Source organism: Actinacidiphila oryziradicis (genome assembly GCF_005047355.1).
GTDB lineage: Bacteria > Actinomycetota > Actinomycetes > Streptomycetales > Streptomycetaceae > Actinacidiphila > Actinacidiphila oryziradicis.
This window is the reverse complement of record NZ_SUMC01000011.1, coordinates 57,672-173,014: the sequence shown is the minus strand read 5'-3', so window position 1 is coordinate 173,014 and position 115,343 is coordinate 57,672. Positions and strand designations below refer to the sequence as shown.

The window sequence follows — 115,343 nt, the reverse complement described above, 5'->3', positions numbered from 1 at the left end:
GCCTGGCCCACGACGGCTTCCAGCTCGTCCTCATCGACGTCGACGAGCAGGGCCTGGCCGACGCCTCCGCACGGCTGGCCGAGACCGGAGCGAAGGGCACCACCTTCCGCGCCGACCTGCGGGACGCCCACGCTCTGGGCGACGTGGCCCGGCAGATCGCGCTGACCGTCGGCACCCCGGCGGTGCTGGCCAACGTCGCGGGCGTCGGCGTCGCCGCCAGCGTGGTGGACACCAGCGACGAGGACTGGGACCGGATCATCGGCGTCAACCTCACCGGCGCGTTCCTGATGACCCGGGCACTGCTGCCGCTGATGCTCGACCGCGGCGCCGGCGTCATCGTCAACGTCGCCTCCACCGCGGCGGTCGTGGGGATCCAGCGCCGGGCAGCGTACTGCGCCTCCAAGGCCGGGCTGGTGGGCCTGACCCGCGCCGTCGCAGTCGACCACGCGGCTCAGGGGATCCGCTGTGTGGCCGTGTGCCCCGGCACGGTGGAGACGGAATGGATCGAGAAGATCATCGAGGGCGCGCCGGATCCGGACGCCACCCGCCGGCAGATGGCCGCCCGGCAGCTCGACGGCCGGATGGGCACACCGCAGGAGATCGCCGACGTCATAGCGTTCGTCGCCTCGCCGTCCGGACGGTTCATCAACGGCTCCGCGCTGGTCGTCGACGGCGGCATGACTGCGGCATGAGCCATGGTCGAGAACACCCCATTGCCCAGCGCTCATACAATCGTCCTCACGACGCCGCTACCAGCGCCTGGCTCTCCGGCGGCCTCGTCGGCGACGACAATGGATAGGTGGCTCATGTCTGGTGAATCCACCGGCGAGCACCTGAGCCATGCGCTGCTGCGCGAGACCGCATCGATCCAGACCGCGTGGCTGCACAGCTTCCTCGTAGTCGCGGAACAGGGCGGCTTCGGTGCGGCGACCATGACGCTGCACCTGTCGCAATCCCGGGTCAGCGCCCACATCGCCGCACTGGAACACGCCCTGGGCGCGAAACTGTTCGACCGCAAGTCCCGGCCGACCACGCTGACCCCGGCCGGCGAGCTGTTCCGCCCCTACGCCGAGGCCGCGCTCGGACACCTGCGCCAGGGAGTGGAAGCCGTCCGGAACACGATCGATCTGGCCGTGGTCCGGATGGTAGTCGGCAGCTACCCCAGCGTCAGCTGCAGCTACCTGCCGTCAGTCCTTCGAGCCCTCAGCGGACACCACCCTGGCGTCACCGCGACACTCATGGAAGGCACCGCCGCCTCGCTGGAAGCGGCACTCGTGGCCGGCACCGTCGACGTCGGATTCCGGCCGCTGCTGCCCGCGACCCGCGAGGCGGGCCTGTGTACCCGCCCGATCTGGCGCGAACCCATCGTCGCCGTCATGCGTGCCGATCACCCCTTGTCCGCACAGCGCGCCGTTACAGTGCCGGACCTGCTGGCCAACCCGCTGATCGGCAACCCCTCGGGCACCGAAGAGGAAGGCGGCGGCTTCGATCTGCGGCGCGTCCTCGGAGCCGAGGCCGCCCGGGCGACCATCGCCTACCTGACCGACCAGCCGGCCACCCTGGTCGCCCTGGTCCGCTCGGCGTTCGGTATCGGGCTCATCAACACCCTGGCCCTGACCACCACCAGCACCGACGGCCTGGTCACCCGGCCGATCGAATCACCGACGGCCTACCGGCACGTCGCACTGTTCTGGAACCAGCGCCGCTCGCGCGACCAGGCAGTGCGCGCGTTCCTGCGCGCCATCGACGAAGCGGACCTGCCCGACGGCGTCGTCGCCCTGCAACCGACCGACTGCGACTGAACCCCCGCTGCACCCCCAGCCCCAAGAGCCGTGTCCAGAAGGACTCCCATGTACTTGATGAGAGTCGGCGCCGTCGGCGCCGAACGCCCCGCCCTCCGCATCGACGACGACACGTACCTCGACGTGTCCGACCATGTCGACGACTTCAACGAGGCGTTCTTCGCCTCCGGCGGTCTCCGCCGCCTCGAGGCCCTGCGCCGCGACGGCCGGCTGACCGCCGAACCCCGGCCGCTGAACGGCCAGCGGATCGGCGCCCCGATCGCCCGGCCGCACCAGATCCTGTGTATCGGCCTCAACTACCGCGACCACGCCGAAGAGACCGGCCAGGCCGTCCCGGCCGAACCGATCGTCTTCACCAAGGCGCCCAATACCCTCATCGGCCCGAACGACCCCGTACTGCTGCCCCGCGGCAGCGACAAGTCCGACTGGGAGGTGGAGCTCGGCATCGTGATCGGAAGCCGCTGCCGGTACCTGCCCGATCTAAACGCCGCCCGCGACACGATCGCCGGTTTCGTCGTCTGCAACGACGTCAGTGAGCGCGCGTTCCAGCTGGAGCGGGGCGGCCAGTGGTCCAAGGGGAAGTCCTGCGAGACGTTCAACCCTTGCGGCCCGTACCTGGTCACACCGGACGAGATCGACGACGTCCGGAGCCTCGACCTGTGGCTGGACGTCAACGGCGAGCCACGGCAGCGCGGCAACACCGCCACCATGCTGTTCGACGTCTACCACCTGGTGCACTACCTCAGCCAGTTCATGGTGCTCGAACCCGGCGACCTGATCAACACGGGGACACCGCCCGGCGTCGGCATGGGCATGAACCCGCCGGTCTTCCTGCGGCCCGGCGATGTCATCAGTCTCGGTATCGGCGCTCTCGGCGCCCAGCGGCAGATCGTGGCCCCCAGCCGATGAATCCCACCGATCCCACACTGCTCCTCGCGCTCGAAGCGGCCGTGCCGGGCGGGGTGCGTACCCGCGCCGTCGACCGGCTTGCCATGGCCCATGACGCCTCGCACTATCTGCTGGTCCCGCAGGCCGTCGTCGCCCCGGCCGGTGCCGAGCAGCTCGCGGAGCTGCTCCGGGTGGCCGCCCGGCAGGGTACGCCGCTGACGTTCCGGTCCGGCGGCACCAGCCTCAGCGGCCAGGCCCTCTCCGGCGGGGTACTGGTCGACACCCGGCGGCACTTCCGCGAGGTGGAGGTCCTGGACGGCGGGGCCCGGGTGCGGGTGCAGCCCGGCGCGACGGTGCGCCAGGTGAACGCCCGGCTGGCCCCGTACCGGCGCAAGCTCGGCCCGGATCCGGCGAGTGAGTCGGCCTGCACCATCGGCGGCATGGTCGCCAACAACTCCAGCGGCATGGCCTGCGGTACGGAGTTCAACACCTACCGCACGTTGGAGTCGCTGGTCCTGGTGCTGCCGAGCGGCAGCGTCATCGACACCGGCGCTTCCGACGCCGACGAGCGGCTGCGCGCGTTGGAGCCGGCGCTGCACCAGGGACTCGGAGTGCTGCGGGACCGGGTGCGGGACAATCCCGGCTCGGTCCGCATCATCGAACGGCAGTTCGCGCTCAAGAACACGATGGGTTATGGGGTCAACTCGTTCCTGGACCACACCCGTCCGGTGGACATCCTCGCCCACCTGGTCGTCGGCAGCGAGGGCACGCTGGCCTTCGTCGCCGAAGCCACCTTCCGGACCGTTCCAGTCCGCCCGCACGCCGCGACCGGACTGCTGGTCTTCCCTGACCTGCGCGCCGCGACCGGTTCACTCCCTGCCCTGGTCGCCGACGGACCGGCGACCGTCGAGCTGCTCGACGCGGCCTCGCTCCGCGTCGCCCAGCAGGACCCGAAGGCCGACGAGATGCTGCGGAAGCTGACGGTCGAAGGCCACGCCGCGCTGCTGGTGGAGTACCAGGAGGACGCGGCCGAGGCCCTGGCCGTACGAACCGCGGCGGCCGCGAAGCTGCTGGCCGGGCTGCCGCTCGCCGCGCCCGCCCGGCTCACCTCGGACGCCAAGGTACGCGCCGGGCTCTGGCATGTGCGCAAGGGCCTGTACGCGGCCGTCGCCGGGGCACGGCCGTCCGGTACGACCGCCCTGCTCGAGGACATCGCGGTCCCGGTCCCCTCGCTGGCCGACACGTGCGAGAGCCTGCTGTCCCTGTTCGACCAGCACGGCTATGAGGACAGCGTCATCTTCGGCCACGCCAAGGACGGCAACATCCACTTCCTGTTGAACGAGCGTTTCGGCAAGGAAGCACGCCCGCAGCGGTACATCGACTTCACCGACGACATGGTCGATCTCGTGCTCGCCCACGGCGGCACTCTCAAGGCCGAGCACGGAACCGGCCGGATCATGGCCCCGTACGTCGCCCGCCAGTACGGCGACGAGCTGTACGAGGTGATGCGCGCCGTCAAGGAGCTGTGCGACCCGCACCGGGTGCTCAACCCCGGTGTGCTGATGGAAGGCGACCCCGAGATCCACCTCCGTGACCTGAAGAGCACTCCCCAGGTGGAGGCGGAAGTCGACCGCTGTGTGGAGTGCGGTTACTGCGAACCCGTCTGCCCCAGCAAGGACCTCACCCTCACGCCCCGGCAGCGGATCGTGCTGCGGCGCGAACTGGCCGCCGCCGAGGCCGCCGGGGACACCGCCCTGGCAGGCGAGCTGGAACGGGACTACGCCTACGACGGCATCGACACCTGCGCGGCCGACGGCATGTGCCAGACCGCCTGCCCCGTCCTCATCGACACCGGCGAACTGGTCAAACGGCTCCGGGCCGAGCAACGCGGCCGTTTCTCGCAGGCGGCCTGGGGCCAGGCCGCCGAGCACTGGGGCGCCGTCACCGGGGCCGGGGCCCGGGCGCTGACCGTGGCCGCCAAGCTGCCCAGATCCGCGAGTACGGCGTCCGCCGCCGCCCGCCGGCTGCTGGGTCCCGACAACGTGCCGCAGTGGGACATGGATCTCCCTTCGGGAGGTACGCGCCGCCGCCCGCAGCAGGCTCACGAGCCGCACGCGGTCTACTTCCCGGCCTGCATCGGCTCGATCTTCGGCCCCGCGCAGGACTCGTCCGGGGTCGGCGAAGCGTTCCTGGCGCTTTGCGAGCGGGCTGAGATCCGGCTCACGGTCCCGGCTGCGATCAAGGGCCTGTGCTGCGGTACCCCCTGGAAGTCCAAGGGCATGACGGCCGGCTACCGCGAGATGCGGCAACGGGTCGTCGCAGCCCTGCTGGAGGCGACCGGCCAGGGCAGCCTGCCGGTGGTCTCCGACGCCGCCTCCTGTACGGAGGGGCTGGAGCAGCTCCTGGACGGCAGCGGGATCCGCGTGATCGACGCGGTGGTGTTCGTACACGAGCAGGTGCTGCCGGGGCTCACGGTCACCGATCGGCTCCCATCCCTCGCGCTGCACCCGACCTGTTCCTCCACCCGGCTCGGAGCCAACGAGGCTCTGACGGCCGTCGCCGCAGCCATCGCCGAGGAGGTGGCCGTCCCCGCCGACTGGGGATGCTGCGCCTTCGCCGGGGACCGGGGGATGTTGCATCCAGAGCTGACGGCGTCCGCCACCGCACGGGAGGCCGCGGCCCTCTCCGGGCGTACGTACGCCGCGTACGCCTCGACCAACCGCACCTGCGAGCTCGGCATGAGCCGGGCGACCGGCCACCCGTACCGGCATCTGCTCGAGCTGGTCGAGCAGGCGACCCGTTGAGCCTGGGGCGCTCCTGAAGCGTGACAAAAGGATGGAAATCATCCGCCGTGCAACTGGCCCGGCCTCTCTCGCCCGCAATGGACGTGCTCCCGGAATCCGGACCGGATCGATCCGTAGAACGCGCCCCCAACGGTGTGGCGCTTGATCGGCGGAGGACGGTGACCACGGCTCCCGGTCATCACCCGCTGGCTCGCGGACACCCGGCTGATCCGCTACCTCGCCCTGTCGGTGTCGAGCCAGTCGAAGGCACGCTCTGAACGACTGCGACGCCGCTCCACGAGAACGCGGAGGGCCAGGTCGGCCCCGGCGACGTCTTCGTGTGCCCGCCCGGGCACGACGCATGGGTCGTCGGCCACCAGCCCCGCCTGCTCTGACATCGCGGGTTCCGGGGCGGAGTACACGAAGACCAAGGACCATCCCCTCCGCGTCACGTGGTGGAGTTGATTCCCGTCTTCTACGCGACGTCGCCGCCCCCGCTGCGCCCTCGCACTGCCCGGGGCGAACCGCCGAGTTCCCGGTGACAGGCCTTGTTGAATGCCTGAAGGTCAGGGACGCCGACAGCGGCCGCGATCGCCGGAATGGAGAGGGTCGACTCGCACAGCAGATGCCGGGCCCGCTCCAGGCGGCGGCGGCGGATGTAGGCGACGACAGTGCCGCCGGTCTCGGCGCGGAAGAGCCGGGTGAGGTGATTGTGCGAGATCCCCGCGGCGCGGGCGACGACGGGGATGGTAAGCGGGCTCGCGAGATGCGACTCGATGTGCGTGACCGCGGCCGTGAAGGCGGGGTGCGGGCCCGATTGCGGGAGCGGGGGCGTGAGGTGGGCGATCCGCCACAGGGCCGCCCAGACCTCGGCGGTGACCCGGCCGGGCGCGGTGGGGACGGCGGCGATGGCTTGCAGCAACGCCGCGTTGAGGGCGGACAGCTCGGCCCCGGCGTCCTGCATCACGGGGAGGGATCGCGGGGTGCCGGTGGCAGGCAGGCGCAAGTGCGCGTAGAGGTGCTCCGGGCGATCCCCGTGGTAGTGGTACCGGACGGTCGTCGCCGGCGGTACGAGACTGACCCGGCCGGGGCGGATGGCGTACGGAGTGCCCTCGACAGTCAGATCGGCGACGTAGCGGTAGAGGTGCAGCTGCCACAGGTCGGGGAGGCGGAACACATCCGTATGGCCTGCCGGGCCATGGACGCCGACGCCGATATTGACGACCTGCGGGGGTGCGTCCAGATGGACCGATACTCTGCGCATGGTGAAATACTACCAGTAGTGGGTGAGTACGACCTACGCGTGGGCAGAGCCTGCCGCCTAGTTTTGACGCATGGCAACCAGTGACTACTTGTTGACCTCCGTCCAGATGGCCCACTTCGTCGCGCACGGTTCGTTGCGTATCGACGCGGTCGTCCCGGAGGAGATGAACGCGGAGGCGCTCGGCGTCCTCGCGGCGGGGATCCCCGCTGTCCCCTACGGCATACCCGTGCCCGAGGCCTACCCGGAGGGCTCTTTCGCCCGCCGCCTCGTCGAACTCCCCGAGGTGGCAGGCGCCCTGCGTAGTCTTGTCGGCCCCGATCCGACCATCGACCACCACTTCGTGCACGTCCGCGAGCCACGCGGGGGCGACGCCCAGCCGCTGCACGGCGACGCGATCATCGATGTACGGCCTGACGCCTTCGACGTCCAGATGATGTATTACCCGCAGGACGTCACCCCGGAGATGGGTGGCACACTGAGTGTGCCGGGCTCCCATCTGCGGCGGATCAACGAGACCGACACGGGGCGGTACCAGAATCTGCTCGGGCAGAGCCGATTGGTATGCCCTGCGGGCACTGTGGTGTTTCTGCACCACGGGATCTGGCACGGCGGGCGGCGCAACGACAGCGATGTTCTCCGCTACATGTTCAAGATCCGCTTCAATCCGACCGTGCGGCAGCGACTGCTCTGGGACACCGCTGATCTCGGCGATCCGGCCGTGGCGGAAGAGTTGCTACGCTCCTTCCCCTGGTACGAGCCCGCCACGGCCCGGCTGGAGATGTACAACCGGATCAAGCTCTGGCGCGCCCTGACCGGCGACGAGTCTTTCGACTTGGAGTACTGGGTGACCCGGACCTCCAACCGCCCGCAGAGGAGTGCCGTATGACCGCCGTCCGCCAGCAGGTCCTGGTGCTCTATCTGGGCACGTCCGCCCTCGATGCCGAAGTGGTCGGGTGGTCCGTCTACGACGGTACGGGGCTCACGTCGCCGACCACCGGGGACAGCGACGAACCGCCTTACAAGACGGGCGTCGACGCCCTACGGGACGGGTGGCGGTTGATCCAGGCGGCGCAGCTGATTCCGCCCTATCCAGGGCATGAGTACGACACGTCGTTCCTGAAGCACGAATTCCTCTTCGAGAAGCTCGTCACGATGCCAGACGAGCAGGCGCAGTAACTCCTCCCAGAGCGGCCGGCGTCGGCGGTGCCACGGGCCGACCGCCTGACGATCCAGGTGGGCGGCCCGTGGCACCACGCCGAGGCCACCTGCCGCATACCCACGCCGACGGCCGCTGGACATCACCTTCGTGCGGGACGGCTACCCGTTCCGCTACTGAGTCCGGCAGTAAGACCCGCGCCGGGAGCTCCCGCAAGGGTGCGCTTGCCGAATACCTCGTCGCGCCCACCTCGCCGCCTGCAGCATCACCGAGGTCATCACCCCGGACGACGTCCCCCGATTCTGATTCGCCCCACCTTCATCCCGGAGTCACGACCATGCACGACGACCGCAATCTCATCGAATCCCGTCTCAAGCGTGTCCTCGACGAGCGGATCCGCCCCGCCGTCTACCCCGCCTCCGTGCCGCTCGACGTCGGCATCTGGAACGCGCCGGGCGAACCCGTTCCCGTCGCCGAGGGGCTCGCCGCCCCCCGTACTCCGATCGCGGTCGGCGACGCGTGGGGCGCCCCCTGGGGCACCAGCTGGATAACGGTCTCCGGCACCGTCCCGCAGGAGTGGGCCGGCAACACCGTGGAAGCACTGATTGACCTCGGGTTCGACGAGAATATGCCGGGTTTCCAGTGCGAGGGGCTCGTCTACCGGCCCGACGGCTCGCCCGTCAAAGGCATCAACCCCCGCAACCAGTGGGTGCGCATCGGATCCCCGGCGGCCGGCGGGGAGCAGGTGCTGCTGCACGTCGAGGCCGCCTCCAACCCGGTTATCCTGGACTACCACCCCTTCGTTCCCACCACGCTGGGCGACAAGGAAACAGCCGGCACCGAGCCGCAGTACAAACTGGGCCGGCTGGATCTGGCCGTCTTCGACCGTACGGTGTGGGAGCTCGTCCACGACCTTGAGGTGCTGGGCGAGCTGATGGCCGAGCTGCCGGTGGACACCGCCCGCCGCTGGGAGATCCTGCGCGCTGTCGACCGCGCGCTCGACGCGGTCGACCTCCAGGACGTGGGCGGCACCGCCGCGCAGGCCCGTGAACGGCTGACCGGAGTGCTCGCAGCGCCCGCGGTGCCGTCCGCGCACCGGATCAGCGCGGTCGGCCACGCGCACATCGACTCCGCGTGGCTGTGGCCGTTGCGCGAGACGGTCCGCAAGGTGGCACGCACCACGGCGAACATGACATCGCTGCTGGAGGACGAGCCGAATTTCATCTACACCATGTCCCAGGCACAGCAGTACGCCTGGATCAAGGAGCACCGCCCCGAGGTCTACGCGCGGGTGAAGGACGCCGTCGCCGAAGGGCGGTTCGTGCCGACCGGCGGCATGTGGGTGGAGTCGGACACCAACATGCCCGGCTCTGAGGCGATGGCACGTCAGTTCGTGCACGGCAAGCGGTTCTTCCTCGACGAGTTCGGTGTGGAGAACGAGGAGGCGTGGCTGCCGGACACGTTCGGCTTCGCGGCCGGGCTGCCGCAGATCATCAAGGCGGCAGGGTCCAAGTGGCTACTGACCCAGAAGATCTCCTGGAGCCAGATCAACAAGTTCCCGCACCACACCTTCTGGTGGGAGGGCATCGACGGCACCCGGATCTTCACCCACTTCCCGCCCGTCGACACCTACACCTGCTCGATGAAGGGCAGTGAGATCGCGCACGCCGCACGGAACTTCAAAGACAAGGGTTCCGCCCGGCACTCTCTGGCGCCGTCCGGCTGGGGTGACGGCGGCGGTGGTACCACCCGCGAGATGATCGCCAAGGCGGCCCGGCTGCGCAACCTTGAAGGATCGGCCACCGTCGAGTGGGAAAGGCCCGCCGACTTCTTCGCCAAGGCCCAGGCCGAATACCCGCACGCTCCCGTGTGGACAGGAGAGCTGTACCTCGAACTGCACCGGGGCACGCTCACCAGCCAGGCGAAGACCAAGCAGGGCAACCGTCGCAGCGAGCACCTGCTCCGCGAGGCCGAGCTGTGGGCGGCCACCGCGGCCGTTCGCACCGGATTCCCCTACCCCTACCAGGATCTGGACAAGATCTGGAAGACGGTGCTGCTGCACCAGTTCCACGACATCCTGCCCGGCTCCTCCATCGCCTGGGTGCACCGGGAGGCCGCGAAAACCTACGCCGCCGTGGCCGATGAGCTGAACGCCCTCATCGCGGCCGCGCAGCGCGCCCTGGCCGGAGACGTGACAGCCGGCGGCGAGGTCGTCTTCAACGCGGCACCGCACGCCCGCGGCGGCGTCGCGGCCGGTGGGGCGCGACCGGCGTCCGCGGCCGCCGGCGGCTGCGCCGTCTCGGCCCGAGCCGGCGGGGGATATCTGCTCGACAACGGCCTGGTTCGCGTCGCCGTCGACGAGCGCGGGCTCGTGGTGTCCGCCTTCGACGTGGCGGCCGACCGCGAGACCGTCGCTCCCGGCGAGGCCGCGAACCTGTTGCAGATCCACCCCGACTTCCCCAACATGTGGGATGCCTGGGACGTCGACCAGTTCTACCGCAACACCGTTACCAACCTGACGGACGTGGACGAACTCACCGTACTCACCGAGACGCCCGACGCCGTGTCAGTCCGCGTTGCCCGGTCCTTCGGCGCCTCCCGGGTGGTGCAGACCCTCACACTGACAGCAGGCGTCAAGCGGTTGGACATCGACACCGAGGTCGACTGGCACGAGACCGAGAAGTTCCTCAAGGCCGCCTTCTTGCTGGACATCCACACCGACCGGTACGCCGCCGAAACCCAGTTCGGTCACCTGTACCGTCCCACCCACACCAACACCAGTTGGGAAACCGCGAAGTTCGAGGCGTGCAACCACCGCTTCGTCCACTTCGCCGAGCCCGGCTGGGGTGTGGCGCTGGTCAACGACTCCACCTATGGGCACGACGTCACCCGTACCGTGCGCCCAGCGGACGACGACGCGCCCGGCACCACCACGACGGTCCGGCTCTCACTGCTGCGGGCGCCGCGCTTCCCCGACCCGCAGACCGATCAGGGCCTGCACCGCTTCCGCTACGCCCTGGTGCCCGGCGCACGGATCGGCGACGCGGTGCGGGAGGGCTACTGGATCAACCTGCCCGAACGCCTGGTGCCTGGCGACGCGCAGGTGGCCCCGCTGGTGAGCGTGGACCACGACGCGGTAGTGGTCACCGCCGTCAAGTTGGCGGACGACGCGAGTGGTGACGTGGTCGTCCGGCTCCACGAGGCGCACGGCAGCCGGGTCCGGGCCGGGCTGATCACAGCGTTCGGTGTGCGGCGGGCCGAGGCGTGCGACCTGCTGGAGCGGCCGAAGTCCCCGGTGGCGGTAGCGGACGGCCGCATCGAGCTGACGCTGCGCCCGTTCGAGATCGTGACGCTGAGGCTCTCCACCGACAACACCTGACCGGCCCGGCGGACCAAGAAGGCGTCTTCCTCACCGTGGGCATCATCCCTCCCTACCGGCCCCGCGACGACCGGTGCGGCGCCATGTCGTACCGGCGTTCCGGACTCAGCAGCCTGAAGCTGCTCAGCTCGGTCACCAGCACCGCGCTGGTTGTCGACGGTGGCATGGCGGGACTTCGGCTCCGCCCGGCGGAGAGGTGGAGTGCCGAAGGCGTGCATGGCCCGCGCACCTTCCACGCGGTCGTCGTCGAGGATTTCTCCACCCCGCACCACAAGCCGTCAGCGTCACGCGCGGGATCGGAGTAGTGCGCGGGGCATTCGGGGGGCGGCCCCACATACTTCCTGGCCCTGCCGTGTTCTTCCGCGATGTGAATGAAAGCCTCACCGACCCAGTAGGGAGGCCAGCACGGCGCTCGAACCGTTCCGGTGCAGACCTTCCAGGGCCGCCGTATAGGCGTCGCGGAATCGCTCTTCGGCGGCGAGGTCGTCGAACACCGGTCCGTACTCGATGAAAGTGGTCGGGGCGTCGTGCTGTTGGAGCGCGAGCGGGACGAGCTCGTCCCGCAGCTCATCGACGACCGTGATCTGCCGGCCACTCTCACTGGTGCCTTCGACGTACCGCGCCCAACTCGCGACGAGAGCGGCACCCAGTGCGACGGGGCCACCGGAGGCGAGGTTGGCGCGGATGGTGGGAAGCACGAACTTGGGGATCCGGTCGGAGGAGTCCACGCACAGTCGTGCGAGCGTATCGGCGACATGCGGGTTCGTGAACCGTTCGAACAACGACGCGATGTAGTCGTCGAGGTCGATGCCGGGCACCGGCTGGAGCGTCGGGCGGACCTCGTCGTCCATGTACCGGCGCAGGTACGCCGCGATGAGCGGGTTTCCAGCGGCCTCATGGGCGTATGTGTGGCCGAGCAACGTGCCGAAGTACGCCATGCCCTGGTGACTCGCGTTCAGGAGACGGAGCTTCATCAGTTCGTAGGGTTCGACGTCGTCGACAACCTGGACGCCCACGTTCTCGTAGGCGGGGCGCCCGAGCGTGAACCGATCCTCGACAGCCCACTGCACGAAGGGTTCCGCAACCACTGGCCATCCGTCGTTGATGCCGAACTCCCGCTTGACCATGGCGCGGTCTTCATCGGTGGTTACCGGCGTGATGCGGTCGACCATCGAGTTGGGGAACGCTACCTCCTTGGCTATCCACCGTGCGAGGTCGGCGTCGACGAGTGTCGCGTACGTCACGATGGCCCGCTTGGCAACGTGGCCGTTGCCGGGGAGGTTGTCGCACGACATGACAGTGAACGGGGGGACTCCCGCGGACCGTCGGCGCGCCAGCCCTTCGACGATGAGCCCGAACACTGTGAGCGGGGCACGAGGGGTCGCCGCATCCCGCAGCACGGCAGGATTGGTGACATCGAACTCACCGGTTGTGCGTTCGACGTTGTACCCGCCTTCTGTCACGGTGAGCGAAACGATCCGGGTGGTCGGCGCGGCAAGTTTGGCGATCACGGCCTCCGGGTCGTCGGGGGCGAACAGGTAGTCGTGGATGGAACCGATGACCCGCGGCTCAAGTGAGCCGTCGCCGTGCTTGAGAACCAGCGTGTACAAGAAGTCCTGCGCGCGAAGGACGTCGCGCATGCGGATGTCTCCCGGCAGGACGCCGACACCACAGATGCCCCAGTCGTACGCCTGCCCCGCGGTCATGAGCCCGTCGATGAACATCGCTTGGTGCGCGCGGTGGAAGTTGCCGAGGCCGAAGTGCACGATGCCCGTCGTGACGCGTGAGCGATCGTAGGCCGGGGCGGGGACCGAAGGGAAGCTGGTCGCATTACCGGCGATGAAGGTCATTGGGCGGTTCCTTGGTGTGTGCTCTGCTTTCCGGTCTCGCGCGGCGCGAACGCGACCATGAGCGGGAGCGGAGTAATCGGTACGAAGGCGCTGGCTCCCGCGCCCATGATGAGGTGCGCCACGCGGACCCGACGTCCATGGCGTCGCCGGTCCGGGCTGCACCGCGTCGTGCCCCTCCTTCGTTCAAACGGTGCTGTCGCCCCGGGGTGCTGATCGCCTTGTCGGGAAGCTTGCCATGGAAATAACCGCGCAGGTTAGCCCAGTGTTCCGCTCTTCATGACCGCTTCTTGTGTGATTCCGGGTCGCGTCTCGCCCCTATATCTCCGGCAGTTGCCGAGCCACGGCCGGTGAACTGACCGATTCTATTTCCGGGGTGACCGGAGTTCGAGGAGTGCCCCGCGAGAGCCTTAGACGCGCACCAGCTCCGCGCCGAGCGTTGTGTAGCGTCGGGCGGTTGACACGGGCATCTAAATTCCGGTGATGAGAGCCTCGAAGTCCTCGACCCGCCCGAAGCGTACGAACGCGGATCGGCCGAACTTAGAGGCCGCGGAGCATATCGGTGGCCCACTGATCCACGGTGCCGAGCGTCGTCCTGCGGACCCGCCCGCCGATCATGATCACCTCAATCGACGGGCACGGCACCAACGCTGTGACGACCGGGTTCGACGCCATGAGGACAGTGAGCGGTTGATCGGTGGGCAGGGCCTTCGCAACCGGTCGGAAGAGATCCCTCGTCGATGAAGATGGTGCGTGCGTCTCCGAGCCGACGTGCGGCCCCCTCGGCGATGCGGAGCTTTTCGGCAGTCTCGTTCTGTTCGCGATACCCGATCCCAGTCTCGAACACGTCGCTCTCGACGACGCGCACGGAACCGTAGCTGCGAACTACGCTTCGCCGGCTTTCGAGGTACCGCAGATCGCGGCCGATCGTCTCCTGCGAGACTCGGAACATCGCGGCAAGGTCGGCAACCGACACCGTTCCCTCCTCGCGCACCAGCCGAACCAACGCGGACCGCCGCTGCTGCACAAGATCCTGGTTTCGCGGCGACGCGCCCGGTGAAACGCTTTGTCATGCACTCCTTCGCTCGGCAACCAAACCGGCGGTGCGGCGGTTCATATTACGCGTACAGTCGGCCGGTGTACATCACGATTTGCGAATGTTCCCATCCGCATCTCGCGCTGTCGCCGCTGTCGTCCGGCGATCTATCGTGCTTTCCCGGAGCGTGTACGAAGACGAACACGCAGCAAGAGAGCGAGCAATACAACGATGGCATTCAAGCAAGCATCTCCCGATGGCCTGAAGCGTTACCAGGACGACAGGTTCGGGATGTTCGTCCACTGGGGGCTGTATTCGCTTGTCGGCGCTCACGAGTGGGCGATGTTCCGCGACCGGAGGTCCGTAGCGGACTACGAGGTCCTGGCCAACCGGTTCGAGGGCGAGGAGTTCGACGCGGACGCCTGGGTGCGGCTGGCGGCCGACGCCGGCCAGCGGTTCATCACCATCACTTCGCGGCACCACGACGGCTTCTCGATGTACGACACCGCGCTGAGTGATTACAAGGTGACCAAGACCCCGTTCGGGCGTGACCCGATGGTGGAGCTGCGTGCCGCCTGCGACCGTCATGGTGTCCGTCTCGGGTTCTACGTCTCCCTGCTCGACTGGCACCATCCCGCCTATCGGGCCGCCCTGCGCGAGCGCAGCGGCCTCGCGTGGGAGGACTACGTCGGCTTCCTGCACGGCCAGGTCGAAGAACTGTCCACACAGTACGGTGACGTCGCCGAGTACTGGATCGACGGATACTGGCCCGCTGAATGGGCGACCAACAGGGAGAAGAACTGGTTCGGGCCGAGCGGCGACTTCCAGCTGCCGGAACTCTACGACAAGATCCACACTCTGCAGCCCAACGCGGTGATCATGCACAATCACCACGCGGCGCCGCAGCCCGGGGAGGACGTGCAGGGCTTCGAAGGCGATCTCCCCGGTGAGAACACCAATGAGATCAACGTCACCCCGCTCACGCTCGAAGCCAGGGAAACCTGTCAGACGACGTCGACGATCGCTTACGGCTTCCACAAGGACGACCACAAGTACCGCGACGTCCGGGAACTCCTCACGATGCTGGTGCGCGGGGCCGGTTCCGGCGCGACGTTCCTGCTGAACGTCGGCCCCACTCCGCAGGGCACGATCCCGCTGCCGGCGCAGCAGAATCTGCGCGCGATGGGGGATTGGCTGTCCCGCAACGGCGAAGGCATCTACCAGACCCGTGCCGGGCAGCTGCAGGTCGCCGACATCGACGGCCGTGACTCGCTGCGCCACGCGTTCACATCGACGGTCGGTGCGGACGGCGCGCACTACGTCCACCTGCTCAACGGTGACGCGCCAACATCCTTCTTCGTGGACCTGCCGGAAGGACAGCACGCCCGCGACGTCGAAGCCACTCTGCTGACCGACGCCGGCCCGGTGCCGGCGAAGATCCTCGGCGACGGCGACACGATTTCCGTCACCGTTCCCGCGGAACGCCGTGAGGCCCTCATTAGCACGGTCCGGCTTCGGGTCCGATAACCGGGATGTTCCTGACAGGCAAAAAGGATAAGGAGCAAACGATGGCATCCCGATTCTCACCAGCTGCGGCCGCGGTGTCCCGTCGCGGCGTCCTCGGTGGCGCCGCCGGTCTGGGCACTATGGCCCTGCTGGCCGCGTGCGGCGCGGGCGGCAAGTCGGCCGCCGCCGGAGCGCGGTTCACGTTCTGGGACATGCAGTGGGGCGGCACGGACTACGCCCAGAACGTAGGCAAGCTCGTCGGCGGCTGGCACCCGTCCGACGGGGCATCCGCGAAGTACCAGAATATCCCCTGGACGAACTGGTACCAGACGTTCACATCCGCAATCGCGGCCCGGAAGGCACCCGCGGTAAGCTCCGGCGCCTCTTTTCAGCCCTTCCAGTTCTTCCAGCAGGGCGCGATCGAACCGGCCGACGGCATCGTCGCCAAGCTCAAGAAGTCGGGCACCTACGACGACTTCCTGCCCGGCACCATCGACTCCCTCAAGTACCAGGGCTCCTACGTCGCGGTTCCATACCACATCTCCATCAACGGCCTGTGGTATCGCCCCGACCTGTTGGCGAAGGCCGGAACGGACGTGCCGACTACGTGGGACGAGTTCCGAGCTACCTGCCGGGCGCTCAAAAAGATCGGCGTCTTCGGCTACTCGATACCCGGGAGCCCCAAGGAAACCGGATACCAGGAAGTGCTGACGTGGCTGGTCAACAACGGCGGCGGCTGGTTTAACGAGCAAGGCAAGCCCGAGTGCGTCACCGACCGCAACATCGAAGCCGTCGAGTTCCTCCAGAGCCTGGTCAAGGACGGGTACATCAACCCGACCAACGTGAGCTACACGTCGGTCCAGTCCGCTCAGGACTTCGCCTCCGGACAGCTGGGGATGATGATGGCGGGGCCGAACAGCGATCTTCAGAGCTTCCCGAACGTGAAGTCCGCCGTGATGAAGCCGTTGACCGGACCGCACGGCGACAAGGGCGCCCTCCAATGGGTGGACCCACTGATGATGTACAAGGGCGCCTCGAACGTGTCCGACGTGGAAGACTTCGTGGTCTGGCTCCTGGACGCGATCAAGCCGGCGTTCGGCGACGGCACCTACAACCGCCTCCCCGCCCGCAAGAGCTTCCAACAGGTCGCCGGGGTCAAGAACAGCGCTTCCTCCCAGGTGCTCCTCAACGACTGGGTGCCGATCGCCAAGTCGATCGCCACCAGGTCGCCGGAATCGTTCCCAGCACTGAACTCCATCGAAGGCGCTCCGGTCACCGCGACGTTCACCGCGCAGGTCGTCCAAGCCAAGCTGAGCCCACGCGCCATCCTGCAGCAGTTGCAGGACAGCTACGAGAGGCTGCACTACAGCAAGTGACGCGGCAGCCGGTCCCGCACGGGACCGGCTGCCGTTGGTTCGGGCACCGCAAGTCTGCAAGGAGTCGCACCGGTATGGTTGGAATTACCCATGAGTTGGGCACCGCGCGCGTTGTCCGACAACGAAAGCGGAAAGGCGCGACGAGAACCAGATTCACCTATTCGTCGCTGCTGTTGCCGTCACTGATCCTGGTCGCGCTGATCAACGCCTATCCGCTCGCCTACGCCATCAATGCCGCGCTGCACGACGGCAGCCTCATCCAGCAGGGCGCTTTCGTCGGACTCGGCAATTTCAGCACGGTGCTGAAAGACCCGGCGTTCTGGGCGTCGACACGGTTCACGGCCATCTTCGTCGTGGCATCCGTGTTCGGTAGCTGGGCCCTGGGTGTGGTGCTGGCCGTCGTGCTGCAGATCAGGTTCCCGGGCCGCGCCGTGTTTCGCGTGCTCCTACTGCTGCCGTGGATCGCGCCGGTCGTCGTCACATCGATGAGCTGGGCGTTGCTGCTCGGCACCTCCAACGGGGCCGTTCCGTCCCTGTTCCGCGCCCTCGGCCTCGGCAACAACGTGCTGTTCCTCGGCGACCCCGTGCTGGCGCAGGTCACGGTCTGCCTGTTCAAGATCTGGATCAGCTTCCCGTTCACTCTCATCATGATGGGCTCCGCTCTGGAGAGCGTCGACCAGAACGTCTACGAGGCCGCCCGGATCGACGGAGCCACACGCTGGCAGCAGTTCGTCAGGATCACCCTGCCGGTGACCGCCCGCTCGACCTATGTGTGCTGGATCCTGATGTCGATCTTCACGATCAACGACTTTCCCAGTGTGTGGCTGCTCACCGGCGGTGGGCCGGTGGGTGCCACCCAGACGATGATCGTCTACGCCTACAACCTGGCGTTCTCCGAGTTCACACCCGGGCTCGGGATCGCCGTCGCACTCCTGATCACGGTCTGTCTGGTCGCGGTGTCGGTGTTCCTGTACCGCATGATCCGACGGTCCTTCACGGTCGCCTGAAGTGGAGCAGCAATGACCACAACGAGTCACACAGCCACACGGGCCGGCACCCCCAGGATCACGGCCGAGCCACGGAAACGCCGGTCCCGAAGCTGGGTGATCACCGTCGTCATGACCGTGTTCACCGTGATCGTCCTTATCCCCTTCTTCGACATCTTTCTCAAGGCCCTCACGCCGAACGGAAACGGATTCGTCAACGGTGACAGCCTCACCCTCGACAACTTCCGAGTCGTGTTCGCGCAAACGAACATGCTGCGCTACCTCATGAACAGCGTCATCGTCTCGATCGTCACCTCGGCCGTTGCCGTCCTCATCGGGGCGCCGGCCGGCTACGTGATCTCACGGTCCCGGTCCCGACTCGTGTCGGGCTACTCGCTGCTCCTGTTCGTCATCCAGTCGCTGCCGGTCATTGTCTTCGTCGTACCGCTGTTCATCATGTTCTCCTCGGTCGGACTCGTCGACGACCTGCCGGGCCTGGTGATCGTCTACGTGTCGAGTGCGATCCCGATCGGATGCTGGATGATGTCCTCCTATTTCGACACGATCCCGCACTCACTGGAAGAGGCCGCGTGGGTCGACGGAGCGACGTTGTTCGGAGGATTCTGGCGGATCATTCTGCCCAATTCGCTGCCCGGAGTCATGTCGGTCGCGATCTTCAGCTTCCTCGCCTCCTGGAACGACTACCTGGTCGCCCTGGTTTTCCTGCGCAGCGACGCCGAGTTCACGCTCCCCATCGGCATCCAGCAGTTTTTCCAGGAGAACCAGGTGTCTTGGGGACCTGTCATGGCTTCCGCCGTTCTTATGCTCGCGCCACCGACGATCGTTTTCGCGGTGTTCCGGCGCTACTTCAGCATCGGTGGCATTGGCGGGGCGCTGGCGGGAACGTGAGCTGATCGCCCACCAGCGGTCGACCCGCTGGTCCGACTCGGCAAGGTGCGAACCTGGAACACCTGAAGCAGGCCCTGCCTGCGGGCCACACTCGGTAGCAAGGACCCGGGCGAGGCGACCGCGTACCCGGTCGCCTCGCCCGGGTTTTGCGGTCACTGAACCGTTTGCGGACCAGCACGTTCTCTGCTTCGAGCGGGGCAAAGAACTCAGCCTCGTTCCGGATGCCAGCACGCAGGCGTTGACCTCGGCCTCTCGACGATCTTGCGTTGCAGCCAGTTCGACGAGCCGGTCAGCGGACTGGGAACCCACGGCTGCGCCAAGGAGATCGCCCTGAACAGCGACCACTCGTGGAGCCGCTGAACCAGAAAGGGGCGCGGTTCCACGGCCCTGGCCATGGCCTGCGCCCATGACACGTACTCCGGCCTTTCGAGCATGTCGGTCGCCCGCCCGTCCAGGTGCCGCGCGATCACAGACTGCGCCATCGTCGGGTCCGGGTCCGTGAGGACCTCGGTGACTAGGGCGAGCTCGTCGTCGTCCGTGACCTGTTCCAACGCATGCAGGTAGGCGGCGAACCGGACGTGCTCCCGCGGCTCGTCCTCACCCAAGACATCGGTGCTCATGCCGCCTGATCCTGACGCTCGACCAGGAGTCCGCGTTCGAAGCGGGCCCCCGCGCGGACGAGTGGCACCAAATGGGCGCCATTGATGGCTCGCCAGCGGGCCTGGACGGACTCGACGAGCTTGAAGACCATCGCGAGCCCGGCGGCGCGGGAGCCGGCTCCCTTGGTGACCTTGGTCCGCAGCCGGACGGTGGCAAAGGTCGACTAACGATCGGATTCGTCGTGCGCAGGTGGATCCAGTGCTCGGCGGGATAGTCGTAGAACGCCAGCAGTTCGTCCTGATCGTCGGTGACCTTCACGACGGCCTTGGGGAACTTCGCCCGGTAGAGCTTGGTGAACACCCGGATCGCCTGCTCGGCGTGGTCGCGGTCCTCGGCGTTGTAGATGTCCTGCAGAGCCTTCTTCGCCGCGGGCTGCGCGGACTTGGGCATGGAGTCGATCACGTTGGCAGTTTTGTGGAGCCGTAAGGATTCAACCTGGCGATTACGGTCGCGAGTTCTGCCGTGCTGGAATAGCGCGATGCGGAATGGGTGGCGGAGTATCCGTCCTCCTCCAGCAACGGGCGGACCCATACGATGGCGTTGCCGATGGTGCGTCGGCTCACTTCGAACAGTTCGGCCACCACGTCGCGGCCGCATACCTTGCGCAGGCAGGGGATGGTCGCCAGGACTCGTTCGGCGTCGGTGATCTTCTCTTGGAAGATGCCACCGCGTGCTCCGAACTGCCGGTCTCCACCGCGCTGTCGGTATTTGCGGCGCTCGGCCGAGGCGGCCTGCCGCACGGACAGCCGCTCGATCAATTTGGTCAGCGCCTGGAAGCTCATGCCGGTCAAGGCCGGGTCGCCGAGGCTCGCGAGGCGGTTCGGCCGTGTTGGCGTGGTGTCGGTCGCCAGGAAGTCCCTGAGAGCACCGGCGCTGGTGAAGCGCACGACGGTGGGCTCGATCCGGTGTCTGCGCTCGTTCAGCAGTCTGCCGGTCTCGCTGATCGCGGCGGCGATCGGGCCTGTGCTGACCTCCAGCATCTCGGACAGCACAAGCTGGGAGCAGATCTGTCGCAGGTAGACGACCGCGATCAGGACTTGGTCGGCGCCGGTAAGCAAGGATCGGCCGTGCTTGCCCCTGGCCTGGCGCCGCGCTCCACCGCGCTGCTCGAAGAAGCGCTGCTCGGCCCGGGCTGCCTGTGCCGGGGCCAGATCGGCGGTCAGCGCGTCCGGCTCGCCTCGGCTCATGCCGGTCAGGCGCGGGTCGGCCAGGGTGTTCAGGGCCCGGGCCCTGATGCTGTCGCGGTCCTCGGTCCCAGTGACGGACTGCGCGTCCTGCTCGGCGGGGTGGATCGTGTAGTTCCATGTCCCTCGCTCGGCGTGGGGTGTGAGCGGTAGGGCGTTCATGCGTTCCTTGCTGACGGACACGCCCAGTGGGTAGACGCTGGTGTCCAAGGCGGCGTCCACGCGCAGTCCGGCTCGGGTGTGGGTGGCGGCGATCAGGTTGACGACTACCTCGTGGCTGGTCAGGGGTTTGCCGCGCCAGTTCATCGTGATGTGGGAGAACAACCGGTGCTCGATCTTGTTCCACTTGCTTGTGCCTGGAGGAAAGTCGCAGACCGTGACAGCCAGGCCCGTCTCCACGGCGAAGTCGGCGAGTTCGGCCTTCCATAACCGGTAGCGGCAGCTGTTGGAGCCGCCGGCATCGGCGGTGACCAGCAGCCGGGCCGCATCCGGGTAGTCCTGGCGGCCACGCGCCCGCCACCAACCGCGGATCGAAGAAACGGCGAAGGCCGAGGTGTTGTGATCGACACCGACGTTCACCCAGCCGCGATCGGCCGTGATGTCGTAGATGCCGAAGGGGATGGCGTGCGGAACGTCCGGCCCGGTGAAGAAGAAGCTGTGGTCCTCGACCTCGACCGGGTCGCCTTTGGGCCGCCACTGGCGTCCGGTGTTGGGCAGGTGGCCGAGCTGTTCCTTCTTCTTCGCGTCGACGCTGATCACCGGCTGCCCGGCCGCCTGATGCGCCTTGACCTGCTCGTTGATATAGCGAAACTGGACGTCCCGGTCAGGGTGCTGCTTGCCCTCCAACGTTTTGGTATTGGCCTGCAGGCTGAAGCCCTGCCCCTTCAACAGCCGGCCCACCGTCGACGCCGAAACCGGATGCCCCTGCCGGGTCAGCTCCTCGGCCAGGTTGCGCAGCGACTTGGTCGTCCACCGCAGCGGTGACATCGGATCCCCGCGCTCATCCGGCTCGACCAGCCCCAGCAGCGCCGACAGCAGAACCGGGTCCAGTACTTCGGCAGAGCGCCGTCCCCCACCAGGCCTCCTGGACCGACCGGCTGGCAGCGGATCCCCGCTGGCCTCCAACTCGAACACCCCGTTGCGGACGGTCGTCTCGCTGACCTGGGCTGCCCGGGCCACCGCCCGCACCCCGCCGTGCCCTAAAAGTCGGGCCTCCTGGCCCAGGACCAGCCGCTGCTGCCGTTCGTTCAAGTGGGGGAACAGTACCTGAACCGTAAGACGAGTTGCCCACGGACCTCGCTCGATATGCTCATACCAAGTCAACGAGCAGGGCGAGAAAGAGCAACAGGTTGTTTCCTTACGGCTCCTGTGAACCCAGTCATCCCGAGGCCTGTCGGCCTCACCCCGGGGCCGGGAAAATGGGTGCGGGGTTGCCCGTCTGGAGGACGTCGATTGTGCTTGGAGCAGAACCGCCGACGCTCACCCGTCTTCTCGTCCACCCGCTTGTCATTGACGCGATGCGCGCGGACCTCGACCGATCCGGCCGAGGTGGTGACCCTCCGGGGCTGGTGATGGCCGTTGCGGACGACCAGGCGGTGACCCCGCTCGTCCCGCTCCTCGGCCAACTTGGCGATGTAGGCGTCGACTTCCGCCTCCAGTGCTGCGGCCAGCATCCGTCGCGCGCCCTCACGAACGATGTCGTCGGTCAGGGAGCCGTCTCGCGTGGAGGCGTCGTCATTCACTACGGTGAGCACGGGCTTCACCCTTCCCGACCGGCGCTCGCAACGCCGGCCTACTCGGTGACCATCACAGGATCAATCGGGAAGGTACGCCTTCCGCGTGCCCTCCAGGGCTGATCCACAAGTACTGAGCATTGCTCTCGCCGACGTGCTGGAGACCCGAAACCAATCAGGCACCACTGGAGACCGTACGGTCCCCCAGACGGTAGAAGGCGTGAGCCGTGCCGCCGAAGAGCGCCGCGATCTCGGCTGCGCTCAGTGTGCCGATGGCAGCGGTCAACCCCTCGATAACAGACTCGTAGGTGCCGGCGAGCAGGCAGACGGGCCAGTCGGATCCGAACATGAGGCGGTCCGCGCCGAACCACTGGTAGATGCGACTGACGAACGGCCGGAGATCATTGGGGGTCCAGGAGGCCCAGGCCGCCTCGGTGATCATGCCGGAGAGCTTCACCGTCACGTTGGGGCATTGGGCAAGGGCCGGCATCCACTGGGCCCAGAGGCCGTCGGCGCCTGCGGCGATCGTCGGCTTGGCGATGTGGTCCACGACGAAGTTCAGCTCCGGCAGCGCCTTGACCGTCGCGACCGCTGCCGGTAGTTCGCGCGCACGTACCAGAAGGTCGTAGCTGAGGCCGCGGTCGGCTACGGCTCGCAGGCCGCGGCGCACGTCGTCCCGGCACAGCCAGTTCGGGTCGCGTTCGTCGTGTACCTGGTGGCGGATGCCAACGAGGAACCGGCCGTTATCGTCGGCGAGTAGGGCGTCCAGGGCGTCCCCTACCTGCGGCGAGGTGAGGTCGACCCAGCCGACGACTCCGCGGACGAATGGTGTCGAGGCCGCGAGCCGGAGGAATTCCCGGGTCTCACCCCCGTCTGACAAGGTCTGGACGAGTACGGTTCCGGTGATATCGGCGGCGTCGAGCAGCGGCTGCATATCGCCTGGCCCGAATGCTCTCCGTACGGGGTCCATCTCACGGCCGGCCATCCAGGGGTAGGCATAACGGTCCGGATCCCAAAAGTGGTGGTGAGCATCGATACGTTCAATACGATCGTTCATCGGGCGAGCCTCTCTACTCTGGGCAGGGTGCATCGGGCCGGATCAGGTTATCCGCGCGAAGGTCAGCCCAGAGGGCCGAGGGGATGTCGACGGACAGGAGCCCGAGGTCCATGTCGAGTTCGTCGAGTGATCTGGGCCCGAGGAGCACGCTGCACACCTGGGGGTGGGCAAGAGGGAACTGTACGGCGGCAGCGGCCATGGGGATGTCGTGGCGGGCGCAGATGCTGCGGATGCGGCGCGCGCGTTCGAGGACTTCTGGGGACGCGGGAACGTAGTCGAAGGTCGTACCCGGCTCCGGGTCGATGAGGATGCCGCTGTTGAACACTCCCCCGGCGACGACTGAGGTCTTGCGCCGTGCGCACATGGGAAGGAGCTCGTCCATCCCGGTTTGGTCGAGCAACGTGTATCGGCCGGCGAGGAGGATGACGTCGAGGTCGCAGTCGCGGACGAGTTCCGTCAGGACCGCGGTGCGGTTCATGCCTGCGCCGATGGCCTGAACCTTGCCGTCGGCCCGGAGTTTGCTCAGGGCGTTGTACCCGGTGGTGCTTGCCTGCTCGAAATGCTCGTCGGGGTCGTGCAGGTGAAGGATGTCGAACCGATCGACACCGACGCGCTGCATGCTTTCCTCTACCGACTGGCGGACACCTTTCTCACTGAAGTCCCAGACCGGGCCCGCGGATGGGACGTTCTTGTAGAACGGTTCCCCGTTGAAGTATTGACTCTCGTCGTGGGGCGCGTCTTCGCGCAAAAGCCGGCCGACCTTGGTGGAGATCACGAGCTCGTCGCGAGGAATGCCGGCGATCGCCGCTCGGACGCGCTGTTCAGCGAGGCCGTGTCCGTACAGCGGGGCGGTGTCGAGGTAACGCGTGCCGCGTTCCAATGCTCGCGTGATGACCGCCGTGGCGTCTTTGTCGGTGACGGGGCGCAGGAAGTTGCCGAGCGAGGCGGTGCCGAGTCCGATCCGCGGCAGGCGCAGCTCGGTGTCGCCGATCTGGTGGGTCGCGTACAAGTCGATCACTGTTGGCCGCCTGTCGTCGGGAACTGCGTGGGGTCGAAGTAGGCGCGGACCGAGTCGAATTTGCCGTCGTGTATATGCACGACGTTGACGCCTCGGATAGGGATCCGCACGCCGTCATGGTCGATGAGGACCGCTTCCCATTCGAGGCACGCCTCATCACCGGAGCAGATTTCGTGGGTGATGGTTACTTCCAGGCCGGGGAAGGCGTCGCCCATGCCGTCGTAGAAGGTGCGGATCTCGGCGTGGCCTTTGAGTGGACCGGATACGGGATGGAAGACGGCGTCCTCATGGAAGTGGGACAGGATACGCGTGATGTCTCGGCTTTCCTCGGCGCGCCAGTAGGATTCGGCCACTTCTCGTGGGGTGGCGGACATGGGCAGTCCTCCCTTTCTCTCGTTGCTGTGTTGGGCTTGACTCTGGTAGCGGCTTTAGTGCCGCTGTCGTTTAAGGATGGTGCGCCAGGTATGCCGGAACACCTCGTCGATGCCGACGGCGAAAATGAGCACACCGCCTTGGACGATGTTCTGGTAGAACGTCGACACGCCCAGCAGGTTGAGGCCGTTGTTCAGGACGCCCACGATCAGGACGCCGACGATCGAACCGATGATCGTTCCCTGTCCGCCGGTGATGGCGGTACCGCCGAGGACGACGGCGACGATGACGTCGAATTCGAAGCCAGTGCCGGAATTCGGGTCGCCGGTGGCGATGCGGGAGTTCATGAGGATGCCCGCGACGCCGGCCGCGAGGCCGGACAGTATGTAGAGCGTGACTCGGGTACGGTTGATCGGGATTCCCGAGAGGCGAGCCGCCTCTTGATTTCCTCCGCTGGCGATGGTCCACCGACCGAGGATGGTCTTGCGTTCGACGAAGATCATGATGAGGGCGATCACGGCGAAGATCGCGACTGGGACGGGGACCGGTCCCACGGCAGAGGTTGCCAGATTGTTGAAGGAGAGCGGCACACCGATGACCGGGGATCCACCAGCGACGACGTTCGCCAGACCCCGGCCGATGTACATGGTGCCGAGCGTGGTGATCACTGGGTTGATCTTCATCCCCACGATGAGGAGGGCGTTGAGGGCTCCGATGACGCCGCCGGCCAGGACGCCCATGAGAAACGCCCATCCGAGAGGCCAGTGGGCTTCGGCGACGAACTTGGCGGCAGTCACGCCGGCGACGGCGATGATGGAGCCGATGGAAAGGTCCAGGCCGCCGGCGATCATGACGAGAGTGACCAGGCAGGCGGACATCCCGATGAAGGAGATCTGGCCGAGGACGTTGGTGATGTTCCGGGACGTCGTGAACTGACTGGTCGCGAAGGACAGCCACACGCTCAGGACGATGAGGATGCCGATGTTCATGACCAGCGTCTTGCTCGTGGGCCGCGCGAACCAGATCCCCAACCCGGCCCACATCGGGGACCTTTGTGCTGGGACGGTTTCGTCGGCGACGCTTTCAAGACTGGTCATGCTGCCTCCCCATGCGCCGCGCGCAGCAGCGCCTGTTCGGAAATGTCATTGCTGGTGTATGTGGCGGCGACCGCACCGTGGAAGAGGACGATGACGCGATCGGACAGGCCGAGTACCTCGGGCAGTTCGGAGGACAGCAGCAGAACCGCCGTGCCGTCCGCGGTCAGCTCCGAGATGAGTCGGTAGATCTCCTCCTTGGCGCCGATGTCGACTCCGACGGTGGGGTCGTCGAGGATGAGCAGGCTGGAGCCGCCGAGCATCCATCGTCCGAGAATGACCTTCTGCTGGTTTCCGCCGGAGAGCGCGGCGATGCTCTGACCCGGCGATGCCGCCTTGAGCCGAACCCGCCCAGCCATCTCCTCGACGAGGTGGCGACGCTGCCGGTTGCGAATGACACCCCATTTGGTGGAGAGCCAAGGCTTCCCCGAGCTCATGTTCTCGGTGATCGACAGCAACGGGAACATCGCCTGGGTGGTGCGTTCCTCCGGCACGAGGCCGATGCCCGCACGGGCGGCTCGATAGGGATTCCTCTTGCGCCCGGTCGGCGCGGTGGGTGTCTCGATCATGCCGCCGTCGATCGGGTCGGCTCCGTAGATGGCGCGGGCGAGTTCGGTACGGCCGGAGCCGAGCAGTCCGTAGACGCCGAGGATCTCGCCGGCGTGCAGGTCGAAGCTGACGCCTTGGAGCCCGCTCGGGGTGGTCAGGTCTCGCACCCTGAGCGCGATCTCCTCACGGGCATCAGAGGTCTTGCGGAAGACGTGGGAGGCGTCGCGGCCGATCATCAACTGGATGACGTCGGCGGTGCTCGTCTCGGCGGCGCTTTTGGTGCCGACGGTTCGGCCATCGCGCAGGACGGTCAGCCGGTCGCTGACGGAGAGCACCTCCTCCAGCCGGTGCGAGACGTAGATGATGCCGATGCCGCTGTCGCGTAGCTCGAGCAGCACGTGATGCAGGTGCTCCACCTCTTCGGTTCCCAGTGAGGCGGTGGGCTCGTCGAGGATCAACAATTTCGTCTGCTGCAGCAGCGCACGAGCGATCTCGACGAGCTGTCGTTCGCCGGCACTCAGGCTCGCGGCGGTCCGGTTCAGGTCGATGCTCATGCCCAGACGAGCCAGGACTTCGTTGGTTGCCTGCCGCTGCCGGCCATCGCGGAGATAGCCGAACAGCCGTTGCTCGTTGCCGAGTACGACATTCTCCGCGACCGTCAGCTGCGGAACCAGGTTGGCGTGCTGGAAGATGACGCTGATGCCGCGGCTCATCGAGTCGGCTCGCGAGCCGAACTCGACGCCCTCTCCCTCGAATGTGATCGTTCCCGAGTCGGGTTTGACGGCGCCGGCGAGGCTCTTGATCAGGGTGGACTTACCGGCCCCGTTCTCGCCGAGGAGCGCATGGATCTCTCCGCGCTTGACCACGAGGTTCGCACCTCGCAGCGCCTGAACACCGTCGTAGCTCTTGGTCAGCTCGTCGACCACGAGCAGGTCGGTGCCGCCTGCCGTGTCCATAGTGACTCCTCCGTGTTACTCGTGTGTCCGTAGGCACGTCGCGCCGGGTATCGGCTCAGTTGCCGACACAGGGCAGGTTCGTTGTCGCGAAGTACTCGGACTTGTTGAAGTCGTTCGCGGCGGTGCAGTCGGGCCCGAGCGGCTTGTCGGGGACGTTGACGGTGTGGTTGCTGTACGCCGGGATCTTGCCGCTGATCATCTGCTCCATGGTGTCGATCAAGGTCTTGGCCACCTCTTTAGGGGTCAGCCCGAGATCGGCCATCAGGGGTGAGGTCGGGTCGGTCAGCGCGCGCAGTTCCTCGTCGGTTCCATTGATGCTGTAGAAGTAGGTGTGGTCGGGCTTCTTGTTTGTCGCCCCGCCCAGGCCCGCGGACTTGAAGGCTTGCAGGGCCCCCATCGCCATGTCGGAGTTGCAGCCGGTGGCGATGTTGTAGCCCTTGTCGCGCTGGAGGGCATCCTGTGCGACGGTCACCGCCGTGTTCCGATCGGCCCCGCCGTTGACGGTCGTGATCTGGGCGTTCGGTGCGACGGACTTGACTCCCTGCTCGAAGGGCCCCATCCGGTCGTCGGAACAAGAGGAGACGCCGGTGATCGTGACGATCAACACCTTGACGGGCTGTCCCGGGAAGTTCTTCTGAACGTATTGGGCAGCGGCCTTGCCGGCGGCCTCGGTCTCCGCCTTCTCCTCCAGCCCGACGTACGGTGCAGTCACTCCAGCCCCGAACGGGATCGCCCAGCCGAGTACCGGAACCTTCTGGGCCTGAGCCTGCCTGACGAGCGGAACGGCGACGTTCGCGTTGGCCGGCTGCATGATGATGCCGTCGACGCCGCGGGTCTGCAGGGCCTGCATCAGGTCAGGTGCCTTAGTGCCCTGCCCCTGCTGATTCTCGAAGATGATTTTGATGCCCAGGCTGTCGGCGTACTTCTGCATCTGCTTCTGCTGGGCGATCTGGTAGGCGTCGGTGTCGAAGAGGACGTCGCCGATCACCAGCTTCTTGCCGCTGCCGGATCCCCCGTCGCCCGGGGAGCTCCCGCTGCCACACGCGCTGAGGAGCAACAAGGCGGCCAGTGTCGAGGCCATAAGAGCAAAACCGGTCCTGCGCTTCACTGAGCTTCTCCTTCGCTACGGGCGTTGATCGTTGGGAGCCGGTGCGGCTTGGCGGCGGTACCGCCCTGATCGGTGACGCGGCCGACACCGCGGATCTGCCATTGGCGGCGGGCGTCGCGATGGATGGCCGTCGACGCACCGGGAAATTGCGGACGCTCCAGGTAGCCCTCGTGCACCACGCTGCGTTGCTCGAACGCGTCCTGCGTCCACGGGATGAACTCGACCAGCGGTGGCACGTCACTCAGCGCCGTGCCGACGAGGTGCTGGTGTACCTGCATCATGTCGCCGGCATGCGGGGCGATCCGCAACCCGCGCGCGGCCGCATGCTGAGCGACCTGAAGCCATTCGGTGACACCGCCGACTCGCGTCACATCCACCTGCACCACGCGAATCGCGTCGGCCGCAATGAAGCTGGCAAAGTGGTGGTAGGAGTACAGGCTCTCCCCGGCGGCGATGTCGACGCGCGTGTCCCGTTGCAGTCGGGCGTGCCCGTCCAGAGCGTCGGCATGCAAGGGTTCTTCGATCCAGTCCATGCCGACCTCTTCCAGAACCGGCAGAAGCCGGCCGGCCGTCGACAGATCCCAGCGCTGGTTTGCGTCGCACATCAGCGTGATGTCGTCGCCGATCGCTCGGCGAACTGCCCGTACCCGCTGGGCGTCCTCACGCCAGTCAGACTTGCCAACCTTGACTTTCACTCGATGCCAGCCGCGATCGATCAGCGAGTTCACATCCCGCACCAGCGTCTCGACCGGATAGTTCAACCAGCCTCCGTCGGTGTTGTAGGTCTCGATCGCCTCGGCGCTGCCGCCCAGCAGCCGCCACAGCGGTACCCCGGCCCGTTGCGCCGCGAGATCCCACAGCGCGATGTCGACCATCGCCAGTGCCATGTGCACAACGCCGGCCCGGCCGAGCCAATGGGTGGGAAGCCAGTACAACCGCTTCCAGGTCCCGAGAATGTCCTCGGACGCGGCTCCAAGCAACGCGGGCGCGTAGTAGCGGCTGATGACGTCGCACAGCAACTCCGGACCGCAGTGCACCCCGGAGATGCCCGTTCCGACACGTCCGTCCGCGGTGCGGATCTCGACCACCGGAACGATCCAGGACCGCAGCGACGCTGTGGAATCGGCGATCGGCTGCTTGAGGGGCACGGCCAACGCATAGGTCTCCACGGACGTGATCACAGAACCGGCGTCGCCGGGCGGCAGGTCCACCAGCGCTGGCGACAGCACGCCGAACGCGTCGGCAGAGGCGTCTAGTCCCATCCCTATCCTTCCTAAACGTGCGGTGCACGCTGCCCAGAGGTTCGAATACGGAACACATTTAGTCACGGGAAATATGCGCGTAACAACGACGACTTTGGGATTTGGGCCATCCGCAACGGGAATAACGCCCGGTCGCGGCGGCCGGAGGCCGCATCGGGGCAGAGCCGGAACCTCCCCACGCACCTCGACCACGGTGCCGGGTCGGCGCCGCCAGCACCAAGGTGAGGCACAACTGAGTTGAGCCGAGGCCGACGCCACTGACATTCCACGAATACATGGGATGTCCTATGCGAATGTCAGGGAACTTGAGCTGCCTAATCAGTGGATCTATGTTGCTCCTGCGTTTCTGGACAGCACCTGATGCGTATCAGAACTCCCCAGGAGGAGTAGCCCTCATGAGCTCACGCCAGCCTGCCCGCCCTCAGTCCCCAAGTCGTCGGAACTTTCTTGCGCTGACCGGCGCCGGTGCCGCGGGATCCCTCGCCGCTTTCGCCGGACTCCCGGCCTTCACCGCCGCCGCGGCCGAGCCGGACCGGCCCGCCACCGATCCCCGGGTGGACGACAGCACAGCGGTGTGCCTGTGGTATACGGCGCCCGCAGCCGCGGACAACATGATCCAGCAGGGCCTGCCCATCGGCAATGGACGGCTCGGCGCCCTCGTCAGCGGGGACCCCGCCAACGAAGCGATCTACATCACCGACGCCACCCTGTGGAGTGGCGGCGGGCGCAACGACGTGCTCAGCAGCGACGGCCAGTTCCCCTATGACCCGGTGACGTTCGGCTCGCTCACCCAACTCGCCCACCTCACCGTCGAGATACCCGGCCACACCCTGGACTCCGTCACCGGCTACCGCCGCACCCTGGACCTCAGCAACGGCCTGGTCACCGCCTCCTACACGCAGAAAGGCGTGACATACCGGCGCGAGGTGTACGCCAGCCACCCTGATGATGTCGTGGTCGTGCGCTTCTCGCAGAGCGGCGGCGGCACCTACACCGGTCGGATCACCCTGGCCGGCACCCACGGCGAAAACAACGTCGCCAACACCTCCGACGCCACCGCTTCCTTCGGCGCCACCTTCGACAACGGCCTGCGCTACGGCGCCGCCATCACGGCGGTCAGCCGCACCGGGCAGGTGGAAGCCAACGCCGCCGGCGTGGACTTCACCGGCTGCGCCGACCTGACTGTCATCTTCAGCGGCGGCACCGACTACTCCCCCGACTTCTCCCGCGGCTACCGCGACCCGTCCGTCGATCCTCAGGCTCTGGCCCGGGAAAAGGTCTCTGCGGCAGCCCGCCACGCGCCCGATAGCCTGCGTAACACCCACATCGCCGACTACCGCCGCCTCTTCGACGCCATGACGCTGTCGCTCGGAACCTCGACCAAACAGCAGCGCCAACTCGACACCTGGACCCGCCTCCAGGCCCGCGCCCAGGACGGCGCCGCACCCGATCCCGAACTAGAGGCGTCCTACCTTCAGTTCGGCCGCTACCTGATGATCTGCGGCTCGCGTGACAGCTTGCCGATGGGTCTGCAGGCGTCGTGGATCGACACCAACAGTCCCGGGTGGATGGGCGACTATCACACCGACATCAATATCCAGATGAACTACTGGATGCCCGACCGGACCGGCCTACCCGGCTGCTTCGACGCGCTCACCGACTACTGCCTGGCCCAGCTGCCCTCCTGGAGCGACAACACGGTGCGGCTCTTCAACGACCCGCGCAACCGCTTCCGCAACTCCTCGGGCAAGGTGGCCGGCTGGACCATTGGCATCTCCACCAACATCTACGGCGGCTCAGGCTGGCAGTGGCACCCGGCCGGGAGTGCCTGGCTTGTGAACACGATCTTCGAGCACTACGAGTACACGCAGGACACCCGGCTGCTCGCTCGCATCTACCCGCTGCTCAAGGGCGCCTGCGAGTTCTGGGAGGCCCGGCTGGTCACCGTCACCGTCACCGACCCCGTCACCGGACAGCCGCGCGAGGTCCTCGTGGACGACAAGGACTGGTCACCCGAGCACGGACCACAGGACGCCATGGGCATCACCTACGCTCAAGAACTGGTGTGGGCGCTGTTCACCAACTTCCACACCGCGAGTGCGACACTCGGCAAGGACTCGGCCTACCGGCGGGTCATCGACGGCCTGCGTGACCGCCTCTATCTCCCGCAGGTCAGCCCCACCACCGGCTGGCTGGAGGAGTGGATGACGCCGGACAACCTCGGCGAAGTCCAGCACCGCCACCTCTCGCCGCTCATCGGCTTCTTCCCCGGCGACCGCATCAGCCTGGAGTCCTCGCCCGCCGACCTCATCACCGGGGTTCGGAACCTGCTCGTCGCCCGCGGCACGGCCCCGTACGGCTGGGCCAACGCCTGGCGTGCCCTGTGCTGGGCCAGATTCAAGGACGGCGAGAAGGCGTACCAGATGATCCTTACGAACCTGCGGCCCTCGACGGGCAGCACCGGCGGATCGGCCCTCAACCTCTTCGACATCTGGCCGCTCGATTCCACCAGCAGCATCTTCCAGATCGAGGCGAACTTCGGCACTCCGTCGGCGGTGGTCGACATGCTGCTGTACTCCCGCCCCGGCCGGATCGAGTTGCTTCCCGCGCTGCCCGACGCGTGGGCCGAGCACGGGCAGATCACCGGTGTCGGCGCCCGCGGCGGCTTCACCGTCGACCTGTCCTGGGGCAACGGCAAGGCCAGGGAAGCGGTGATCCGCAGCGTGGGCGGCCGTACCACCGAGGTCGCCGCCGGTGGAGTGACCCGGACCGTACGGCTGGGGCGCGGCGAATCGGTGACGTTGCGCTGGTAGACGATGACGTCGTCGGCTGATCCCGCGCTCACTTGTAGTGGACGCGAGAGGCAACGCCACCGGCGGTAAGGAGTCGGCCACCCGCACGATGCGGGTGGCCGAACACCTGGGGGTCGCCGCTTCGTGGTGCTGCCCAGACGCTCACGAGTCAGGTGCCGGGCGCTCGGCAGTCGGCGGCAGGTACGTCAACGAGGCAGCACTACGGAGGTCAGCGCTTCCATGGCCTTGAGCACCTCGTCCTGGAACCGCTCATCATGTGCGAGGGGAAGTGGTTCCTGCTCTTGCTGGTGGTAGAAGTAGCGGCCGGTGACCGCGGCTCGTGGATCGCCGCCGACCGCAAGCCAGACCTGCGTGACGTGCCCCAGCGACAGGTCGTCCGGCGCGTTGTAGCCCGCCATCTTCGTCGGCACCCATCCTGGCTCCATCGCGTTGGCGAACACGTCCGGCCAGATCCGCGCGACGGCGAACGCCAGGGTGATCATGACGAGCTTGCTGTCCGCGTAGGCCTGCTCTGCGTCCCACGGGCGGGTTTCCCAGTTCATGTCCCGCACGTCGGCAGTGCCTTGGAGGTGCATACCGCTGGTGACGTAGACCAGCCGCTTCGGCCGTTCGATCAGGGCAGTCAGCAGGAAGGGGGCCAGCGCGTTGATGGCGAGGACATGCGCGTTGCCGTCGCGGGTGGTGATCTTCTTCGGTTCGTTCGATCCGATTCCGGCGTTGTGGATAACTGCGTCGAAGCGTCCGAGCAGGTTGGCCTGCCGGGCTACATCGACGGTCTCCTGACGGTCGGCCAGGTCGCCGGTGATGACGGCTTCGGCTCCGGCCAGCCGATCGCTGACCTCGTCGGCCCGCCGCTCGCTTCGTACATGGGCGGTCACCGCATGCCCGTCAGCGATGAGGGAGCGTGCGGCAGCCAGCCCCAGCCCATCGCTGGCCCCGGTAATCAGTACGCGTGCCATCGAAACTCCCGGCGGTTCAGGCGCGGAACGGCTGCACGGGAACCCCCGTGGTGCCGGTCTCGACGACGAAAACGGAACCTGACAGTGGGGAGCGCGCCAGTGCCTCGGGAGACAACCCGTTGCGCGCGGAGGTGATGTACAGACGGCCATCCGGACCGAAGACACAGCTCGACGGCTGCAGGACGGGCACCGGAACGACCCCGACCACGCGCCCGGTCGGATCGTATCGGCGTACCTCACGGCCTCCGTGCATGGCCACCCACAAGCACCCGTCCACGTCGACCGCCAGGCCGTCGGGAACGCCCGGTCCCTCGGTCTCCGCGAGGGTGTCAAAACGACCGAGGTCCCCTGCTTCCGGATGGAAGTCCGCCCTGTACAGCAGGTTGGCGTAGCTGTCGGCGAGGTACATCACGGTGTCCTCGGCGTTCCAGCCCAGTCCGTTCGGCAGCACCAAGCCGCCCACGACGACGACGCTCGGGGACTCGCCGTCCCAGCGGTGCAGCCGTCCCTGCCCGGAGGCGAACTCGAGGTCGTTGCTGCCGGCCCAGAACCGTCCCCGCGAGTCCACCTTGCCGTCGTTCATGCGGAGGTTCGGTTCGGGCAGGACCTGGTCGACCATCTTCAGCTCGCCGTCGGCGATGAAGCCGAATCCATCGGCCACCGCGGCGACGAAGCCTTCATGGTCGGCACGCGGCGCGACTGCACCGACCATCATGCTGACCTCGGTCACGGTCTGCCGACCGCTCGACAGGTCGTCCTCGAACACCTTGCAGCCGTAGATGTCGACCCACACAAGCCGGCCGGTGCGAGGATCGAAGACGGGTCCCTCGCCCACGTCCGACGTGTCGCTGCGAACCGCGACATCGAGATCCGAGTAGGTCCGAACACTGGCCATGCCGACTCCGTCCTTTGCTTTCCCACAGCCGGCAACCGCGCTGCTGTCCCGTTGCAGGCTACTGCGGACCAACCTCGCCCGGGACAGCGACCACGTCAATGGTGAGTCACGGATGGCCGATATCCGCACTGCGAATAGTGCAGGGTGATTCAGGGCGGCGGAATAGCCGTTGTGCCCTCTGGCCGAGGTGCCCGGATGGCCGCGCGGATAAACGCCTGGGCAGCCGCACCCAGGGGACGTTCGGAATGCCACCAGATGCCGACATCGCGGTATCGGTGAAGGTCGCGGATGGGCCGCATTTCCATGCCCTCACGCTGGATCATCACCGCACCCAGATAGTTGATGATTCCGATACCGTGTCCGGCTCGCACCATGGCGCCGAGTGTCGTCGGCTGATGGGAAATGGTGCCGTAGGGGGCGACCATGTCCTTGACGCTCAGCTCGACTTCGGCCTCATAGCCGACCACCGTGTTAGCAAGCGGATTGCCGATGGTGATTACCCTCTGATTCGCGAAATCGCGCAGGTCGACTTCGCTCTTTTCGAGCAGCGGGTGGCCGGTCGGCGCGAGCATGACGAACGGCTCTCGCCACAGCGGGCGCATGGTGAACGCTTGATCGTGAGGCTCGGGCCGGATCGGACGGAGCGCCACCGAAACCCGACGCTCGGACAGTGCCGCCTCGATGAAGCCGACATCTCCGTCGAGCACCGCGACATGGATCTGCGAATGCTCTTCCCACAGCTTGGTGATGACGCCTGGGAGAAATTCGGAGCTTCCGCTGGCGAAACTCGCGACGCTTACGGTTCCCGAGATGGTTCCGCGGTCGGTCTGGCGCGCGGTGACCAGTTCGTCGGCGGCCGCGAGGACGGCCCGAGCCCTGGACAGCAAGGCACGGCCGTCGTCGGTGAGGGTGAGCGGTCTGATCCGGCGTTCGATCAGAGAGCATCCCAGTTCTCGTTCGAGACTCGCGATGTGCGCCGAGACCCGCGGCTGCGACAAGTGCATGTGCTCGGCTGCTCGCGTGAAGCCGCCGGCGTCCACGACTTCAACCCACGTGCGCAGCCACGCCAGCTCAAGTGCCATTTACGAAACCTCCTCAGCGCAACAGCTAGACCACTGTCAGCGCAAGTATCCATCGGGGCGACATCTGCGCGGCAGATCACCCGCATCCGCATCTCGGCATTGACGAGCCCCAGCCGCCATGGCCGACTGGAGGAATGACCGATCAGACTCCCTTCGGTACCGCCCGCGGGCTCCTGTCCGCGCACGGCGCCGACCTCCTGCGTGGCGACGACGGTGCTGTAATCACGTCCGTCGAGACGTACGCCCTCGCCGTGCCCCTCAAGAGGCCCATCGCCGACGCCACGGCCGCCCTGGCGCACTGGACAGTGCCCGTGGTGGAGATCCGCACCGCCGACGGCCGTGTCGGGACCGGGATCTCCGGTATCCACTGCGCCCCTGAACTCCTCTCCGACGTGATCACCTCCTACTACGCCGACGCTCTCCTCGACACCTCGTCGGAGGACATCCTGGGCACCTGGAAGCGCCTCTACTGGCTGCCGACGCATTGGATGGGCCGGGCCGGCGTCATCCACATGGCCTTGGCGATGGTCGACATCGCCCTGTGGGACCTCGCCGCGCAGCGCGCGGGCATGCCCCTGTGGCGACTTCTCGGCGGGACACCGGACAGCGTCGAGGCGTACAACACCGATGGGGGCTGGCTCAACCTTACCGATGCCGATTTGGTCCGGGACCTCACGTCGCTGATCGACCGAGGATGGTCCCGGGTGAAGATCAAGGTGGGCCGCCCCGACTGGAGGGAGGACGCACGACGGGCGCGTGCCGTCCGCCGGGCGATCGGAGACGACGTCACTCTGATGTGCGATGCCAACCAGCGCTGGGACTTGTCGACGGCGAACAAGATCATGCCCGCCTTTGAGGAAGTAGCGATGGACTGGGTCGAGGAGCCGTTCCATGCCGACGATCTCCAGGCACACGCCCGCCTGCAGGCGTCTACCCGGCTGGATGTCGCTGCCGGAGAGAGCATCTACTCCTACCACCAGTTCGCCTCCTTCGTGGCGGCGGACGCCATTCGGGTCGTGCAAGCCGACGTCACCCGGGTCGGCGGCGTCACGGAGTGGCTGCAGATCGCCAGCCATGCCGCATCGAGAGGACTGCGCTTGGCTCCACACGCCGGCGACATGATGCAGGTGCACCAACACCTGGTGGGCACCGTCCTTTCCGAAGTGCCTCCCCTCGTCGAGTTCATCCCGTGGACCCAGGAGGCGTTCGTCGAGCGGAGTGTCGTCCGCGAGGGCTTGATGGAGCGCCCGCAGAGTCCCGGCGCCTCGACCGCCATCGATCCGTCCGCGCGGGCCCGCTGGCAGATTCCGGGAGTGGGAGGCACCAGGACGGTGTGACGGCATCCATTCCACGACGAGAGCCGCCCGACGGCCCGCAGAGCCTTCGTAGATCCAGGGAAAGAGATTGAAATGTCCGAGTCGCAACTGCACCGCTCCGACGAGAAAGTGGCTGTCGTCACCGGCGCCGGCCAGGGGATCGGCTACGCCATCGCCGCGGCCCTGGCGCCCCGCGGCGTGCGCGTCGTCGTCACCGACCGCAATCCGGAGACAGGAGCCGCCGCGGCGAAGGAACTGGGCTGCGCGTTCCTGCCGCTCGACGTCTCGGACCCGTTGGCCGTCACCGCGACGGCCAACGAGGTGGTACGGAGATTCGGACACGTCGACATCCTTGTCAACAACGCGGGGATCGCTCATGAGGATGCCGCGCTCGACGTGACCGACGAGGTGTGGAACCGCATCCTCAGCGTCGACCTGACCGGTACCTTCGTGGCCTGCCGCGAGTTCGGCCGGCACTTCGTGCGCCAGCGGTCCGGATCGATCGTGAACATCTCCTCCATCGCGGCCTTCATCGGCTCCAACCCCGAGTACCACGTCGCCTACGACGTCGCGAAGGCGGGAGTGGCCCAGATGGCACGGTCGCTCGCGGTCGAGTGGGCGCAGTACGGAGTACGGGTGAACGCCGTCGCGCCGGGCCGCACCCGCACTCCGATCCTCGACACGGTCGGGATGGACGACCCGGAGCGGATGACGCAGTGGATCGAGCAGATCCCGATGCGCCGACTGCTGGAGGCCGATGAGATCGCCTCAGCCGTGGCGTTCATCGCGCTCGACGGGTCCGCGGTCACCGGGCAGACCCTTCTCGTCGATGGCGGTCAGATCGCCCAGTGACCATCGGGGGAAGCGGTTGTCGTCAGCTCAAGCCGACGGCAACCGCTTCCCCTTTGTCGAGCGTCACCTCAAGGATCTCCTGGCCGTAGCGCAGTCGGGTGCTTCCGGCCGCGGAGGAGTGTATACGCGCGGCGTCGAGGCGCCCGTCGCGCCAGCGAAGATCGACGGTGAAGCCTCCGCGGGCCCGCAGTCCGCAGATGTACCCGTCCCGCCAGCTCGCCGGGAGTGCCGGCAGCAGTTCGATCTGGTCGCCATCGGACTGCAGCAGCATCTCAGCGATCCCGGCGGTCCCTCCCGCGTTGCCGTCGAAGGAGTAGATGTTCTGCGCCGCCCCGGCCACCCCGCCGGCGGAGTAGGACATCAAGTTGGCCTCGCTCGCGTCGGTGATCAGGTTCGTGAGGTGCGCAAGGGCCTGGTCGCCCTTGAGCAGGCGGGCGAAATAGACGGTGAAGTTAGCCTCGACCCACTCCGTCTGCTCCCAGCCTGGGGCCTGCTGCCTGCGCTCGATCGTGACCTCCGCGGCACGTGCCAGGGCCGGCGTGTCCCGCGGCGTGACCTGCCGTTCCGGGAAGAGAGCGCTCAGATGCGAGGTGTGGCGGTGGCTGGGATCGGCCTCCTCGAAGTCGTGCAGCCACTCCTGCAGCTGTCCGTGCCGCCCGATCTGGAACGGCGGCAGCAAGCGGCGCGCCGAAGCGATCCGGGCCCTGAGCTCGACATCGACATCGAGTAGCTCAGCGCTCTCGGCGCAGATACGCAGCACGGCCTCTACGAAGACCCGGTCGGCGGTGGATCCCATGGAGATCGAGCACCGGCTGCCGTCAGGCGCCAGATACCAGTTCTCCGGGGATTCCGACGGGCCGGCGACAAGCCAGCCGTGTTCCGGCTCCGCCACCAGATAGGCCAGGAAGAACTCGGCGGCCTCCCGGAAGACCGGGTACACCCGCTCACGCAGGAAGACCTCGTCGCCTCCGTACTGGTAGTGCTCCCACAGTTGGAGGGCGATCCAAGCCCCTCCCGTCACGTTCAAGCCCCACCCGATGCCCGAACCGGGGGCGGTGTAGCCCCAGGCGTTGGTGACGGTGTGCGCGACCCACCCGGGAGCGCCGTATATCGCTGTGGCGGTCGTACGCCCGTGTGCGGCTGTGGTCTCGATGAGGCGGAACAGCGGCTCCTGGCACTCGGCGAGGTTCGTCGGCTCGGCCGCCCAGTAGTTCTGCTGCGTGTTCATGTCGAGGTGGAAGTCGTTCGTCCAGGACGCGCTGCTGGCCAGACCGTCGTTCCAGAGTCCCTGGAGAGCCAGCGGGAGAGGTGAGTTACGGCGGGAACCGGCTACGGTCAGGTAGCGGCCGAACTGGAAGTACAGCGCGATGAGTCCGTCATCGGCTTCCCCAGAGGCGAACCGGGCACGGCGTTCGTCGGTCGGCAGAGCCGCCGCGTCGCCCTGTGCACTCCCCAGATCGATGGAGACCCGCCGCATCAGGCCCTGGTGATCCGCGATGTGCGCGGCGCGGACCGCCGCGTACCCAGCGTCCAGGGCCGCTGACAGGAGTGCGTTCGCCCGGGACGCCGGATCGTCGCCCGCCCAACTCGTACCGACGGCGACGTAGACCACTGCCGCGTCCGCGCCCTCCAGGTGCAGCGTGTCGTCGACACAGCGGACGGATCCACCCTCGGCTTCGAGGCGTGTATGGATCTCCAGGGCGACACCCTGCTGTCCGTTGCTGTGGAGGTTCTCATAGGCATGGCCGCGAAGGACGACGCCGGTGTCAGTGGCCACGATGCGTCCGGGAATCACCCCGTCCTGGATCGCGAGGGAGAATCCGATCGAGCCTGGCCGGTCGGCGGTGAGACGGACCGCGATGAGGCCGTGCGGATTCGAGGCGAGCACGGCGCGCGTGTTACGTGCGCCGTCCTGTTCGTAGGTGATGGATGCGACGCCCGTGTCCAGATCCAGGGTCCGGCGGTAGTCCCGGACCGGAGTCTCGGAGAGGAAATCCAGCTGCACCTCGGGCAGGGGCAGGTTGGTTCCGAACGACTCCGGTCTGCCCAGGAGGTGCTCGGTGGCGAGCTGCTGTGCCTCGGCATGGCGGCCTGCGAAGAGAAGTTCGCGGATGTACGCGAGGTACTGCTGTGCGGTGGGGCTCACATCGGCCGTCGACGGCTCGCCGGACCACGCCGTCGACTCCGACAGCTGGATTCTCTCCCGGTCGGTACCGCCGTAGACCATTCCGCCGAGGCGGCCGTTGCCGATGGGGAGCGCCTCGAACCAGCGGGTGGCCGGGCGGGCGTACCAGAGAGCGCCGGACGGAATGCCGGTGCCGCGGGATATCCACTCGGAAGCAAGGTTCAGCATGTCATGCACTTTCCAGGAGGTGATGGAACCGGACGGCCGACGGTGTTCGTGGTTCGCCGGACCAGACGAGATGTGTGCGGGAGGGCGGACGTAATCCGGAAGCGTCACTTGGTGGGGGCGAAGAGGTGCTGGGCGGCGACCGCAGCCCCGCCGCGGGCCCATTCCTCGAAGGGCAGCGGCCTGACCACAAGGTCGCAGTCGGCGGCCGCACCGAACGCCTGGGCGCCGAAGGTCTGCCGGATCTGGTCCTCGTAGAGGGCGTAGGAGGCCACGCCCTCGCCGGAGATGACGATGCGTTCGGGGCCGATGAGGTTGGCGACGGAGGCCAGGGCGAGTCCCATGGCGTGTCCGGCCCGGGAGAAGACGGCGCGTACGGCGGGGTCGCCGGCGTGCGCGAGTCCGACTGCTTCGTCCATGGTCAGGGTGGGGTTGCCGCCGGCCTGGCGGGCTTGTTCGGTGATGGCGTGGGTGGAGGCGACGGCTTCGACGCAACCGGTGTTGCCGCAGGTGCATACGCGGTTGCTGCCGCCGACCGGCAGATGTCCGATCTCTCCTGACACCCCGTGCGCACCCGCGACCACCCGGCCGCCGATGGACAGCCCGCAGCCGATGCCGGCGCCCACGGTGACCAGCGCGAAGGACGACAAGCCGGCCCCGGCGCCGAACCACTGCTCGGCGACGGTCAGCGCCCGTACGTCGTTCTCAATCACCGTCGGGATGCCGGTGGCGGTCTCGACGAGCTGGGCGAGCGGCACCCGGCGCCAGTTAAGAAACGGCGAGTACTGCACGGTGCCGTTCTGGCCGTCCACGTCCCCGGAGATGGTGACGCCGACACTGTGCACCACGCCCTCCTCCAGCGCGCCCACCTCGCTCCGCAGCCGCTCGATCAGCCGGGCGATGGCGAGTACGACAGTGCCCACATCACGCGAGGCGAAGGCGGCCCGGGCGGTGGCGAGCGGCTGCGCGGCGAGGTCGGTGACGACGCCGATCAGCTCGTCCGCCGTGATCTTCACACCGAAGAAGCGGGCGCGCTGCGCGCGTACCGAGATCAGTGTGGCGGGGCGGCCGTGTGCCCGCTCCACGGCGGGCCGACCCAGCTCGGCGATCCAGCCGTCGGCCAGCAGGGGGGTGGCCACCTTCGTGACCGCGCCGGGTGACAGCCCGGTACGGCGGCCGACCTCGGCCCGGCTCAGGGGGCCGTGGGCGAGCAGGGTCTGGAAGACCAGGGCGGCCGCGGGCGGCTGGTCGGCGAGCATCATTCGGCGACCATACATTTCCACCAGAAAATAAGAAAGCCGTTCCATCACGCCTGGATAGTGGCTTCTTCACCCGCTATCTGGCCAGTCGGAGTCATTCCTTTGACGAATATTCATCATTCGCGTTGCGCAATATGTTGACGCTGGAAGGAAAGCCTGACTACATTCGCCGCACCTCGCTTCAGGTGGATGAGACGGTCCTCCGATGCAGGTAGCGGCCGGTTTTTTGCCCAGCCGACCGCGTTGTTGTCACCCTCCGCTGGTGCTCCGGGACGACCACCGCTGAGAGGGGTACGGGGGGGCAGGCCCGAACTGCCCCAGCCAACCAATTCGTCATGCGGCTGACCGTGCATGGGCACTACAGGGACTCGTCAGGGGCCCGCTGTGCCATTTCGCGCCGAGATGGAGTAACCCATGGTTCGTCCAGCAAGACCCGCATATTCGTCACACCACAGACCGCGATCCAAAAGCATCAGGCTACGTACCCTGCCCGTCATCGCCGCCACCGCTCTCGCGGCGTGGTTCGCAGTGCCGACCGCCGCGTCCGCGGCGTCGTTCACGGCGCCGACCGCCGCGTCCGCGGCCGCAACCTCTCACGTCAGTGGAGGCCATAGCGGCACACCTGTCCTGGCCGCCAAGCCGTACATGGGCTGGAGCAGTTGGAGCCTGGAGGCAACCAGCTCCCCCGGCTACGGCGGGTTCAGCTGGCTCACCGAGGCCCACATCAAGCAGCAGGCCGACGTGATGGCCTCGAAGCTGAAGTCCCACGGCTACGAGTACGTCAACGTCGACGCGGGCTGGACCAACGGCTTCGACCAGTACGGCCGCCCGATAGCGAACAGCTCCACGTTCCCCGACGGCATGAAGTCCCTGGGGGACTACGTACACGCCAAGGGCCTCAAGTTTGGCCTCTATCTGGCGGTCGGCCTCGACCCCGCGGCGTACAACGACGGCAAGACCCCGATCTACAACGCACCCGGCTGCACGACCGCAGACATCGTCTACCCCGACCTACGCAAGACCAATGGGTGGACATCCGCGTACCAGATGGATTTCAGCAACCCGTGCTCGCAGAAGTACATCGACTCCGTCGCCGATGAACTGGCCGACTGGGGCGTGGACTTCCTGAAGGTCGACGGTGTGGGCCCGGGCTCGTGGCAGGGCGACGCGGCCCACGACAACACCCCCGACGTGAAGGCGTTCCACACAGCGCTGCAGCAGACGGGCCGCCCAATCCAGCTCACCTTGTCGTGGTCGCTGAGCCACACCCAGGCCGACGTGTGGAAGGCCAACTCCAACGGCTGGCGGGTCGACACCGACGTCGAGTGCTACTGCAACTCGCTGGTGACGTGGAACAACTCCGTCAAGGGGCGCTGGAACGACGTCGTCCAGTGGATTCCCGACGCGGGCCCCGGCCACTGGAACAACCTCGACGCCCTCGACGTGGGCGTCGGCGCCATGGACGGCATCACCGATGCCGAGAGGCAGAGCTACGCCACCTTGTGGGCGATCGAGTCCGCGCCGCTGTACTCCGGTGACGACCTGACCAAGCTCGATTCGTACGGCCTGTCGCTGCTCACCAACGACGAGGTCATCGCGGTCGACCAGGCCGGCAACCCGGCCAAACCGGTCAGCCAGACCAGTGACCAACAGGTCTGGTACGCCCGCAACGCCGACGGCAGCTACACCGTGGCCCTGTTCAACTTGGGGGCCGGCTCCAGCGACGTCACCGCGGACTTCTCCGACCTGGGTATCAGCGGCAAGGCGTCGGTACGCGACCTGTGGAGCCACAAGAACCTCGGCAGCGTCTCGGGTAGCCTCACCGAGAACCTCCCGTCGCACGGCTCGCGGCTGTTCACGATCACCCCGAAGAACAGCAGCGCACCCGGCACCCCGCTCGCCGTGCACGGCACCGCCTCCACCGCGAGCAGCGTGTCGCTGGCCTGGGACAAGGTGAACACCGGCGCCTCACCCGCCACCGGCTACACCGTCTACGCGAACGGCAAGAAGGTCGCCACCACCAGCGGCGGCACCACCACCACCGTCAGCGGTCTGAGCTCGGCCACCGACTACGCCTTCACCGTCGTCGCGCACGACACCAAGGGCCAGAGGTCCGTCCCGAGCAAGGCCGTCGCCGTCACAACGCCGGCGGCCGGCGGGCCGACCGGCTACGAGGCCGAGGCGTCGGGCAACACCCTCACCGGCAGCGCGAGCGTCGTCGACTGCTCGGGCTGCTCCGACGGCAAGAAGGTCACCAATCTCAGTTGGGGTTCCGTAGCCATCAACAACGTCACCGCGCCCAAAGACGGCAGCTACCTGATGAGGCTCGACTACGTCGACGGCGACTCCAGCCGAATCATCGACATCACCGTGGGCGACAAGACCATCCAGGTCCCGCTGTCCGGCACCAACGAAAACACCTGGGACACCGCGCAGTCCATCACCGTGCCCATTCCTCTGAAGGCAGGCAGCAACACCCTGACCTTCACCAACCCGACGGACTGGGCACCCGACATCGACAAGCTCACCGTCTAACAACGCCGAGTCCAGCCGATCACGTGCGGTCAAGGCGTCGCTCCCCCAGCTGGACGCCGGGTGGGGGTCCCCCGGCCGAAGGCTGGGGGGACCCCCAGGCACGGTGCATCGCAAGGCGCCGGAGCGCTTGCACAGTGGCTCTGTTCGGGCGTCTCGGCAACGCCGGGGTGCCGCGCCGGGGGGAGGACCCCCCAGCCTTCGGCCGGTGAGGGTCCCCCCGGCGAAGCCAGGGGGAGGACCCCCACCCAGCCGCCAGGCTGGGAGGGGCGGCGAAAGGGCCGCTCGTGATCGGACGGACACGGCCTAACGCGATCTCGACCTCATCGTCTTACCCGCAACACGCATCACGCAACACGCAAAGGAGAGTGCCGTGGTGGTCACACCCCAGGGCAACCACATGACGCCGGTAAAACCGCCGTCCGGCGCAGCCGGCGCGGTGGCCACCACGGTCACCTCACCGCTCACGAAGAAGGACGACAAGCCTGCGAAGGTGCGGCGGGGCACGCCCACCAGGTCGGCCGCGGCCCGCCGCAGGGACCTGCCGGTCGCGCTGCTGCTCATCATCCCGTCGGTCGTCGGCTTCCTGATCTTCTACGCCTATCCGACCTTCCGCGGGATCTACCTCAGCTTCACCGATTTCCACGTCCTCTCCCCGCCGAACTGGGTTGGCCTGGCCAACCTCCGCGAGATGATCCACGACGACGTCTTCTGGCACTCGCTGTGGGTCACGGTGTACTTCGTCATTCTGTCGGTGGTGTTCGGCACGCTGGTGTCGCTGGTGACGGCCGTGGTGCTGCACCGGGTCACCCGCTCCTCGGCACTGCGCGGCGTCATCCTGCTGCCGTTCCTAATCTCCAACGTGATCGCCGCGCTGGTGTGGCAGTGGATGCTCGACCCCCAGCTGGGGATCATCGACATCGCGTTGCAGCATCTGACCGGCCACTCCATAGACTTCTTCGGCAGCGGCAACTGGGCGATCCCCTCCATCGCCGCGATCAGCGTCTGGAAGTGGATGGGCTATTACGCCCTGCTGATCTTTGCCGGTCTGCAGACCATCCCGCCGACCATCTACGAAGCCGGCCGGGTCGACGGCGCCGGCGAGTGGCAGATGTTCCGTCGCCTGACCGTGCCCTTGCTGCGCCCGATCCTGGTGATGGTCGTCGTACTGACCGTCATCAACTCCTTCCAGGTCTTCGACATCGTGCAGGTCACCACCAAGGGCGGCCCGGCCTACGCCTCCAACGTGCTGCAGATGTACATCTACAACAAGGCCTTCAGCCAGTTCGACTTCGGCTACGCCGCGACCATGTCGCTGGCCCTGTTCGCCCTGCTCATCGCGGTCACCTTCACCCAGCTACGGCTCGCCCGCGCCAACGAATCCGACCTGAACTGAAGGAGGCTGTCATGGCCGTCACCCTCGCACCCACGCGGAACGGGCAGCGTCCGGGTTCCCCGAGCCGGTCCCGCAAGCTCTCGCCCGGCCGGATCGTGGCGTGGACGTATCTCGCCGTCGTCGTGGTCATCACGCTCTTCCCGTTCTACTGGATCCTGCGCACCGCGCTGTCCAACAACTACTTGCTGGCAAGTCATCCTTCTTCGCCGCTGCCGGTCGGCTTCACCTGGGGGGCCTTCGAACGCGCCCTGGGCATCGCCTCCCCCGCGCAGGCCCAGGCCCAAGGCGGCTCCGGCGCCTTCCTGGACATTCCCCTGTACCTGCGCAACTCCGTGATCTACGCGACCAGCCAGACCGTCCTGATCGTGCTGTTCTCCTCCGCCGGCGCCTACGCCTTCTCCCGGCTGCACTGGCGCGGCCGCAACCTCGTCTTCAACGTCCTCATCAGCGCCCTGATGGTTCCCAGCGTCTTCATGCTGCTGCCGAACTTCGTGTTGATCAAAGACCTTGGATTGACGAACACGTTTGGCGGGCTGATCCTGCCCGGGGGACTTTTCCAGGCGTTCACGCTGTTCTTCCTGCGGCAGTTCATGCTCGGGCTCAGCAGCGAAATCGAGGAAGCCGCGATCATCGACGGCGCCGGACCACTGCGGATCTTCTTCCGGATCGTCCTGCCCATGTCATCCGCACCGATCGCGACGGTTTCGCTGCTGATGTTCGTCAACGCCTGGAACGACTATTTCTGGCCGTTGCTGGTCACCAGTTCCCAGGACGTGCAGCCGCTGACCCTCGCACTGGGCGTGTTCAAACAGTCCTCGCCGACAGCCGCCCCCGACTGGGCCGGACTGATGGCCGCCGCCCTCATCGCCGCCCTGCCGATGCTTCTCCTCTTCCTCGCCTTCGGTAAACGCATCGTCAACTCCATTGGCTTCTCCGGCATTAAGTAAACGAGTTTACCGAGTGCTCCGGCACTCGCGGCGGCGCTGTCGCCGCCGCCTTCGGCGCCCTGATCCAGGGCACAGGCCCAGAGCCGCCCAAAGACCGTCCAGTGCGCTGACCTCCTCACCGCTCTCCTGGACAGTCGACCCACTCAAAGAAAGTGAAAGAAGAAATGACGAGAGTTCGTAAGGTCGCGGCGCTGGGCGCTGCCCTCACTCTGGCCGCCGTGGTCTCGGCCTGCTCCGGCAGCAGCTCCAGCTCCGCCTCCGGCTCCAAGACCGTCAACTGGTGGACCTGGGACGACAAGCAGGCCGCCGCGTACCAGGTCTGCGCGACGGACTTCGAGAAGGCCAACCCCGGCGTGACCGTGAAGATCTCGCAGTACGGTGTCACGGACTACTTCACGAAGCTCACCGCCGGGTTCGTCGCGGGCAACGCCCCCGACGCCTTCCAGGACAGCGTCACGTACCTCCAGCAGTATGCCGACCAGAACCAGTTGCTGCCGCTGGACAGCTACATCAAGAAGGACAACTTCGACCTGTCCCGCTTCTCCGTCGGGGTGGACTCGTGGAAGTACACCGACGGAAAACAGTACGGCCTGCCCCTGGACTGGGCCGCTGCCGGCCTGTTCTTCAACGCCGACGCGCTCGCCAAGGCCGGCTACACCCAGCAGGATGCCGACAACCTCAACTGGAACCCCGACAACGGCGGCACCATCGGAAAGATGATCGCCCACCTGACAGTGGACACCAGCGGCCGCCGCGGCGACCAGCCCGGCTTCGACAAAAACCACATCAAGACATACGGCTTCGGCCAGATGGCTGCCAAGGACTTCCTGGGCCAGACCACCTGGAGCCCCTTCATCTCCACCACCGGCTGGCGGCTGAGCAACAACGGGAGCTGGCCCACATCCCTGAACTACAACGATCCGCAGTTCGTGAAGACGATGGACTGGATCCGTACCCTGGTGAACAAGGGGTACGCGCCCAAGCTCGGGTCGTCCGTAGCCTCGGACATCGACCTGCTCGCCTCCGGCAAGGTCGCCATGGAGACCAGCGGCTCCTGGGAGGCATCCACCCTCGCCAAGATCCCGAACCTCAAGGTCGGCATCGCCCCCACCCCGCTCGGCCCCGACGGCAAGACCCGCTCCGTGATGAGCAACTCCAACGGCAACAACATCTGGTCGGGCACCAAGAACCCCGACCTGGCCTGGAAGTGGGTCTCCTATATGGGTTCGGAAGCCTGCCAGTCCAAGGCGTCGACGACCGGCACCTTCTTCCCGTCCATCCCCGCTTCCATGGACGCCTCCGCGAAGGCTCTCAAGAGCCAGGGCATCGATCTGTCGGTGTTCACCGACATGCTCAAGAACAAGACTCTCTACCCGGCCCCGGACTTCCGTAACGGTGCGGCCCTGCAGGCCGCGGTCGAGCCGCTGTTCGAGGCGTACTTCTCCGGTCAGAAGAACGACAGCGTCTTCGCACAGATGCAGAGCCAGAGCCACACCGTACTCACCCAGAAGAACTGACGCACCACCTCTGTAGACGCTCTGCGGCCGGACGTGCCTACCCACCGCACGTCCGGCCGCAGATCAGGAAAGGTCTCTCCATGCCCACCACCCCCGCGCGGATCATCTCCCTGCGCGCGGCCGGCACCTGCTTCACCGTGGAACTCACCGAGCCGGTACCCAGAGTCCTCCACTGGGGCGCGGACCTCGGCGAGCTGACCGACGCGGACTTCGCAGCGCTGAGCCTGACCGCCGAGCCCGCGATTCTCAACAACTCCGTGGACGTCCCCCGCCACTTCACCGTGTGGCCCACCGAGGCCGACGGCTGGTCGGGCACGCCCGCCCACCACGGCCACCTCGCGGGCACCGCTGCCGCCCCCCGGCTCACCACGACCGGCACGACCTATCGTCAGGAGTCGGACGGCAGTGGCGAGATACAGGTCGAACTGACGGACGCCTCCTCCGACCTCGACATCACCCTCACCTACACGCTGGGCCCGTCCGGAGTTCTCTCCGTCGCCTCGGGAATCACCCGCCGTACCGAGGGCGATCCGGCGCCGTACGACCTCGCGCAGGTCCTCACACTTCTGCCGCTGCCCCGACGCGCCACCGAGATCCTCGACTTCACTGGCAAGTGGAGCCGGGAGCGCTCTCCCCAGCGGCGGACCATCGCCCACGGCGTCCACTCCCGCGAGGTGCGGCGCGGCAAGCCGGGCCTCGACTCGCCCTACCTGCTCGCCGTCGGCGTACCCGGCTTCGGCTTCGGTGCCGGCGAGGTGTGGGGGGTGCATGTCGGCTGGAGCGGCGACCAGCGCTACCTAGTCGAGCAGCTACCGGAAGGCGCGGGCACCCACGCCTCCGTACTCGGCGGCGGCGAGTTGCTTCGGGCGGGCGAGATCCGCCTCGAGCCCGGTCAGACCTACCGCACCCCGGCCTGCCACTTCGCCTGGTCCGCCGAAGGACTCGACGGCCTCGCCGACCGCTTCCACACCCTGATGCGAGCCCGGCCCAACCACCCGTCCGCGCCCCGCCCTCTCGTCCTTAACAGCTGGGAGGCCGTCTACTTCGACCACGACCTCGACCGGCTGCTGCGGCTGGCCGACCGGGCCGCCGAGGTCGGCGTCGAGCGCTTCGTGCTGGACGACGGCTGGTTCTCCGGTCGCCGCGCGGACAACGCCGGGCTCGGCGACTGGACGGTCGACCCCGCGGTCTGGCCGGACGGGCTGAGCCCGCTGGTGGACCACGTACGCGCCCTCGGCATGGACTTCGGGCTGTGGGTCGAGCCGGAGATGGTCAACCTCGACTCCGACCTGGCCCGCGAGCACCCCAACTGGGTGCTCGGCCCGGCCGCGGGCGTCGGCCCCACCGCCCGCAACCAGTACGCTCTGGACATCGCCAACCCCGAGGTGTTCACGTACCTGCTCAAGTCCCTCGACAGGCTCGTCGACACGTACGGCATCGCGTTCCTGAAGTGGGACCACAACCGCGAGCTGCACGAGCCCGTGCACGGCCCCGACGACCGCCCAGCCGCGCACGCCCAGGTGGACGCCCTCTACCGGCTGCTGGACGCGCTCAAGGAACGCCACCCCGGTCTGGAGATCGAGAGCTGCGCCAGCGGCGGCGGCCGGATCGACCTGGGCATCCTCGCCAGGACCGACCGGGTGTGGGCATCGGACTGCAACGACCCCGTGGAACGCCAGTCCATCCAGCGCTGGACGGCCCAACTCCTGCCGCCCGAGCTGATCGGCGCCCACTTCGGCCCCTCGCCCAGCCACACCACCGCCCGGATCAGCTCCGACGCCTTCCGGCTGACCACCGCGCTGTTCGGGCACCCCGGCATCGAGCAGGACATCACCCAGTGCCCGCCCGAGGAGCTGGCCCGGCTCACCGCCTGGACCGCGCTCTACCGCGAGCTGCGCCCGCTGCTGCACGGCGGCCGTACGGTCCGCGCCGACCTGGAGGACGAGGCCCGGCTGCTGCACGGCGTGGTCGCCCACGACGGGTCGGCCGCCATCTACTGCTGGGCGCGCGTGGCGACTTCACCCGAAGGCCAGTCAGGACGCGTACGCCTGCCCGGACTCTACGCCGACACCCGCTACCAGGTACGCGTACGCACCGACCTCGGCCTGCCCTCCTTCCACCAGACCAGCAGCCCGGCCTGGCTCACCGAAGCGGTACAGGACTGGATCGAACTGCCGGGAGCCGTGCTGGCGGTCGCCGGAGTACCCATGCCAACCCTCAACCCCGAGCAGGCTTTGCTGATCGAGGTGCGGCGGGAGAAATGACGGGGTAGGGCCGCTTCCGGTCAGGGGCTGGCCTGGCCGGGCGGCGACGAGCTGCGGTTCGGCCGCGAGGAGGTCCAGCAGGGTCTCGAGCTGCGCGTGGGTGTGCATCGTCGCCAACATGCCGCGCAGAGCCTCGGTGACACCAGGACGATCACGGCCAGGAGCCCGAACAGAGCGGTCAGCCGGGGCCCGGCAAACGAGGGCGTGAGGGCGGGCGCGATCACAAGAAGGGAACCCAGGCGGACATCCGGTGGGGACAAAGCGTGGGCCGCCCAGGATCAGCATGAGCGGGATCGCCACCAGCCCCCGCCCCGATGGCTGCTCCAGAAGGCGGTCCACCAACAAACGAAGGGCGCCCATATGACCCTTTTGCCCATCATTCAGTGACGCATGCTCCCGACGGCCTCCGGCCAAACGCGGCAAGAGCCACAGCGTGCGCCACCGCAGGGTGAAGAACCAGCGTCTGGCCGCCGCGGGCTACGTATGGATCTTCGGCGCATTGCCCTCCCCGCAGGTCAAAGCGCAGTGGCCCGACAGTTCGATGCCCACGAACCGTCGCCCCTCACTCAGCGCGGCGACGCCCGTGGATCCTGAAGGGGTCCAGGACGGTGCCGCCTGGCGGGCAGATCTTGACCAGCTCCTGCATGACATCGACGGGCTTCTGGCTGATGTGCGCCCGGCTTCCTCAGCTGACTCGCGGTGTAGAGGCCGGGCAGGTAGACGGGGTTTCGGTCCGCGTCGACCGGGCCCTTGGTGCCCAGACGATGTACTCGCACGACTGCTTCAGGCGGCCCCGCTGCGGTCGGGAGACCGGCTTGTGCCGGGAGGCGATGCCGCGCCAGGTCCATCCGGCGGCCTGCAGCGCGTCCGTCACCCCGACACCAGGTGCTTCCTCATGGCCGTAGACACAGGCACCTCCCCACACCGGCACCGAACTCGTACCCGCCACGGTCCGGGCCAGCGGGGCAGCCCGTGCACACTCCCTGCACAGACGGGCTCCCCTGGGGCTCCCCTTGAGGCCAGCGCAACCTTTCAGGACCCAGCAGGCAACCGTTCCGAACGCCCCGCGATCACAAATGCGCAGGTCACAGGCTTTACGGTTGCAGATCGACCGCTCCGGGCACCAGATTCACAAACCCGCGACCTACGAACTAAATCCGTTGCCCCCCACCTAGACCAAGCGAGCCACCCGAAGGGGCGTTTCCGCAGGTCAAAGCGTTTCTTACCGACCATCAAAGTGGGGCGGGTGGGACTCGAACCCACGACCGACGGATTATGAGTCCGCTGCTCTAACCGGCTGAGCTACCGCCCCGTACAGCGTGCTGGGCACGTCGTCTGCCGCAGCATAGCTGCTCATACGATCTGTCGCCCCTGCGGGTCACAGACACCTCGTACGGTGGACTTCGATCACTGGGTGAACGGTTCCCATGGGTACGAAAAAGGACCCCCGAGGGGGTCCTCATCGTCCTGCTCCCCCGGCTGGACTCGAACCAGCAACCCTCCGGTTAACAGCCGAATGCTCTGCCAATTGAGCTACAGGGGACTGCGCTCCCCCGACTGGACTCGAACCAGTAACCTGCCGGTTAACAGCCGGCTGCTCTGCCAATTGAGCTACAGGGGATTGCTTGGCGTGCACCGATTGCACCCACTTCCGGCCTCCCGGCGGGCGTGCACTCGCTGCGACACATACATTAGCGCAAGTGAGGGGGTGGTTCGCCAACCGGTATCGCCGGGGTTGTCCCTCGGCTACTGCGGGTAGGCGGCAGAGGAGTGGTCGTCCGCACTGGGTCCGAGGAAGGGTTGAACCATGCGCTACCGGCTGACGTTCATCACGGGAGTCGCCGTCGGGTACGTGCTGGGGGCGCGGGCCGGGCGGGAGAGGTACGAGCAGCTGCGGAAGAGTGCGCAGCGGGTGGCGCACAATCCGGCGGTGCGGAATGCGGCGGAGACCGCGGGGCAGACGGGGCGGGGGGCGGCTCTGAAGGCTGTGGACGCGGTGAAGGGGAAGGTCGGGGACAAGGTGCCGGCGAGCGTGACGGCGCAGGTGAAGCGGCTGCGACGGAAGGGTGCGGCGGTGGAGGACGGCTGGGGCACGAGCAATACGTGACCCGGTGCGAGGTCGGGGGGCGGGGCAGATTTAGTGCGCCGCACGCCGTAAGGCATCATTTCCCCGCATGGGGATAGTTGCGGGCATCGACAGCTCAGCCAGCGGGACGACCGTCGTCGTATGTGACGCGGAAACGGGCGCGGTGCTGCGGCATGGCCATGCCGCACACCCTGTGAGCGGGGGCGGCGAGGCACCGCAGACGGAGATCGATCCGCAGGCGTGGCTGATGTCGCTGGGCGAGGCGGCCAAGGACGGGGTCCTGGAGGGCGTACGCGCCATCGGGGTGTCGGGGCAGCGGCACGGGATGCTGGCGATGGACGCGGGCGGGGCGCTGGTGCGGCCGGCGCTGCTGTGGAACGACAAGCGGGCGCAGATACAGGCAGCCGATCTGACGGAGGCGCTGGGCGGGCCGGCGGGCTGGGCGGAGGCGGTCGGGGCGGTGCCGCAGGCGGCGTATCCGGTGGCGAAGCTGCGGTGGCTGGCGCAGCACGAGCCGGCGGCGGCGCGGCGGACGGCGGAGGTGCTGCTGCCGCACGACTGGCTGGTGTGGCAGCTGCTGGGCCGGCCGCAGCGGCGTACGACGGACCGGGGCGACGCTTCGGGTACGGGGTACTGGTCGGCGGCGACCGGGGAGTACCGGAGTGATCTGGTGAAGCTGGCGCTGGGGCACGAGGTGGCGCTGCCGGAGGTGCTGGGTCCGGCGGAGCCTGCCGGGCAGACCCCGGAAGGGCTGCTGATCTCGGCGGGTACGGGCGACAACATGGCGGCGGCGCTGGGTCTTGGCCTGGGGCCGGGGGACGCGGTGGTGTCGCTGGGGGCTTCGGGGACGGTGTTCGCGGTGCATGGCGAGGCGCTGAGCGACGCGAGCGGGACGATCACCTCGTTCGCGGACGCGACCGGGCGGCATCTGCCGGTGGTGCACACCCGCAATGCCGTACGGGTGCTGCGCGGGACCGCCGAACTGCTGGGGACGGATCTGGCCGGGCTGTCGGCGCTGGCGATGCGGTCCACGCCGGGTTCGTACGGGCTGGTGCTGCTGCCGTATCTGGAGGGTGAGCGCACTCCCGACCTGCCGCACACCGCCGGGACGCTGGCCGGGCTGCGGCGGGAGAGCATGAAGCCGGAGCATATGGCGCGGGCGGCGTTCGAGGGGATGCTGTGCGGGCTGGCGGACGCGCTGGATGTGCTGCGCGGGCGCGGGGTGGAGGTTCGGCGGGTGTTCCTGCTGGGCCCGGCGGGTGAGTTGCCGGCGGTGCGGTCGATGGCGCCGGCGCTGCTGGGGGCGCGGATCGTGCTGCCGCAGCCAGCGGAGTACGCGGCGCTGGGGGCGGCCCGGCAGGCGGCGTGGTCGCTGGGCGCGGTGTACGGGTCGGCGTCGCGGTCGGGGGCCGGGTCAGCGGCGGAACCGCCGCGGTGGCAGCCGTACGGGCACGAGCTGCTGGAGCCGGGCGAGGACGACGCGCCGATCGGGCAGGCGGTGCGCCAGCAGTACGCGGCGGTCCGGGACCAGACCCACCCGGGCGCCTTTTCCGGCGTTTAATCGAATGCAGCAGCCAAACATCAGAAGATAGGATCGCCCGCCGGTCACATCGACTCCGAGAGATTTCCGCGTGCTGATCCGACTTCTCCGTTCACATCTCCATCCCTACAAACAGCCCATCACCCTGCTCATGCTGCTCCAGCTCGTGCAGACGATCGCCACGCTCTATCTGCCCACCCTCAACGCCGACATCATCGACAACGGTGTGGTCAAGGGCGACACCGGCTACATCCTCCGGCTGGGCGGCATCATGATCGCCGTCACCGTCCTCCAGGTCGTCTGCGCGCTTGGCGCGGTCTACTTCGGGGCGCGCACCTCCATGGCGGTCGGCCGCGACATCCGGGCCTCGGTCTTCGACCGGGTGCAGAGCTTCTCGGCCCGCGAGGTCGGACAGTTCGGGGCGCCTTCTCTTATTACGCGTACGACCAATGACGTCCAGCAGGTGCAGATGCTGGTGCTGATGACCCTCACCCTGATGGTCTCGGCACCGATCATGTGCGTCGGCGGCATCGTCATGGCCCTCGGCCAGGATGTGCCGCTCTCCTCGCTGTTGCTGGCGGTGGTACCGGTGCTCGGCGTGCTGGTCACCCTCATCGTGCGGCGTATGCGGCCGCTTTTCCGCACCATGCAGGAACGTCTTGACACGGTGAACCGGGTGCTGCGTGAGCAGATCACCGGTATCCGGGTGATCAGGGCCTTCGTCAAGGACGACTACGAGCGCAAGCGCTTCGCGGTCGCCAACGAAGAGCTGACCGAGATGTCGCTCGCCACCGGTCGGCTGATGGCGCTGATGTTCCCCCTTGTGATGACGGTGGTGAACGCCTCCAGTGTCGCGGTGCTGTGGTTCGGCGCGCAGCGGATCGACAGCGGCAACATGCAGATCGGCGCCCTGACGGCGTTCCTCAGCTACCTGATGCAGATCCTTATGTCGGTCATGATGGCAACTTTCATGTTCATGATGCTGCCGCGCGCCGAGGTCTGCGCGGAGCGCATCCAGGAGGTGCTCGAAACCGATTCGAGCGTCGTGCCACCGGCTTCCCCGGTCCGGCTCCTGAGCCGGCACGGCCATCTGGAGCTCCGCGACGCCGAGTTCCGCTACCCGGGCGCCGAGGTCGCCGTGCTGCGCGGCATTGACCTGGTGGCCCGGCCCGGCGAGACCACGGCCGTGATCGGCTCCACCGGCAGCGGCAAGACGACCCTGCTGGGGCTCATCCCGCGGCTGTTCGACGCGACCGGCGGCGAGGTGCTGGTGGACGGCACGGATGTCCGGGAGCTGGAACCGGCACTGCTCGCCGAAACCGTCGGCCTCGTACCGCAGAAGCCGTATCTCTTCTCCGGGACGGTCGCCTCGAACCTGCGCTACGGCAATCCGGACGCGACGGACGAGGAGCTCTGGCACGCCCTGGAGGTCGCGCAGGCGCGGGACTTCGTGGAGCGGCTGGAGGGTGGGCTCGACGCCCCGATCGCGCAGGGCGGCACGAATGTCTCCGGCGGTCAGCGGCAGCGGCTGGCGATCGCGCGGGTGCTGGTGCGGCGGCCGGAGATCTACCTCTTCGATGACGCCTTCTCGGCGCTCGACTACGCCACCGACGCCGCGCTGCGGGCCGCGCTGGCCCATGAGACGGCCGAGGCGACGGTCGTCATCGTCGCCCAGCGGGTCAGCACCATCCGCGAGGCCGACCGCATCGTGGTCCTCGACGAGGGCCAGGTCGTCGGCACCGGCACCCACCATGAACTGATGGCGGACAACCCGACATACCGGGAGATCGTGCTCTCCCAGCTCACCGAGCAGGAGGCGGCGTGACCACCCAGAGTGCCCCGGGTACTTCCAAACGGGGGCCCGCTCCGGCCGCCGGGCCCATGCGCATGATGGGTGGCCAGCCCACGGAGAAGTCCATGGACTTCAAGGGTTCCGGCAAGCGGATGCTCGGGCTGATGCGACCGGACCGCGTGGGTATGTACGCGGTGCTGGCGCTCGGTGTCATCAGCACCGCCCTGAACGTCGTCGGCCCGAAGATCATGGGCCGCGCCACGGACCTGATCTTCGCCGGGGTGATCGGGCGGCAGATGCAGGGCGGGACGACCAAGGCGGAGGCCGTCGCGCGGTTGCGGCAGCAGGGTCATGGCACCCTCGCCGACATGCTCGGCTCGACGGACTTCACGCCGGGGCACGGCATCGATTTCGGCGCGGTGGGCGCGGTGTTGCTCGCCGTGCTCGGCGTGTACGCGCTGGGCGGGGTCTTCTGGGTCTTCCAGGGCCGGCTGGCGACCAAGGTCATCCAGCGGACGGTCTTCCGGCTGCGGGGGGACGTCGAGGAGAAGCTGGCGCGGCTGCCGTTGTCGTACTTCGACCGGCAGGCACGCGGCGAGGTACTCAGCCGTGCCACCAACGACATCGACAATGTCGCCCAGACCATGCAGCAGACGATGACCCAGATCACCAACTCGCTGCTGATGATCGTGGGCATCCTGGTGATGATGTTCTGGATCTCACCGCTGCTGGCGCTCATCGCCCTGGTCACGGTGCCGGTGTCGGTCGTCGTCGCGACGGCTGTCGGCAAGCGGGCGCAGCCGCAGTTCGTGAAGCAGTGGAGGATCACCGGCAAGCTCAACGCGCACATCGAGGAGATGTACACCGGGCACGCCCTGGTCAAGGTCTTCGGACGCGCGGAGGAGTCCGCGACCGCCTTCCGCGAGCAGAACGAGGCGCTGTACCGCTCCGGTTTCCGGGCGCAGTTCATCTCCGGGATCATCCAGCCCTCGATGATGTTCATCGGAAACCTGAACTATGTGCTGGTCGCGGTCATCGGCGGGCTGCGGGTCGCCGCCGGGGCGCTGTCCATCGGCGACGTACAGGCCTTCATCCAGTACTCGCGGCAGTTCAGCCAGCCCCTCACGCAGGTGGCGAGCATGTCCAACCTGGTGCAGTCCGGGGTCGCGTCGGCGGAGCGGATCTTCGAGCTGCTCGACGCGCCCGAACAGTCGCCGGACCCGGCGCTTTTGGCGCGGCCTCAGGAACTGGCCGGGCGTGTCGGCTTCGAGTCGGTGGCCTTCCGGTACGAGCCGGACAAGCCGCTCATCGAGGACCTGTCGCTCGTCGTCGATCCCGGGCACACCGTCGCCATCGTCGGGCCCACCGGTGCCGGTAAGACCACCCTCGTCAACCTGCTCATGCGGTTCTACGAGGTGACCGGCGGGCGCATCACTCTGGACGGGACCGACGTCGCCACGATGTCCCGGGAGGAACTGCGCTCCTCCATCGGCATGGTGCTGCAGGACACCTGGCTGTTCGGCGGCACCATCGCGGACAACATCGCGTACGGGAGCGAGGGCGCGACGCGGGAGCAGGTCGAGGAAGCCGCCCGGGCCGCCCACGCCGACCGGTTCGTACGCACCCTGCCGGACGGCTACGCCACCGTCATCGAGGACGAGGGGGCCGGCATCAGCGCCGGCGAGAAGCAGCTGATCACCATCGCCCGTGCCTTCCTGTCGGACCCGGTGATCCTGGTGCTGGACGAGGCGACCAGCTCCGTCGACACCCGTACCGAGGTGCTCATCCAGCGGGCGATGGCCACCCTGTCGCACGGCCGGACCAGCTTTGTGATCGCGCACCGGCTCTCCACGATCCGGGACGCGGACGTCATTCTGGTGATGGAGTCGGGCTCGATCGTCGAGCACGGTACGCATGAGGAGCTGCTGGCGGCGGAGGGCGCGTACGCGCGGCTGTACGCGTCGCAGTTCGCGCAGGCGGTGGCGGAGGTGGACTGAGACGGCTTGGGGCGGCCAGGGGAACCGGGGGCGGGCTCTCTCCCCTGACCCGCCCCTTCCCGGCTGCGTTCGATATGCGGCTGGCGCCGCGTGGGGGGCTCTGCCCCGGGCCCCTGTTTTCTATGTGCGGGCCGGTGGCCGGGTTTGTGCCCACCCTCCCCCAGCTACCTCCCCCAACCTTCGGCCGGGAGGTGCCCCCAGGAGGTGCCCCCATCTCGCTCCGCTCGCCTTGCGGAACGCCTGCCCACCAACCGCTAGTCGAGGTAGCCGCGCAGCTGGTCCGCGAAGGCGTGGTCGCGCAGCTTGTTGAGGGTCTTGGACTCGATCTGCCGTATCCGCTCCCTTGTGACTCCGAAGATGCGCCCTATCTCCTCCAGCGTGCGCGGGCGCCCGTCCGCGAGCCCGTAGCGGAGCTGGACGACCTTGCGCTCGCGCTCCCCGAGGGTGGAGAGCACCGCCTCCAAGTGCTCGCGGAGCAGCAGGAATGCCGCCGATTCCACCGGCGAGGTGGCGTCGCCGTCCTCTATGAGGTCGCCGAGGGCGACATCATCCTCCTCGCCGACCGGCGCGTGCAGCGAGACCGGCTCCTGCGCGAGCCGGAGGACTTCGCTGACGCGGACGGGCGGAAGGTCGAGGTGGGCGGCGACCTCCTCGGTGGTGGGCTCGTACCCGCGTTCCTGCAGGAGCCGGCGCTGGACGCGGATGACGCGGTTGATCAGCTCGACGACATGAACGGGCACCCGGATGGTCCGGGCCTGGTCGGCGAGTGCGCGGCTCATCGCCTGGCGGATCCACCAGGTCGCGTACGTCGAGAACTTGTAGCCACGGGCGTAGTCGAACTTCTCGACGGCGCGGATCAGCCCGAGATTGCCCTCCTGGACGAGGTCGAGCATGGTCAGGCCGCGGCCCACGTAGCGTTTGGCGACCGAGACGACGAGCCGGAGATTGGCCTCTATGAGCCGGCGCTTGGCCATGCGGCCGAGGACGACCAGCCGGTCGAGGTCGACGGCCAGCTGCGAGTCGAGGTCAGGGGTGCTGTTGAGCTTCTCCTCGGCGAACAGGCCCGCTTCGACGCGGCGGGCGAGTTCGACCTCCTCGACCGCGGTGAGCAGCGCTATCCGGCCGATCTCGCGCAGGTACTGGCGGAAGAGATCGGCGGACGGGCCGGCGACTTCCTCGCGGGGCTTCCGTCCCGGAGCAGCGGAGGCGGGGGCAGCGTCGGCCTCGGCGTCGAAGGCTGAGTCGAAGGCAGGGGCTGGGTCCTCCTCGGCCACCACCTCTGGGTGGATCGTGACGTGGTTCTGCTCCGGGACCCTTTGGGTGAGGGCCGCCGTCAGGGTTGTCAGAGCCGGGCTGGGGGGCGGGGTCGTGGTCGGGGTCTGTACGGGCACGGGGGCGGCCTCCACAGTGAGCACAGTCACGGACTCGGAGGCGCGCAACAGCGGAACGGTCGCGGCTGCTCCGCCGCTGTCCGTCCAGGAGTTCGCCATGTGCGGGTCCCCCATGGAATCGGGGGTTCCGCGCTCCGAGGACTCAGGCACCGCCAACCAGTGTGGCGCACCGCACACCCCCGCCACGAGAGGTGTGCGGCGACTTTCTACGAGCTCGGTGACGCACCGCGTCCGGGCGTGCCCCCGTCGTTACAGGGCTCGAGCGCCCTGTTCGCGCAGGCGCTGGCCGTACTGCTGAAGGGCCCACAGCTCGTTCTGTACAGCGTTGGCCTGGTCGGGGTCGGCGTGCGGGCCGAGGCGGGAGAGGGAGGCGCGGACCTCGCCGACACGGCGCTCGACGGCCAGCAGGCGCACTCGGACCAGCACCTCGCCGGCGTAGATGTCGGGGGCCTTGTGCATGACGGGCTCAACCGCCAGCTCGGTGACCATCCCGCGAACCGTGTCGTCGGGGGCGACATCGCGAACCCGGGTGAGGTAGTCGTCATCCGCGAACTCGGCACCACCGGCCTCCGCGATGACGCGGCGGACCGCGGCGTAGGGAACGGCGGTGAACTCGTCCTCACCGTAGGCATCGAAGGCCGGGGAGACCAGGTGAGGGTACTGGAGGGCGAGCTTGATCAGCTCGCGCTCGACGCGGTGGGCGGGGCTGCGCAGGTCGAGCCGGGGACCCCGGGGGGCCTGCGAGGCCGGCGCGGACTGCGCTTGCGCGTACGTACGGGAAGCGGGCGCGGCGGCGCCGGACTGCTTGCGGTCGCGCTGCCAGCGGGCGAGCTGGGAGACCCGGCGGACGACGAACTGCGAGTCCAGGATGCCGAGCATGCCGGCCAGCTGGACGGCGTACTCGTGCTGGATGGCGGAGTTCTTGATGCCGGCGACGATGGGAGCACCGGCCTCCAGGGCCGAGGCGCGGCCCTCCGCCGTGTCGAGGTTGTAGCGGGCGACCGTGGTCCGCAGTGCGAAGGCGAAGAGAGGGGTGCGGTTCTCGACGAGCCGGGCCACGGCGGCGTCGCCTTCTGCGAGGCGGAGTTCGCAGGGGTCCATGCCGCCGGGGGTGATGGCGATGGACGTCTCGGCGGCGAACTTCTGATCGTCCTCGAAGGCGCGCAACGCCGCCTTCTGGCCGGCGGCGTCGCCGTCGAAGGTGAAGACGACCTCGGCATTTGAGTTGTCCATCAGCAGCCGGCGGAGGATCTTGATGTGGTCGCCGCCGAAGGCGGTGCCGCAGGTGGCGATGGCGGTGGTGATCCCGGCGAGATGGCAGGCCATGACATCGGTGTAGCCCTCGACGACGACCGCCTGGCTGGTCTTGGCGATCTCCTTCTTCGCGAGGTCGATCCCGTACAGGACCTGAGACTTCCGATAGAGCGGGGTCTCGGAAGTGTTGAGGTACTTCGGGCCCTGGTCGTCCTCACGGAGCTTGCGGGCACCGAAGCCGATGACATCGCCGGTGATGTCGCGGATCGGCCAGACCAGGCGCCCCCGGAAGCGGTCGATGGCGCCGCCCCGGCGGTTCTCGGAGGCGAGGCCGGAGGTGATCAGCTCTTTGTCGGAGAAGCCCTTGCCGCGCAGAAAGCGGGTGAGGTGGTCCCAGCCTGCGGGCGCGTAGCCCACACCGAAGTGCTCGGCGGCCGACTGGTCGAAGCCCCGCTCGGCGAGGAACTTGCGGCCGATCTCGGCTTCGGCGCCGCCCATCTGCTCTGCGTAGAACTGCGCCGCCGCCTTGTGCGCCTCGATGAGGCGGATCCGCTCACCCTGCTGGCGGCCGGGGGTCGGGCCGCCCTCCTCGTAGTGCAGGGTGATGCCGACCTGGCCGGCGAGGCGCTCGATGACTTCGGTGAAGGAGAGGTGGTCGACCTTCATCACGAAGGTGATGGTGTCGCCGCCTTCCCCGCAGCCGAAGCAGTGGTAGAGCCCCTTGCTGGGGCTGACCTGGAAGGACGGAGACTTCTCGTCGTGGAAGGGGCACAGGCCCTTGAGGTTGCCGCCGCCCGCATTCCTCAGCTGGAGGTACTCCGAAACGACGGCGTCGATCGGGACCGCGTCCCGAACCGCCTTGACGTCCTCATCCCTGATCCGCCCTGCCACGGGTGAAGTCTACGGTCCGGGTACGACACTGATTCCCGGCCCGATCATCGCGGCTCAGCCCAGCTTCGTGACGAATACGTGGTGCGGGCCGATCGGCGCGATCTCGAACTCCTCGCCGGTCGCGTTGAAGCCCTGGTGCTCGTAGAAGCCACGGGCGGACGTACGGCCGTTGCACCAGGCCAGCCGCGCGCCCCGGACCGCCGCCTCGGCGAGCCCGGCGCGCAGCACCGCGGCGCCGTAGCCCTGGCCCCGGACCTCGGGGGCGCTGGCCATGCCACGGAATCGGTAGGCCGGTGCCGCGGCCTCGCCGGGGAACACCGTCTCACCGGGGAACACCGTCTCACGGGGGAAGGGCTCCGGGAAGAAAGTCACGCAGCCGGCCACGGTGCCCGCGTCGTCGTAGGCCGCGACATGGAAGGTGCCCTCCTGGGCGTCCTCCGGATAGACGGCGGTCTCCCGCGGCAGGCCGGTACGCAGAACGGCCCATCTCAGGGCGAAGATCTCGCCGACGGGCACGATCTTGGTGGGGGGCTCCATGACCGACATGTTACGAGTCGCCATCGCCGGGCGCCGTACGGGACCGGACCGGGGGACCCGAAAGGGTGGTCCGGTGCGAGTCGGCCCTGCGGGACGTTGCCGGTGGGCTGCCCGGCCGACCGCCCGTGGTGAAGGCACCACCGTCGAGCACCTGGCGGTGAACCCGCTCAACCGCGAGCTCAGGCCGTGCCCGGCCAAGTGGCATCCACCGTCGCGGGAGTTCGAGGACGCTCGTCCCGAACGTCCGGCGCTGGCGGCATCAGCACCGGCTCCTCCGCCCAGGGCAGCGTGTCCCGCCGCGCCGCGTTGCGCACACCGGGGAACGCCGCCTGGGCAGCCGGGCAGCGGGCAGGGCCTAGGGCCTGCCCGGTCGATCTCCGCGGCGTCGCGTGCCCTGGCACTGGGGGCACCTCCCGGCCGAAGGCTGGGGGAGCTCGCGGCGTTGTCGTCGGTCGACGACGCTCCGCGTCGCCTCCCTCCTCCGCCTTGCGATCACAGGCGCCAGACCCCGCTCCTTCCTCCACGGAGATCGACCGGACAGGCCCTAGTCCAGGAGGTCACTGAGCGGCACGGAGGGGTCGGACAGCCGGTCCGGGTCGATCTGGCGGCCGGAGCGGATCAGCTGCTGAATGGGGTCCGTTACATCCCATACGTTTACATTCATCCCGGCCAGTACCCGGCCGTCACTGAGCCAGAAGGCGATGAACTGCCGCTTGCCGACATCGCCACGGGCCAGCACCTGGTCGTACGTGCCGGGAGCGGCGTGGCCGGAGAACTCCATGCCCAGGTCGTACTGGTCGGTGAAGAAGTACGGCACCCGGTCGTAGACCACGTCCTGGCCGAGCATCGCGCGGGCGGCGACCGGGCCGCCGTTGAGGGCGTTCGCCCAGTGCTCGACGCGTAGCCGCCCGCCCAGGAGCGGGTGCTGGGCGTTGGCGACATCCCCGGCGGCGTAGATGTCCGGGTCCGAGGTGCGCAGCGAGGAGTCGACGGCGATGCCGCCGCCCGCCGCCCGGTCGGCGAGCTCCAGGCCCGCCGCCTCGGCGAGGGCGGTGCGCGGAGCGGCGCCGATGGCGGCGAGGACGTCGTGGGCGGGGTGCTCCTCGCCGTCGTCGGTCTGCACGGCGAGCACCATGCCGTCCTGGCCGGTGATCTCGGTGAGCCGGGCACCGAAGTGGAAGCGCACGCCGTGCTCGCGGTGCAGGTCGGCGAAGACCTCGCCGAGCTCCGGGCCGAGCACCGAGTGCAGTGGCGTCGGCGCCGGCGCGACGATGGTGACCTCGACGCCGTAACCGCGCGCCGCTGCCGCCACCTCCAGGCCGATCCAGCCCGCGCCCGCGATCACCAGTTGGCCGTTCTCCCGGCCGAGCGAGGTCAGGACATGCTTCAGGCGCTCGGCGTGGGCAAGCCGACGCAGGTGGTGGACGCCGGCCAGGTCGGTGCCGGGGATGTCGAGGCGGCGGGGCTCGCTACCGGTTGTGAGCAGCAGCTTGTCGTACGGGAGGGTGGCGCCGTCGCCGAGGGTGACACACTTCGTGGCACGGTCGAGATGGACGACCGGCTGGCCCAGGTGCAGTTCGACATCGTGCTCGGCGTACCAGCCGGGCTGCTGTACGAAGACCGAGTCGCGCTCCTCGTTGCCGATCAGGAAGCCCTTGGAGAGTGGAGGCCGCTCATATGGGTGGTCGCGTTCGTCGCCAATGAGTATCACTCGCCCGGTGAACCCCTCGGAACGGAGCGTCTCGGCGGCCTTCGCCCCCGCAAGCCCCCCTCCAACGATGACGAAGGTCTGATCTGCGTCCACCACTTGGCGCCTCCTTGCTGCTGCTGCCCCGGCCTCCGGCATATACCGTCCCAGTGAGCCTCCCTCAGAGTAAGGCCCACGTGAAGAGCGCCGCGCCGACTGACTGAGGTGCGGCCCCGGGAGCGCGCTCCCGGGGCCGTGTCCCCCGATCATGAACGGCGCTTTCGCCGCCGTGCGACGCTCTCCCCCAGCCTTCGGCCGAAAGATGCTCCCACCAGCCACCGGTGGCCGCCGTGGCCGCCCACGGCCGGACAGGCCCTAACGGCCGCCGGTGAGATGCGCGTGCAGCACGGTCGCCGACGCGTCCGTCAGTGACGCGATCTGGTCCACCACCGCCCGCTGCCGCGCCCGGTCGTCGGACGCCGCCTCGTATATCCCCCGGAACTGCGGGTCCAGCCCGTCGGGCGCACGGGCCAGCAGCGCCTGCGCCAGCTCCCCGATCACGATCCGCTGCCGGGCGCGGCGCCGCTCCTGTGCCTCGCGCTGCATGACGTACCGGTCCGCGACCGCCTTCAGCACCGCGCACTCCAGCCGCTGCTCGCGGGGCACCATCAGCTCCGCCCCGTACCGGGTCAGCCGGCCCGTGCCGTACGCCTCGCGGGTGGCGCGCTCGGCGGCGAGGCAGAAGCGGCCGATCAGCTGGGAGGTCGTGTCCTTCAGCCGGGCCTGCGCGAGGGCCGAGCCGTCGTAGCCGTGCGGCCACCACACCTGGTCCAGGAGGCGGTCCAGCGCCTCCGCCAGCTCCTCCGGCGCCGCGCCTGGCGCATAGCGGGCGGCGGCGACCCGGAAGATCTCGCGCCGTTCCGGCGCGGCGAGGAGGAGGTCCGGGTCGAGGTGGCCGGCGTGCAGGCCGTCCTCCACGTCGTGCACGGAGTACGCGACGTCGTCGGCCCAGTCCATTACCTGCGCCTCGAAGCACGTACGGTCGCTCGGCGCGCCGTCGCGGAGCCATTCGAACACCGGCACATCGTCCTCGTACACCCCGAACTTGGGGCTGCCGGGAGTCGTCGGGTGGCCGCCCCGCGACCAGGGGTACTTGGTGGCGGCGTCGAGCGCGGCCCGGGTGAGATTCAGCCCTACGCTCACCATGCTGCCGTCGCTGCAGTGCACGAACCGCTTCGGTTCGAGACGGGTCAGAATGCGCAGCGACTGCGCGTTGCCCTCGAAGCCGCCGCAGTCCTCGGCGATTTCGGCGAGCACCAGCTCGCCGTTGTGGCCGAACGGCGGATGGCCCAGATCGTGCGCCAGGCACGCCGTCTCCACCAGATCCGGGTCGCAACCCAGCGCCGCCCCCAACTCCCGGCCGACCTGCGCGCACTCCAGGCTGTGCGTGAGGCGGGTACGCGGGCTCGTATTGACCGCGGACTGGTTGTCCACCGGGTCGACCACCTGCGTCTTGCCTGCCAGCCGGCGCAATCCCGCGGAGTGAAGCACCCTGGCCCGGTCCCGCTGGTAAGCCGTCCGGCCCGGCCGCTTGTCCGGCTCGGCCACATACCTCTCCATGTCCGCCCGGCTGTAAGGGCCGTAACGCTCATACGGCCCGAGCTGCTGCTGAGGTGCGGATGAAGATGCGGCCGCTGCTGCTTCGGCGGCTGCTTCGGCGGCTGCCGCCTGGTGGTTCCCGTCCATACGCTGACGGTAACTCTCCGCAGTGACAACTGGCCCCCGGCGGCGCCGTTACAAGGTGGCCAGTCGCAGGCTGTCCCCCTGGCCGGCGTGGGCCGCGAGCGCCTGGTCGTAACGGTCCAGGACGAGCCTGGCCATGGCGGGGTGCGCCCCCAACGGCGCCGCTGTGAGCCAGGGCGCCGCTGCGGCGGTCTCGGTGGCGAAGCGGCCGGGGGCGGTGAAGTACGAGGCCAGGGCGATGCGGTGGTGGCCCCGTGAGGTGAGGATCCGGACCGAGTCGGCGACCGTCGCGCCGCCCGCGGAGGCGAAGGCTGGGAGTACGGGGATGCCGCCGAGGCGGGCGCTCAGGAGGGCGGCGGCCTGGTCCGTGTCCCGGGCGGAGTCGGGATCACGGGAGCCTGCGGCGGCGAGGATGACCGCGGATCGGGGACTCGTACGGTGACCATGGCGGTATCCGGCCTCCACGAGGCGGGCGTGCAGGGCCTCCGCGAGCAGCGGGTGCGGGCCAAGCGGCGCCGCGATGCGGCCCTGGAGGTGCGGGGCGCGGGCGAGGGCCTGGGGCAGGTCCTGCTTGACGTGGTAGCCGCGGCCGAGCAGGAGCGGGACGAGTACGGCCTCGCCCCGCAGCGCGGCGAGGGTGTCGTCGAGCGGCGGCTCGTTCAGCTCGATGTGGCCGAGCCGCACCGGCACGTCCGGGCGCAGGGCGTGGACCCGGGCGAGGAGGGCCTTCGCGGTACGCAGCGCCCCGGGATCGCGGCTGCCGTGCGCCACCGCGACGAGAGCCGGGGGGCAGCGGCTGGCGGGCGGCCGGGCCAGCCCGGAGAGCTGGCTGCTGAGCTGGGCCGTGATCTGGGACATGATCTGCGCCGTACTGTCGAAGTGTTCCGGTCCGGGACCGCTGCGGTGAGTGGTTACGGATGCCGTCATGGTCCGAGTGTGGCGGAGCGGGGTTGCGGGGCAGTTGCGCGAGCATCACGGCTGATTTCGGCGACTTCACCGCCCCGTAGCGGCGATGGTGAGGAACCTGTCAGGATATTTGAGACACCAGTGTGACGGGCGGGACGGGGGCTCATACGTCATGACCACGCCCGGGTTACGGAGACCGCGTGCGACGCCGCCGGTTGCACCTTCCTGGGCAGACCGCAGCATGCCCTGCCGGGGCGTTCCAGTGCAGCACTGAGCGCCAGCCAGACCGCGTCAGCGACGCTTCCAGTCCCCGCCTGGGATGCGCCGCCCGTCGGCCCGCAGCGCGCGCTCCAGGGCCGCCCCGGCCAGGTACACCCACGCGGTGACCGTTCCCGGGCCGTTTGCGCGCACCTCGCGGGCGACCCGTTCGTACAGGTTGGCGTCCCTTCCCGGTACGTACTCCTCCAGCCGGTCCAGGTCGGCGAGCACCTGGTCGTAGAGCTCCGGCAGCGGCTCGATCAGTTCGCCGACGACCCGGCTGATGACCCGGCCGCCGTCGGGGTCGTCGAAGGCGTACGGGTACCCCGGCCCGTCGTACAGGGCCGCGCCGGACAGCACGGCTGGGACCTCGGACTCGATCCGCCCGCGAAGCAGCGAGTCGTGGTTGGCCTCGCCGGGGCGGAGCGTGCCGTAGACGAAGAACGACAGGCGGGGGCGGTCATCGTGGCGCACGTGGCCATGCTGCCGCACCGCTTGTGGGGCGTTGTCAGGGAGTCACTTAGAGTGATTGCCATCGGGATTGGCGCAACCGTGCCGGACCGCTGTGCGTCGGATCATGGGACGGGGGACCAGCGATGGCCAGGGGAGGGCGTGTGCGCAAGCTACTACGGCTACGGCTGCGGATGCCGAGTACGAGGCGCGGATGGCGGCGCCTCGTGCAGATCGTGATGCTCGGTGTGGTGCTGGCGCTGCTGCCGGGCGCGTGGTTGCAGGCCTCGGCCTCGGGGCGGGTGCGGACGTTGGCGGATGTGCCGCAGGCACCAGTGGCGGTGGTGTTCGGGGCGGGGCTGACGCCGTCCGGGCCGTCGCCGTATCTGGCGCATCGGCTGGACGCGGCGGCGGAGCTGTACCAGGACAAGAAGATCAAGGCGATCCTTGTCACCGGTGACAACAGCCGCACCGACTACGACGAGCCGACCACCATGCGTGCGTATCTGGAGAAGCACGGCGTGCCTGCGGCCAAGATCGTGCTGGACTACGCGGGCTTCGACACCTGGGACTCCTGCGACCGCGCCAAGCGGATCTTCGGCGTGGACCGGGCGATCCTGGTCAGCCAGGGCTTTCACATACGCCGGGCGTTGGCACTGTGCGCCGCTGCGGGCATCGACGCGTACGGGATCGGCGTGGACGAGCGACACGACGTCACATGGTGGTACGGCGGCGCACGGGAGGTCGCGGGTGCCGGGAAGGCGGCCTACGACGCCGTGTTCACGCCCGATCCGCATCTCCTCGGACCGAAGGAGCCGGGAGTGGCCCGAGCCCTCACAGCGCGGGTCGCCGCGCGCTGAGGGGGGTTTACCGGCGGCGTAACCCGGGGGCGGACGCAGCGAAACACGCCGGAAGCATGCTGACGGCCATGAGCACCCCCGCAATCGACACGCATTGCCCCTACTGCGCCCTGCAGTGCGGCATGGGACTCAGGCCGTCCGAGGGCGGCGTCGAGGTGGTGGAGTGGGCCGACTTCCCCGTGAACAGGGGCGCGCTGTGCGGCAAGGGCCGCACAGCGCCCGAAGTGCTCTCCTCTCGCGTGCGGCTGACCGGGCCGCTGATCCGCAGCCGCACCACGGGTCGGCTCGAACCGGCCGGCTGGGAGGAGGCCCTGGACCGGGTCGCCGAAAGGCTGGTGCGGGCACGGGCAGGTCATGGGCCCGACGCGGTGGGGGTGTTCGGGGGTGGCGGGCTGACCAACGAGAAGGCGTACGCGCTGGGGAAGTTCGCCCGGGTCGTGCTGCGGACCTCGCAGATCGACTACAACGGACGGTTCTGCATGTCGTCGGCCGCGGCCGCGCACCAGAGGGCCTTCGGGCTGGACCGGGGGCTGCCGTTCCCGCTGGAGGACATCCCGAGGACCGGGTGCGTGATCCTCGTCGGGTCCAATCCCGCCGAGACGATGCCGCCCGCGCTGCGCTACTTCACCCGGCTGAGGGAGAACGGCGGCAAGCTGATCGTCGTCGACCCGCGCCGGACCCGCACCGCCGAACAGGCCGACCTGCATCTACAACCCCGGCCGGGGACGGACCTGGCGCTGGCGCTGGGGCTCCTGCACCTCGTGGTCGCCGACGGGCTCCTCGACGAGGGCTTCATCGCCGGCCGCACGACCGGCTGGGAGAACGCCCGCTCGGCGGCGATCTCCCACTGGCCCGAGCTGGTGGAGCGGATCACCGGCGTGCCGGTGCCGCAACTGCGCGAGGCCGTCGCGATGTTCTGCGGTGCGCCGGACAGCATGGTGCTCACCGCACGCGGCCCCGAGCAGCAGTCCAAGGGCACCGACACCGTCAGCGCCTGGATCAACCTCTGCCTGGCCACCGGGCGCGCCGGGCGCCCCCTGTCCGGCTACGGCTGCCTCACCGGCCAGGGCAATGGACAGGGCGGCCGCGAGCACGGCCAGAAGGCCGACCAACTACCCGGCTACCGCAAGCTCGACGACCCGGCGGCACGCGCGCATGTCGCCGGGGTCTGGGGCGTCGACGCCGACGACCTGCCGGCGCCCGGCCGCAGCGCCTACGAGCTACTGGACGCACTCGGCGGGGACGTGAAGGCTCTGCTGCTGATGGGGTCCAACCCGGTGGTCTCGGCACCTCGCGCCGCGCACATCACGGAGCGGATCGCCTCGCTGGACTTCCTCGCGGTGTGCGATGTCGTCCTCTCGGAGACGGCCGCGATGGCGGATGTGGTGCTCCCCGTCACGCAGTGGGCCGAGGAGACCGGCACCACGACCAACCTGGAGGGCCGGGTCCTGCTGCGCCGCAAGGCGATCGACCCGCCGCCGGGGGTCCGCAGCGACCTCGACGTCCTGCACGGGCTCGCCGCCCGGCTCGGCTGGGAGAAGGGCTTCCCCACGGACCCGGAGGAGGTCTTCGACGAGCTGCGCCGTGCCTCGGCCGGCGGGCCGGCCGACTACTCCGGGATCACTTACGAGCGGATCGCTGCGGAGGACGGAGTCTTCTGGCCCTGTCCCGACGCTTCCGCTGGGGCTGGGGCTGGGGCTGGGGCTGGGGCCCATCCGGGCACCCCACGGCTCTTCCTCGACCGGTTCGCGACCCCTGACGGCCGGGCCCGCTTCATCCCCGTACTCCACCGCCCCTCGGCCGAGGAGCCCGACGCCGACTACCCCCTGTATCTGACGACCGGCCGGGTCCTCACCCACTACCAGTCCGGCGCCCAGACCCGCCGCGTCCCCGAGCTCAACGCCGCCGCCCCCGGCCCGTACGTCCAGCTCCACCCCCGCCTCGCCGACCTCCTCGGGATAGCCGACGGCGAGCCGGTCGCCGTCACCTCCCGGCGCGGCCGTGCGGTCGCCCCCGCGCTGATCAGCCGGGCGATCCGGGCCGACACGGTGTTCATGCCGTTTCACTGGGCGGGCGAGGGGCGGGCGAATACGCTCACCAATCCCGCCCTCGACCCGACGTCCCGGATGCCGGAGTTCAAGGTGTGCGCGGTGCGGGTGGAAGCAGCCGGTCACTCTCCGGAGTGAATGCGGGCCCGGCTCACCCGTACGGCGGTTACGCTGGACGCGTCTACGAACGCTTATGGGGAGGGCCGCCTAGTGACCGCCACATTGGATGCGCCGATGTCTTCTGCCGCCGAGTTGCCGCTGCCCTTCCCCCGTCTGCTCGACATACTTGAGGACCTCGATCAACGCATTCCGGAGGGGTTCAAGGTAGAGATCGTCGGGGAGAGCATCGTCATGTCGCCGTGGTCGAAGGGGGCCTATCTGCCAATCATGCGGAGCCTGACTCGCCAGCTCAACCAACATGCGCCGGAGAACCACGTCGCGGACGTCGCCCCGTGCCTGTACGTCTTCCCCTCCGTAAGCCGTGCTTTCGGACCGGACATTCATGTGGCTGATGCGGACGCAGTAGTCGTGGACAGTATCCGGCTCCCCGGCGAGGCGCTCTCCCTGGCAGCCGAGCTGACCTCCGGTTCCACTCGTGGCAATGACTGGGGCGACAAGCTGGAGGCCTACGGCAAGGCGGGAGTGCCGGTCTATCTCCTGGTCGACATGCAGAAGGAAACCGTCTCGGTGTTCTCCGCACCGTCCGACCACGGCTATCAGTCCAGCTCGACCGTGGAGTTCGGCCAGAAGATCCACATCCCTGAGCCGTTCGACTTCACGCTGGACACCTCCTCCTTCTCCGTCGCCTGACTCCCAAGCATCCGTAGTCTCACAGCCCGGCTCAGCGCCCGCTGAGGGCACTGTTCCTTTCGGGAAACCGCCAGGATGCTGCCGGGAAACAGCCGCCCCGCACGCTCGTAAGCATGAAGATTGCGGTGGTCGGCGGCGGAATGGCGGGGGCGCGCCTCGCGCAACAGCTCGCGCCGTGTGGCGACGTGGACGTCACGCTGATCGGCGAGGAGCAGCACGCGCCGTACAACCGGGTGCTGCTCGCCGAGGTGCTGGCGGGGCGGTACGCACCGGAAGTCGTGGCGCTGCCGGAGGTCCCCGGGGGTGCGGTCCGGTGCGGGGTGCGGGTGGTGCGGATCGACCGGGGCGACCGGGTGGTGCGCTGCGACGACGGAAGCACGGTCCCGTATGACGCGCTGGTGCTGGCGACGGGCTCGAACCCCGTACTGCCGCCGCTGCGGGGGCTGTACGAGGAGGGGCAGCGCGAACTGCCGCCCGGGGTGCACGCCTTCCGGACGATGGACGACTGCCTGGCGCTGTCGCAGGCGCTGGCCGGGGAAGGCATACGGGCCGTGGTGATCGGCGGCGGGCTGCTCGGCGTCTCGGCGGCGCGGGCGCTGGCCGCGCGCGGGGCGCAGGTGGTGCTGGCCCAGGAGGGCGAGTACCTCATGGAGCGGCATCTCGATGAGGCCGCCGCGAAGCTGCTGCGCACGCATCTGGAATCGCTCGGCATTGAGGTCCACACCGAGTGCCGGGTGCGCGGTCTGCGACAGGGCCGTTGCCATCAGGTCGAACTGGCCGACGGCTACCGGCTCGACGCCGACGTGGTGGTGCTCGCCTGCGGCGTACGGCCCCGGGTGGGCCTCGCTCAGGCGGCCGGGCTGGACGTCGCCAAGGGCATTGTCGTGGATGACGAGCTGCGCACCTGCGACCCGGACATCTACGCGATCGGCGACTGCGCCCAGCACGCCGGTGTCGTGTACGGCCTGGCGGGCCCGGCCCGCGAGCAGGCGGATGTGCTGGCGCGCATTCTCGCGGCGGGCGCGCCTGCGGCGGGCCTCTCCCCTGGCCCTCCCCCAGCTACCGCTGGGAGGTGCCCCCACCTTCCCGAAACCAGGGAGGCCCCGCCCCCATGGACCCCCCGGTCCTCAAACGCCGGACGGGCTGAGTTGTCCCGCTACACCGGCACCCGGACGCTCACCCGGCTCACCCTGAACGGTCCCGGCCCCCTCGACATCGCCGCCTTCGGCGACCCCGTGCCTGCCCCCGGCGACGACGTGCTGCGCCTCTCGGACGCGACAAAAGGCGCGTACCGCAAGGTCGTGATGCGCGGCGACCGCCTGGTCGGCGGCATCCTGCTCGGCGACCTCGCCGCTGTGGGCACCCTCGCCCGCACCTGGGAGAGCGACGAACCGCTGCCCTCCGGCCCAACCCCACTGCTTCACCTGCTCACCAACGACGGAGGGTCCTGACGATGACCACGCCCACGATCGTGCTGGTCGGCCACGGGATGGTCGGACAGCGATTCCTGGAGGCGCTGGCCGACCGGGACCTGACCTCGCGCGCCCGGGTGATCGTGCTCTGCGAGGAGCCGCGCCCCGCGTACGACCGCGTCCAGCTGACCTCGTACTTCTCCGGAACGACCCCTGAGGGGCTCTCTCTCGTCGAGGCCGGGTTCATGGAGAAGCACGGCATCGAGCTCCACCTCGGCGACCCGGCGGTCACCATCGACCGCGAAGCGCGGACCGTGACCGCCCGCTCCGGGCTGACCGTCGCGTACGACACCCTGGTCCTCGCCACCGGCTCGTACCCCTTCGTGCCACCCGTCCCCGGCAAGGACGCGGCCGGCTGCTTCGTCTACCGCACGGTCGAGGACCTCCTCGCGATCGAGGAGTACGCCATGACCTCGCGCACCGGCGCGGTGGTCGGCGGCGGGCTGCTCGGCCTGGAGGCGGCCGGCGCGCTGAAGGGGCTGGGGCTGACCACGCACATCGTGGAGTTCAACCCGCGCCTGATGTCCCTCCAGGTCGACGAGGGCGGCGGGGCCGCGCTGCGCCGCACCGTCGAGGACATGGGACTGATCGTGCACACGGGCGTCGGCACCCAGGAGATCGTGACCGGCCCGGACGGCTCGGTCACCGGGATGTCGTTGTCCGACGGCTCCGCTCTCGACGCCGATCTCGTCGTCTTCTCGGCGGGCGTACGGCCCCGGGACCAGCTCGCCCGCGAGTGCGGGCTGCCGGTCGGCGAACGCGGCGGCATCGTCGTCGACGAGCGGTGCCGTACGGCGGACGAGGCTGTCTACGCCATCGGTGAGTGCGCGCTCGCCTCCGACGGCCGGGTGTACGGGCTGGTCGCCCCCGGCTACCAGATGGCCGAGGTCGCCGCCAACGCCATCGCGGGCGAGGCAGGTACCTTCGACGGCGCCGACCTCTCCACCAAGCTCAAGCTCCTCGGCGTCGACGTGGCGTCCTTCGGCGACGCGCACGGCGCCACCCCCGGCTGCCTGGACGTCCTCTACTCCGACTCCCGCTCCGGCGTCTACAAGAAGCTCGTCGTCTCCCCCGAGGGCGTCCTGCTCGGCGGCATCCTCGTCGGCGACGCCGACTCCTACGGCACGCTCCGCCCGCTCACCGGGTCCGTGCCCCCGGTCTCCCCCGGGCAGCTGGTGCTGCCCGCCGGATCGGGTGCGCCGGTCGCGCTCGGCGTCTCCTCGCTCCCCGACGAGGCGGTCATCTGCAGCTGCCACAACGTCACCAAGGGCACCATCCTGGCAGCCATCACCGAGCACTCCTGCACCACGGTCCCCGAAGTGCGGAAGTGCACGAAAGCCGGCACCGGCTGCGGCAGTTGCGTGAAGGTACTGGGCCAACTGCTGCCGCCCGCCGCCGACCAGGGGCTGTGCGGCTGCTTCGCCTTCACCCGCGCCGAGCTGTACGAGATCGTACGGGCGCTGCGCATCACCACGTACGCCGAACTCCTCGACCACCACGGCCGCGACACCGCCCGTGGCGGCGACGGCTGCGAGATCTGCAAGCCTGTCGTCGCCTCGGTCATCGCCTCCCTGGCCCCGGCCGTCGGCGCGTCCGGGCACATCCTGGACGGCGAGCAGGCCGCGCTGCAGGACACCAACGACCACTTCCTCGCCAACCTGCAGAAGAACGGCTCGTACTCGATCGTGCCGCGCATCCCGGGCGGCGAGATCACCCCCGAGAAGCTCATCGTGATCGGCGAGGTGGCCCGCGACTTCGGCCTCTACACAAAGATCACCGGCGGCCAGCGCATCGACATGTTCGGCGCCCGGGTCGAACAGCTCCCCATGATCTGGACCCGGCTGGTCGACGCCGGCTTCGAGTCCGGACACGCCTACGGCAAGTCGCTGCGCACCGTGAAATCCTGCGTCGGCCAGAGCTGGTGCCGCTACGGCGTCCAGGACAGCGTCCGGATGGCCATCGACCTTGAGCTGCGCTACCGGGGGCTGCGCTCACCGCACAAGCTCAAGTCAGCGGTCTCCGGCTGCGCACGCGAGTGCGCGGAGGCGCAGAGCAAGGACTTCGGTGTCATCGCCACCGCGAGCGGCTGGAACCTCTACGTCGGCGGCAATGGCGGCGCCACCCCGCGCCACGCGGACCTGCTCGCCCAGGACCTGAGCGACGCCGAACTCGTCCGGCTCATCGACCGCTTCCTGATGTTCTACATCCGCACCGCCGACCGCCTGGAGCGCACCTCCACCTGGCTGGAGCGCGTCGACGGCGGCCTCGGCCACATACGGGACGTCGTCGTGCACGATTCGCTCGGCATCTGCGACGAACTCGAAGCGCTGATGGCCGCCCACATCGCCAACTACCGCGACGAATGGGCCGACACCCTCAACGACCCCGAGCGCCTGCGCCGCTTCGTCTCCTTCGTGAACGCCCCCGATGTCCCAGACCCGTCCGTGAAATTCGTCCCCGAGCGCGATCAGGTCAAGCCCGACCTGCGGCTCCTCGCCGGGCCGGTCCTTCCCGTACGCACCCTCTCCCTCGAAGGGACGGCCGGCTCATGACCGTCGAACTCCTCCTCGCCGAAGAATGGTTCGCCGTCTGCGACCGCGACCTCCTCACCCCCGGCCGCGGCGTGGCGGCACTGCTGCCGGACGGCAACCAGGCCGCCGTCTTCGCCGACCGCCACGGCACGCTCTACGCGGTCGAGAACCGCGATCCGTTCACCGGGGCGTACGTCCTCTCGCGCGGCCTGCTCGGCTCCACGGCCGACGGCCGGCACTTCGTGGCCTCCCCGCTGCTCAAGCAGCGGTTCGACCTGGCGACGGGCCAGTGCCTCGACGATGACTCCGTGTCGGTGCCGGCCTTCACTGTCAGAGCCCGGTGATTCAATGATCCGCATGACCGATCTTGTGGTGCTGCGGGTCTTCTTCGGGCCGGACGGCCGTGGCGGCAATCTGCTCGGCGTCGTACGCGACGGAGCCGCCGTGCCCGGCAGCGAAGCGCGACAGAAGCTGGCCGCGAAGCTGGGCTACAGCGAGACCGTCTTCATCGACGACGAAGCGCGCGGCGAAGTGGACATCTACACTCCCAGCGTGCCTCTGCCCTTCGCCGGGCACCCGCTTGTCGGCACCGGGTGGCTGCTGAAGGCGGGCCTGCTCCGGCCGGCGGCCGGGGAAGTGCCCACTTGGGCGGAAGGTGACTTCACCTGGATCCGTGGGCGCGCGGAGTGGGCCCCCGGACGGCGGACCGAGCAGTACGCGTCCGTCGCCGAGATAGACGCTCTGCCCGCACCTCCGCCCGGCGAAGGCTGGCTCTACGCCTGGGCCTGGGCGGACGAGGCGACCGGCCGGGTCCGGGCTCGGGCGTTCCCCCGCCGGGGTGACGGCATCGTCGAGGACGAGGCGACGGGCGCCGCCGCCATCATCCTCACCGCCGAGCTCGGCATACCGCTCGACATCCGTCAGGGCACCGGCTCCCAGCTCCTCACCCGCCCGCGCCCGGACGGCTCGGTCGACGTCGGCGGCCGTGTCGCCGCATCCGGCTGACCTGATTCCGGCCCGTCCGGCGTTTCAGGACCCGAGTCTGGGGGCGGAGCCCTGCACGCGGCGGCGGCCGCATGTCGGACGCAGCCGGGAAGGGGCGGGGAGGGGAAAGCGCCGCAGGCTAGCCGGCTGAGCAGCCCGTGCGCCCGGTCGTCCGTCTGATCGGCTACGCCCGGGTGCCACTGGACCCGGGCGCGACGGCCGGGGTCCGCTTCGCTTTTCACGCCGACCTTGCCTCGTACACGGTCCGCGAGGGCCTGCGCATCGTCGAGCCCGGCGCCCTGGAGCTGCGGCTGGCCACCTCGTCCGTCGACGTACGCCACACAGTGCAGCTGACGCTGACCGGCGGCGAACGGGCGGTGGACCACCGCAGGCACCTGACCTGCGAGGTCCAGGTGAAGTGACGAGATTTGTCCGGTTCCATCAGGTTCCGGATGCACATTCCGCCCCTTACGGCGATCCTGGGGTGGAGTACGACATACCGGCAAGAAGGGACAGCCATGTCCATGCTCGACAAGATCAAAGACATGATCAAGGGTCACCCGCACCAGACCCGCCAGGGCGTCGAAAAAGCCGGCGACATGACCGACAAGAAGACCGGCGACAAATACACCCACCAGGTTGACACCGGTCAGCAGAAGCTCAACGAGCAGTTCGGCAATGACGAGAAGCCGCCCCACACCTGACGTGGCTCAGCCCTGACTCCCGCCCCCTGCCGCCTCGCGCCGCAGGGGGCGTTCGGCATGCGCCCGGCGCCTGGGCGTCGACCGGTAGCCGGTGCTCCGCTTAACCTGGCCGCGCTGGGCACGACAACGGGGGGACCACAGAGAGGCACCGGAGACACCATGGCCTGGAACGTGCACGACATCCCCGACCAGAGCGGCCGCACCGCCGTCGTCACCGGCGCGAACAGCGGCATCGGCTACTGCACCGCTCGTGAACTCGCCCGGAAAGGGGCAAGGATACTGCTCGCCTGCCGCAACGAGCTGCGCGGCAAGGAGGCGGTGGAGCGGCTCCAGAGTGAAGTGCCCTCCGCCCGGGTGGGGTACCGGCATCTGGATCTCGGGGACCTGTCCACCGTGCGGGCCTTCGCCAAGGATTACGACGACGAGCGACTGGACCTGCTGATCAACAACGCCGGTGTGATGGCACTGCCGTACGCCAAGACCGCCGACGGCTTCGAGACCCAGTTCGGGGTCAACCACCTCGGGCACTTCGCCCTCACCGGGCTCCTGCTGCCGCATCTCCTCGCCACACCCGGCGCGCGCGTCGTCAGCCTGTCCAGCTGGATGCACACCGCCGCCAACGTCGATCTCGGCGACCTCAACAGCGAGCGCCGCTACCGCCGCTGGAGCGCCTACAGCCGCTCGAAAAGCGCGAACCTGCTCTTCGTCCATGAGTTGGCCCGGCGCGTCGAGGCCGCCGGCGCCGGCCTCACAGCCGCCGCCGCGCACCCCGGCTACGCGTCCACCAACCTCCAGACCGAAAGCTCCAAGCTGGAGGGCCACCGCGCCCGCCGGCGCATGTGGGAGCTCGCCAACGGTGTCTTCGCCCAATCCGCGGACGCGGGAGCCCTCCCCGCCCTCTACGCCGCCACCGCCCCCGGCGTCCTCCCCGACTCCTACACCGGCCCCCGCCTCCTCGGCATGCGCGGCGAGCCCGCCCGCTCCCGCCGCGCCTCCTGGACACTCAACGACCGCACGGGCGAGCTGCTTTGGGCCGCCTCCGAGCAGCTGACAGGCGTCTCCTACGCGGGGCTTTGAGGCCAAGCCTCCTCCGTCGCGGGCTTTGCCGCCCGCTCGCCTGCCCGCCCGAGCAGCGGGCGGTTCGGCAGGCCCAGCCGCCCGCCGCCAGGCCGAACCGACGGGTGGGGAGCGGGGAGCGGACGCCCGGCGACTCGGGCACGGGCATCGGCCGGCGGCCCGCACTTGCCCCGCCCGGCCAGGGCGCCTAGCGTCGAGCCGTGACCAGCCACCTGTCGGACGACGCACTGCGCAAAAGCACGGGCCGCGGGTGGTCCGTGTGGTTTGCCGCACTCGACTCGTGGGGCGCCACGAGACACAGCCACACCGAGATAGCCCGGCACCTGGTACAGGCCCATGGCGTGCGGGGCTGGCACGCCCAGTCCATCACCAACGGCTATGAGCAGTCGCGCGGAATGCGCGCCGCGGGGCAGACCTGCGAGGGCGACTTCCAGGCCAGCGGCAACAAGACGATCAACGTCCCGCCGGTCCGCGTCACCGACGCGTTCACCGACGCGGAACTGCGCCGCCTGTGGCTGCCGGACGGGGACTTCACCGTACGCACCTCCCGCCCGGCGAAGTCCGTGACCGCCGACTGGGACGGCGGCACCAGCCGGGTGAGCGTGTACGTGGTCGTGCGGAGCACGGCGAAGTCACAGATCTCGCTCTCGCACACCAAGCTGCCGGACGGCGACTCGATGGTGGCGTACAAGGCGTTCTGGAAGGAGCGCCTGGCCGGGCTGAAGACGCTGCTGGAAAGCTGATGTGACGTCAGGCGTCAGAGAGCGGAGCCCGCCCGTTGGAGGCGTATCGCTGGCCGATCTGGGCCGTGAACCGTATTCGGGCGGCCGCAGGACTCGCGCCGCTGTCCGCTGCGAGGGCCGCCGCTGCCCGCGAGGACGTCGCTTTGGCGGAGCCGCGCTCCCGCTCCCGCCGCGGACGACGGGCCGGCGCTGACGTCGTTCGCCGGGGCGCTGAACACTGCCGCAGGCTCACTGTTCGCGACACCGCTCACGGGCGCACCGCATCCGGCAAGCGCCGTCCCCACGACGAGCAGGACAAAGGCTCTCCTACGAGGTGATTCCGCCCGCCCACGGTCGCCGACCGCTCGCCATCGGGCCGTTGCCCGCGTCGTCTCTCTCACATCCGGTCAACCTGTCGGCACACGCGTCAGGTTGCCTCGACCGAACAATAAAGCGGGGGCGGCACCTCCGCACGAGGCGCCGCCCCCGGTGAGGGTGGAAATGGTCTATGGGGCCAAGCCCTACGGCCCTACCGGCTGTCGCTGCTCCTTTTCCCGGCCGCGGCGCGGCCTGCCTCCAGGCGGGCGACGGGGATGCGGAAGGGCGAGCAGGAGACGTAGTCCAGGCCGACCTCGTGGAAGAAGTGGACGGACTCCGGGTCGCCGCCATGCTCGCCGCAGACGCCGAGTTTGAGGCCGGGGCGGGTGGCACGGCCCGCTTCGGAGGCGGAGCGGACGAGAGCGCCGACGCCTTCGCGGTCGATGGTCTCGAAGGGGGAGACGCCGAAGATGCCCTTTTCGAGGTAGGCGGTGAAGAAGGAGGCCTCTACGTCGTCGCGGGAGAAACCCCAGACGGTCTGGGTGAGGTCATTGGTGCCGAAGGAGAAGAACTCGGCGGCCTCGGCGATCTGTCCGGCGGTGATGGCGGCGCGCGGGAGTTCGATCATCGTGCCGAGGGTGATCTTGAGGTCGGTGCCGGTGGCGGCCTGGACCTCGGCGATGACCTTCTCGGCCTCGTCGCGGACGATCTCCAGCTCCTGGACGGTGCCGACGAGCGGGATCATGATCTCGGGGCGGGGATCACCCTTGACGTTTCTGCGGTGGGCGGCGGCCTCGGCGATGGCCCGGACCTGCATGGCGAACAGGCCCGGGATGACAAGGCCGAGCCGGACGCCGCGAAGGCCCAGCATGGGGTTCTGCTCATGGAGCCTGTGGACGGCCTGGAGTAGGCGGAGGTCGTTCTCGTTGGAGTCCTTGCGGGACTCGGCGAGGGCGACGCGCACCGACAGTTCGGTGATGTCCGGCAGGAATTCGTGCAGCGGCGGGTCGAGGAGGCGTACGGTCACCGGCAGGCCGTCCATCGCTTCGAGGAGCTCGATGAAGTCGGCCTTCTGCAGCGGCAGCAAGGCACTCAGTGCCTCATCGCGCTCGGCGTCGGTGTCGGCGAGGATGAGCCGCTCGACCAGCTCGCGGCGCTCACCCAGGAACATGTGTTCGGTGCGGCACAGCCCGATGCCCTGGGCACCGAAGCGCCGGGCGCGGCTGGCGTCCTCGGCATTGTCGGCGTTGGCCCGTACGCGCAGGCGGCGTACCCGGTCGGCGTAGGCCATCATTCGGTGCACTGCCTGGACCAGCTCGTCGGCGTCGTCGGCGCCCGCGTGCATACGACCCTCGAAGTACTCGACGACGGGGGACGGGACGACCGGCACCTCGCCGACGTAGACCTTGCCCGAGGAGCCGTCGATGGAGACGACATCGCCCTCCTCGATCACGGCACCCCCAGGTACGGTCATCCGGCGCCGCTTGGTGTCGACCTCGAGCTCCTCGGCGCCGCAGACGCAGGTCTTGCCCATGCCCCGGGCGACGACGGCGGCATGCGAGGTCTTGCCACCGCGCGAGGTGAGGATGCCCTCGGCGGCGATCATGCCGTTGAGGTCGTCGGGGTTGGTCTCCCGGCGGATGAGGATGACCTTCTCGCCGGAGCGGGACCACTTGACGGCGGTGTACGAGTCGAAAACGGCCTTGCCGACCGCCGCGCCCGGGGAGGCGGCGATGCCCCACCCGATGCGCTGGCTCTTGGCGTGCTCCTCGAACCGGGGAAACATCAGCTGGGCGAGCTGGGCGCCGTTCACCCGCTGGAGGGCTTCCGCCTCGTCGATGAGGCCCTGGTCGACGAGCTGGGTGGCGATCCGGAAGGCGGCTGCCGCCGTCCGCTTGCCGACGCGGGTCTGGAGCATCCACAGCTTGCCGCGCTCGATGGTGAACTCGATGTCGCACAGGTCTTTGTAGTGCGTCTCGAGGGTGCTCATGATCTGCATGAGCTGGTCGTACGACGATTTGTCGAGCTGCTCCAGATCGGCGAGCGGGACCGTGTTGCGGATGCCCGCGACAACGTCCTCGCCCTGCGCGTTCTGCAGGTAGTCGCCGTAGACGCCCTGGTGGCCGCTGGCCGGGTCGCGGGTGAAGGCGACGCCGGTGCCGGAGTCGGCCCCCAGGTTGCCGAAGACCATGGAGCAGATGTTGACCGCGGTGCCCAGGTCGCCGGGGATGCGCTCCTGGCGCCGGTAGAGCTTGGCGCGGTCGGTGTTCCACGAGTCGAAGACCGCGCGGACCGCGAGGTCCATCTGCTCGCGCGGCTCCTGCGGGAATTCGTGGCCGGTCTGCTTGGCGACGATCTCCTTGAAGTGATCGACGAGCCGTTCCAGGTCCCCCGCGTCCAGGTCGAGGTCGTTGGGCGTGTTCTTGGCTCGTTTGGCCTCGTCCAGCGCCTCCTCGAAGAGTTCGCCGTCCACGCCGAGGACGGTCTTGCCGAACATCTGGATGAGGCGGCGGTAGGAATCCCACGCGAAGCGCTCATTGCCCGCCTGGGCGGCGAGCCCGGCGACCGAGGCATCGGACAGGCCGATGTTGAGGACGGTGTCCATCATGCCGGGCATGGAGAACTTCGCCCCGGAGCGGACGGACACCAGGAGGGGGTTGTCCGGCTGGCCGAGCCGCTTGCCCATCTGCCGCTCGAGCGCTTCGAGGTGCGCACTCACCTCGTTGCTTAGCGCCACCGGTTCGGCACCCGTCTCCAGATAGACCTTGCACGCCTCGGTGGTGATCGTGAAGCCCGGAGGGACGGGCAGACCGAGGTTGGTCATCTCGGCAAGGTTCGCGCCCTTGCCACCGAGCAGGTCCTTGAGGTCCTTGTTGCCCTCAGTGAAGTCATAAACGAACTTCTTGCTTACTTGATCTTCCGACACGGGACTCGCTCCTCGCGGCCGGGATGCCCTGACGGCGGGGAGCGTACCCATCTCCAAGGCGCCGCAGTGCGTCCATCACCACGTCACACGGCCGTAACCACCCATCCGCCGAAACATCGAAAGCAGAGGGGGGTCGCAGCCCATGCTTGAGTCTCTTCAAGAGTCGAACACATCAGCGCCACGAGTGATCAGCGGCGTCCGCCTCCGTTACGGAGCGCACTCATTCATCGATCAAGTGAATTAGACAACGATGACACCCAGTGCCACTCATTAGAGAGGTGTTCATTTCAACTGAGCGCTCGAATGAGCGGAGCGGTGATCAGAGTGGCGAGAATCACCCGGGTGGTCTCACTTTCCGGACGCCGAGCGCTCGCAGTTGCACCACCACCGCTCGGGCTGCTGGAATGCGCATCTATGCCCCGTACTCCGAACGATCGCGGCAAGCCCTGGATCGCTGCGGCCCCGGACAGCTGGGGCCGGCTGCACCGGGTCGCGGCCTGGGTCCTGCTCGGCAACTGGGCCGGCGGCTCGACCGTCCCCTCCCGCACCCTGTATCCGCACCAGTGGAGCTGGGACTCGGCCTTCATCGCCATCGGCCTCAGACACCTGTCCCCGCGCCGCGCCGGGCGGGAGCTGGAGACCCTCTTCGCCGCCCAGTGGGCGGACGGCCGGGTGCCCCACATCGTCTTCAACGACTCCGTCCCCGCCGACGCCTACTTCCCCGGCCCCGACTTCTGGCAGGCCGGCGTGCCGGGCGAGGCCGGGCTCATCAACACCTCCGGCATCATCCAGCCGCCCGTGCACGCCCTGGCCGCCTGGGAGGTGCACCGTACCGACCCCAATGACTCGCTGGACCGCGGCTTCCTGCACCGCCTCTACCCTCGGCTGGCCGCCTGGCACGACTACCTCCTGGGCCCCCGCGACCTCGGCGGCAGCGGCCTCGCCTCGATCGTCCATCCCTGGGAGTCCGGGATGGACAACAGCCCCTGCTGGGACAGCCCGCTCGCCCGGATCGCCCCCGCCGACCCCGGCTCGTACGAGCGCCGCGACCTCACCCACTCCGATGCCGCCGACCGCCCCACCGACCTCGACTACGGCCGCTACGTCCGGCTCTGCACGGACTACCGCGACCACGACTACGACGACGCCCGCACCGAACACGCCTTCGCCGTCGAGGACCCCTGCCTCAACGGCCTGCTGGCCGCCTCCGAGTACGCCCTCGCCGACATCGCCGCGGCGATCGGCAAGGACCCCGGCTTCCACCGCGCACGGGCCCAGGCCATCACCGCCGCCCTGCTGGAGCGCCTCTACGACCCCGAATCCGGCCTCTTCCGCTGCCGTGACCTGCGCGCCGACGGCGCTGACGGCTCCGACGCACTGATCGGCGAGGGCAGCGTGGCCGGTCTCGTCCCCCTGATCGTCGCGGACCTCCCCGAACCCGTCGTCCGCTCCCTCCTGGACACCCTCCGCGGCGACAACTTCGCACTGGGCCGCGTCCACATGGTCCCCAGCTACGACCTCACCGGCTCCGCCTTCGACCCGGCCCGCTACTGGCGGGGGCCCTCCTGGTTCAACGTGGGCTGGCTGCTCCACCGCGGCCTGCGCTCCTACGGGGCGACCCTGGACGCCAAGCGCCTGCGCGAGGACCTCCTGGAGGCCGCCGGCCGCACGGGCTTCGCCGAGTACGTGGACCCGCACACCGGCGACGGCCGCGGCATCCGCAGCTTCAGCTGGACGGCGGCCACGGCCCTGGACCTGATAGCGGAGGGCGCGGACTAGCGGACCAGCTGTCCTGTCCGGCCCCGGTCAGCCGCCCGAGGTGTCCAGTTCCGCGTCGGCGCTGACCGCGGCGCAGTCGTAAGGGTCCTTCAGCCAGCCGTCCGGCAGGACGACCCGCTTGCCGGCGGCGGTGCGGCCACGCGGGCCTTCGGCGCGTTCCGGCCATTCCTGGTCGAGGTCCAGCCCGGAAAGGTGATCGTCGAGCTCGGCGAGTGACGAGGCCATCGCCAGATTCCGCCGCGCTTCGGAACCGACCGAGAAGCCCTTGGTGTACCAGGGCACATGCTTGCGGAAGTCGATGACACCGCGTGCCTCGTCGTCCAGCCACTCCCCCAGCAGCCCGGCGTGGCGCAGCATGACGCCGGCGACCTCCTTGAACGTCGGCCTTGCCTGGCCCCCGCCGCCGTCGTCGAACGCGGCCACCAGGTCGGCGAAGAGCCACGGCCGGCCCAGGCAGCCGCGGCCGACCACGACGCCGTCGCAGCCGGTGGCGCGCATCATGCGCACCGCGTCGTCCGCGCACCAGATGTCCCCGTTGCCCAGCACCGGGATCTCCGGGACGTGCTCCTTCAGACGGGCGATGGCGTCCCAGTCGGCTGTGCCGCCGTAGTGCTGGGCGGCGGTGCGGCCATGGAGGGCGACGGCGGTGACGCCCTCCTCGACGGCGATCCGGCCGGCGTCGAGGTAGGTGAGGTGGTCGTCGTCGATACCTTTGCGCATCTTGATGGTGACCGGCAGCTCCCCGGCGTTGCCGACAGCCTCGCGCAGGATGGAGCGCAGCAGATTCCGCTTGTACGGGAGGGCCGAGCCGCCGCCCTTGCGGGTCACCTTGGGGACGGGGCAGCCGAAGTTGAGGTCGATGTGGTCGGCGAGGTCCTCGTCGACGATCATGCGGACGGCCTTGCCGACGGTGACCGGGTCGACTCCGTAGAGCTGGATGGAGCGGGGTTTCTCGGTGCCGTCGAAGTGGATCAGGTGCATGGTCTTTTCGTTCCGCTCGACCAGCGCGCGGGTCGTGATCATCTCGGAGACGAAGAGGCCCCGGTGGCGGGGAGCGCGGCGTCGCGGCTCCGCGACCGGGGCCTGCTGGCCCTTGCCGCCGCTGAACTCGCGGCACAAGGTGCGGAAGGGCGCGTTGGTGATTCCGGCCATCGGTGCCAGCACCACTGGCGGCCACACGGTGTGCGGGCCGATCCGGAGTGGCGTGGCGGTGGTGGCGTGTGTGGTCATGGGGCCCATTCTCCCGCACCCGTCTCGGGTTTCCGGGTTCGGGCATTTTGATGTAGCTTGAACTGATTACACGACTACAACTAACTACTCTGCGCCACTACCTACTCCCGGGATTCCGATGCCTGAGCCGAGCCTGGACCGCCGTCGGCGGATGATCATCCTGGCGATCTGCTGCATGAGCCTGCTGTTGGTCAGCCTCGACAACACCATCCTCAATGTCGCGCTGCCCGCGATGCGCAAGGACCTGCACGCCTCCGTCCCCGGCCTTCAGTGGACGATCGACGCCTACACTCTGGTGCTGGCCGCGCTGCTGATGCTCTCCGGTTCGACCGCCGACCGGATCGGCCGGCGCCGCGTCTTCCAGACCGGTCTGGTGCTCTTCACGGCCGGCTCCGCGCTGTGCAGCCTCGCACCGAGTCTGGGGTGGCTGGTGGTCTTCCGGATGGTGCAGGCCGTCGGCGGCTCGATGCTCAACCCCGTGGCGATGTCGATCATCACCAACACCTTCACCGATCCGAAGGAGCGGGCCCGCGCGATCGGGGTGTGGGGCGGCGTCGTCGGCATCAGCATGGCCGCCGGGCCCATCATCGGGGGCGCCCTGGTCCAGTTCTCCAGCTGGCGGTCCGTGTTCTGGATCAATGTGCCCATCGGGCTGGCCGCACTGGTCCTCACCACACGCTATGTGCCCGAGTCGCGGGCCCCGAAGCCGCGCCGGGTGGACCCGGTCGGGCAGCTGCTCGTCATCGCGCTGCTCGGCTCGGTGACGTACGGGATCATCGAGGGCTCCGGAGCCGGCTGGACCTCGCCACTGATACTGGGCTGTGCCGCCGTCGCCGTCTGCTCGTTGGGCGGGCTGCTGGCGTACGAACGGCGCCGCGTGGAGCCGCTGATCGAGCTGCGCTTCTTCCGCAGCGCGCCCTTCAGCGGGGCGACGGTGATAGCGGTGAACGCCTTCGCCGCGCTCGGCGGCTTCCTCTTCCTCAACACCCTGTATCTGCAGGACACCCGAGGGCTCTCCGCCCTCGACGCCGGGCTGCACATGCTGCCGATGGCCGCCATGGCACTGATCTTCGCGCCCATCTCCGGGCGCATCGTCGGCAACCGGGGGCCACGCCTGTCGCTGCTGCTCGCCGGTACGGCGATGACCGCGAGCGGCGTGCTCTTCGCGGGCTTCGACGCCGAGTCGTCGAACCCGAAGCTCTTCACCGCGTACGTGCTCTTCGGCATAGGCTTCGGCTTCGTCAACGCGCCCATCACGAACACCGCCGTCTCCGGCATGCCCCGCGAGCAGGCCGGGGTCGCGGCGGCCGTCGCCTCCACCAGCCGCCAGGTCGGCCAGTCCCTCGGCGTCGCGGTCATCGGGGCCACCATCGCCGCCGGGCTGGACATCGCCGGCTGGTGGATCATCGCCTTCTGCGGCGCCGCCGTGCTCATCCTCGGCGCCCTCACCACCGGCCGCTGGGCCGCCGGGACCGCGGAACGCGCCGCCGCCCACCTCATCTCCGACAGTCCCAAGGTCCCGGTGAGCACGCCATGACCACTGCGGACACTCCGGCCGAGGAAACCGCCATCGGCGTCTGGCGCGATCTGCGTGACCTGGTCCTCGACCGCAACGAGCGCCGCAAAGAGGTTGCCGAAGCCCTCGGCATGAGCTTCTTCCGCATCAAGGCCCTGCGCCGGATCGCCGCCTCCCCCGCCAAGCTAGCCGACCTCGCGGACGACCTGTTGACCGACCGCCCGTACATCACCCTCGTCGTCGACGACCTCGCCAAGCGCGGGCTTGTGGAGCGCACGCCTCATCCCACCGACCGCCGCGCCAAGATCGTGAGAGTGACGGACGCGGGCGCGGCCGCCGCCGCCGAAGCGGGACGCATCCTGGACGCCCCGCCCCCCGCGCTGCGCGATTTGGGCGCGGCCGACCTGGCGGCGCTGGAGCGGATCACGGCGAAGCTGCGCGGAGAGCGCCACGAAGGCGAACCGCGCGGCGGCGGAAATGAAGATGCCCGCTGTCAGACCCTGGTGCGACGATCTGAGGCATGACGGGGACTCAAAACACATACGGCGCCCAGCGGATCGAAGCGGCACAGACCCGTGGCCGCGAGGAACTCGCCGCTCTCACCAGGCGCGGGGCGCGGCCCGAGTACCTGATGTTCTGGGGGCATCGGCCAGAACGGGAGGGGAGTGTCGGGGCAAGCTGCCTGAGCCAGTGGTGGCCGTCGGTGGTCACGGTGGACGGCATCGCCTACGCCACGGCGGAGCACTGGATGATGGCCGGCAAGGCACGGCTGTTCGGGGACGAGGAGGCCGCCGCGCGCATCGTCGCGGCGCGGTCGCCGGGCGAGGCCAAGAAGTTGGGCCGACAGGTGCGCGGCTTCCGCGAGGACGTGTGGGTACGGCACCGGGCGGCCCTGGTCGTCGAGGGCAATGTGGCCAAGTTCGGCCAGGAACCGGGCCTGGGTGGCTTCCTGCTGGGCACCGGCTCGCGGGTGCTGGTCGAGGCGAGCCCGCTGGACCGGATATGGGGCATCGGGCTGCCGGCCGATGACGAGAGGGCGGCGGACCCGGAGCAGTGGCGGGGGCTGAATCTGCTGGGATTCGCGTTGATGGAGGCGCGGGAGCGGCTCAGGCAGGCACGGCCACAGGCGTCAGGGTGAGCTCGTAGAGCCGCTGGAGGCGTGCGCGGGTGGCGTCGTCGGCCGGGGTGTAGGTGATGAGGCGGGGGCCTTGGTGGGGGCCGAGCCAGAGGTTGGTGTAGTCGAAGGTGAGGAGGCCGACCTGGGGGTTGAGGTAGCGCTTGACGCGGTTCTCGGGCTGCAGCACCTCGTGCCGTTCCCAGACCTCGCAGAATTCGGGTGAGGCCTGCTGGAGGCGCTTGACGAGGGCTTTCCAGGCCGGCTCGGCGAGGTGCTCGGCCATCGCGGAGCGGTATTTGGCGACCAGCATCCGGATCGTCTCGTCGTGGTCGACCAGGGCCTCGCGCCAGACTGGGTGGGTGAAGGCAAGCCACATGATGTTGCGGTCCTCGAAGGGCAGGGCATCGAGGTCATCGACGAGTCGTCCGTAGGTGCGGTTGTGGGCGATCACGTCGCAGCGGCTGTTGACCACCGCGGCCGGCAGCGGCTCCAGCCGCTCCAGCATCTCGCGCACCGGCTGCGACATGCCGGGGCACTCGGCGAGCGGGTTGGGGTCGGGGGTCCCGGACAGGACGAAGAGGTGCGCTCGCTCGTTGGGGTCGAGCTGCAGAGCGCGGGCGATGGCATCGGCGACCTGCGAGGAGACCTGGATCTCGCGGGCCTGCTCAAGCCAGGTGTACCAGGTGACACCGACGGCGGCGAGCTGGGCGACCTCCTCGCGGCGCAGCCCGGGGGTGCGTCGGCGGCGGCCCGGCGGCAGGCCGACCTGTTCGGGTGCGATCCGCTCGCGGCGGCTGCGGAGGAAGGAGGCGAGTTCCTGGCGGGCCGCGACAGTGGTGGGCATGGTTCCAGGGTGCCTGAAGACTCAGCCAGTTGCCAGGTGGTTCTTATACCTGGATAAACGCTCTCTGGTACCCCCTTGGGAATGGGGTGATGGTTGGTTGCGTGACCAATCCACTGGAACTGGAACGCAACCTCCCCTCCGTTACGCCCGGTCTCCGCTCGCGGGCCGAGGTCCTGCCCCGAGTGGCCCGCATCGGCGCGCCTACCGCTGCGGCCCCGGTGGCGCCCGCAGGCCCGGTGCTCAGCGCGCTCGGGTTGTTCACCGTGCTGGTCGGCGCCGCCCTGCCGCTGATTGACTTCTTCATAGTCAATGTCGCACTCCCCACCATCGACCGCGACCTGAGCGCCGGCGCCGCGCTCCTGGAGCTGGTGGTCGCTGGTTACGGCACCGCGTACGCGGTGCTGCTGGTACTGGGCGGCCGGCTGGGAGACATGTTCGGCCGCCGCAGGCTCTTTCTCGCCGGGATGGCCGCCTTCGGCCTGACCTCGCTGGCCTGCGGGCTCGCGCCGGACGCGTGGTCGCTGGTCGCGGCCCGGGTGGCACAGGGTGCCTCGGCGGCGCTGATGCTGCCGCAGGTGCTGGCGACCATCCAGTCCGCCACCGCCGGGCCCCGGCGGGCCCGGGCGCTGAGCCTGTACGGGGCCACGGCCGGCCTGTCCATGGTCGCCGGGCAGATCCTCGGCGGCGTGCTGGTCGCCGCTGACATCGCGGGCACCGGCTGGCGCGCGGTGTTCCTGGTGAATGTGCCGGTCGCGGTGCTCGGTCTGGTCCTGGCGGTCCGTACGGTGCCGGAGACCCGGTCCGCCCGCCCCGCGCCGGTCGATGTGCCGGGGACGGCGCTGCTGGCCGTTTCGCTGGTCACGCTGCTGGCGCCGCTGACCGAGGGGCAGGCGGCCGGCTGGCCGCTGTGGACCTGGCTCTCGCTGGCGGCGTTCCCCTTCGCCGCGGCCGCGTTCTACCTTGTGGAGCGCCGGGCGGACCGGCTCGGCGGCAGTCCGCTGGTGCCGCCGAGCCTGTTCGCTCTGCCCGGCATGCGGCGCGGGCTGCCGTTGGTGGTCCCGTTCTCCGTCGGCTTCGGCGGTTTCATGCTGGTGATGGCGGTGGGCCTGCAACAGGGGCGGCACTTCGGCCCCGTCGCCGCGGGTACGGCGCTGGCACCGATGGCCGTGACCTTCTTCGCCGCCTCGCTGATGGGTCCGCGTCTGGTGCGGAAGTACGGCAGCCGGGTCGTCACCGCCGGCGGGGTGCTCCAGGGGCTCGGCCTGGCGCTGCTCGTGACGGCCGCTCTGCGGGACTGGTCCGGCCTCGGCTGGATGGAGCTGCTTCCGGGTATGGCCGTGTGCGGCTTCGGCCAGGGACTGCAGCTTCCGGTGCTCTTCCGGATCGTCCTCGCCGAGGTGCCGACCGAGCGGGCCGGAGTGGGCAGCGGGGTCATGGTCACCACTCAGCAGTCCGCTCTGGCGCTCGGCGTGGCGACTCTCGGCACTCTCTTCCTGTCGCTGGCCGCTTCGGCCGGTATGCGGGAGGCGCTTGTCATCACCCTGCTCGTCCAGCTGGCGGCGGTCGTACTCACCGTCGGCCTGAGCCTGAGGCTGCCGCGGGCGGTGATCTGAGAGCCGGCGACGTCGGCGAAAGGATGCTCGGTCCGAACCGTCCTTCCGCGCCCCTGCCCCGCCCCGCGCGCGCCCGGCACGGGCGCGGTGGCGCGTCCGCGAGCGGGCTCTGCGAATGCTGCACAGCCTCCCGGGGCCGGCCCTCGATACACTAGTTGGACTGACAGATATTGACATCTGTCAGTCCATGTTCCATCGTGGAGGAGTCATCGCGTCTGCTCCGGCTTCGAGGAGAACCCCATGCGAAACCGCACCCTTGGCACCACCGGCCCCACTGTCTCCGCTCTCGGCCTCGGCTGCATGGGGATGTCCGCGCTGTACGGCGAAGCCGACCGCACGGAATCCATCGCGACCATCCATGCGGCGCTCGACGCCGGGATCACGCTGCTCGACACCGGCGACTTCTACGGCATGGGCCATAACGAGATGCTCATCGGCGAAGCCCTGCGCAGCACCGGCAGCGCCAACCGCGAGAAGGCACTCACCAGCGTCAAGTTCGGCGCGCTGCGTGACGCGGCAGGGGGCTGGTCCGGCTACGACGGCCGTCCGGCCGCCGTGAAGAACTTCCTCGCGTACTCGCTCCAGCGCCTCGGCACCGACCACATCGATGTCTACCGGATCGCCCGCGTAGATCCCCAGGTCCCGATCGAGGAGACGGTCGGCGCCATCGCCGAACAGGTCGAGGCGGGTTACGTCCGTCACATCGGACTGTCCGAGGTCGGGGCGGACACCATCCGCCGGGCGGCGGCGGTCGCACCGATCAGCGATCTGCAGATCGAGTACTCACTCTTCGAGCGGGGCATCGAGGACGAGATCCTCCCGACGACCCGGGAGCTCGGGATATCCATCACCGCGTACGGCGTCCTGTCCCGGGGTCTGCTCAGTGGTCACTGGACCCGTGACCGGCAGCTCGCCGCGAACGACTTCCGGGGCATGAGCCCGCGCTTCTCCGGCGAGAATCTGGACCGCAACCTGGACCTTGTCGAGACATTGCGAAAGATCGCCGAAGCCAAGGGTGTTACGGTCGCCCAGACCGCGATCGCCTGGGTGCTGTCGCGCGGCGAGGACATAGTCCCGCTGGTCGGCGCCCGCCGCCGGGACCGGCTGGCCGAGTCGCTCCGCGCGCTCGAAGTCACCCTCGATGCCGAGGACCTCACGGCCGTGGAAAGGGCGGTCCCGGTCGGCTCTGCCTCCGGCGAGCGCTACCCGGCCTCGCAGATGGCCCAGCTGGACAGCGAGAAGTGAGAAGAGGCCTGACACCATGCCGCCCGAGACGCTGACCCCCGAACGCATCCTTGAGGCCACCGAGGACGTGCTGCGCCGCTACGGCCCCGCCAAGGCCACCGTGGTGGATGTCGCGCGGGTGCTCGGGGTCAGCCATGGCAGCGTCTACCGGCACTTCCGCACAAAGGCGGCGCTGCGCGAGGCCGTGACCGAGCGCTGGCTGGACCAGGCGCACGCCGAGCTGTCGGCGATCACCAAGGGCTCCGGCCCCGCGCCGGAGCGGCTGCGTGAGTGGCTGGCGACACTGTTCGCCGCGAAGCGCCGCAAGGCGGGCGTCGATCCGGAGCTGTTCGCGACGTATCTGAGCCTGGCCGCCGAGAACAGCACGACGGTCGAACGTCACGTCGAGACGATGGTCGGCCAACTTACCCGGATAGTGGAGGACGGAGTGGCGCAGGGCGAGTTCGCCCCCACCGATCCGGCCCCGACCGCCCGCGCCGTCTGGGACGCCACCTCCCTCTTCCACGATCCTGCCCACGCGGGCCAGTGGACGGCGCCGGGGATAGACGACGCCTTCGCCACGCTGTGCAATCTCGTGGTGCGCGGGCTGCACGCCTGAGGGGACCGCTCAGCTCACGGCGATCACCAGGAGCAGCGCCGCGACGGCGAAGCAGACGATCATGATCACCAGCGTTTGGTTCATGGTGGCCCGGTCGGCACTCATATTCTGGGCGCCGGACGCCCCGTGGGTGCCGGCCAGGTGGTCAAGGGCCTTGGCCGCGGCTCCGCCCCAGGTGATCTGCTCCCGCCATTCACAGTGGTCACAGGTGACATAGCGGCGCCGGTAGCGCCCGTAGCCGTAGCTCACCTGGAAGACCTCGCCGTCCTCGCGAGTGGCGGTGATGCGGTGCGTGACGCTTCCTATGGGGTCCCCCTCGTGAACGGGCTCTGGCGCCGCGAGAGTCCATCCGCGGCGCCAGACACCAGAAAGCCCAGACCTGCGTCAGCAGCCGAGCAGACGGCTGCCCAGATAGGACTGCACCTGGTCCAGCGAGACCCGCTCCTGCTTCATCGTGTCGCGCTCGCGCACCGTCACCGCGTTGTCGTCCAGGGTGTCGAAGTCGACCGTCACGCAGAAGGGCGTGCCGATCTCGTCCTGGCGGCGGTAGCGGCGGCCGATGGCGCCCGCGTCGTCGAAGTCGATGTTCCAGTTGCGGCGCAGGTCCGCCGCGAGGCCCTTGGCCTTCGGGGAGAGCTGCGGGTTCCGGGAGAGCGGGAGCACCGCGACCTTCACCGGGGCGAGCCGCGGGTCCAGCCGCAGCACGGTGCGCTTCTCGAGCACGCCCTTGGCGTTGGGCGCCTCGTCCTCGTTGTAGGCGTCGAGGAGGAAGGCCAGCATGGCGCGGTTGAGGCCGGCAGCGGGCTCGATGACGTAGGGGAAGTAGCGCTCACCGGCCTCCTGGTCGAAGTACGACAGGTCGGTGCCGGAGGCCTCGGAGTGGGCCTTGAGGTCGAAGTCGGTCCGGTTGGCGATGCCCTCCAGCTCGGAGAACTCGTTGCCGCCGAAGTTGAAGCGGTACTCGATGTCGACGGTCCGCTTCGCGTAGTGGGAGAGCTTCTCCTTGGCGTGCTCGAACCAGCGGATGTTCTCCTCGCGGATGCCGAGGTCGCGGTACCAGTCCCAGCGCTGCTGCATCCAGTACTCGTGCCAGGTCTCGTCCTCGCCGGGCTTGACGAAGAACTCCATCTCCATCTGCTCGAACTCACGGGTCCGGAAGATGAAGTTGCCCGGCGTGATCTCGTTACGGAAGGACTTGCCGGTCTGGGCGATGCCGAACGGCGGCTTCTTGCGCGAGGTCTGCTGGACGGCGGCGAAGTTGATGAAGATGCCCTGGGCGGTTTCCGGGCGCAGGTAGGCGGTGCCGGAGGTGTCCTGGGTGACGCCGAGCGTGGTCTGCAGCAGGCCGGAGAACTGCTTGGGCTCGGTGAAGGTGCCCTTGTTGCCGCAGTGCGGGCAGTTCAGTTCGGCGAGGCCGCCTGCGGGGGCGTGGCCGTGCTTGGCCTCGTACGCCTCTTCCAGGTGGTCCGCGCGGAAGCGCTTGTGGCAGGAGGTGCACTCGGTGAGCGGGTCGGTGAACGTGGCGACGTGGCCGGAGGCCTCCCAGACCTCGCGGGCCAGGATCACGGACGAGTCCAAGCCGACCACGTCGTCGCGCGAGGTGACCATGGAGCGCCACCACTGGCGCTTGATGTTCTCCTTGAGCTCGACGCCGAGCGGCCCGTAGTCCCAGGCGGCGCGCTGGCCACCGTAGATCTCACTGCAGGGGAATACGAAGCCACGGCGCTTGCTCAGGCTGACGATGGTGTCGATCTTGTCGGCGGCCACGGTGCTCTCTTCAGTACGACGAAGCGGTCGATGGAGTGTCCGCCGGAGCCTGCTCACGAACTCGCGTCCGGCGAATACCTCAGATTACCGGCGGGTGAGGGGGCGGTATCAAATCGGTTCCGGGCACGGCCCCGGGAGCGTGCCCGGAATCGGGGTCAATTGACAATCGTTTCCACATTTGTTGAAAATGGGTGTCATGAAGACAGGTCGTTCCCTCATACCCACCGCCGCCGTCGCAGGAGCCGTCGCACTAGGCATGCTGGCCCTCAGCGCCTGCTCCTCCTTCGGCACGGCGAGCGGCTGGAACGGCGGCAAACTGAGGGTCACTGCATCCTTCTACCCCCTGGAATACCTCGCAAAGGAGATCGGCGCCACCCATGTCTCGGTGACCGACCTGACCAAGGCCGGCACCGAGCCGCACGACCTGGAGCTCACCCCGCTGCAGACCGCCAAGCTCGGCGAATCCGGCGTCATCGTCTACCTCAAGGGCCTCCAGCCCGCCGTCGATGCCGCCGTCGCCCAGTCCGGTGTGAAGTACACCGCCGACGCCGCCAAGCTCACCACCCTCGAGGACCACGGCACCGAGGTCGACGGCCGGGCCAAGGCCCGCACAACCTCGGAGAGCGACTCCGGCGCCGACCCCCACATCTGGCTCGATCCGGTCAAGTACGCCGAGGTCGCCAAGGGCGTCGGGAAGACCCTCGCCAAAGCCGACCCGGCCCACGCCACCACGTACGAGAAGAACACCGCCACACTCGTGAAGAAGCTCGACGCACTCAGCACCGAATTCCGGACCGGGCTGAAGAACCGCGTCTCCGACACCTTCATCACCACCCACGCCGCCTTCGGCTACCTCGCCGAGCGGTACGGCCTGGTGGAGGAGGCGATCAGCGGCATCGACCCCGAGTCCGAGCCCAGCGCGGCCCGTATGAAGGCGCTGCACGCCGTGGCCGAGAAACACCATGTCACCACCGTCTTCTTCGAGACCCTGGTGAATGACAAGACCGCCAGGACCCTGGCGGGCGACCTCGGGCTGAAGACCGATGTGCTCGACCCCATCGAGGGCATCACTTCCAAGTCCAGGGGCGGCGACTACTTCCAGGTCCAGCAGAGCAACCTCAAGGCGCTGCAGAGCGCCCTCGGCACCAAGTAACGGAGGCGGACCTCTTATGGAGCGAGCGGAGCGTCCCGGGCGTACGGAGCCCGTCATATCCCTGCGCGGGGCCCATGCCGCCCTGGGCTCGCGACCGGTGCTGCGCGGAATCGACCTCACCGTCGGCCGCGGCGAGGTCGTCGCGCTGCTCGGCGCCAACGGCTCCGGCAAGTCCACGGCCGTGCGCGCCGTGGTCGGCCAGGTGCCGCTCACCGGCGGCGAACTGGAGCTGTTCGGCACCCCGCAGCGGCGCTTCCGCGACTGGGCCAGGATCGGCTACGTACCGCAGCGCACCACCGCCGCCAGCGGTGTGCCCGCCACCGTGCGCGAGGTCGTGTCGGCCGGGCGGCTGGCCCGCACGAAGCTGCGCCTGCCCCGCAAGGCCGACCGCCGCGCCGTGGAGCGGGCGATCGAGCTGGTCGGCATGGCCGACCGGGCCGGGGACTCCGTCGACGCGCTCTCCGGCGGCCAGCACCAGCGGGTGCTCATCGCCCGCGCCCTGGCCTCCGAACCCGAACTCCTGATCATGGACGAGCCGATGGCCGGCGTCGACCTCGCCAGCCAGGAAGTGCTGGCCGGGACGCTGCGCGAGCAGGTCGGCGCCGGCGCCACCGTGCTGCTCGTCCTCCACGAGCTGGGCCCGCTGGAGCCGCTCATCGACCGCGCGGTCGTACTGCGGGACGGCTGCGTCGTCCACGACGGCCCGCCACCGCAGGCCCTGGGCCAGCACGCGCTCCCCGGCCACGACCATGTACACCCGCACGCTGACGCCGCCGCGCACCCGATCCGGACGGGACTGCTCACCTGATGGACATCCTCAGCTACGCCTTCATGCAGCGGGCCCTGATCGCCGCCGTCCTGGTCGGCATCACCGCCCCCGCCATCGGCATCTACCTCGTCCAGCGCCGCCAGGCCCTCATGGGCGACGGCATCGGCCATGTCGCCCTCACCGGCGTCGGCCTCGGCTTCCTGCTCAGCACGAACCCGGTCTGGATGGCCACCGCCGTAGCCGTTCTCGGCGCCGTCGTCATGGAGCTCATCCGCTGGTACGGCAAGACCCGCGGCGACATCGCCCTCGCCATGCTCTTCTACGGCGGCATGGCGGCCGGTGTCATGTTCACCAGCCTCGCCCCCAACGGCTCCAACGCCAACCTCACCAGCTACCTCTTCGGCTCCATCACCACCGTCTCCCCCAGCGACATCACCACCATCTGGCTCCTCGCCGCCTTCGTGGTGCTCGTCACCGTCGGCCTGCGCCGCCAGCTCTTCGCCATCTCCCAGGACGAGGAGTTCGCCCGCGTCACCGGCCTCCCGGTCCGGCTGCTGAACCTGCTGGTCGCCGTCACCGCCGCGGTCACCGTTACCGTCGCCATGCGGGTCGTGGGGCTGCTGCTGGTCAGTGCCCTCATGGTGATCCCGGTCGCCGCCGCCCAGCAGATCTCGCGCAGCTTCGTGACCACCTTCGCCCTCGCCATCGGCATCGGCGTCGCCGTCACCTTCTCCGGCACGGTCACCTCGTTCTACGTCGATGTGCCGTCCGGTGCGACCATCGTGCTGCTCGCCATCGGCATCTTCATCGTCCTCGCCGCGCTGGCCACCCCGCTGGCCCGAAAGCGCGCAAAGGCGGCCGCGGTGGCCGAGGAAGGGTGCACCCTGGAGGTGCCGCCGGCTCGTGCCACCGCCGACGATGTGCGTGTCTGAAGGACATGCGCGTCAGAGCCGCACGGCCTGGCACAATGACCCCGATGAGACGACCGAGAAGGAGGCACCGGTGACCACCGCCAAGCCCCCCGTCCGCGGGCGCTCGACCCGGCAGCGCGCCGCTGTGGCTGCCGCACTGTCGGAGGTCGACGAATTCCGTAGCGCCCAGGACCTCCACGACCTGCTCAAGCACCGCGGCGACTCCGTCGGCCTCACCACCGTCTACCGCACCCTCCAGTCCCTCGCCGACGCCGGCGAGGTCGATGTGCTCCGCACCGACGACGGCGAGTCCGTCTACCGCCGTTGCAGCGACGGCCACCACCACCACCTCGTCTGCCGCGTCTGCGGCAAGGCCGTGGAGGTCGAGGGCCCCGCGGTCGAGAAGTGGGCCGAGGCGATCGCCGCCGACCACGGCTTCGTGAACGTGGCACACACGGTGGAGGTCTTCGGTACCTGCGCGGAGTGCGCGGGCGCCTGACTGACTCGCCTGACTGCGCCGTCCCCTGAAACGGCGGCCGCCCAGGACCGGCCGCCGTCTGTCCCCGCCGACGGGCGCAGGTCCCGGTCAAGGCTGTCGCGCAGCCGTGCCGCCTCCGTCGTCCCCCTACTCGTCCTCGGCGAGCTCGTCCCCGTTCGGCAGCGCCCCGCCGAAGCGGCGGTCCCGTGACGCGTACTCCAGGCAGGCCCGCCACAGATCACGGCGGTCGAAATCGGGCCACAGGACGTCCTGGAAGACCATCTCCGCGTAAGCGGACTGCCAGATCAGGAAGTTGGAGGTCCGCTGCTCGCCCGAGGGGCGGACGAAGAGGTCCACGTCCGGCATGTCGGGGAAGTACATGTACTTCGCCAGGGTCTTCTCGTTGACCTTGGACGGGTCGAGCCTCCCCGCCCTTATGTCCGCGGCCAACGCCGCCGCCGCGTCCGCGATCTCCGCACGGCCGCCGTAATTCACGCAGAAGTAGAGCGTCATGGCGTCGTTGTCGCGGGTCTGCTCCTGCGCGACCTGCAGTTCCTGCACCACGGACTTCCACAGCCTCGGCATCCGCCCCACCCAGCGGATGCGGATGCCCATCGCGTCCATCTCGTCCCGCCGGCGCCGGATGACATCCCGGTTGAAGTTCATCAGGAAGCGGACCTCGTCGGGCGACCGCTTCCAGTTCTCGGTCGAGAAGGCGTACAGGGACAGGTTCTTGATGCCCATCTCCAAGCCGCCCCTGAGCACATCCAGGACGACCGACTCACCCACCTTGTGGCCCTCGGTGCGCGGCAGCCCGCGGTCCTTGGCCCAGCGACCGTTGCCGTCCATCACGATCGCGACGTGCTTGGGCACCAGCTCGCTCTGGATCTTGGGAGGCCGCGCGCCGGAGGGATGCGGGGCAGGGACCTGGTACTCGCGTCGGGAACGGCTCAGAATCCCGCGTACAGCCATGCGCGTGCCTCTCCTATTTTCTGCGTCGCCGCTTCTCTGCGACTTCTGTTCCACTACTTCTCCACGAACCTGAGCGAGCGCAGCCCGCGCTCCAGATGCCACTGCAGATACGCGGCCACCAGCCCGCTGCCCTCACGGCAGTGCCGCGGCTCGCACGCGTCCGCGGTCTCCCAGTCCCCGCCGAGCAGCGCCCCGAGGAGCGCAATCGACTCCTGCGAGGGTACGACGCTTCCGGGCGGCCGGCACTCGCCGCATACCACTCCTCCCGCAGCGACCGAAAAGAAGCGGTTGGGCCCGGCCAGTCCGCACTTGGCGCAATCGTCAAAGCTCGGCGCATATCCGTTCACCGCCAACGACCGCAGCAGAAACGCGTCCATCACCAGCCGCGGCTCGTGCTCCCCCGCCGCCAGCGTCCGCAAGCCCCCTACCAGCAGCAGATACTGCTGCACCGCCGGCTCGCCCTCATGATCGGTGAATCGTTCCGCCGTCTCCAACATCGCCGTGCCGGCGGTGTATCGGGCGTAATCAGCCACGATCCGGCCACCGTACGGGGCGATCGTCTCACCCTGCGTACACAAGGGCAGACCACGGCCGATCAGTTCGCCGCCCCGCGCGAAGAACTGCACATCCACATGCGAGAAGGGTTCCAGCCGCGCCCCGAACTTCGACTTCGTCCGCCGCACCCCCCGCGCCACCGCCCGCACCCTGCCGTGCCGGCGGGTGAGCAGCGTAATGATCCGGTCCGCCTCACCCAGCTTCTGCGTCCGCAGCACGATGCCGTCGTCGCGGAAGAGACTCATCCTGACACTCCTTGAGCCTCGGTCCGGGCCGTATAGCCGTAGCCGCCCCCGCGCTGGAGAAGCCGGATATCGCGGTGGTTAATGCCTGCCATCCGTCCGGATGACGTCGTGATGTCGAAGCTGCCGGTGACACGAACGCAGACGCGCCCGACATGCGTCCCGGATCCCTTGCCCGTGGGGACGACGGCGCGGACGAGGTCGCCGGTCTGGTACCCAAAATACTTCTTGCTGCGAGGGCGGAACGCCCGGGTCTCCCCTCGCCCATGTTCGACACCAGCGCCGCCAAAAACCGCTTGGCGGAGCCGCAGGGCCGTTTCGCCCCTGCTCTCGGGGTTGTCTGCTCCCTGCGGTTCCAGTGCCCGCCGCTGAGGAAGCACGGCGGGGTGGGTCTGCTCGCTTGAATCGAACGTAGCCATCGAATGCGCCTCCTCCAATATTCGTGACAACTCGGGCTGGTCAACCATGGCTCTGCCCCTGGATGAGAGACGAGCCGGCCCGTCAGGACCGAGAGCGGCTGACAGTTTCTGGGTGCGCAGACGATGGCGCTGCCTGGAGCAGACCCGTGGCCTTATTCTCCCGCACAGCCGATGTCATCACGGCACTTCCCCTCGGCTGCGGGCATTGGTACGCCGTCGCCGCCCTCAGCCGCTCGGCCCCACCGCGGCGGGCCACCGCAGCCTGCCGACCACGCGGCCGGCATGCTGCGGCCGTGGAGAGCAAGGGCGGACGAGCTCGCGGGCAAGGACACAGGCCCAACCTCCGCCGAAGCGCACCCACCGAACAAGAGCCACCCAAGCACCTGAAGATCACCCCCCACCCCACCCGTCCGTACCCGGCCGACGAGAAGTGCACCCTCCCCCTCATCCGCAGCCAGCCCGCTTGTGTCTGTGTGACCACAAGGGAGCGAAGCACACCTGCACTTAACGCGTCTCAGGACGGCGTACGGGCCGCCGCTTCCAGGACGCGGGTGGCGTCGTCGCAGGCCATGCCGAGGCAGCGGCCGACGGCCATGAGGGCTTCGCGTTCGGCGGGGAGGTAGGGGCCGTCGGCGAGGGCGATGCGGGCGCCTTGGAGGAGGATGCGTTCGCAGCCCTGGGGGGCGAGGTGGCGGGCGAGGGGTTCGAGGGCTTCGTGGAGCTCGATGGAGAGCCAGCTGCCGCAGCCGTCGAGGGCGTCGGCGAGGCCGTCGGGCCCCCAGTCGTCGGCGGCTCCGGGGAAGCGGCCTTCGTCGGCGACGATGGCGGCCAGCAGGCCCAGGAGCTGGTCCTCGGTGCAGTCGATGAAGCCGGCGGAGCGGACGGCGCAGACGGCGGCGTTGCGGGCGGGGGCGGTGGTGGCGCCGCCGGCGGCGAGGAGAGCGAGGGCGACGGTGTGGACGGCGTCGCGGAGCATGGCGGAGAAGAGGGTGGTGGTGGGGCGGTCCACGGCTTCGGGGGCGAAGTGGGTGAGGCAGCCGACACATTCGACGACGGTTCTGACGCTTCCTGGTGACGGGAGGGACCGGAGAGGCCGGAAAGGCAGAAGAGGTAGGCCGAGGAAGATGAGGCGGCGGGTGCCGGTGCGACGGCGGTAGCCGCGGTCGCCGCCGCAGCCTGGGCAGAAGAAGTCGCCGTCACCATCGCCGTCGGTGTGCCAGACGGTACGCACGCCCACGACGCACAAGCCCTTGATCTGGAGCACCTGGCACCCTCCGGCCGCCGTCCGTCCGGTCTACCCGGAATATCCCGATACGGCGCGCACGCAGGCGTAACGCCTCGGCAACGTCGCCGTATGGCCGTGATGTTAGCCACACCAGCGACGCCGCGTCAGTAGCGCGTACGGGGCAAATCCCGGAACCGGCGGCGGCGCCTGCTTTTCAGGGGCCACCGCCGGTGCACCGGGCGGCGTAATTACCGGGCAGCGCGGTTGACCGCAGAGACGACGGCCTTGATCGACGCGCGGGTGGTGTTGGGGTCGATGCCGATGCCCCACAGCACCTTGCCGTCGATGGCACACTCGATGTAAGAGGCCGCCTGGGCGCTGGCCCCCTCGCTCATGGTGTGCTCGCTGTAGTCCAGCAGCCGTGCGTCGACCCCGACACCGGCCAGGGCGTCGAAGAAGGCGGAGATCGGTCCGTTGCCGGTGCCGGTCAGGGTGACGGCCTCGCCGTCGACGACCGCCTCGACGGTCAGCGCGTCGCCGCCGCCGGTGGAGGTCGAGGTGTGGGCGGTGCGCAGCGTGATCCGGCCCCAGGTGTTCTCCGGGGTGGGCAGGTACTCGTTCTCGAAGACGGACCAGATCTCGGCGGGGGTGATCTCGCCGCCCTCGGAGTCGGTCTTGGCCTGGATGATGCGCGAGAACTCGATCTGCATGCGGCGCGGCAGGTCCAGCTTGTGGTCGTTCTTCAGGACATACGCGATACCGCCCTTGCCGGACTGGGAGTTGACCCGGATGACGGCCTCGTAGGAGCGGCCGACGTCCTTGGGGTCGATCGGCAGGTACGGGACGGCCCACTCCAGGTCGTCCACGCTCTTGCCGGCGGCGGCCGCGTCGGCCTCCATGGCCTCGAAGCCCTTCTTGATGGCGTCCTGGTGGGAGCCGGAGAAGGAGGTGTAGACCAGGTCGCCCGCGTAGGGATGGCGCGGGTGGACCTCCATCTGGTTGCAGTACTCAGCGGTGCGGCGGATCTCGTCGATCTCGGAGAAGTCGATCTGCGGGTCCACGCCCTGCGAGAAGAGATTCATGCCCAGGGTGACCAGGTCGACGTTTCCGGTCCGCTCGCCCTGACCGAACAGGCACCCCTCGATGCGGTCGGCGCCCGCCATGATGGCCAGTTCGGCGGCGGCCACGGCAGTGCCCCGGTCGTTGTGCGGGTGAACGGAGAGGCAGACGTCCTCACGGCGCGACAGATTCCGCGACATCCACTCGAAGCGGTCGGCGTGGGTGGAGGGGGTGGAGCGCTCCACGGTCGCCGGCAGGTTGAGGATGATCTCGCGGCCGGCCTCCGGCTGCCAAACGTCCATGACGCCCTCGCAGACCTCCAGGGCGAAGTCCAGCTCGGTGTCGGTGAAGATCTCCGGCGAGTACTGGTAGCCGAACACCGTCTCATCGCCCAGGATCTTGTCGGCATACTCCATCACCAGCCGGGTACCGTCCACCGCGATAGCCTTGACCTGCTCCTTCGTGCCCCGGAAAACGACCCGGCGGAAGGTCGGCGCCGTGGCGTTGTACAGGTGCACAGTGGCCCGGGGGGCGCCGCGCAGCGCCTCGACGGTGCGCTCGATGAGCTCCTCGCGGGCCTGCGTCAGGACGGAGATCGTCACATCCTCGGGGATCGCGCCCTCTTCGATGATGGAGCGTACAAAGCCGAAGTCCGTCTCGCCGGAGGACGGGAAGCCGACCTCGATCTCCTTGTAGCCCAGCTTCACCAGCAGGTCGAACATCGCGCGCTTGCGGACCGGTGACATCGGGTCGATCAGGGCCTGGTTGCCGTCCCGCAGATCGGTCGACAGCCAGCGCGGGGCCTTGGTGATCCGGGCATCCGGCCAGGTGCGGTCCGGGATGTCGACGGCCTCGTACGGCTTGTACTTGTGGACCGGCATCGCGGTCGGGCGCTGGCGGGCTGTCGCGGCGGTAATGGGCGTGGGACGGCCGACGGTATTGGGGTTGGACATGATGCGGGGCTCCTCGGAATTCGGCTTCGTAGCTTCGTAAGCTGAACGGCCGACTACGGCGGATGCGCAACGCCAGACTCCGCGGGGAGGGGGTCGGCCTACGACTACAGACCCTCGCCGCGGCAGCTAAGGAGAAGCAGCCCGAAACGCATGATGTGATCAAGCCTAGCCGAGCCCGTCCCCGATCACGCAGCCGGGCGGGGGTACGTCCCACTATGCAAGACGGCCCCTCGTGTCCGCCAATTCCCTGATCTTCCTCCTTTTTCAGCAATAATCACTGCGCCCAGTGACAACCCGATTGCGGCGTGCCACATTGCCGTGCATGAACGCCACGCCTACACACGCGCACTCTCACACGCCGACTTTCTGCACGATCGTTCCGCCGCACATCCTCGACAAGGTCTCCCGCAATGAGGACCAGTCGCTGGCCGAGCCCGCCCGCCGCACCCTGGAGCGCGACGCCGCACAGCGCACCCGCCGCCGCCTGCTCACCGTCAGCGCGGTGCGGCCGATGGCCACCGGGGCCCCGTCGGACCAGGCCAAGCGCACGATCTACGACGCCAAGCACCATGAGGACCTGCCCGGCAAGAAGGTCCGCGGCGAGGGCGAAAAGGCGTCCAAGGACCAGACCGTCAACCGCGCCTACGACGGCCTCGGCGCCACCTTCGAGCTGTACCTCAAGGCGTACAACCGGCACTCCATCGACGATTCCGGCCTGCCGCTCATCGCATCCGTCCACTACAGCCAGGACTACAACAACGCCTTCTGGAACGGCGAGCAGATGGTTTTCGGCGACGGCGACGGCCAGATCTTCCTGGACTTCACCCTCCCCGTCGACGTCATCGGCCACGAACTGACCCACGGCGTCACCGCCAGCACCGCGAATCTGGAGTACTTCAGCCAGTCCGGCGCCCTCAACGAGTCGATCTCCGATGTCTTCGGCTCGCTCGTCAAGCAGTACGCGCTCCAGCAGACCGCCGACCAGGCCGACTGGCTGATCGGCGCCGGGCTCCTCGCGCCGCGCGTCCAGGGCGTCGCACTGAGGTCCATGAAGGCCCCGGGAACCGCCTACGACGACGATGTCCTCGGCAAGGACCCGCAGCCCGCCACCATGGCCGGTTACGTCCGCACCGGGCAGGACAACGGCGGCGTCCACCTCAACTCCGGCATCCCCAACCACGCCTTCTATCTCGCGGCGGCAGCCATCGGCGGCCATGCCTGGGAGGGCGCCGGCCAGGTCTGGTACGACGTCCTCACCGGCGGCACACTCTCGCCCCGCGCGGACTTCGCCGAGTTCGCCCGGCTGACGGTGGCCGCGGCCAAGTCCAGGTACGGCGACGGGGCCGAGCACGACGCCGTGCTCAAGGCCTGGTCCCAGGTGGGCGTCCCTGTCAATGACCCCGTCGCCGCAGCCTCCGGCGCCGATGTGCCGCGCCAGAACCCGGTGCCGGAAGGCGCTCAACCGCCCGTACAGGGGTAGGTGCACCTGCATGCGTATAGAAGTGCTGCGTTCGGGCGGTTTCGCCGGCATCCAGCGCCGGGCCGTCCTCGACACCGCCGGGCGGCCCGACGCCACTCATATCGAGGCCCTCGCCCACTCCGCCCTGGGCGCGTGCCGGGCCGGCACGACCCCGCACGGAGTGCCGGACGGCTTCCACTACGAGATCACCGCCGGCGGCCGCACGGTCCACTGCGCCGACCCGCACCTGACCGAGGCGCAGCGGCAGCTGGTGCGGATGCTACTGAAGGAAGGGGCGTAGGTGCTGGGGGAGACGATCCCCCAGCACCCTCGATCTCACCTGCCACCCTCGCACCGCTCGGCCCCAGGGGGCCTGCCCTCAGAAGCCCAGCTTGCGCAGTTGCTTCGGGTCCCGCTGCCAGTCCTTCGCCACCTTCACATGAAGGTCGAGGAAGACCGGCGTGCCGAGCAGCGCCTCGATGTGCTTGCGGGACTTGGTGCCCACGTCCTTCAGCCGGGACCCCTTCGGCCCGATGATGATGCCCTTCTGGCTGGTCCGCTCGATGTAGATGTTCGCGTGAATGTCGAGCAGCGGCCGGTCCTTGGGCCGGTCCTCGCGCGGGATCATCTCCTCGACGACCACCGCGATCGAGTGCGGCAGCTCGTCCCGTACGCCCTCCAGCGCGGCCTCGCGGATGAGTTCCGCGACCATGACCTGCTCGGGCTCGTCCGTGAGGTCGCCTTCCGGGTACAGCGCCGGGCTCTCCGGGAGCAGCGGGACGAGCAGGTCGGCGAGGAGTTCGACCTGCTGGCCGCCGACGGCCGAGACCGGGATGATCTCGGCCCATTCGATGCCGAGTTCCCGGCCGATCTGGTCGATGGCGATGAGCTGCTCGGCGAGCTGCTTGGACTCCACCAGGTCGGTCTTGGTGACGATCGCGACCTTGGGGGTCTTACGGACCTCCGCGAGCTCCTTGGCGATGTACTTGTCTCCGGGGCCGAGCTTCTGGTCGGCGGGCAGACAGAAGCCGATGACGTCGACCTCGGCCCAGGTCGCCCGTACGACATCGTTGAGCCGCTCGCCGAGCAGGGTGCGCGGCTTGTGCAGACCCGGGGTGTCGACGAGCACCAACTGGGCGTCCGGGCGGTGGACGATGCCGCGCACTGTGTGGCGGGTGGTCTGCGGACGACTGGAGGTAATCGCGACCTTCGTCCCCACCAGAGCGTTCGTCAGGGTGGACTTGCCGGCGTTGGGGCGGCCGACGAAGCAGGCGAAGCCGGCCCGGTGGGCGGGGGTGGGGTTGCTGTTGCGAACGCTCATGGCGCCCATTCTCCCCGATTCCCCGGTGGCCGATGTGCAGCCTGTCGCCGCAGGCGCAACGGCGCGCACTACCCGGCCGTGACCGCGGACCGCAGCGTGCCGTCCGGCCCCGCGAGGAGAACCGGGGTGTCCGGGCCGCCGAGATCGCGTACGGCCGCGCGGTCTTCGGCGGAGACCGCCTCCGCCCCGGAGACCACGGCGGCGGCCTCGAGCGATTCGGCACCGCTCGCGACAGCCATGGCGACCGCCGTCTGCAACGCGCTGAGCCGCAGCGATTCGAGGGCGACCGTCCCGGCCACGTAGGTACGGCCCGTCTCGTCCCGCACCGCCGCACCCTCGGGCACGCCGTTGCGGGCCCTCGCGGAGCGGGCCAGGGTAATGATCTTGCGGTCTTCGGGGTCCAGCGCGGCGGCGTCACTCATGGGGGCGAGCTTACGCGGACAGAGTCCCAAGAAGTTGACTCATAACGAACCAGTCCGTACATTAGTTGTGGCATCCCCATCGAGGAGTCTCCATGAAGGCCGCTGTGCTCACCGGCACTCACCAGCTCGAAGTCGTCAGAGACTGGCCGGAGCCGGCCGCAGGCCCCAAGGACGTCGTCGTCGCCCTGGAGGGGCTGGGCGTCTGCGGCTCCGACCTCTCCCTCTACGACGGCCACCGCGAGCTGCCCAGCACCCCGTGGGTCGTCGGTCACGAGGCATTCGGCCGCATCGTGACGGTCGGCGCCGAAGTGACCAACCGCGAGGCCGGTCAGCGCGTCGTCATCGAGCCGAACTATTCGTGCCTGGAGTGCGCCAACTGCAAGCGCGGGCTGACGTCCGCGTGCACCGACCGCGCCATCGTCGGCATGAACACCCCGGGCATCCTCGCCGAACGCTTCGCCGCCCCCGCCGAGTACACCCATGTCGTACCGGAAGAACTGGCGGTCGAGGACCTCGCGTGCTTCGAGCCGTTCACCGTGGCCCGTACGGCCGTCAAGCGCAGCGCAATAACCAAGGGCGAACGCGCTCTGGTGCTCGGCGGCGGCGCCCAGGGCCTGCTGGTCAGCCAGTCCCTGCTCGCCCTCGGAGTGGAGCCGGTCGTCATCGAGCCGCACCCGGGCCGCCTGCGGCGCATCGTCGAGCTCGGCGCCGCCACCACGGACGACGACAAGGATTTCCTGTGGCTGTTCGAGACCACCGGCGTCGCCCCGGCGCTCGCCGCGGGCCTCGGACGTCTGGCCGCCGGCGCCACTATCACCATGGTCGGCCTCACGCCCGCACCGCTGCCGATCACCATGGAGCAGGTCGTGCGGGGCCAGTACACCGTGCGCGGCTCGCTGATCTACGATCACCCGGCCGACTTCCAGGCCGCGCTGGGGGACGTCGTCGCGGACCGGGTCAGGCCGAGCGTCGCGATCACCGACACATTCGCCTTCGACGACGCCGCGGACGCGTTCGCCGGTGCCCGCGAGCGGGCCGGCAAGACCTGGATCGCCGGGTAGCCCTCGCCGGGCTGGCCGGTGCGGCACCGGGTACCCCCGGCGCGGGTTGCGTCCCCTCTGCCGGGGTTGCCGCTCCGTCCTCAAACGCCGGACCGGCTGGGTTAGCCCTGCCGGACCAGCACGGTCCCGGCCCCTCTGCCGCGCGTGCCGGTTCCTCCCCCAGCTACCTCCCCCAGCCTTCGGCGGGGAGGTAGCTGGTGGGGGCACCTCCCGGCCGAAGGTTGGGGGAGAGTCACCCCGGAGGCGACACCGACCCAACCGACAACACAGCGCACCCCGACAGACGGAACGCCTACTCCGCCGGCACCGCCGACCCCGGTTCGGCGTCGGCGTCGGCGCCGGCGCCGGACGCGTCCGCCGCCGGGACAGGCTCGACCAGGACCGCGCCGATGCGGTTGCGCCGGCCGGCCGGGGTTTCCGCGGTGAGCCGGAGCGCAGCGGGGAGGTCGGGGGCGGAGGCGTCGCCGGGGAGGCCGACGATGGCGGAGGCGCCGGGGATGGGGACGCGCCCGAGGGTCTTGGCGAGGAGGCCGCCGACGGTCTCGACGTCCTCGTCGTCGAGGTAGACGCCGTAGAGGTCGCCGAGATCGCCGAGATCGAGGCGGGAGGTGACGCGGTAGGAGCCGTTGCCGAGATCCTCGACCGGCGGAAGCTCACGGTCGTACTCGTCGGTGATCTCGCCGACGATCTCCTCCAGGATGTCCTCGATGGTGACGATGCCCGCCGTGCCGCCGTATTCGTCGATGACAACGGCGACATGGTTGCGGTCGCGCTGCATCTCACGCAGCAGGTCACCGGCGTTCTTCGTGTCCGGCACAAACGCGGCGGGCCGCATCACCGACGAGACCGGGTCGGTCTCGGACTCGCGGTTGATGTGGACGCGCCGGGCGAGGTCCTTGAGGTAGACGATGCCGACGATGTCGTCCTCCGACTCCCCGGTGACCGGGATGCGGGAGAAACCGGAACGCAGCGCGAGGGTCATGGCCTGGCGGACGGTCTTGAAACGCTCGATGGCGATCAGGTCGGTGCGGGGCACCATGACCTCACGTACCAGGGTGTCGCCGAGCTCGAAGACGGAGTGCACCATGCGGCGCTCCTCGTCCTGGATGAGCGACTCGGACTCGGCAAGATCGACCAGCGCCCGCAGCTCGGCCTCGGAGGCGAAGGGGCCGCGTTTGAAGCCCTTGCCGGGGGTGAGGGCGTTGCCGAGCAGGATCAGCAGCTTGGGGATGGGCCCCATGACGCGGGCCAGCGGCAACAGCACATACGCCGCGGCGGTGGCCGTGTTGAGCGGGTGCTGGCGGCCGATGGTACGCGGGGAGACTCCGACGGCGACGTACGACACGAGCACCATCACGCCGATGGCGACGGCGAGCGCCTGCCAGGTCCGGTCGAAGTGCCGTACGCAGACGACCGTGACCAGCACGGCGGCAGCCATCTCGCAGGCGACCCGCACGAGCAGGGCCACATTGAGGTACCGGGTGGGATCCGCGGTGACGGCGAGCAGTTTGTCAGCCCCGCGCCGGCCGGACCGTACGGCCTCCTCTGCGCGGAAGCGCGACGTGCGGGCGAGACCGGCCTCGGCGCAGGCGGCGAGCCAGGCGACGATGACCAGCAGGACCGCTGAGATCAGCATGGTGGGCCCGGCCCCGTCAGTGGGTGGTGGTGGGGGCCGGGGAAGGGCCCGTCAGACCGCGCTCGGCGCGCCAGTCATCGAGGATGGCGGCCTGGAGGCCGAACATCTCGGCCTTCTCGTCCCGCTCCTCGTGGTCGTAGCCGAGCAGGTGCAGAACCCCGTGCACGGTGAGGAGCTGGAGCTCCTCGTCCATGGAGTGCTTGGTGGGGGCTTCCTCGCCCTGTTTCTTCGCTACTTCGGGGCACAGGACGATGTCGCCGAGCAGGCCCTGCGGGGGCTCCTCGTCGTCCTTCCCGGGACGGAGTTCGTCCATCGGGAAGGACATGACGTCGGTCGGGCCTGGCTCGTCCATCCACTGGATGTGGAGCTGTTCCATCGCGTCGGCGTCGACGGCGATCACCGACAGCTCGGAGAGCGAGTGGATGCGCATCCGCTGGAGGGCGTAGCGGGCGATGTCGAGCACCGCCTGCTCGTCGAGTTCCCAGCCGGACTCGTTGTTGACGTCGATCGCCATGGTGGTTCGGTGGCTACTCTCGGTTAGTTACGACGGCCGTTGCCGTTTTCGTGTCGGATGCCGTTGCGGTCGTCGAACCGCTCGTACGCATCCACGATGCGCCCGACCAGCTTATGGCGTACGACATCCGTGCTCGTGAGGCGCGAGAAATGAACGTCCTCGACACCTTCCAGGATCTCCTGGACCTGGCGCAGACCGCTCTTCGTGCCGCCGCCCGGGAGGTCGATCTGGGTGATGTCGCCGGTGATGACGATCTTCGATTCGAAACCGAGCCGGGTGAGGAACATCTTCATCTGCTCGGCGCTGGTGTTCTGCGCCTCGTCGAGGATGATGAACGCGTCGTTGAGCGTCCGGCCGCGCATATACGCGAGCGGGGCGACCTCGATCGTGCCGGCGGCCATCAGCCGGGGGATCGAATCCGGGTCGATCATGTCGTGCAGCGCGTCGTACAACGGCCGCAGATAGGGGTCGATCTTCTCGTAGAGCGTGCCGGGCAGGAAGCCGAGCCGCTCACCGGCTTCGACGGCCGGGCGGGTCAGGATGATCCGGTTGACCTGCTTGGCCTGCAGGGCCTGGACCGCCTTGGCCATGGCGAGGTAGGTCTTGCCGGTGCCGGCCGGGCCGATGCCGAAGACGATGGTGTGCTTGTCGATGGCGTCGACATAGCGCTTCTGGTTGAGGGTCTTGGGGCGGATGGTGCGGCCGCGATTGGAGAGGATGTTCTGGGTGAGCACCTCCGCCGGGGTCTCCGCCACCTCCTCATCGGCGCGCAGCATGGCGATGGACCGCTCAACGGCGTCCTCCGTCATCGGCTGGCCGGTGCGGAGTACCAGCATCATCTCGTCGAAGAGACGCTGGACCAGGGCGACCTCTGTGCGGTCGCCGGTCGCGCTCACCTCATTGCCGCGTACATGGATGTCGACGGCCGGGAATGCCTCCTCGATCACGCGCAGCAGCGCGTCTCCCGAGCCCAGCACAGTGACCATGGGGTGCTTCGCCGGTACGACGAAGTTCGCGCTTGTCTGCTGCGTTGTCCGTGTCTGAGTCATGGGCCGGCTCTAGGCCTGCTCATCCCGCCTTCTGCTGATTGACATGCCCAGGGGCCTGGGCCTCCAGGGTACGACGGTACTGGTGGTGCTCCGAGAGGTTTTACGGGCTCTTGCGCCAGGCTGTTGTCCGGCTGTCGCCCGGTTATCCCCGGCGGAAGCCGATGGTGGGGACCGCCCGGCGCAACGCTCCCGGCCTGGTGCCGGCCGGGAGCAGGTCGTCGAGGAAGCCGTAGCGGCGCTCGTAGGCCTTGGCGTGCTGCCACCAGGCGGCGATCTCGCTCCACCCGGGCGCGGACAGCGAGCCGCCGAATTCCTGCACCGACAGGGCTGCCGTCAGGCTCGCGAAGGCGAGCCGGTCGGCCAGCGGCCAGCCGGCGAGGGTGCCGGTGACGAACCCGGCGACGAAGACATCCCCGGCGCCCGTCGGGTCCAGGGTCTCGACCACCAGCGCCGGGACCTCGGCGGTCTCGCCGGTGGCGGAGTCGACGGCGTACGCGCCCTCCGAGCCCAGCGTGACCACGGCGAGCGGCACGAGTTCGGCCAGCTTGCGGGCGGCTGCGCGCGGGCAGGCGGTATGGGTGTAGGACATGGCCTCTGCCGCGTTCGGCAGGAACGCCTCGCAGTGCTCCAGGTCGGCGAGGTCCGCCAGATCCCAGCGGCCCGATTCGTCCCACCCGACATCCGCGAAGATCCGGCTGCCGTTACCCGCCGCGGTCGCGATCCACCGTTCCCTGCCGGCGCCGGCGGACCCGGCACCGCCCGCTGTCAGCGACGCCACGCACGCCCTGGCCGGCGGCGGGCACTGCGGCACGGCCTCGTCCAGCGGCGGCGGGGCCTCGTGGCCGTGGCTGACCATGGTGCGTTCGCCCTCGTACGCCATGGACACGGTGACGGGTGAGTGCCAGCCGGAGATCCGCCGGGACCCGGTCAGGTCGATGCCCTCGCCGGTGGCGAGGCTGTCCCAGCAGTAGTCGCCGTACACGTCGTCACCGAAACCCGCGGCGAGAGAGGTGCGCAGGCCCAGCCGGGCCAGGGCGGTGGCCATGTTCGCGATGCCGCCCGGGCTGGAGCCCATGCCCCTGGCCCACGATTCCGTGCCCCGCACGGGCGCGCTGTCGAGGCCGGTGAAGATGATGTCCAGGAAGACGGTCCCGGTCAGATACACATCCGTCGCCGGGTCGCCCGGCGCCCGGACCGCGGCGAGCGGATCGAGGTCGGCCACGGCCTCGGCCACGGCCTCGGCCGCGACTTCGGCCGCGACCAAACGCACGGGCGGATCGAGCGGGAGGTCGTACCGGTCGTACTGGTCGGGCACCCCACGGTCCCCTTCGGTTCGTTCGTTGCCTGCGCACTCGGGTGCAGCACCTATGCACACACTGTGCACGAATACGACGTCCGGCGCACGGACCGTCGGCGGCCCGGTCCGCCCACCCGCCCGATCGCCTCCCGGGCAAGGGGCGAGCGGGCGGGGGCGGCGGTCCGCCGGCCCGCAACTCCTTCCGGCGTATCGCGCTGAGGTGGAGGCGACGAGTTCGGCTGAGCCGCCGGTCAGAGCTTGGTCAGCTTGGGATAGGGCTTGGTGATACGTACCCGACGGGAGCCGAAATCGACGAGCACCGCGATCTCGTCCTCGACGCTGATGATCGTGCCGAGGCCGTACACATCGTGTGTGACCCGGTCCGCCGGGGCGAACCGCTCATCGCGGGGCGGGGGTACCGGAACGTTGAAGGGACTGGTGGGCAGATGGCGTCTGGACGCAGGTGATTTTGTCATCGTCACCAGCATGAGGCCTCGGGAGGCCTGAGGGACACATCCAACGGACGGATGTGCCCCTGGTAAGCGCTTGCACTCGGAAGATTCTCAGGAGAGATTCTTAGGAGATGTAGTACATGGGGTTCGGCAGCTTGAAGCCCTTGTCGGCGTAGCCGCCACTCAGGTCGCTGTACTGGTCGCCGAAATTGGCGAGGATGTCGTAGCCGAGCGACTCGATGTGTGCACGGGTGCCCGACTTGTAGTCCACCGTCGTACAGGTCCAGGTCGGGACCGAGCAGGGCAGGTAGTCCGTCGCGACCTTGTTCTTCAGATAGAAGTGATCGCTGTCGGCGGACGCCTTGTAGCCCACGGCGCCCAGGTTCCGGACGCTCGCCGTGCGCTGGGTCTCCGGGCGGCCGGTGATCCAGAAGACGGTGATGCCCTGGTCCTTGGCCCAGTTCGCCAGGGCCGGCATGCCGAAGACGGCGGCCATGTCCTTGTTCTGGATGTACGTGTCGTTGGCGACGGCGTTGTAGTTGAAGCCCGCCTCCAGCTCGTAGTTGTACGTGAGCAGGGAGGTGTCGTCGACGTCGAGCACGATGGCCGGCTTGGCAGCGGTCTTCCCCCGGCCGTTGACCCTGCCGTGCCCGACCGCGTGCATCAGGTACTCCGTGGCCGTCTTCTCGATGCCGGCGAGCTGCTTGGCGTAGCTGCTGTCGGCGGAGGCGTAGTGCTCGCCGGAGGTGTCGACGGTGTCGCCGTAGTACGCCTTGATCTCGGTGACGACGTTGGTCAGGTTGGGGATCTCCTTGTCACTGCGGGGTACGGAGGTGTCCGCCGTTGCCGCGCCGACCCCGTAGAGGGTGGCGCCGACCGCCGCCGCGGCGACCGTAACGGCGAGGGCGCGGGTGCGCGCGGACAGACGGGACAGGGCCATGTATGGCTCCTTCGAATCGCCGGACGGGCACACGCGGCTCAAGGGAATGCCCGGCCACTCAGGGCACGTTGACGCCGCGAACCTAGACCTTTGATCATGCCTGGTCAAGGACTGTCTACGCGCGATGACGAGGGGTGATCGCGTCACCCTCGGAATCTGACGGAAATCAGCACATGAGATGCTGAATCGTGGAGCTCAGACATCTTCAGCACTTCGTCGCGGTCTGCGAGGAGCAGCACTTCACCCGCGCCGCCGAGCGGCTGCGCATTGCCCAGTCCGGACTGTCGGCCTCCGTACGGTCCCTGGAGCGGGAGCTCGGCGCCGATCTGTTCATCCGCTCCACCCGGCGGGTCAGCCTCACCGAGGCCGGGCATGCGCTGCTGGTCGAGGCGCGCCGCACCCTCGCCGCCGCGGCTGCCGCCCGGGAGGCCGTGGCGGCGGTGAGCGGGCTGCTCTCGGGCCGGCTGGCGGTCGGCACCGAGCAGTGCATGGGGGTCGTCGACGCGGCAGCACTCCTTGCCGAGCTCCGCGTGCGGCACCCGGGCCTGGAGGTGCACATGGAGCAGGCCGGCTCGGCCCGGCTCCTTGAGCAGGTCCGGCGGGGCACACTCGACCTGGCCTTTGTGGTGTACGAGGGCCCCTACGACGGGGTGCGGCTGCAGCCCGTCACCGAGGAGCCGATGGTGCTGCTGTGCCGCGCGGACCATCCGCTGGCCGGGCACGACGGCCCGGTGCCGCTGGACCACATCGGGCCCGAGGTCTTTGTCGACCTGCACCCGGACTGGGGCGCCCGGCAGGCGGCGGACGCCGCGTTCGCCGCAGCGGGCGTGACCCGGCAGGTGGCGATGCAGGTCAATGATGTCTACACCCTCCTCGACCTGGTCGTACGCGGTCTGGGCGTAGCCGTGGTGCCCCGCCCGGTGACCGCCAAGGAGCAGGCCCGCGGGCTCTGCTCGGTGCCGCTGGCCGAACGTACGGAGTGGAAGGTCGCGGTGGCGGTACCGGCCACAGGACGCCCCAGCGGGGGCGCCCGGGCCCTCATGGGCCTCATGGACCGCCCGATTCAGCACCCCGACAGCTGAATCTCATCGCTCCCGGATGTTGGACGCGCGGCTCCGCGACGCGCAGAGTGGTTCCGTTATGTGATCGACGAGAAGGGCCGTACCCATGGCGCAGGAAGTACGTGGTGTCATCGCACCGGGCAAGAACGAACCCGTGCGGGTCGAGACGATCATCGTCCCGGACCCCGGGCCGGGCGAGGCGGTGGTGCGGATCCAGGCGTGCGGCGTGTGCCACACCGACCTGCACTACAAGCAGGGCGGCATCAACGACGACTTCCCCTTCCTCCTCGGCCACGAGGCCGCGGGCATCGTGGAATCGGTCGGGGACGGTGTGACCGATGTCACCCCGGGTGATTTCGTGATCCTCAACTGGCGTGCCGTCTGCGGCCAGTGCCGGGCCTGCCTGCGCGGGCGCCCCTGGTACTGCTTCAACACCCACAACGCCAAGCAGAAGATGACCCTCACGGATGGCACCGAGCTGTCCCCGGCCCTGGGCATCGGCGCCTTCGCGGATAAGACGCTGGTCGCCGCCGGGCAGTGTACGAAGGTCGACCCGAGCGTCTCGCCCGCCGTCGCCGGGCTACTGGGCTGCGGCGTCATGGCGGGCATCGGCGCCGCGATCAACACCGGCGCGGTGGGACGTGGCGACTCCGTCGCCGTCATCGGCTGCGGCGGAGTCGGCGACGCGGCCATCGCGGGCGCGCGGCTGGCGGGGGCGGCGAAGATCATCGCCGTCGACATCGACGACCGCAAGCTCAGTACCGCCCAGCGCATGGGTGCCACCCACACCGTGAACTCGCGGGACAACGACCCCGTCGAGGCGATCCGCGCGCTCACCGGCGGAAACGGCGCCGATGTCGTCATCGACGCGGTCGGCCGCCCGGAGACGTACAAGCAGGCCTTCTACGCCCGCGACCTGGCCGGCACCGTGGTCCTGGTCGGTGTGCCGACGCCGGAGATGAAGCTGGAGCTGCCGCTCCTCGATGTCTTCGGGCGGGGCGGCGCGCTCAAGTCCAGCTGGTACGGCGACTGCCTGCCCTCCCGTGACTTCCCCATGCTCATCGATCTGCATCTGCAGGGGCGGCTGGACCTGGACGCCTTCGTGACCGAGACCATCGCCCTCGATGAGATCGAGAAGGCCTTCGAGCGGATGCACGGCGGCGACGTGCTGCGTTCGGTGGTGTTGTTCTGATGGCGGCCGGCATCGAGCACCTGGTGACCTCCGGGACGTTCTCGCTGGACGGCGGGACCTGGGACGTGGACAACAACGTCTGGATCGTCGGCGACGACGCGGAGGCCCTCGTCATCGACGCCGCGCACGACGCGGACGCGATCGCGGCAGCCGTCGGGGACCGGCGGCTGGTCGCCATCGTCTCCACCCACGCCCACAACGACCACATCGACGCGGCCCCGGCACTGGCCGAGCGCACGGGGGCACCGATCCTGCTCCACGGCGACGACCTGCCGCTCTGGAAGCAGACGCACCCCGAGCGCGCCCCGGACGGCGAGCTGACGGACGGCCAGGTCCTGACCGTCGCCGGTGTGGAGCTCACCGTCCTCCACACACCGGGGCACGCCCCCGGCGCCGTCTGCCTCTACGCCCCGGCCCTGGGCACCGTCTTCACCGGCGACACCCTCTTCGCCGGTGGCCCGGGCGCGACCGGGCGGTCCTTCTCGCACTTCCCGACCATCATCGACTCCATCCGGGACCGGCTCCTGGCGCTGCCGCCCGAGACCGAAGTCCGCACCGGACACGGTGACTCGACAACGATCGCCGCCGAGGCCCCGAACCTGGCGGATTGGATCGCCCGAGGCCACTGACCAGCCCATGACGGGGCCCTTACGCCCACTGTGCATCGATTCAGCCGGGCATAAGGGCCCCGCCACCAGGCGTAGCCCGGACGGGCGCGATGATCTCGTCGGCCAGCCATTGCGCAACGCCTTGCGGACAGGGCCCCCTGAGGCTCAGGACGATGTGCGTCATGCCGGCGTCGATGAGTCCCAGGATCGTCTTACGGGAATCCGCCACCTCGTCGTACGAGACGATGACCTGCACCGAGCGCGTGATCTCGTGCGGGTCCCGCACCGCCGCACCGCTCCGAACGACGGACCGGCCGGGCGGCTCGCTCGTGGTCTTTCCTCCGCCCTCCCCGCCGAAGTCAGCCTTCCCCGCCGAAGTCGTACGCCTCCACCTCGGCGAGATACGCCGCCCGGCGCGCCTCGTCGGCGTCCAGGAAGGCGGCCAGGAAGGAGTTGCGGGCCAGTGTGCGGAGGGCATCCTCGTCCAGTGGAAGGGCGTGGCGGACGGCGTCGAAGTTGTCGCCCGCGTAGCCGCCGAAGTAGGCGGGGTCGTCGGAGCTGACGGTGACGAGGAGACCCGCGTCGAGCATGCGCGGGAGGGGGTGGTCGGCGAGGGTGTCGACGCAGCGGAGGCGGACGTTCGACAGGGGGCAGACGGTCAGCGGGATCCGGTCGCGGACGAGGCGGGCGACGAGAGCCGGGTCCTCCACGCACCGGATGCCGTGGTCGACACGCTGGACACCGAGGATGTCCAGGGCTTCCCAGATGTACGAGGGCGGGCCCTCCTCCCCGGCG

General features: G+C 68.8%; 95 protein-coding genes, 3 tRNA genes and 6 pseudogenes (2 of these 104 cut by a window edge). 53 read left to right on the top strand and 51 right to left on the bottom strand.

Annotated elements, in window-relative coordinates; genetic code table 11:
* The 5 genes and pseudogenes from FCI23_RS15080 to FCI23_RS59565 form a co-directional block, all read left to right on the top strand.
* A protein-coding gene (locus FCI23_RS15080; RefSeq protein WP_169316801.1) for an SDR family NAD(P)-dependent oxidoreductase crosses the window boundary here: on the top strand, window positions 1-692 show its 3' portion. Its footprint begins 73 nt before the window's first position; 692 of the gene's 765 nt are visible here — the last part of the coding sequence; the start codon falls outside the window, past its left edge; its stop codon occupies window positions 690-692.
* Between the two features lie 114 nt (window positions 693-806).
* Window positions 807-1,802: a LysR family transcriptional regulator gene (locus FCI23_RS15075; protein ID WP_169316800.1), complete on the top strand. Its 996-nt coding sequence runs from the start codon at window positions 807-809 to the stop codon at window positions 1,800-1,802.
* A 48-nt stretch (window positions 1,803-1,850) separates the two neighbouring features.
* Window positions 1,851-2,711: a fumarylacetoacetate hydrolase family protein gene (locus FCI23_RS15070; RefSeq protein WP_136724383.1), complete on the top strand. Its 861-nt coding sequence runs from the start codon at window positions 1,851-1,853 to the stop codon at window positions 2,709-2,711.
* Window positions 2,708-5,494, top strand: coding sequence for an FAD-binding and (Fe-S)-binding domain-containing protein (locus FCI23_RS15065; protein WP_136724382.1), 2,787 nt, complete (start codon window positions 2,708-2,710; stop codon window positions 5,492-5,494). Before FCI23_RS15070 ends, FCI23_RS15065 begins: the two co-directional genes overlap by 4 nt.
* A gap of 284 nt (window positions 5,495-5,778) precedes the next feature.
* A pseudogene (locus tag FCI23_RS59565) lies at window positions 5,779-5,868 on the top strand (cupin); the annotation flags it as partial.
* A gap of 80 nt (window positions 5,869-5,948) precedes the next feature.
* Here the strand turns inward: FCI23_RS59565 and FCI23_RS15055 are convergent.
* Window positions 5,949-6,737 (bottom strand): AraC family transcriptional regulator, encoded by a 789-nt coding sequence (locus FCI23_RS15055; RefSeq protein ID WP_136724381.1) that lies wholly within the window; start codon window positions 6,735-6,737, stop codon window positions 5,949-5,951.
* 70 nt (window positions 6,738-6,807) lie between these two features.
* Between FCI23_RS15055 and FCI23_RS15050 the strand changes: the two genes are divergently transcribed.
* The 4 genes from FCI23_RS15050 (at window position 6,808) to FCI23_RS15035 (ending at window position 11,577) form a co-directional block, all read left to right on the top strand.
* The gene (locus FCI23_RS15050; protein WP_211265328.1) at window positions 6,808-7,623 is read left to right on the top strand and encodes a phytanoyl-CoA dioxygenase family protein; all 816 of its coding nucleotides are present in this window, start codon (window positions 6,808-6,810) and stop codon (window positions 7,621-7,623) included.
* Window positions 7,620-7,913 carry a hypothetical protein gene (locus FCI23_RS15045; protein ID WP_136724380.1) on the top strand — a complete coding sequence of 98 codons (294 nt, stop codon included), beginning with the start codon at window positions 7,620-7,622 and terminating at the stop codon, window positions 7,911-7,913. The genes FCI23_RS15050 and FCI23_RS15045 overlap by 4 nt, the downstream gene beginning before the upstream one ends.
* 317 nt (window positions 7,914-8,230) lie before the next feature.
* Complete coding sequence (locus FCI23_RS15040; protein ID WP_136724379.1) at window positions 8,231-11,272, top strand: alpha-mannosidase; 3,042 nt, start codon at window positions 8,231-8,233, stop codon at window positions 11,270-11,272.
* A 35-nt stretch (window positions 11,273-11,307) separates the two neighbouring features.
* Window positions 11,308-11,577 (top strand): hypothetical protein, encoded by a 270-nt coding sequence (locus FCI23_RS15035; RefSeq protein WP_136724378.1) that lies wholly within the window; start codon window positions 11,308-11,310, stop codon window positions 11,575-11,577.
* A gap of 75 nt (window positions 11,578-11,652) precedes the next feature.
* Here the strand turns inward: FCI23_RS15035 and FCI23_RS15030 are convergent, their stop codons facing one another.
* The 3 genes from FCI23_RS15030 to FCI23_RS15020 all read right to left on the bottom strand — a co-directional run bounded on the left by FCI23_RS15030 (window position 11,653) and on the right by FCI23_RS15020 (window position 14,146).
* A complete protein-coding gene (locus tag FCI23_RS15030; RefSeq protein ID WP_136724377.1) occupies window positions 11,653-13,122 on the bottom strand; it encodes a mannitol dehydrogenase family protein in 1,470 nt (489 codons plus the stop codon).
* 537 nt (window positions 13,123-13,659) lie between these two features.
* Window positions 13,660-13,794 carry a hypothetical protein gene (locus FCI23_RS63730; protein WP_136724376.1) on the bottom strand — a complete coding sequence of 45 codons (135 nt, stop codon included), beginning with the start codon at window positions 13,792-13,794 and terminating at the stop codon, window positions 13,660-13,662.
* Complete coding sequence (locus FCI23_RS15020; protein WP_136724375.1) at window positions 13,745-14,146, bottom strand: DeoR family transcriptional regulator; 402 nt, start codon at window positions 14,144-14,146, stop codon at window positions 13,745-13,747. The genes FCI23_RS63730 and FCI23_RS15020 overlap by 50 nt, the downstream gene beginning before the upstream one ends.
* 240 nt (window positions 14,147-14,386) lie before the next feature.
* Between FCI23_RS15020 and FCI23_RS15015 the strand changes: the two genes are divergently transcribed.
* The 4 genes from FCI23_RS15015 (at window position 14,387) to FCI23_RS15000 (ending at window position 18,932) form a co-directional block, all read left to right on the top strand.
* Complete coding sequence (locus FCI23_RS15015; protein WP_136724374.1) at window positions 14,387-15,682, top strand: alpha-L-fucosidase; 1,296 nt, start codon at window positions 14,387-14,389, stop codon at window positions 15,680-15,682.
* 41 nt (window positions 15,683-15,723) lie between these two features.
* A complete protein-coding gene (locus FCI23_RS15010) occupies window positions 15,724-17,037 on the top strand; it encodes an ABC transporter substrate-binding protein (RefSeq protein WP_169316798.1) in 1,314 nt (437 codons plus the stop codon).
* A gap of 173 nt (window positions 17,038-17,210) precedes the next feature.
* Window positions 17,211-18,044 (top strand): carbohydrate ABC transporter permease, encoded by an 834-nt coding sequence (locus FCI23_RS15005; RefSeq protein WP_246143715.1) that lies wholly within the window; start codon window positions 17,211-17,213, stop codon window positions 18,042-18,044.
* Between the two features lie 111 nt (window positions 18,045-18,155).
* On the top strand, window positions 18,156-18,932 hold the full coding sequence (locus FCI23_RS15000; RefSeq protein WP_246143714.1) for a carbohydrate ABC transporter permease: 777 nt from the start codon (window positions 18,156-18,158) through the stop codon (window positions 18,930-18,932).
* A gap of 206 nt (window positions 18,933-19,138) precedes the next feature.
* Here FCI23_RS15000 and FCI23_RS14995 read toward each other — a convergent pair whose 3' ends face one another.
* The 11 genes and pseudogenes from FCI23_RS14995 to FCI23_RS14945 all read right to left on the bottom strand — a co-directional run bounded on the left by FCI23_RS14995 (window position 19,139) and on the right by FCI23_RS14945 (window position 29,925).
* Window positions 19,139-19,552, bottom strand: coding sequence for a hypothetical protein (locus FCI23_RS14995; protein WP_136724370.1), 414 nt, complete (start codon window positions 19,550-19,552; stop codon window positions 19,139-19,141).
* Window positions 19,549-20,009 (bottom strand): annotated as a pseudogene (locus FCI23_RS14990) (transposase); the annotation flags it as partial. The pseudogene FCI23_RS14990 and the gene FCI23_RS14995, both read right to left, overlap by 4 nt.
* Window positions 19,991-22,089 (bottom strand): annotated as a pseudogene (locus FCI23_RS14985) (ISAzo13 family transposase). The pseudogenes FCI23_RS14990 and FCI23_RS14985, both read right to left, overlap by 19 nt.
* Window positions 22,090-22,236: 147 nt before the next feature.
* Window positions 22,237-22,530 (bottom strand): annotated as a pseudogene (locus FCI23_RS14980) (transposase); the annotation flags it as partial.
* 154 nt (window positions 22,531-22,684) lie between these two features.
* Window positions 22,685-23,566 (bottom strand): amidohydrolase family protein, encoded by an 882-nt coding sequence (locus FCI23_RS14975; protein WP_136724369.1) that lies wholly within the window; start codon window positions 23,564-23,566, stop codon window positions 22,685-22,687.
* A 13-nt stretch (window positions 23,567-23,579) separates the two neighbouring features.
* Window positions 23,580-24,584 carry an aldo/keto reductase gene (locus FCI23_RS14970; RefSeq protein ID WP_246143713.1) on the bottom strand — a complete coding sequence of 335 codons (1,005 nt, stop codon included), beginning with the start codon at window positions 24,582-24,584 and terminating at the stop codon, window positions 23,580-23,582.
* Window positions 24,581-24,958: a nuclear transport factor 2 family protein gene (locus FCI23_RS14965; RefSeq protein WP_136724367.1), complete on the bottom strand. Its 378-nt coding sequence runs from the start codon at window positions 24,956-24,958 to the stop codon at window positions 24,581-24,583. The genes FCI23_RS14970 and FCI23_RS14965 overlap by 4 nt, the downstream gene beginning before the upstream one ends.
* A gap of 54 nt (window positions 24,959-25,012) precedes the next feature.
* Window positions 25,013-26,053: an ABC transporter permease gene (locus FCI23_RS14960; protein WP_136724366.1), complete on the bottom strand. Its 1,041-nt coding sequence runs from the start codon at window positions 26,051-26,053 to the stop codon at window positions 25,013-25,015.
* Window positions 26,050-27,555, bottom strand: coding sequence for a sugar ABC transporter ATP-binding protein (locus FCI23_RS14955; protein ID WP_136724364.1), 1,506 nt, complete (start codon window positions 27,553-27,555; stop codon window positions 26,050-26,052). Before FCI23_RS14955 ends, FCI23_RS14960 begins: the two co-directional genes overlap by 4 nt.
* Window positions 27,556-27,610: 55 nt before the next feature.
* Window positions 27,611-28,663: a sugar ABC transporter substrate-binding protein gene (locus tag FCI23_RS14950; protein WP_136724362.1), complete on the bottom strand. Its 1,053-nt coding sequence runs from the start codon at window positions 28,661-28,663 to the stop codon at window positions 27,611-27,613.
* Complete coding sequence (locus FCI23_RS14945) at window positions 28,660-29,925, bottom strand: mandelate racemase/muconate lactonizing enzyme family protein (protein ID WP_136724360.1); 1,266 nt, start codon at window positions 29,923-29,925, stop codon at window positions 28,660-28,662. Before FCI23_RS14945 ends, FCI23_RS14950 begins: the two co-directional genes overlap by 4 nt.
* A gap of 395 nt (window positions 29,926-30,320) precedes the next feature.
* Here FCI23_RS14945 and FCI23_RS14940 point away from each other — a divergent pair, with 395 nt between their 5' ends.
* Entirely contained in the window at window positions 30,321-32,738 is a 2,418-nt protein-coding gene (locus tag FCI23_RS14940; protein ID WP_136724358.1) for a glycoside hydrolase family 95 protein, read from the top strand.
* Between the two features lie 185 nt (window positions 32,739-32,923).
* On the opposite strand, the gene FCI23_RS14935 is transcribed toward FCI23_RS14940, so the two are convergent.
* The 3 genes from FCI23_RS14935 to FCI23_RS14925 form a co-directional block, all read right to left on the bottom strand.
* Window positions 32,924-33,697, bottom strand: a complete 774-nt coding sequence (locus tag FCI23_RS14935; RefSeq protein ID WP_136724357.1) for an SDR family NAD(P)-dependent oxidoreductase — start codon at window positions 33,695-33,697, stop codon at window positions 32,924-32,926.
* 16 nt (window positions 33,698-33,713) lie between these two features.
* Complete coding sequence (locus FCI23_RS14930; RefSeq protein WP_136724356.1) at window positions 33,714-34,592, bottom strand: SMP-30/gluconolactonase/LRE family protein; 879 nt, start codon at window positions 34,590-34,592, stop codon at window positions 33,714-33,716.
* 149 nt (window positions 34,593-34,741) lie between these two features.
* Window positions 34,742-35,674 carry a LysR family transcriptional regulator gene (locus FCI23_RS14925; RefSeq protein WP_136724354.1) on the bottom strand — a complete coding sequence of 311 codons (933 nt, stop codon included), beginning with the start codon at window positions 35,672-35,674 and terminating at the stop codon, window positions 34,742-34,744.
* A 134-nt stretch (window positions 35,675-35,808) separates the two neighbouring features.
* Here FCI23_RS14925 and FCI23_RS14920 point away from each other — a divergent pair, with 134 nt between their 5' ends.
* Window positions 35,809-37,011: a mandelate racemase/muconate lactonizing enzyme family protein gene (locus FCI23_RS14920; RefSeq protein ID WP_136724352.1), complete on the top strand. Its 1,203-nt coding sequence runs from the start codon at window positions 35,809-35,811 to the stop codon at window positions 37,009-37,011.
* 72 nt (window positions 37,012-37,083) lie between these two features.
* Complete coding sequence (locus FCI23_RS14915) at window positions 37,084-37,842, top strand: SDR family NAD(P)-dependent oxidoreductase (protein ID WP_136724349.1); 759 nt, start codon at window positions 37,084-37,086, stop codon at window positions 37,840-37,842.
* A gap of 22 nt (window positions 37,843-37,864) precedes the next feature.
* Here FCI23_RS14915 and FCI23_RS14910 read toward each other — a convergent pair whose 3' ends face one another.
* Both FCI23_RS14910 and FCI23_RS14905 read right to left on the bottom strand, forming a co-directional pair.
* Window positions 37,865-40,195: a glycoside hydrolase family 95 protein gene (locus tag FCI23_RS14910; protein WP_136724347.1), complete on the bottom strand. Its 2,331-nt coding sequence runs from the start codon at window positions 40,193-40,195 to the stop codon at window positions 37,865-37,867.
* A 104-nt stretch (window positions 40,196-40,299) separates the two neighbouring features.
* Complete coding sequence (locus FCI23_RS14905) at window positions 40,300-41,454, bottom strand: ROK family transcriptional regulator (protein ID WP_136724346.1); 1,155 nt, start codon at window positions 41,452-41,454, stop codon at window positions 40,300-40,302.
* 642 nt (window positions 41,455-42,096) lie between these two features.
* Between FCI23_RS14905 and FCI23_RS14900 the strand changes: the two genes are divergently transcribed.
* The 5 genes from FCI23_RS14900 to FCI23_RS14880 all read left to right on the top strand — a co-directional run bounded on the left by FCI23_RS14900 (window position 42,097) and on the right by FCI23_RS14880 (window position 50,107).
* Window positions 42,097-43,986: a fibronectin type III domain-containing protein gene (locus FCI23_RS14900; protein WP_246143712.1), complete on the top strand. Its 1,890-nt coding sequence runs from the start codon at window positions 42,097-42,099 to the stop codon at window positions 43,984-43,986.
* Window positions 43,987-44,356: 370 nt separating this feature from the next.
* A complete protein-coding gene (locus FCI23_RS14895; protein WP_136724342.1) occupies window positions 44,357-45,379 on the top strand; it encodes a carbohydrate ABC transporter permease in 1,023 nt (340 codons plus the stop codon).
* 11 nt (window positions 45,380-45,390) lie between these two features.
* Window positions 45,391-46,326 carry a carbohydrate ABC transporter permease gene (locus FCI23_RS14890; RefSeq protein ID WP_136724340.1) on the top strand — a complete coding sequence of 312 codons (936 nt, stop codon included), beginning with the start codon at window positions 45,391-45,393 and terminating at the stop codon, window positions 46,324-46,326.
* A 164-nt stretch (window positions 46,327-46,490) separates the two neighbouring features.
* Window positions 46,491-47,843, top strand: a complete 1,353-nt coding sequence (locus FCI23_RS14885; RefSeq protein ID WP_136724338.1) for an ABC transporter substrate-binding protein — start codon at window positions 46,491-46,493, stop codon at window positions 47,841-47,843.
* Window positions 47,844-47,923: 80 nt separating this feature from the next.
* Window positions 47,924-50,107, top strand: coding sequence for an alpha-galactosidase (locus FCI23_RS14880; RefSeq protein WP_136724336.1), 2,184 nt, complete (start codon window positions 47,924-47,926; stop codon window positions 50,105-50,107).
* 477 nt (window positions 50,108-50,584) lie between these two features.
* Here FCI23_RS14880 and FCI23_RS59560 read toward each other — a convergent pair.
* From FCI23_RS59560 to FCI23_RS14860, 4 genes and pseudogenes are all read right to left on the bottom strand, one after another.
* A pseudogene (locus FCI23_RS59560) lies at window positions 50,585-50,978 on the bottom strand (DNA methyltransferase); the annotation flags it as partial.
* Window positions 50,979-51,345: 367 nt separating this feature from the next.
* Window positions 51,346-51,419 (bottom strand) — tRNA-Ile (locus FCI23_RS14870).
* 158 nt (window positions 51,420-51,577) lie between these two features.
* Window positions 51,578-51,650, bottom strand: a tRNA-Asn gene (locus FCI23_RS14865).
* A gap of 5 nt (window positions 51,651-51,655) precedes the next feature.
* A tRNA-Asn gene (locus FCI23_RS14860) sits at window positions 51,656-51,728 on the bottom strand.
* 186 nt (window positions 51,729-51,914) lie between these two features.
* Between FCI23_RS14860 and FCI23_RS14855 the strand changes: the two genes are divergently transcribed.
* From FCI23_RS14855 to FCI23_RS14840, 4 genes are all read left to right on the top strand, one after another.
* Window positions 51,915-52,214 carry a YtxH domain-containing protein gene (locus FCI23_RS14855; protein WP_136724334.1) on the top strand — a complete coding sequence of 100 codons (300 nt, stop codon included), beginning with the start codon at window positions 51,915-51,917 and terminating at the stop codon, window positions 52,212-52,214.
* Between the two features lie 67 nt (window positions 52,215-52,281).
* On the top strand, window positions 52,282-53,754 hold the full coding sequence (locus FCI23_RS14850; protein WP_136724332.1) for an FGGY family carbohydrate kinase: 1,473 nt from the start codon (window positions 52,282-52,284) through the stop codon (window positions 53,752-53,754).
* A 70-nt stretch (window positions 53,755-53,824) separates the two neighbouring features.
* Window positions 53,825-55,558 (top strand): ABC transporter ATP-binding protein, encoded by a 1,734-nt coding sequence (locus FCI23_RS14845; protein ID WP_136724330.1) that lies wholly within the window; start codon window positions 53,825-53,827, stop codon window positions 55,556-55,558.
* Window positions 55,559-55,623: 65 nt separating this feature from the next.
* A complete protein-coding gene (locus FCI23_RS14840) occupies window positions 55,624-57,522 on the top strand; it encodes an ABC transporter ATP-binding protein (protein ID WP_407645961.1) in 1,899 nt (632 codons plus the stop codon).
* 254 nt (window positions 57,523-57,776) lie between these two features.
* On the opposite strand, the gene FCI23_RS14835 is transcribed toward FCI23_RS14840, so the two are convergent.
* The 7 genes from FCI23_RS14835 to FCI23_RS14805 form a co-directional block, all read right to left on the bottom strand.
* Complete coding sequence (locus FCI23_RS14835) at window positions 57,777-59,063, bottom strand: RNA polymerase sigma factor (protein WP_136724328.1); 1,287 nt, start codon at window positions 59,061-59,063, stop codon at window positions 57,777-57,779.
* Window positions 59,064-59,162: 99 nt separating this feature from the next.
* Window positions 59,163-61,058 (bottom strand): DNA primase, encoded by a 1,896-nt coding sequence (gene dnaG / locus FCI23_RS14830; protein ID WP_136724325.1) that lies wholly within the window; start codon window positions 61,056-61,058, stop codon window positions 59,163-59,165.
* Between the two features lie 54 nt (window positions 61,059-61,112).
* Window positions 61,113-61,595: a GNAT family N-acetyltransferase gene (locus FCI23_RS14825; RefSeq protein WP_136724322.1), complete on the bottom strand. Its 483-nt coding sequence runs from the start codon at window positions 61,593-61,595 to the stop codon at window positions 61,113-61,115.
* Between the two features lie 544 nt (window positions 61,596-62,139).
* A complete protein-coding gene (locus FCI23_RS14820; protein ID WP_136724320.1) occupies window positions 62,140-63,402 on the bottom strand; it encodes an NAD(P)/FAD-dependent oxidoreductase in 1,263 nt (420 codons plus the stop codon).
* Window positions 63,403-63,657: 255 nt separating this feature from the next.
* A complete protein-coding gene (locus FCI23_RS14815) occupies window positions 63,658-65,028 on the bottom strand; it encodes a deoxyguanosinetriphosphate triphosphohydrolase (protein WP_136724317.1) in 1,371 nt (456 codons plus the stop codon).
* 48 nt (window positions 65,029-65,076) lie between these two features.
* Window positions 65,077-65,952, bottom strand: coding sequence for a sirohydrochlorin chelatase (locus tag FCI23_RS14810; RefSeq protein WP_246143711.1), 876 nt, complete (start codon window positions 65,950-65,952; stop codon window positions 65,077-65,079).
* 270 nt (window positions 65,953-66,222) lie between these two features.
* Window positions 66,223-66,663, bottom strand: a complete 441-nt coding sequence (locus FCI23_RS14805; protein ID WP_136724314.1) for a gamma-glutamylcyclotransferase family protein — start codon at window positions 66,661-66,663, stop codon at window positions 66,223-66,225.
* Window positions 66,664-66,785: 122 nt separating this feature from the next.
* On the opposite strand from FCI23_RS14805, the gene FCI23_RS14800 reads away from it, so the two are divergent.
* The 11 genes and pseudogenes from FCI23_RS14800 to FCI23_RS14750 all read left to right on the top strand — a co-directional run bounded on the left by FCI23_RS14800 (window position 66,786) and on the right by FCI23_RS14750 (window position 77,868).
* Window positions 66,786-67,499 carry a SanA/YdcF family protein gene (locus tag FCI23_RS14800; RefSeq protein WP_136724312.1) on the top strand — a complete coding sequence of 238 codons (714 nt, stop codon included), beginning with the start codon at window positions 66,786-66,788 and terminating at the stop codon, window positions 67,497-67,499.
* Window positions 67,500-67,567: 68 nt separating this feature from the next.
* Complete coding sequence (locus FCI23_RS14795) at window positions 67,568-69,685, top strand: molybdopterin oxidoreductase family protein (protein WP_136724309.1); 2,118 nt, start codon at window positions 67,568-67,570, stop codon at window positions 69,683-69,685.
* A 96-nt stretch (window positions 69,686-69,781) separates the two neighbouring features.
* On the top strand, window positions 69,782-70,357 hold the full coding sequence (locus FCI23_RS14790) for a Uma2 family endonuclease (RefSeq protein ID WP_136724306.1): 576 nt from the start codon (window positions 69,782-69,784) through the stop codon (window positions 70,355-70,357).
* Window positions 70,358-70,470: 113 nt separating this feature from the next.
* Complete coding sequence (locus FCI23_RS14785; protein WP_136724303.1) at window positions 70,471-71,808, top strand: NAD(P)/FAD-dependent oxidoreductase; 1,338 nt, start codon at window positions 70,471-70,473, stop codon at window positions 71,806-71,808.
* A gap of 2 nt (window positions 71,809-71,810) precedes the next feature.
* Window positions 71,811-74,381, top strand: coding sequence for a nitrite reductase large subunit NirB (gene nirB, locus FCI23_RS14780; protein ID WP_136724300.1), 2,571 nt, complete (start codon window positions 71,811-71,813; stop codon window positions 74,379-74,381).
* Window positions 74,378-74,704, top strand: a complete 327-nt coding sequence (gene nirD / locus FCI23_RS14775; RefSeq protein WP_136724297.1) for a nitrite reductase small subunit NirD — start codon at window positions 74,378-74,380, stop codon at window positions 74,702-74,704. The genes nirB and nirD overlap by 4 nt, the downstream gene beginning before the upstream one ends.
* 13 nt (window positions 74,705-74,717) lie before the next feature.
* On the top strand, window positions 74,718-75,365 hold the full coding sequence (locus FCI23_RS14770; protein ID WP_136724294.1) for a PhzF family phenazine biosynthesis protein: 648 nt from the start codon (window positions 74,718-74,720) through the stop codon (window positions 75,363-75,365).
* 122 nt (window positions 75,366-75,487) lie between these two features.
* A pseudogene (locus FCI23_RS14765) lies at window positions 75,488-75,766 on the top strand (fibronectin type III-like domain-contianing protein); the annotation flags it as partial.
* 96 nt (window positions 75,767-75,862) lie between these two features.
* The gene (locus FCI23_RS14760) at window positions 75,863-76,048 is read left to right on the top strand and encodes an antitoxin (RefSeq protein WP_136724289.1); all 186 of its coding nucleotides are present in this window, start codon (window positions 75,863-75,865) and stop codon (window positions 76,046-76,048) included.
* A gap of 159 nt (window positions 76,049-76,207) precedes the next feature.
* Entirely contained in the window at window positions 76,208-77,125 is a 918-nt protein-coding gene (locus FCI23_RS14755; RefSeq protein WP_136724287.1) for an oxidoreductase, read from the top strand.
* 200 nt (window positions 77,126-77,325) lie between these two features.
* Entirely contained in the window at window positions 77,326-77,868 is a 543-nt protein-coding gene (locus FCI23_RS14750; protein ID WP_136724285.1) for a hypothetical protein, read from the top strand.
* Window positions 77,869-78,376: 508 nt separating this feature from the next.
* On the opposite strand, the gene ppdK is transcribed toward FCI23_RS14750, so the two are convergent.
* A complete protein-coding gene (gene ppdK / locus FCI23_RS14745; protein ID WP_407645959.1) occupies window positions 78,377-81,142 on the bottom strand; it encodes a pyruvate, phosphate dikinase in 2,766 nt (921 codons plus the stop codon).
* 363 nt (window positions 81,143-81,505) lie between these two features.
* Here ppdK and FCI23_RS14740 point away from each other — a divergent pair, with 363 nt between their 5' ends.
* Window positions 81,506-82,870 (top strand): MGH1-like glycoside hydrolase domain-containing protein, encoded by a 1,365-nt coding sequence (locus FCI23_RS14740; protein ID WP_136724279.1) that lies wholly within the window; start codon window positions 81,506-81,508, stop codon window positions 82,868-82,870.
* A gap of 27 nt (window positions 82,871-82,897) precedes the next feature.
* Here the strand turns inward: FCI23_RS14740 and dusB are convergent, their stop codons facing one another.
* Entirely contained in the window at window positions 82,898-84,100 is a 1,203-nt protein-coding gene (gene dusB, locus FCI23_RS14735; RefSeq protein WP_211265327.1) for a tRNA dihydrouridine synthase DusB, read from the bottom strand.
* Between the two features lie 118 nt (window positions 84,101-84,218).
* Here dusB and FCI23_RS14730 point away from each other — a divergent pair, with 118 nt between their 5' ends.
* Genes FCI23_RS14730 through FCI23_RS14720 form a run of 3 tightly spaced genes read left to right on the top strand, consistent with a single transcriptional unit; the run spans window position 84,219 to window position 86,754 of the window.
* Entirely contained in the window at window positions 84,219-85,637 is a 1,419-nt protein-coding gene (locus tag FCI23_RS14730; protein WP_169316796.1) for an MFS transporter, read from the top strand.
* Window positions 85,634-86,140 carry a MarR family winged helix-turn-helix transcriptional regulator gene (locus FCI23_RS14725; protein WP_136724274.1) on the top strand — a complete coding sequence of 169 codons (507 nt, stop codon included), beginning with the start codon at window positions 85,634-85,636 and terminating at the stop codon, window positions 86,138-86,140. The genes FCI23_RS14730 and FCI23_RS14725 overlap by 4 nt, the downstream gene beginning before the upstream one ends.
* Complete coding sequence (locus FCI23_RS14720) at window positions 86,137-86,754, top strand: NADAR family protein (protein WP_136724272.1); 618 nt, start codon at window positions 86,137-86,139, stop codon at window positions 86,752-86,754. Before FCI23_RS14725 ends, FCI23_RS14720 begins: the two co-directional genes overlap by 4 nt.
* Here FCI23_RS14720 and FCI23_RS14715 read toward each other — a convergent pair.
* Window positions 86,723-87,577, bottom strand: coding sequence for a helix-turn-helix transcriptional regulator (locus FCI23_RS14715; protein WP_136724269.1), 855 nt, complete (start codon window positions 87,575-87,577; stop codon window positions 86,723-86,725). The genes FCI23_RS14720 and FCI23_RS14715 overlap by 32 nt on opposite strands.
* Before the next feature lie 89 nt (window positions 87,578-87,666).
* Between FCI23_RS14715 and FCI23_RS14710 the strand changes: the two genes are divergently transcribed.
* From FCI23_RS14710 to FCI23_RS14700, 3 genes are all read left to right on the top strand, one after another.
* Window positions 87,667-89,190 carry an MFS transporter gene (locus FCI23_RS14710; RefSeq protein WP_136724267.1) on the top strand — a complete coding sequence of 508 codons (1,524 nt, stop codon included), beginning with the start codon at window positions 87,667-87,669 and terminating at the stop codon, window positions 89,188-89,190.
* 240 nt (window positions 89,191-89,430) lie between these two features.
* Window positions 89,431-90,435, top strand: coding sequence for an aldo/keto reductase (locus tag FCI23_RS14705; protein WP_136724264.1), 1,005 nt, complete (start codon window positions 89,431-89,433; stop codon window positions 90,433-90,435).
* Between the two features lie 16 nt (window positions 90,436-90,451).
* Window positions 90,452-91,033 (top strand): TetR family transcriptional regulator, encoded by a 582-nt coding sequence (locus FCI23_RS14700; protein ID WP_136724262.1) that lies wholly within the window; start codon window positions 90,452-90,454, stop codon window positions 91,031-91,033.
* A 9-nt stretch (window positions 91,034-91,042) separates the two neighbouring features.
* Here the strand turns inward: FCI23_RS14700 and FCI23_RS14695 are convergent, their stop codons facing one another.
* Both FCI23_RS14695 and FCI23_RS14690 read right to left on the bottom strand, forming a co-directional pair.
* Window positions 91,043-91,282 carry a hypothetical protein gene (locus tag FCI23_RS14695; RefSeq protein WP_246143710.1) on the bottom strand — a complete coding sequence of 80 codons (240 nt, stop codon included), beginning with the start codon at window positions 91,280-91,282 and terminating at the stop codon, window positions 91,043-91,045.
* 135 nt (window positions 91,283-91,417) lie between these two features.
* Window positions 91,418-92,800 (bottom strand): glycine--tRNA ligase, encoded by a 1,383-nt coding sequence (locus tag FCI23_RS14690; RefSeq protein WP_136724256.1) that lies wholly within the window; start codon window positions 92,798-92,800, stop codon window positions 91,418-91,420.
* Between the two features lie 196 nt (window positions 92,801-92,996).
* Here FCI23_RS14690 and FCI23_RS14685 point away from each other — a divergent pair, with 196 nt between their 5' ends.
* From FCI23_RS14685 to FCI23_RS14670, 4 genes are all read left to right on the top strand, one after another.
* Window positions 92,997-93,953, top strand: coding sequence for a metal ABC transporter substrate-binding protein (locus FCI23_RS14685; RefSeq protein ID WP_136724253.1), 957 nt, complete (start codon window positions 92,997-92,999; stop codon window positions 93,951-93,953).
* Window positions 93,954-93,969: 16 nt separating this feature from the next.
* Window positions 93,970-94,761, top strand: coding sequence for a metal ABC transporter ATP-binding protein (locus FCI23_RS14680; RefSeq protein ID WP_136724250.1), 792 nt, complete (start codon window positions 93,970-93,972; stop codon window positions 94,759-94,761).
* On the top strand, window positions 94,761-95,654 hold the full coding sequence (locus FCI23_RS14675; RefSeq protein WP_136724248.1) for a metal ABC transporter permease: 894 nt from the start codon (window positions 94,761-94,763) through the stop codon (window positions 95,652-95,654). Before FCI23_RS14680 ends, FCI23_RS14675 begins: the two co-directional genes overlap by 1 nt.
* A 70-nt stretch (window positions 95,655-95,724) precedes the next feature.
* Entirely contained in the window at window positions 95,725-96,132 is a 408-nt protein-coding gene (locus FCI23_RS14670; RefSeq protein ID WP_136724246.1) for a Fur family transcriptional regulator, read from the top strand.
* 126 nt (window positions 96,133-96,258) lie between these two features.
* Here FCI23_RS14670 and FCI23_RS14665 read toward each other — a convergent pair whose 3' ends face one another.
* From FCI23_RS14665 to leuA, 5 genes are all read right to left on the bottom strand, one after another.
* Window positions 96,259-97,083 carry an isoprenyl transferase gene (locus tag FCI23_RS14665; protein ID WP_136724243.1) on the bottom strand — a complete coding sequence of 275 codons (825 nt, stop codon included), beginning with the start codon at window positions 97,081-97,083 and terminating at the stop codon, window positions 96,259-96,261.
* A gap of 53 nt (window positions 97,084-97,136) precedes the next feature.
* Window positions 97,137-97,883 carry a DNA repair protein RecO gene (recO, locus tag FCI23_RS14660; protein WP_136724240.1) on the bottom strand — a complete coding sequence of 249 codons (747 nt, stop codon included), beginning with the start codon at window positions 97,881-97,883 and terminating at the stop codon, window positions 97,137-97,139.
* The gene (locus FCI23_RS14655; RefSeq protein ID WP_136724238.1) at window positions 97,880-98,299 is read right to left on the bottom strand and encodes a hypothetical protein; all 420 of its coding nucleotides are present in this window, start codon (window positions 98,297-98,299) and stop codon (window positions 97,880-97,882) included. The genes recO and FCI23_RS14655 overlap by 4 nt, the downstream gene beginning before the upstream one ends.
* A 514-nt stretch (window positions 98,300-98,813) precedes the next feature.
* The gene (locus FCI23_RS14650; protein ID WP_136724235.1) at window positions 98,814-99,563 is read right to left on the bottom strand and encodes a TerB family tellurite resistance protein; all 750 of its coding nucleotides are present in this window, start codon (window positions 99,561-99,563) and stop codon (window positions 98,814-98,816) included.
* A gap of 209 nt (window positions 99,564-99,772) precedes the next feature.
* Window positions 99,773-101,536, bottom strand: a complete 1,764-nt coding sequence (leuA, locus tag FCI23_RS14645; protein WP_136724232.1) for a 2-isopropylmalate synthase — start codon at window positions 101,534-101,536, stop codon at window positions 99,773-99,775.
* Between the two features lie 322 nt (window positions 101,537-101,858).
* Between leuA and FCI23_RS14640 the strand changes: the two genes are divergently transcribed.
* Together FCI23_RS14640 and FCI23_RS14635 are read left to right on the top strand one after the other, a co-directional pair.
* Complete coding sequence (locus FCI23_RS14640; RefSeq protein ID WP_136724230.1) at window positions 101,859-103,016, top strand: M4 family metallopeptidase; 1,158 nt, start codon at window positions 101,859-101,861, stop codon at window positions 103,014-103,016.
* A 10-nt stretch (window positions 103,017-103,026) separates the two neighbouring features.
* The gene (locus FCI23_RS14635) at window positions 103,027-103,296 is read left to right on the top strand and encodes a protealysin inhibitor emfourin (RefSeq protein ID WP_136724227.1); all 270 of its coding nucleotides are present in this window, start codon (window positions 103,027-103,029) and stop codon (window positions 103,294-103,296) included.
* A gap of 78 nt (window positions 103,297-103,374) precedes the next feature.
* Here the strand turns inward: FCI23_RS14635 and era are convergent, their stop codons facing one another.
* Both era and FCI23_RS14625 read right to left on the bottom strand, forming a co-directional pair.
* Window positions 103,375-104,325 (bottom strand): GTPase Era, encoded by a 951-nt coding sequence (gene era / locus FCI23_RS14630; protein ID WP_136724225.1) that lies wholly within the window; start codon window positions 104,323-104,325, stop codon window positions 103,375-103,377.
* Between the two features lie 59 nt (window positions 104,326-104,384).
* Complete coding sequence (locus tag FCI23_RS14625) at window positions 104,385-104,738, bottom strand: cytidine deaminase (protein WP_136724222.1); 354 nt, start codon at window positions 104,736-104,738, stop codon at window positions 104,385-104,387.
* A gap of 92 nt (window positions 104,739-104,830) precedes the next feature.
* On the opposite strand from FCI23_RS14625, the gene FCI23_RS14620 reads away from it, so the two are divergent.
* Entirely contained in the window at window positions 104,831-105,799 is a 969-nt protein-coding gene (locus FCI23_RS14620) for a zinc-dependent alcohol dehydrogenase (RefSeq protein ID WP_136724219.1), read from the top strand.
* Between the two features lie 292 nt (window positions 105,800-106,091).
* Here FCI23_RS14620 and FCI23_RS14615 read toward each other — a convergent pair whose 3' ends face one another.
* The 6 genes from FCI23_RS14615 to FCI23_RS14590 all read right to left on the bottom strand — a co-directional run bounded on the left by FCI23_RS14615 (window position 106,092) and on the right by FCI23_RS14590 (window position 111,687).
* Window positions 106,092-107,435, bottom strand: coding sequence for a hemolysin family protein (locus FCI23_RS14615; protein ID WP_136724216.1), 1,344 nt, complete (start codon window positions 107,433-107,435; stop codon window positions 106,092-106,094).
* 16 nt (window positions 107,436-107,451) lie between these two features.
* Window positions 107,452-107,949 carry an rRNA maturation RNase YbeY gene (ybeY, locus tag FCI23_RS14610; protein WP_136724212.1) on the bottom strand — a complete coding sequence of 166 codons (498 nt, stop codon included), beginning with the start codon at window positions 107,947-107,949 and terminating at the stop codon, window positions 107,452-107,454.
* A gap of 23 nt (window positions 107,950-107,972) precedes the next feature.
* On the bottom strand, window positions 107,973-108,998 hold the full coding sequence (locus FCI23_RS14605) for a PhoH family protein (protein ID WP_136724210.1): 1,026 nt from the start codon (window positions 108,996-108,998) through the stop codon (window positions 107,973-107,975).
* Window positions 108,999-109,140: 142 nt separating this feature from the next.
* Window positions 109,141-110,268: a carbohydrate kinase family protein gene (locus FCI23_RS14600; RefSeq protein WP_211265332.1), complete on the bottom strand. Its 1,128-nt coding sequence runs from the start codon at window positions 110,266-110,268 to the stop codon at window positions 109,141-109,143.
* Window positions 110,269-110,546: 278 nt separating this feature from the next.
* The gene (locus FCI23_RS14595; protein WP_136724204.1) at window positions 110,547-110,771 is read right to left on the bottom strand and encodes a hypothetical protein; all 225 of its coding nucleotides are present in this window, start codon (window positions 110,769-110,771) and stop codon (window positions 110,547-110,549) included.
* A gap of 100 nt (window positions 110,772-110,871) precedes the next feature.
* Window positions 110,872-111,687, bottom strand: a complete 816-nt coding sequence (locus tag FCI23_RS14590) for an HAD family acid phosphatase (protein ID WP_136724202.1) — start codon at window positions 111,685-111,687, stop codon at window positions 110,872-110,874.
* A 188-nt stretch (window positions 111,688-111,875) separates the two neighbouring features.
* Here FCI23_RS14590 and FCI23_RS14585 point away from each other — a divergent pair, with 188 nt between their 5' ends.
* The 3 genes from FCI23_RS14585 to FCI23_RS14575 all read left to right on the top strand — a co-directional run bounded on the left by FCI23_RS14585 (window position 111,876) and on the right by FCI23_RS14575 (window position 114,569).
* Window positions 111,876-112,769 (top strand): LysR family transcriptional regulator, encoded by an 894-nt coding sequence (locus FCI23_RS14585; protein WP_136724199.1) that lies wholly within the window; start codon window positions 111,876-111,878, stop codon window positions 112,767-112,769.
* Between the two features lie 85 nt (window positions 112,770-112,854).
* Entirely contained in the window at window positions 112,855-113,940 is a 1,086-nt protein-coding gene (locus FCI23_RS14580; RefSeq protein ID WP_136724196.1) for an S-(hydroxymethyl)mycothiol dehydrogenase, read from the top strand.
* Window positions 113,940-114,569: an MBL fold metallo-hydrolase gene (locus tag FCI23_RS14575; protein ID WP_136724193.1), complete on the top strand. Its 630-nt coding sequence runs from the start codon at window positions 113,940-113,942 to the stop codon at window positions 114,567-114,569. Before FCI23_RS14580 ends, FCI23_RS14575 begins: the two co-directional genes overlap by 1 nt.
* A gap of 40 nt (window positions 114,570-114,609) precedes the next feature.
* Here FCI23_RS14575 and FCI23_RS14570 read toward each other — a convergent pair whose 3' ends face one another.
* Complete coding sequence (locus FCI23_RS14570) at window positions 114,610-114,834, bottom strand: hypothetical protein (RefSeq protein WP_211265326.1); 225 nt, start codon at window positions 114,832-114,834, stop codon at window positions 114,610-114,612.
* A gap of 73 nt (window positions 114,835-114,907) precedes the next feature.
* Window positions 114,908-115,343 carry the 3' portion of an adenosine deaminase gene (locus FCI23_RS14565; protein WP_136724191.1) on the bottom strand. 566 nt of this gene lie beyond the right edge of the window, so the window shows 436 of its 1,002 coding nt (coding positions 567-1,002); the start codon falls outside the window, past its right edge; its stop codon occupies window positions 114,908-114,910.

Bases quoted from the DNA above. Each gene is read 5' to 3' on its own strand.
- FCI23_RS14995 (WP_136724370.1), bottom strand. From the start codon at position 19,552: ATGAGCACCGATGTCTTGGGTGAGGACGAGCCGCGGGAGCACGTCCGG.
- FCI23_RS14740 (WP_136724279.1), top strand. From the start codon at position 81,506: ATGCCCCGTACTCCGAACGATCGCGGCAAGCCCTGGATCGCTGCGGCC.
- FCI23_RS14705 (WP_136724264.1), top strand. From the start codon at position 89,431: ATGCGAAACCGCACCCTTGGCACCACCGGCCCCACTGTCTCCGCTCTC.
- FCI23_RS14960 (WP_136724366.1), bottom strand. From the start codon at position 26,053: ATGACCAGTCTTGAAAGCGTCGCCGACGAAACCGTCCCAGCACAAAGG.
- FCI23_RS14905 (WP_136724346.1), bottom strand. From the start codon at position 41,454: ATGATGCTCGCCGACCAGCCGCCCGCGGCCGCCCTGGTCTTCCAGACC.
- leuA (WP_136724232.1), bottom strand. From the start codon at position 101,536: ATGTCCAACCCCAATACCGTCGGCCGTCCCACGCCCATTACCGCCGCG.
- FCI23_RS14595 (WP_136724204.1), bottom strand. From the start codon at position 110,771: ATGACAAAATCACCTGCGTCCAGACGCCATCTGCCCACCAGTCCCTTC.
- FCI23_RS15065 (WP_136724382.1), top strand. From the start codon at position 2,708: ATGAATCCCACCGATCCCACACTGCTCCTCGCGCTCGAAGCGGCCGTG.
- FCI23_RS14880 (WP_136724336.1), top strand. From the start codon at position 47,924: ATGCCCACCACCCCCGCGCGGATCATCTCCCTGCGCGCGGCCGGCACC.
- FCI23_RS14935 (WP_136724357.1), bottom strand. From the start codon at position 33,697: ATGGCACGCGTACTGATTACCGGGGCCAGCGATGGGCTGGGGCTGGCT.
- FCI23_RS15070 (WP_136724383.1), top strand. From the start codon at position 1,851: ATGTACTTGATGAGAGTCGGCGCCGTCGGCGCCGAACGCCCCGCCCTC.
- FCI23_RS14915 (WP_136724349.1), top strand. From the start codon at position 37,084: ATGTCCGAGTCGCAACTGCACCGCTCCGACGAGAAAGTGGCTGTCGTC.
- FCI23_RS14825 (WP_136724322.1), bottom strand. From the start codon at position 61,595: ATGGAGCCCCCCACCAAGATCGTGCCCGTCGGCGAGATCTTCGCCCTG.
- FCI23_RS14615 (WP_136724216.1), bottom strand. From the start codon at position 107,435: ATGCTGATCTCAGCGGTCCTGCTGGTCATCGTCGCCTGGCTCGCCGCC.
- FCI23_RS14810 (WP_246143711.1), bottom strand. From the start codon at position 65,952: ATGACGGCATCCGTAACCACTCACCGCAGCGGTCCCGGACCGGAACAC.
- FCI23_RS14795 (WP_136724309.1), top strand. From the start codon at position 67,568: ATGAGCACCCCCGCAATCGACACGCATTGCCCCTACTGCGCCCTGCAG.
- FCI23_RS14655 (WP_136724238.1), bottom strand. From the start codon at position 98,299: ATGGCTACGTTCGATTCAAGCGAGCAGACCCACCCCGCCGTGCTTCCT.
- FCI23_RS14965 (WP_136724367.1), bottom strand. From the start codon at position 24,958: ATGTCCGCCACCCCACGAGAAGTGGCCGAATCCTACTGGCGCGCCGAG.
- ybeY (WP_136724212.1), bottom strand. From the start codon at position 107,949: ATGGCGATCGACGTCAACAACGAGTCCGGCTGGGAACTCGACGAGCAG.
- era (WP_136724225.1), bottom strand. From the start codon at position 104,325: ATGGGCGCCATGAGCGTTCGCAACAGCAACCCCACCCCCGCCCACCGG.
- FCI23_RS15030 (WP_136724377.1), bottom strand. From the start codon at position 13,122: ATGACCTTCATCGCCGGTAATGCGACCAGCTTCCCTTCGGTCCCCGCC.
- FCI23_RS14790 (WP_136724306.1), top strand. From the start codon at position 69,782: ATGTCTTCTGCCGCCGAGTTGCCGCTGCCCTTCCCCCGTCTGCTCGAC.
- FCI23_RS15075 (WP_169316800.1), top strand. From the start codon at position 807: ATGTCTGGTGAATCCACCGGCGAGCACCTGAGCCATGCGCTGCTGCGC.
- FCI23_RS14940 (WP_136724358.1), top strand. From the start codon at position 30,321: ATGAGCTCACGCCAGCCTGCCCGCCCTCAGTCCCCAAGTCGTCGGAAC.
- FCI23_RS14920 (WP_136724352.1), top strand. From the start codon at position 35,809: ATGACCGATCAGACTCCCTTCGGTACCGCCCGCGGGCTCCTGTCCGCG.
- ppdK (WP_407645959.1), bottom strand. From the start codon at position 81,142: ATGGGTACGCTCCCCGCCGTCAGGGCATCCCGGCCGCGAGGAGCGAGT.
- FCI23_RS14930 (WP_136724356.1), bottom strand. From the start codon at position 34,592: ATGGCCAGTGTTCGGACCTACTCGGATCTCGATGTCGCGGTTCGCAGC.
- FCI23_RS14685 (WP_136724253.1), top strand. From the start codon at position 92,997: ATGAAGACAGGTCGTTCCCTCATACCCACCGCCGCCGTCGCAGGAGCC.
- FCI23_RS15050 (WP_211265328.1), top strand. From the start codon at position 6,808: ATGGCAACCAGTGACTACTTGTTGACCTCCGTCCAGATGGCCCACTTC.
- FCI23_RS14900 (WP_246143712.1), top strand. From the start codon at position 42,097: ATGGGCTGGAGCAGTTGGAGCCTGGAGGCAACCAGCTCCCCCGGCTAC.
- FCI23_RS14975 (WP_136724369.1), bottom strand. From the start codon at position 23,566: ATGAACGATCGTATTGAACGTATCGATGCTCACCACCACTTTTGGGAT.
- FCI23_RS14640 (WP_136724230.1), top strand. From the start codon at position 101,859: ATGAACGCCACGCCTACACACGCGCACTCTCACACGCCGACTTTCTGC.
- FCI23_RS15015 (WP_136724374.1), top strand. From the start codon at position 14,387: ATGGCATTCAAGCAAGCATCTCCCGATGGCCTGAAGCGTTACCAGGAC.
- FCI23_RS63730 (WP_136724376.1), bottom strand. From the start codon at position 13,794: ATGGCGTCGAACCCGGTCGTCACAGCGTTGGTGCCGTGCCCGTCGATT.
- FCI23_RS14855 (WP_136724334.1), top strand. From the start codon at position 51,915: ATGCGCTACCGGCTGACGTTCATCACGGGAGTCGCCGTCGGGTACGTG.
- FCI23_RS14575 (WP_136724193.1), top strand. From the start codon at position 113,940: ATGGCGGCCGGCATCGAGCACCTGGTGACCTCCGGGACGTTCTCGCTG.
- FCI23_RS15045 (WP_136724380.1), top strand. From the start codon at position 7,620: ATGACCGCCGTCCGCCAGCAGGTCCTGGTGCTCTATCTGGGCACGTCC.
- FCI23_RS14800 (WP_136724312.1), top strand. From the start codon at position 66,786: ATGGCCAGGGGAGGGCGTGTGCGCAAGCTACTACGGCTACGGCTGCGG.
- FCI23_RS15055 (WP_136724381.1), bottom strand. From the start codon at position 6,737: ATGCGCAGAGTATCGGTCCATCTGGACGCACCCCCGCAGGTCGTCAAT.
- FCI23_RS14840 (WP_407645961.1), top strand. From the start codon at position 55,624: ATGGGTGGCCAGCCCACGGAGAAGTCCATGGACTTCAAGGGTTCCGGC.
- FCI23_RS14605 (WP_136724210.1), bottom strand. From the start codon at position 108,998: ATGACTCAGACACGGACAACGCAGCAGACAAGCGCGAACTTCGTCGTA.
- FCI23_RS14700 (WP_136724262.1), top strand. From the start codon at position 90,452: ATGCCGCCCGAGACGCTGACCCCCGAACGCATCCTTGAGGCCACCGAG.
- FCI23_RS14785 (WP_136724303.1), top strand. From the start codon at position 70,471: ATGAAGATTGCGGTGGTCGGCGGCGGAATGGCGGGGGCGCGCCTCGCG.
- FCI23_RS14890 (WP_136724340.1), top strand. From the start codon at position 45,391: ATGGCCGTCACCCTCGCACCCACGCGGAACGGGCAGCGTCCGGGTTCC.
- dusB (WP_211265327.1), bottom strand. From the start codon at position 84,100: ATGACCACACACGCCACCACCGCCACGCCACTCCGGATCGGCCCGCAC.
- FCI23_RS14910 (WP_136724347.1), bottom strand. From the start codon at position 40,195: ATGCTGAACCTTGCTTCCGAGTGGATATCCCGCGGCACCGGCATTCCG.
- FCI23_RS14620 (WP_136724219.1), top strand. From the start codon at position 104,831: ATGAAGGCCGCTGTGCTCACCGGCACTCACCAGCTCGAAGTCGTCAGA.
- FCI23_RS14580 (WP_136724196.1), top strand. From the start codon at position 112,855: ATGGCGCAGGAAGTACGTGGTGTCATCGCACCGGGCAAGAACGAACCC.
- FCI23_RS14625 (WP_136724222.1), bottom strand. From the start codon at position 104,738: ATGAGTGACGCCGCCGCGCTGGACCCCGAAGACCGCAAGATCATTACC.
- FCI23_RS14925 (WP_136724354.1), bottom strand. From the start codon at position 35,674: ATGGCACTTGAGCTGGCGTGGCTGCGCACGTGGGTTGAAGTCGTGGAC.
- FCI23_RS14850 (WP_136724332.1), top strand. From the start codon at position 52,282: ATGGGGATAGTTGCGGGCATCGACAGCTCAGCCAGCGGGACGACCGTC.
- nirB (WP_136724300.1), top strand. From the start codon at position 71,811: ATGACCACGCCCACGATCGTGCTGGTCGGCCACGGGATGGTCGGACAG.
- FCI23_RS15040 (WP_136724379.1), top strand. From the start codon at position 8,231: ATGCACGACGACCGCAATCTCATCGAATCCCGTCTCAAGCGTGTCCTC.
- FCI23_RS14885 (WP_136724338.1), top strand. From the start codon at position 46,491: ATGACGAGAGTTCGTAAGGTCGCGGCGCTGGGCGCTGCCCTCACTCTG.
- FCI23_RS14955 (WP_136724364.1), bottom strand. From the start codon at position 27,555: ATGGACACGGCAGGCGGCACCGACCTGCTCGTGGTCGACGAGCTGACC.
- FCI23_RS14665 (WP_136724243.1), bottom strand. From the start codon at position 97,083: ATGGCTGTACGCGGGATTCTGAGCCGTTCCCGACGCGAGTACCAGGTC.
- FCI23_RS15000 (WP_246143714.1), top strand. From the start codon at position 18,156: ATGACCGTGTTCACCGTGATCGTCCTTATCCCCTTCTTCGACATCTTT.
- FCI23_RS14680 (WP_136724250.1), top strand. From the start codon at position 93,970: ATGGAGCGAGCGGAGCGTCCCGGGCGTACGGAGCCCGTCATATCCCTG.
- FCI23_RS15010 (WP_169316798.1), top strand. From the start codon at position 15,724: ATGGCATCCCGATTCTCACCAGCTGCGGCCGCGGTGTCCCGTCGCGGC.
- FCI23_RS14770 (WP_136724294.1), top strand. From the start codon at position 74,718: ATGACCGATCTTGTGGTGCTGCGGGTCTTCTTCGGGCCGGACGGCCGT.
- FCI23_RS14675 (WP_136724248.1), top strand. From the start codon at position 94,761: ATGGACATCCTCAGCTACGCCTTCATGCAGCGGGCCCTGATCGCCGCC.
- recO (WP_136724240.1), bottom strand. From the start codon at position 97,883: ATGAGTCTCTTCCGCGACGACGGCATCGTGCTGCGGACGCAGAAGCTG.
- FCI23_RS14720 (WP_136724272.1), top strand. From the start codon at position 86,137: ATGACGGGGACTCAAAACACATACGGCGCCCAGCGGATCGAAGCGGCA.
- FCI23_RS14760 (WP_136724289.1), top strand. From the start codon at position 75,863: ATGTCCATGCTCGACAAGATCAAAGACATGATCAAGGGTCACCCGCAC.
- FCI23_RS14710 (WP_136724267.1), top strand. From the start codon at position 87,667: ATGGTTGGTTGCGTGACCAATCCACTGGAACTGGAACGCAACCTCCCC.
- FCI23_RS14755 (WP_136724287.1), top strand. From the start codon at position 76,208: ATGGCCTGGAACGTGCACGACATCCCCGACCAGAGCGGCCGCACCGCC.
- FCI23_RS14635 (WP_136724227.1), top strand. From the start codon at position 103,027: ATGCGTATAGAAGTGCTGCGTTCGGGCGGTTTCGCCGGCATCCAGCGC.
- FCI23_RS14590 (WP_136724202.1), bottom strand. From the start codon at position 111,687: ATGGCCCTGTCCCGTCTGTCCGCGCGCACCCGCGCCCTCGCCGTTACG.
- FCI23_RS14945 (WP_136724360.1), bottom strand. From the start codon at position 29,925: ATGGGACTAGACGCCTCTGCCGACGCGTTCGGCGTGCTGTCGCCAGCG.
- FCI23_RS14725 (WP_136724274.1), top strand. From the start codon at position 85,634: ATGACCACTGCGGACACTCCGGCCGAGGAAACCGCCATCGGCGTCTGG.
- FCI23_RS14730 (WP_169316796.1), top strand. From the start codon at position 84,219: ATGCCTGAGCCGAGCCTGGACCGCCGTCGGCGGATGATCATCCTGGCG.
- FCI23_RS14715 (WP_136724269.1), bottom strand. From the start codon at position 87,577: ATGCCCACCACTGTCGCGGCCCGCCAGGAACTCGCCTCCTTCCTCCGC.
- FCI23_RS14815 (WP_136724317.1), bottom strand. From the start codon at position 65,028: ATGGACGGGAACCACCAGGCGGCAGCCGCCGAAGCAGCCGCCGAAGCA.
- nirD (WP_136724297.1), top strand. From the start codon at position 74,378: ATGACCGTCGAACTCCTCCTCGCCGAAGAATGGTTCGCCGTCTGCGAC.